At 61.0% G+C, this 114,466-nt stretch carries 103 protein-coding genes and 1 pseudogene (2 of these 104 only partly in view); 47 read left to right on the plus strand and 57 right to left on the minus strand.

Going from position 1 to position 114,466, the window contains the following annotated elements; translation table 11 throughout:
• Positions 1–905 carry the 5' portion of an N-acetylmuramoyl-L-alanine amidase gene (locus AC07N4_RS17945; protein WP_493065585.1) on the minus strand. The gene continues 295 nt to the left of window position 1, outside the view, so only the first 905 of its 1,200 coding nucleotides appear in the window; it begins with the start codon at positions 903–905; the stop codon falls past the left edge of the window.
• 84 nt (positions 906–989) lie between these two features.
• On the opposite strand from AC07N4_RS17945, the gene folE2 reads away from it, so the two are divergent.
• The 6 genes from folE2 to AC07N4_RS17975 are packed head-to-tail and all read left to right on the plus strand — an operon-like array spanning position 990 to position 6,202.
• Positions 990–1,886 (plus strand): GTP cyclohydrolase FolE2, encoded by an 897-nt coding sequence (gene folE2 / locus AC07N4_RS17950; RefSeq protein ID WP_102620637.1) that lies wholly within the window; start codon positions 990–992, stop codon positions 1,884–1,886.
• Positions 1,883–2,551: a metal ABC transporter ATP-binding protein gene (locus tag AC07N4_RS17955; protein ID WP_493065584.1), complete on the plus strand. Its 669-nt coding sequence runs from the start codon at positions 1,883–1,885 to the stop codon at positions 2,549–2,551. The genes folE2 and AC07N4_RS17955 overlap by 4 nt, the downstream gene beginning before the upstream one ends.
• Positions 2,551–3,417: a metal ABC transporter permease gene (locus AC07N4_RS17960; protein ID WP_096817091.1), complete on the plus strand. Its 867-nt coding sequence runs from the start codon at positions 2,551–2,553 to the stop codon at positions 3,415–3,417. The genes AC07N4_RS17955 and AC07N4_RS17960 overlap by 1 nt, the downstream gene beginning before the upstream one ends.
• Before the next feature lie 11 nt (positions 3,418–3,428).
• The gene (locus AC07N4_RS17965; protein WP_102620634.1) at positions 3,429–4,304 is read left to right on the plus strand and encodes a metal ABC transporter substrate-binding protein; all 876 of its coding nucleotides are present in this window, start codon (positions 3,429–3,431) and stop codon (positions 4,302–4,304) included.
• Positions 4,301–4,861 (plus strand): gamma carbonic anhydrase family protein, encoded by a 561-nt coding sequence (locus AC07N4_RS17970; RefSeq protein WP_096817088.1) that lies wholly within the window; start codon positions 4,301–4,303, stop codon positions 4,859–4,861. The genes AC07N4_RS17965 and AC07N4_RS17970 overlap by 4 nt, the downstream gene beginning before the upstream one ends.
• A gap of 3 nt (positions 4,862–4,864) precedes the next feature.
• Positions 4,865–6,202, plus strand: coding sequence for a dihydroorotase (locus AC07N4_RS17975; RefSeq protein WP_102620633.1), 1,338 nt, complete (start codon positions 4,865–4,867; stop codon positions 6,200–6,202).
• 40 nt (positions 6,203–6,242) lie between these two features.
• Here the strand turns inward: AC07N4_RS17975 and AC07N4_RS17980 are convergent, their stop codons facing one another.
• Positions 6,243–6,761, minus strand: a complete 519-nt coding sequence (locus AC07N4_RS17980; protein WP_493065583.1) for a DUF3617 domain-containing protein — start codon at positions 6,759–6,761, stop codon at positions 6,243–6,245.
• A 146-nt stretch (positions 6,762–6,907) separates the two neighbouring features.
• On the opposite strand from AC07N4_RS17980, the gene cls reads away from it, so the two are divergent.
• On the plus strand, positions 6,908–8,347 hold the full coding sequence (gene cls / locus AC07N4_RS17985) for a cardiolipin synthase (RefSeq protein ID WP_493065582.1): 1,440 nt from the start codon (positions 6,908–6,910) through the stop codon (positions 8,345–8,347).
• A gap of 1 nt (position 8,348) precedes the next feature.
• Here the strand turns inward: cls and cfaB are convergent, their stop codons facing one another.
• From cfaB to hflK (AC07N4_RS18010), 5 genes are all read right to left on the minus strand, one after another.
• Positions 8,349–9,536 carry a C17 cyclopropane fatty acid synthase CfaB gene (gene cfaB / locus AC07N4_RS17990; protein ID WP_096817081.1) on the minus strand — a complete coding sequence of 396 codons (1,188 nt, stop codon included), beginning with the start codon at positions 9,534–9,536 and terminating at the stop codon, positions 8,349–8,351.
• 177 nt (positions 9,537–9,713) lie between these two features.
• Positions 9,714–11,621, minus strand: coding sequence for a heavy metal translocating P-type ATPase (locus tag AC07N4_RS17995; protein WP_096817080.1), 1,908 nt, complete (start codon positions 11,619–11,621; stop codon positions 9,714–9,716).
• Positions 11,618–12,676, minus strand: coding sequence for a protease modulator HflK (gene hflK, locus AC07N4_RS18000; RefSeq protein WP_493065581.1), 1,059 nt, complete (start codon positions 12,674–12,676; stop codon positions 11,618–11,620). Before hflK (AC07N4_RS18000) ends, AC07N4_RS17995 begins: the two co-directional genes overlap by 4 nt.
• The gene (gene hflC, locus AC07N4_RS18005) at positions 12,673–13,716 is read right to left on the minus strand and encodes a protease modulator HflC (protein ID WP_096817078.1); all 1,044 of its coding nucleotides are present in this window, start codon (positions 13,714–13,716) and stop codon (positions 12,673–12,675) included. Before hflC ends, hflK (AC07N4_RS18000) begins: the two co-directional genes overlap by 4 nt.
• Positions 13,713–15,671 carry a protease modulator HflK gene (hflK, locus tag AC07N4_RS18010; protein ID WP_493065580.1) on the minus strand — a complete coding sequence of 653 codons (1,959 nt, stop codon included), beginning with the start codon at positions 15,669–15,671 and terminating at the stop codon, positions 13,713–13,715. The genes hflC and hflK (AC07N4_RS18010) overlap by 4 nt, the downstream gene beginning before the upstream one ends.
• A gap of 193 nt (positions 15,672–15,864) precedes the next feature.
• On the opposite strand from hflK (AC07N4_RS18010), the gene lpdA reads away from it, so the two are divergent.
• Entirely contained in the window at positions 15,865–17,265 is a 1,401-nt protein-coding gene (gene lpdA, locus AC07N4_RS18015) for a dihydrolipoyl dehydrogenase (protein ID WP_096817076.1), read from the plus strand.
• Positions 17,266–17,302: 37 nt separating this feature from the next.
• On the opposite strand, the gene AC07N4_RS18020 is transcribed toward lpdA, so the two are convergent.
• Positions 17,303–17,776 (minus strand): Lrp/AsnC family transcriptional regulator, encoded by a 474-nt coding sequence (locus AC07N4_RS18020; protein ID WP_007954205.1) that lies wholly within the window; start codon positions 17,774–17,776, stop codon positions 17,303–17,305.
• 144 nt (positions 17,777–17,920) lie between these two features.
• Between AC07N4_RS18020 and AC07N4_RS18025 the strand changes: the two genes are divergently transcribed.
• A complete protein-coding gene (locus AC07N4_RS18025; RefSeq protein ID WP_102622622.1) occupies positions 17,921–18,550 on the plus strand; it encodes a LysE family translocator in 630 nt (209 codons plus the stop codon).
• Here AC07N4_RS18025 and AC07N4_RS18030 read toward each other — a convergent pair.
• From AC07N4_RS18030 to AC07N4_RS18050, 5 genes are all read right to left on the minus strand, one after another.
• A complete protein-coding gene (locus tag AC07N4_RS18030) occupies positions 18,547–20,685 on the minus strand; it encodes a tetratricopeptide repeat protein (RefSeq protein WP_493065579.1) in 2,139 nt (712 codons plus the stop codon). The two genes, AC07N4_RS18025 and AC07N4_RS18030, sit on opposite strands and share 4 nt — an antisense overlap.
• Positions 20,672–21,868, minus strand: coding sequence for a DUF3142 domain-containing protein (locus AC07N4_RS18035; RefSeq protein WP_493065578.1), 1,197 nt, complete (start codon positions 21,866–21,868; stop codon positions 20,672–20,674). The genes AC07N4_RS18030 and AC07N4_RS18035 overlap by 14 nt, the downstream gene beginning before the upstream one ends.
• A gap of 80 nt (positions 21,869–21,948) precedes the next feature.
• A complete protein-coding gene (locus AC07N4_RS18040) occupies positions 21,949–22,764 on the minus strand; it encodes a class I SAM-dependent methyltransferase (RefSeq protein ID WP_102622625.1) in 816 nt (271 codons plus the stop codon).
• A gap of 103 nt (positions 22,765–22,867) precedes the next feature.
• Complete coding sequence (locus AC07N4_RS18045) at positions 22,868–24,172, minus strand: glycosyltransferase (protein ID WP_493065577.1); 1,305 nt, start codon at positions 24,170–24,172, stop codon at positions 22,868–22,870.
• Positions 24,166–25,728 carry a glycosyltransferase gene (locus AC07N4_RS18050; RefSeq protein WP_493065576.1) on the minus strand — a complete coding sequence of 521 codons (1,563 nt, stop codon included), beginning with the start codon at positions 25,726–25,728 and terminating at the stop codon, positions 24,166–24,168. Before AC07N4_RS18050 ends, AC07N4_RS18045 begins: the two co-directional genes overlap by 7 nt.
• A 425-nt stretch (positions 25,729–26,153) precedes the next feature.
• On the opposite strand from AC07N4_RS18050, the gene AC07N4_RS18055 reads away from it, so the two are divergent.
• Genes AC07N4_RS18055 through AC07N4_RS18090 form a run of 8 tightly spaced genes read left to right on the plus strand, consistent with a single transcriptional unit; the run spans position 26,154 to position 35,142 of the window.
• Entirely contained in the window at positions 26,154–27,068 is a 915-nt protein-coding gene (locus AC07N4_RS18055; RefSeq protein WP_493065575.1) for a GDP-mannose 4,6-dehydratase, read from the plus strand.
• Complete coding sequence (gene gmd / locus AC07N4_RS18060; protein WP_096817063.1) at positions 27,065–28,036, plus strand: GDP-mannose 4,6-dehydratase; 972 nt, start codon at positions 27,065–27,067, stop codon at positions 28,034–28,036. The genes AC07N4_RS18055 and gmd overlap by 4 nt, the downstream gene beginning before the upstream one ends.
• Before the next feature lie 3 nt (positions 28,037–28,039).
• On the plus strand, positions 28,040–29,482 hold the full coding sequence (locus AC07N4_RS18065; protein WP_096817061.1) for a mannose-1-phosphate guanylyltransferase/mannose-6-phosphate isomerase: 1,443 nt from the start codon (positions 28,040–28,042) through the stop codon (positions 29,480–29,482).
• Complete coding sequence (locus AC07N4_RS18070) at positions 29,483–30,280, plus strand: ABC transporter permease (protein ID WP_096817060.1); 798 nt, start codon at positions 29,483–29,485, stop codon at positions 30,278–30,280.
• Positions 30,280–31,533: an ABC transporter ATP-binding protein gene (locus AC07N4_RS18075; RefSeq protein WP_096817058.1), complete on the plus strand. Its 1,254-nt coding sequence runs from the start codon at positions 30,280–30,282 to the stop codon at positions 31,531–31,533. The genes AC07N4_RS18070 and AC07N4_RS18075 overlap by 1 nt, the downstream gene beginning before the upstream one ends.
• Positions 31,530–32,897 (plus strand): glycosyltransferase family 4 protein, encoded by a 1,368-nt coding sequence (locus tag AC07N4_RS18080; protein WP_096817056.1) that lies wholly within the window; start codon positions 31,530–31,532, stop codon positions 32,895–32,897. Before AC07N4_RS18075 ends, AC07N4_RS18080 begins: the two co-directional genes overlap by 4 nt.
• The gene (locus tag AC07N4_RS18085; protein WP_493065574.1) at positions 32,881–34,011 is read left to right on the plus strand and encodes a glycosyltransferase family 4 protein; all 1,131 of its coding nucleotides are present in this window, start codon (positions 32,881–32,883) and stop codon (positions 34,009–34,011) included. Before AC07N4_RS18080 ends, AC07N4_RS18085 begins: the two co-directional genes overlap by 17 nt.
• On the plus strand, positions 34,012–35,142 hold the full coding sequence (locus AC07N4_RS18090; RefSeq protein WP_493065573.1) for a glycosyltransferase family 4 protein: 1,131 nt from the start codon (positions 34,012–34,014) through the stop codon (positions 35,140–35,142). It begins immediately after the preceding gene.
• 4 nt (positions 35,143–35,146) lie between these two features.
• On the opposite strand, the gene AC07N4_RS18095 is transcribed toward AC07N4_RS18090, so the two are convergent.
• From AC07N4_RS18095 to AC07N4_RS18105, 3 genes are all read right to left on the minus strand, one after another.
• The gene (locus tag AC07N4_RS18095) at positions 35,147–37,177 is read right to left on the minus strand and encodes a 2Fe-2S iron-sulfur cluster-binding protein (protein WP_273538023.1); all 2,031 of its coding nucleotides are present in this window, start codon (positions 37,175–37,177) and stop codon (positions 35,147–35,149) included.
• 45 nt (positions 37,178–37,222) lie between these two features.
• Positions 37,223–37,849 (minus strand): glutathione S-transferase family protein, encoded by a 627-nt coding sequence (locus AC07N4_RS18100; RefSeq protein WP_192559373.1) that lies wholly within the window; start codon positions 37,847–37,849, stop codon positions 37,223–37,225.
• A 104-nt stretch (positions 37,850–37,953) separates the two neighbouring features.
• Entirely contained in the window at positions 37,954–38,880 is a 927-nt protein-coding gene (locus tag AC07N4_RS18105; RefSeq protein ID WP_102622633.1) for a LysR family transcriptional regulator, read from the minus strand.
• 229 nt (positions 38,881–39,109) lie between these two features.
• Between AC07N4_RS18105 and AC07N4_RS18110 the strand changes: the two genes are divergently transcribed.
• The 6 genes from AC07N4_RS18110 to AC07N4_RS18135 all read left to right on the plus strand — a co-directional run bounded on the left by AC07N4_RS18110 (position 39,110) and on the right by AC07N4_RS18135 (position 44,301).
• The gene (locus AC07N4_RS18110) at positions 39,110–39,886 is read left to right on the plus strand and encodes an ABC transporter substrate-binding protein (protein WP_102622634.1); all 777 of its coding nucleotides are present in this window, start codon (positions 39,110–39,112) and stop codon (positions 39,884–39,886) included.
• An 89-nt stretch (positions 39,887–39,975) separates the two neighbouring features.
• Positions 39,976–40,665, plus strand: a complete 690-nt coding sequence (locus AC07N4_RS18115; RefSeq protein WP_096817045.1) for an ABC transporter permease — start codon at positions 39,976–39,978, stop codon at positions 40,663–40,665.
• 13 nt (positions 40,666–40,678) lie between these two features.
• Complete coding sequence (locus AC07N4_RS18120; protein ID WP_096817043.1) at positions 40,679–41,377, plus strand: ABC transporter permease; 699 nt, start codon at positions 40,679–40,681, stop codon at positions 41,375–41,377.
• 9 nt (positions 41,378–41,386) lie between these two features.
• Positions 41,387–42,499 (plus strand): succinylglutamate desuccinylase/aspartoacylase family protein, encoded by a 1,113-nt coding sequence (locus AC07N4_RS18125; protein WP_273538026.1) that lies wholly within the window; start codon positions 41,387–41,389, stop codon positions 42,497–42,499.
• Between the two features lie 18 nt (positions 42,500–42,517).
• Entirely contained in the window at positions 42,518–43,282 is a 765-nt protein-coding gene (locus AC07N4_RS18130; protein ID WP_096817039.1) for an ABC transporter ATP-binding protein, read from the plus strand.
• Positions 43,283–43,392: 110 nt separating this feature from the next.
• A complete protein-coding gene (locus AC07N4_RS18135) occupies positions 43,393–44,301 on the plus strand; it encodes a MurR/RpiR family transcriptional regulator (RefSeq protein WP_096817037.1) in 909 nt (302 codons plus the stop codon).
• A gap of 47 nt (positions 44,302–44,348) precedes the next feature.
• On the opposite strand, the gene AC07N4_RS18140 is transcribed toward AC07N4_RS18135, so the two are convergent.
• The 24 genes from AC07N4_RS18140 to rpmH form a co-directional block, all read right to left on the minus strand.
• Positions 44,349–45,755, minus strand: coding sequence for an amino acid permease (locus AC07N4_RS18140; RefSeq protein WP_102622638.1), 1,407 nt, complete (start codon positions 45,753–45,755; stop codon positions 44,349–44,351).
• 97 nt (positions 45,756–45,852) lie between these two features.
• Positions 45,853–47,385: a histidine ammonia-lyase gene (gene hutH, locus AC07N4_RS18145; RefSeq protein WP_493065572.1), complete on the minus strand. Its 1,533-nt coding sequence runs from the start codon at positions 47,383–47,385 to the stop codon at positions 45,853–45,855.
• Positions 47,386–47,387: 2 nt separating this feature from the next.
• On the minus strand, positions 47,388–49,079 hold the full coding sequence (hutU, locus tag AC07N4_RS18150; RefSeq protein ID WP_493065571.1) for a urocanate hydratase: 1,692 nt from the start codon (positions 49,077–49,079) through the stop codon (positions 47,388–47,390).
• Positions 49,080–49,489: 410 nt separating this feature from the next.
• Positions 49,490–51,322, minus strand: a complete 1,833-nt coding sequence (glmS, locus tag AC07N4_RS18155; protein ID WP_096822374.1) for a glutamine--fructose-6-phosphate transaminase (isomerizing) — start codon at positions 51,320–51,322, stop codon at positions 49,490–49,492.
• Between the two features lie 2 nt (positions 51,323–51,324).
• On the minus strand, positions 51,325–52,101 hold the full coding sequence (locus tag AC07N4_RS18160; RefSeq protein WP_192559380.1) for a DeoR/GlpR family DNA-binding transcription regulator: 777 nt from the start codon (positions 52,099–52,101) through the stop codon (positions 51,325–51,327).
• Between the two features lie 133 nt (positions 52,102–52,234).
• Positions 52,235–53,602: a bifunctional UDP-N-acetylglucosamine diphosphorylase/glucosamine-1-phosphate N-acetyltransferase GlmU gene (gene glmU / locus AC07N4_RS18165; RefSeq protein WP_096822376.1), complete on the minus strand. Its 1,368-nt coding sequence runs from the start codon at positions 53,600–53,602 to the stop codon at positions 52,235–52,237.
• 118 nt (positions 53,603–53,720) lie between these two features.
• Positions 53,721–54,146, minus strand: coding sequence for a F0F1 ATP synthase subunit epsilon (locus AC07N4_RS18170; protein WP_007954164.1), 426 nt, complete (start codon positions 54,144–54,146; stop codon positions 53,721–53,723).
• A gap of 45 nt (positions 54,147–54,191) precedes the next feature.
• Positions 54,192–55,571 carry a F0F1 ATP synthase subunit beta gene (gene atpD / locus AC07N4_RS18175; RefSeq protein WP_096822377.1) on the minus strand — a complete coding sequence of 460 codons (1,380 nt, stop codon included), beginning with the start codon at positions 55,569–55,571 and terminating at the stop codon, positions 54,192–54,194.
• Between the two features lie 27 nt (positions 55,572–55,598).
• Positions 55,599–56,459 (minus strand): F0F1 ATP synthase subunit gamma, encoded by an 861-nt coding sequence (gene atpG, locus AC07N4_RS18180; protein ID WP_092297368.1) that lies wholly within the window; start codon positions 56,457–56,459, stop codon positions 55,599–55,601.
• 50 nt (positions 56,460–56,509) lie between these two features.
• Entirely contained in the window at positions 56,510–58,054 is a 1,545-nt protein-coding gene (gene atpA, locus AC07N4_RS18185; protein ID WP_096822378.1) for a F0F1 ATP synthase subunit alpha, read from the minus strand.
• Positions 58,055–58,075: 21 nt separating this feature from the next.
• Positions 58,076–58,612 (minus strand): F0F1 ATP synthase subunit delta, encoded by a 537-nt coding sequence (locus tag AC07N4_RS18190; RefSeq protein WP_007911956.1) that lies wholly within the window; start codon positions 58,610–58,612, stop codon positions 58,076–58,078.
• 12 nt (positions 58,613–58,624) lie between these two features.
• Positions 58,625–59,095: a F0F1 ATP synthase subunit B gene (locus AC07N4_RS18195; RefSeq protein ID WP_007954149.1), complete on the minus strand. Its 471-nt coding sequence runs from the start codon at positions 59,093–59,095 to the stop codon at positions 58,625–58,627.
• Positions 59,096–59,153: 58 nt separating this feature from the next.
• On the minus strand, positions 59,154–59,411 hold the full coding sequence (gene atpE, locus AC07N4_RS18200) for a F0F1 ATP synthase subunit C (RefSeq protein WP_003097235.1): 258 nt from the start codon (positions 59,409–59,411) through the stop codon (positions 59,154–59,156).
• 134 nt (positions 59,412–59,545) lie between these two features.
• Positions 59,546–60,415: a F0F1 ATP synthase subunit A gene (gene atpB / locus AC07N4_RS18205; RefSeq protein WP_007954148.1), complete on the minus strand. Its 870-nt coding sequence runs from the start codon at positions 60,413–60,415 to the stop codon at positions 59,546–59,548.
• 16 nt (positions 60,416–60,431) lie between these two features.
• Positions 60,432–60,839: a F0F1 ATP synthase subunit I gene (locus AC07N4_RS18210; protein WP_003229783.1), complete on the minus strand. Its 408-nt coding sequence runs from the start codon at positions 60,837–60,839 to the stop codon at positions 60,432–60,434.
• Between the two features lie 148 nt (positions 60,840–60,987).
• Entirely contained in the window at positions 60,988–61,860 is an 873-nt protein-coding gene (locus AC07N4_RS18215; protein WP_064600630.1) for a ParB/RepB/Spo0J family partition protein, read from the minus strand.
• Positions 61,861–61,869: 9 nt separating this feature from the next.
• Positions 61,870–62,667: a ParA family protein gene (locus tag AC07N4_RS18220; RefSeq protein WP_007954142.1), complete on the minus strand. Its 798-nt coding sequence runs from the start codon at positions 62,665–62,667 to the stop codon at positions 61,870–61,872.
• 18 nt (positions 62,668–62,685) lie between these two features.
• Entirely contained in the window at positions 62,686–63,330 is a 645-nt protein-coding gene (gene rsmG / locus AC07N4_RS18225) for a 16S rRNA (guanine(527)-N(7))-methyltransferase RsmG (protein ID WP_007911906.1), read from the minus strand.
• Positions 63,327–65,225, minus strand: a complete 1,899-nt coding sequence (mnmG, locus tag AC07N4_RS18230; protein WP_096822379.1) for a tRNA uridine-5-carboxymethylaminomethyl(34) synthesis enzyme MnmG — start codon at positions 65,223–65,225, stop codon at positions 63,327–63,329. The genes rsmG and mnmG overlap by 4 nt, the downstream gene beginning before the upstream one ends.
• A gap of 552 nt (positions 65,226–65,777) precedes the next feature.
• Positions 65,778–67,148, minus strand: a complete 1,371-nt coding sequence (gene mnmE / locus AC07N4_RS18235; protein ID WP_493065570.1) for a tRNA uridine-5-carboxymethylaminomethyl(34) synthesis GTPase MnmE — start codon at positions 67,146–67,148, stop codon at positions 65,778–65,780.
• 81 nt (positions 67,149–67,229) lie between these two features.
• Positions 67,230–68,912: a membrane protein insertase YidC gene (yidC, locus tag AC07N4_RS18240; protein ID WP_119429880.1), complete on the minus strand. Its 1,683-nt coding sequence runs from the start codon at positions 68,910–68,912 to the stop codon at positions 67,230–67,232.
• Between the two features lie 2 nt (positions 68,913–68,914).
• Positions 68,915–69,160 (minus strand): membrane protein insertion efficiency factor YidD, encoded by a 246-nt coding sequence (gene yidD, locus AC07N4_RS18245; protein ID WP_010465488.1) that lies wholly within the window; start codon positions 69,158–69,160, stop codon positions 68,915–68,917.
• Positions 69,153–69,554 carry a ribonuclease P protein component gene (gene rnpA / locus AC07N4_RS18250; RefSeq protein ID WP_011336726.1) on the minus strand — a complete coding sequence of 134 codons (402 nt, stop codon included), beginning with the start codon at positions 69,552–69,554 and terminating at the stop codon, positions 69,153–69,155. The genes yidD and rnpA overlap by 8 nt, the downstream gene beginning before the upstream one ends.
• A 16-nt stretch (positions 69,555–69,570) precedes the next feature.
• Positions 69,571–69,705, minus strand: a complete 135-nt coding sequence (gene rpmH, locus AC07N4_RS18255; RefSeq protein ID WP_003213577.1) for a 50S ribosomal protein L34 — start codon at positions 69,703–69,705, stop codon at positions 69,571–69,573.
• A gap of 567 nt (positions 69,706–70,272) precedes the next feature.
• Between rpmH and dnaA the strand changes: the two genes are divergently transcribed.
• From dnaA to dinD, 5 genes are all read left to right on the plus strand, one after another.
• A complete protein-coding gene (gene dnaA / locus AC07N4_RS18260; protein ID WP_096822383.1) occupies positions 70,273–71,796 on the plus strand; it encodes a chromosomal replication initiator protein DnaA in 1,524 nt (507 codons plus the stop codon).
• A gap of 39 nt (positions 71,797–71,835) precedes the next feature.
• On the plus strand, positions 71,836–72,939 hold the full coding sequence (gene dnaN, locus AC07N4_RS18265; RefSeq protein ID WP_096822384.1) for a DNA polymerase III subunit beta: 1,104 nt from the start codon (positions 71,836–71,838) through the stop codon (positions 72,937–72,939).
• A gap of 14 nt (positions 72,940–72,953) precedes the next feature.
• Entirely contained in the window at positions 72,954–74,057 is a 1,104-nt protein-coding gene (recF, locus tag AC07N4_RS18270; protein WP_007911886.1) for a DNA replication/repair protein RecF, read from the plus strand.
• A 5-nt stretch (positions 74,058–74,062) separates the two neighbouring features.
• The gene (gyrB, locus tag AC07N4_RS18275) at positions 74,063–76,480 is read left to right on the plus strand and encodes a DNA topoisomerase (ATP-hydrolyzing) subunit B (protein WP_007954129.1); all 2,418 of its coding nucleotides are present in this window, start codon (positions 74,063–74,065) and stop codon (positions 76,478–76,480) included.
• Positions 76,481–76,635: 155 nt separating this feature from the next.
• Positions 76,636–77,472: a DNA damage-inducible protein D gene (gene dinD / locus AC07N4_RS18280; RefSeq protein WP_493065569.1), complete on the plus strand. Its 837-nt coding sequence runs from the start codon at positions 76,636–76,638 to the stop codon at positions 77,470–77,472.
• Between the two features lie 38 nt (positions 77,473–77,510).
• Here the strand turns inward: dinD and AC07N4_RS18285 are convergent, their stop codons facing one another.
• On the minus strand, positions 77,511–78,230 hold the full coding sequence (locus tag AC07N4_RS18285; RefSeq protein ID WP_493065568.1) for a response regulator transcription factor: 720 nt from the start codon (positions 78,228–78,230) through the stop codon (positions 77,511–77,513).
• Between the two features lie 166 nt (positions 78,231–78,396).
• On the opposite strand from AC07N4_RS18285, the gene AC07N4_RS18290 reads away from it, so the two are divergent.
• A complete protein-coding gene (locus AC07N4_RS18290) occupies positions 78,397–79,938 on the plus strand; it encodes an ATP-binding protein (RefSeq protein WP_273539396.1) in 1,542 nt (513 codons plus the stop codon).
• Positions 79,939–80,096: 158 nt separating this feature from the next.
• Here AC07N4_RS18290 and AC07N4_RS18295 read toward each other — a convergent pair whose 3' ends face one another.
• From AC07N4_RS18295 to glyQ, 4 genes are all read right to left on the minus strand, one after another.
• Complete coding sequence (locus AC07N4_RS18295) at positions 80,097–80,876, minus strand: lysophospholipid acyltransferase family protein (protein WP_102621183.1); 780 nt, start codon at positions 80,874–80,876, stop codon at positions 80,097–80,099.
• 82 nt (positions 80,877–80,958) lie between these two features.
• A complete protein-coding gene (gene gmhB, locus AC07N4_RS18300; RefSeq protein ID WP_164872121.1) occupies positions 80,959–81,498 on the minus strand; it encodes a D-glycero-beta-D-manno-heptose 1,7-bisphosphate 7-phosphatase in 540 nt (179 codons plus the stop codon).
• Between the two features lie 4 nt (positions 81,499–81,502).
• The gene (gene glyS, locus AC07N4_RS18305) at positions 81,503–83,557 is read right to left on the minus strand and encodes a glycine--tRNA ligase subunit beta (protein ID WP_096822388.1); all 2,055 of its coding nucleotides are present in this window, start codon (positions 83,555–83,557) and stop codon (positions 81,503–81,505) included.
• Positions 83,554–84,507, minus strand: a complete 954-nt coding sequence (gene glyQ / locus AC07N4_RS18310; RefSeq protein ID WP_003187265.1) for a glycine--tRNA ligase subunit alpha — start codon at positions 84,505–84,507, stop codon at positions 83,554–83,556. The genes glyS and glyQ overlap by 4 nt, the downstream gene beginning before the upstream one ends.
• Positions 84,508–84,588: 81 nt before the next feature.
• Here glyQ and tag point away from each other — a divergent pair, with 81 nt between their 5' ends.
• The gene (gene tag, locus AC07N4_RS18315; protein WP_007954111.1) at positions 84,589–85,146 is read left to right on the plus strand and encodes a DNA-3-methyladenine glycosylase I; all 558 of its coding nucleotides are present in this window, start codon (positions 84,589–84,591) and stop codon (positions 85,144–85,146) included.
• 40 nt (positions 85,147–85,186) lie between these two features.
• Positions 85,187–86,074, plus strand: a complete 888-nt coding sequence (locus AC07N4_RS18320; protein ID WP_085713088.1) for a lysophospholipid acyltransferase — start codon at positions 85,187–85,189, stop codon at positions 86,072–86,074.
• A 51-nt stretch (positions 86,075–86,125) separates the two neighbouring features.
• On the opposite strand, the gene AC07N4_RS18325 is transcribed toward AC07N4_RS18320, so the two are convergent.
• The 5 genes from AC07N4_RS18325 to def are packed head-to-tail and all read right to left on the minus strand — an operon-like array spanning position 86,126 to position 90,689.
• Positions 86,126–86,440: a tetratricopeptide repeat protein gene (locus AC07N4_RS18325; RefSeq protein ID WP_493065567.1), complete on the minus strand. Its 315-nt coding sequence runs from the start codon at positions 86,438–86,440 to the stop codon at positions 86,126–86,128.
• 20 nt (positions 86,441–86,460) lie between these two features.
• On the minus strand, positions 86,461–87,837 hold the full coding sequence (gene trkA / locus AC07N4_RS18330) for a Trk system potassium transporter TrkA (protein WP_007954108.1): 1,377 nt from the start codon (positions 87,835–87,837) through the stop codon (positions 86,461–86,463).
• 22 nt (positions 87,838–87,859) lie between these two features.
• On the minus strand, positions 87,860–89,170 hold the full coding sequence (gene rsmB, locus AC07N4_RS18335) for a 16S rRNA (cytosine(967)-C(5))-methyltransferase RsmB (protein ID WP_493065566.1): 1,311 nt from the start codon (positions 89,168–89,170) through the stop codon (positions 87,860–87,862).
• Positions 89,167–90,126: a methionyl-tRNA formyltransferase gene (fmt, locus tag AC07N4_RS18340; protein WP_493065565.1), complete on the minus strand. Its 960-nt coding sequence runs from the start codon at positions 90,124–90,126 to the stop codon at positions 89,167–89,169. The genes rsmB and fmt overlap by 4 nt, the downstream gene beginning before the upstream one ends.
• Positions 90,127–90,182: 56 nt before the next feature.
• A complete protein-coding gene (gene def, locus AC07N4_RS18345; RefSeq protein ID WP_007954104.1) occupies positions 90,183–90,689 on the minus strand; it encodes a peptide deformylase in 507 nt (168 codons plus the stop codon).
• A 170-nt stretch (positions 90,690–90,859) separates the two neighbouring features.
• Between def and AC07N4_RS18350 the strand changes: the two genes are divergently transcribed.
• From AC07N4_RS18350 to tsaC, 3 genes are all read left to right on the plus strand, one after another.
• Positions 90,860–91,885 carry a LysM peptidoglycan-binding domain-containing protein gene (locus tag AC07N4_RS18350; protein WP_493065564.1) on the plus strand — a complete coding sequence of 342 codons (1,026 nt, stop codon included), beginning with the start codon at positions 90,860–90,862 and terminating at the stop codon, positions 91,883–91,885.
• 79 nt (positions 91,886–91,964) lie between these two features.
• Entirely contained in the window at positions 91,965–93,065 is a 1,101-nt protein-coding gene (gene dprA / locus AC07N4_RS18355; protein ID WP_493065563.1) for a DNA-processing protein DprA, read from the plus strand.
• Between the two features lie 54 nt (positions 93,066–93,119).
• Positions 93,120–93,677: an L-threonylcarbamoyladenylate synthase type 1 TsaC gene (gene tsaC / locus AC07N4_RS18360; RefSeq protein WP_096822394.1), complete on the plus strand. Its 558-nt coding sequence runs from the start codon at positions 93,120–93,122 to the stop codon at positions 93,675–93,677.
• 49 nt (positions 93,678–93,726) lie between these two features.
• Here tsaC and AC07N4_RS18365 read toward each other — a convergent pair whose 3' ends face one another.
• A complete protein-coding gene (locus AC07N4_RS18365) occupies positions 93,727–94,704 on the minus strand; it encodes an NADPH:quinone reductase (RefSeq protein ID WP_493065562.1) in 978 nt (325 codons plus the stop codon).
• Between the two features lie 148 nt (positions 94,705–94,852).
• On the opposite strand from AC07N4_RS18365, the gene hemF reads away from it, so the two are divergent.
• Positions 94,853–95,767, plus strand: coding sequence for an oxygen-dependent coproporphyrinogen oxidase (hemF, locus tag AC07N4_RS18370; protein WP_493065561.1), 915 nt, complete (start codon positions 94,853–94,855; stop codon positions 95,765–95,767).
• Between the two features lie 9 nt (positions 95,768–95,776).
• The gene (gene aroE, locus AC07N4_RS18375; RefSeq protein ID WP_493065560.1) at positions 95,777–96,598 is read left to right on the plus strand and encodes a shikimate dehydrogenase; all 822 of its coding nucleotides are present in this window, start codon (positions 95,777–95,779) and stop codon (positions 96,596–96,598) included.
• Positions 96,599–96,605: 7 nt separating this feature from the next.
• Here the strand turns inward: aroE and AC07N4_RS18380 are convergent, their stop codons facing one another.
• From AC07N4_RS18380 to betC, 3 genes are all read right to left on the minus strand, one after another.
• Positions 96,606–98,174 (minus strand): SulP family inorganic anion transporter, encoded by a 1,569-nt coding sequence (locus AC07N4_RS18380; RefSeq protein ID WP_096822397.1) that lies wholly within the window; start codon positions 98,172–98,174, stop codon positions 96,606–96,608.
• A gap of 283 nt (positions 98,175–98,457) precedes the next feature.
• The gene (gene choX / locus AC07N4_RS18385) at positions 98,458–99,375 is read right to left on the minus strand and encodes a choline ABC transporter substrate-binding protein (protein WP_493065559.1); all 918 of its coding nucleotides are present in this window, start codon (positions 99,373–99,375) and stop codon (positions 98,458–98,460) included.
• 16 nt (positions 99,376–99,391) lie between these two features.
• Positions 99,392–100,906, minus strand: a complete 1,515-nt coding sequence (gene betC / locus AC07N4_RS18390) for a choline-sulfatase (protein ID WP_493065558.1) — start codon at positions 100,904–100,906, stop codon at positions 99,392–99,394.
• Positions 100,907–101,020: 114 nt separating this feature from the next.
• On the opposite strand from betC, the gene AC07N4_RS18395 reads away from it, so the two are divergent.
• Complete coding sequence (locus AC07N4_RS18395) at positions 101,021–101,971, plus strand: choline sulfate utilization transcriptional regulator (RefSeq protein ID WP_102621175.1); 951 nt, start codon at positions 101,021–101,023, stop codon at positions 101,969–101,971.
• Between the two features lie 30 nt (positions 101,972–102,001).
• Here the strand turns inward: AC07N4_RS18395 and AC07N4_RS18400 are convergent.
• Positions 102,002–102,100, minus strand: a pseudogene (locus tag AC07N4_RS18400) (NADH-flavin reductase); the annotation flags it as partial.
• 73 nt (positions 102,101–102,173) lie between these two features.
• Between AC07N4_RS18400 and AC07N4_RS18405 the strand changes: the two are divergent.
• The gene (locus tag AC07N4_RS18405; RefSeq protein ID WP_096822401.1) at positions 102,174–102,500 is read left to right on the plus strand and encodes a DOPA 4,5-dioxygenase family protein; all 327 of its coding nucleotides are present in this window, start codon (positions 102,174–102,176) and stop codon (positions 102,498–102,500) included.
• Here AC07N4_RS18405 and AC07N4_RS18410 read toward each other — a convergent pair whose 3' ends face one another.
• Positions 102,501–102,902 (minus strand): GFA family protein, encoded by a 402-nt coding sequence (locus AC07N4_RS18410; RefSeq protein ID WP_102621174.1) that lies wholly within the window; start codon positions 102,900–102,902, stop codon positions 102,501–102,503.
• 323 nt (positions 102,903–103,225) lie between these two features.
• On the opposite strand from AC07N4_RS18410, the gene AC07N4_RS18415 reads away from it, so the two are divergent.
• From AC07N4_RS18415 to AC07N4_RS18455, 9 genes are all read left to right on the plus strand, one after another.
• Positions 103,226–104,533: a CitMHS family transporter gene (locus AC07N4_RS18415; RefSeq protein ID WP_096822403.1), complete on the plus strand. Its 1,308-nt coding sequence runs from the start codon at positions 103,226–103,228 to the stop codon at positions 104,531–104,533.
• A gap of 70 nt (positions 104,534–104,603) precedes the next feature.
• On the plus strand, positions 104,604–105,371 hold the full coding sequence (locus AC07N4_RS18420; protein WP_096822404.1) for a TerC family protein: 768 nt from the start codon (positions 104,604–104,606) through the stop codon (positions 105,369–105,371).
• A 213-nt stretch (positions 105,372–105,584) separates the two neighbouring features.
• Positions 105,585–107,243 carry a Na/Pi cotransporter family protein gene (locus AC07N4_RS18425; protein WP_273539402.1) on the plus strand — a complete coding sequence of 553 codons (1,659 nt, stop codon included), beginning with the start codon at positions 105,585–105,587 and terminating at the stop codon, positions 107,241–107,243.
• Between the two features lie 95 nt (positions 107,244–107,338).
• On the plus strand, positions 107,339–108,727 hold the full coding sequence (locus tag AC07N4_RS18430; protein WP_493065557.1) for a M16 family metallopeptidase: 1,389 nt from the start codon (positions 107,339–107,341) through the stop codon (positions 108,725–108,727).
• Positions 108,728–108,822: 95 nt separating this feature from the next.
• The gene (locus AC07N4_RS18435) at positions 108,823–109,851 is read left to right on the plus strand and encodes a DUF5924 family protein (protein ID WP_096822407.1); all 1,029 of its coding nucleotides are present in this window, start codon (positions 108,823–108,825) and stop codon (positions 109,849–109,851) included.
• Between the two features lie 55 nt (positions 109,852–109,906).
• Positions 109,907–111,055 (plus strand): ABC transporter permease, encoded by a 1,149-nt coding sequence (locus AC07N4_RS18440; RefSeq protein ID WP_096822408.1) that lies wholly within the window; start codon positions 109,907–109,909, stop codon positions 111,053–111,055.
• A gap of 14 nt (positions 111,056–111,069) precedes the next feature.
• On the plus strand, positions 111,070–111,855 hold the full coding sequence (locus AC07N4_RS18445; protein WP_173861375.1) for an ABC transporter ATP-binding protein: 786 nt from the start codon (positions 111,070–111,072) through the stop codon (positions 111,853–111,855).
• Between the two features lies 1 nt (position 111,856).
• Positions 111,857–112,795 (plus strand): MlaD family protein, encoded by a 939-nt coding sequence (locus AC07N4_RS18450; protein ID WP_249484364.1) that lies wholly within the window; start codon positions 111,857–111,859, stop codon positions 112,793–112,795.
• On the plus strand, positions 112,792–113,421 hold the full coding sequence (locus AC07N4_RS18455; RefSeq protein WP_102621168.1) for an ABC-type transport auxiliary lipoprotein family protein: 630 nt from the start codon (positions 112,792–112,794) through the stop codon (positions 113,419–113,421). The genes AC07N4_RS18450 and AC07N4_RS18455 overlap by 4 nt, the downstream gene beginning before the upstream one ends.
• A 3-nt stretch (positions 113,422–113,424) precedes the next feature.
• Here AC07N4_RS18455 and AC07N4_RS18460 read toward each other — a convergent pair whose 3' ends face one another.
• Positions 113,425–114,466: the 3' portion of a nucleoside recognition domain-containing protein gene (locus AC07N4_RS18460; RefSeq protein ID WP_007954056.1), read on the minus strand. It continues 188 nt past the right edge of the window; 1,042 of the gene's 1,230 nt are visible here — the last part of the coding sequence; its start codon lies off the right edge, out of view; its stop codon occupies positions 113,425–113,427.

A 114,466-nucleotide genomic window follows, 5' to 3' on the forward strand; every position in this document is an offset into this window, starting at 1 on the left:
GCGGCGATCGTGGCGTTCATCGACATATCGAGGATGACCCCGGCGAGCATCGGGTCCTTGTCCTTCAGATTCAGCAGGCTGGTTGCACCGAGCAGATCCGCGCCGTTTTCCCGCTGTGCCATGAAGCGCGCAGTGGCCGACGTCGCGCCACCTTCAGACAAGCAATACACAGATGCGCCGGAAGCGGTCAGGCGCGGTGCGGCATCCGCGTGCACCGAAATGAACATGTCGGCCTTGTGCTGACGGGCAATATCAACGCGCTTGCGTAGCGGCACAAAGAAGTCGTCGTTGCGTACAAGCTTCACATCGAAGCCTTTTTCCCGCTTCAAGCGACGCGCGAGCAGCTGTGAAATCGAGAGCACAACGTCTTTCTCACGCTCACCTTTTGCACCGACTGCACCAGGGTCTTTACCGCCATGACCAGGGTCGACCACGACAATAATGTCTCGTTTTGGATGATTGGTTTTCCCGGGTGTTTCACGTGGAACGCTCGGCGCTGCCACTTTTGAATCGCTCAAAAGATCCAGAACCAGGCGATGCCCCTGCCCATCCTGAGGCGCCAGCAGGAAGGTATTGATCTGAACTGGGCGACTCAAATCCAGAACGATACGGGTATCACCCTTTCCAAAATGCCCTGAGCGGATGCTGCGAATAACCGTTTCGCTGAGCGCCAATTGACTGAAATCGCCACTCAAACTGGCACCACTCAAATCGATGATCAGACGATCCGGTGCACTCAGTGTGAACGTCTTGTAGCTCACTGGCCCGCTCAAATCGAAGACCAACCGAAGCTTGTCATCCGAACGCCAGAGGCGTGCATTGCGAATTTGTGTGGCGCTGACACTGAAAGGAAAAGCCAAAGCAGCGCTGGCCAACATCAGGTTAAGCAAATGGCGTCTGTGCATATGAAAGCCCGTTCATGAAAAAGGCATCGTGATTTGAATTGTTATAATGTAACATCAAATTCAATCAACACGATGGTACTGAACATGAATGCGCTGACGCTGCCGGATATCGCCGCGCAAGCCGCCCGCCAAGCTTTGCCGCTTGATTGGGTGGGAATGCGTGGCATCGCTCTACCTGTCTTTATCGAAGGCCAACGCCTGGCAGCAAAAGCCGATGCCGGTGTCAGCCTCGATGACGGCGAAGCCCGTGGCATTCACATGTCACGGTTGTATCTGGCGCTCGAAAGGCTGGAACAACAGAACCTCAATCCCGCACTTCTGCACCAGGTTTTGCAGCGTTTTCTCGACAGCCATGAAGGCCTGGCCAACAGCGCCTATTTGAATATCCATACGGATTTGCTGCTCAGAAGGCCCGCATTGGTCAGCCCATTGGCAGGATGGAAAACCTATCCGGTGACCATTGCAGCCACTCTGAAAAACACAGTGTTCCACGTGGAACTGAAAATCGAGGTGGCTTACTCCTCGACTTGCCCCTGCTCAGCCGCTCTGGCGAGGCAATTGATCCAGCAGCAATTCGTCGACGATTTCGCCAACAAGCCGTTGCAACATGCCGAGGTTCTGGCCTGGCTGGGCTCGACTCAGGGGATCGTCGCAACGCCCCACAGCCAACGCAGCACCGCGCAACTGCATCTGCACCTGGATGAATTCGTCGATGGTTTGCCACTGACCTCGACCATCAACGATGCCGAAGCGGCCCTCGGCACCGCCGTGCAAACCGCCGTAAAGCGCGCCGACGAACAAGCCTTCGCCCTCGCCAATGGCCAGAACCTGATGTTCTGCGAAGACGCCGCGCGCCGCCTGAATCTGGCGCTGCGTCGCTCACCCGGCATCCGCGAATTCCACCTATGCGTGATCCACGCCGAAAGCCTCCACGCCCACGACGCGGTCGCAGAAAGTCACTGGCGCCGGGAGACCGCATGATTCGTTTCCAGTCCTTGAGTTGGGGATCACCCGGCCAACCCCTCACTCCGCCGCTGAGCCTTCAATTGGAACGCGGCAGCCTGACCGCCATCATCGGTGTCAACGGCAGCGGTAAAAGCAGCCTGCTGAAAGTCATCGCCGGACTGCAGAGACCTTTGGCCGGCGCCGTTGCATTAGGCGTCCCTCGCCAAAGCGGCTTGTCATTCCTCCCCCAACAGCAGCACCTGGATCGACAATTCCCGATCAGTCTTCAGGAATTGGTAGCCGCCGGTTTCTGGGGGCGTCGACTGTCAACGCAATTGCGAGCACAACGCCTCACCCAGGCACTTGAAGATTGGCACTTGAGTGGCCTTGAACAGCGCCCGTTGATGGCCCTCTCCGGCGGTGAACTGCAACGCGCCCTGCTCGCTCGACTGAGTCTCGCCGACACGCCTTTGCTGCTGCTCGACGAACCCCATGCCGCTCTCGATGAACTGGGTCAGGCATTGCTCTGGCAACACCTGCATACCTGGCATGCGCAAGGCCGGACACTGGTCATGGTGGGGCACGACCTCGCCGCCGTCCGCCAACACATTCCACAAACGCTGCTGATCAAAAACAGCGGCTGCGTGTTCGGTCCCAGTGTCGAACTGATCCAGCAAACACCCAACGTGCAGGTGGCCTGATGCACGCCGCCGCGCATTTCTGGCAACCGTTCCTTGAGTTCGTGTTCATGCGCCGAGCACTGCTCGGCGGTTTGCTGCTGGCGTGCAGCACTGCGCCATTGGGCGTGTTCCTGATCCTGCGGCGCATGAGCCTGATCGGCGACGCCGTCGCTCACGGCATCCTTCCCGGTGCCGCGCTCGGCTTCTGGTTTGCCGGCCTGAGTCTTCCCGCGCTGACCCTCGGCGGCCTCGGCGCCGGTCTGAGCATGGCCGGACTCGCCGCATGGATCACTCGCCGTACCGGCCTGCGCGAAGACGCCAGCCTCGCGGCCATCTACCCGATCTCCCTGGCCAGCGGCGTATTGATTCTGGGCATCGCCGGCAAACGGCTCGACCTGTTGCACTTGCTGTTCGGCTCGGCACTGGCGGTCGACGGACCGACCCTCAACGGCATGTTGGGCGTTTCGCTGCTGAGTCTGATTGCCATGGTGCTGATCTATCGCCCGCTCCTGCTCGACACTCTCGATCCACTGTTCCTGCGCACCGTCAGCCGACTCGGCCCGATCGCCCACGGCGTGTTCCTGACTCTGGTGGTGCTCAACCTGGTCATCGGTTTTCAGGCCATCGGCGCCTTGATGGTGGTCGGACTGATGATGTTGCCCGCCGCCGCTTCACGCTTCTGGAGCCGGCGCCTGCCAATCCTGATCGCCATCGCCGCAGTCATCGGTTGCCTGTCGGTGTGGCTCGGTCTGTTGCTGTCGTTCTACTACTCGCTGCCCAGCGGCCCGGCCATCGTGCTGGTCGCGGGCATCGGTTACCTGTTGTCCGTCGTGCTCGGGCCGGTTCACGGCCTGCTGCGCCGCCCGCCCTTGCTCACATCCCAATGAGGTGTTTCCCGATGCGCGCTCTACTTGTGTTGTTCAGCCTGATGCTGTCGATGTCATTGTCGGCGGCGGAGAAACTGCCGGTGGTCACCAGTTTCAGCATCCTTGCCGACATGGTGCATCAGGTCGGCGGCGAGCATATCCAGATCACCAACATGGTCGGTCCCGACGCCGACGCCCACACCTACGAACCGACGCCCGACGATGCCAAGGCACTTCTGAAAGCCAAACTGATCGTGAAAAACGGACTGGGCTTCGAGCCATGGCTGGACCGACTGGTGACCAGCACCGACACCAAAGCCACCGTCATCAGTGCCAGCCACGGCGTGATCCCCCGCTCTCTGGATGAAGATGGCGAAACCGTTCCCGACCCTCACGCCTGGCACAACCTGGCCAACACCGAGCTGTATGTCGCCAACATCACCAAGGCACTGATCGCCGCCGACCCAGCGAACAAAGCCGACTACGAACGCAACAGCAAGGCCTACCTGAAACAGATCTACGCCCTCCTCGCCGAAGCCAAGGCCAAGCTCGGCTCCCTGCCGCCGGGCAACCGCAAGATCGTCACCAGCCACGACGCCTTCGGTTATCTCGGCCAAGCCTACGGGATCGACTTCATGGCGCCGCAAGGTCTGTCCACCGAGCGCGAACCTTCCGCCGCCGAAGTCGCTGCACTGATCACCCAGATCCGCCAGGCCAAGGTCAAAGCGGTGTTCATGGAAAACATCAAAGACGCCCGCCTGCTCAAACAGATTGCCGATGAAAGCGGCGCACACATCGGCGGCACGCTGTACTCCGATGCCCTCGCCGCGTCAGGTCCGGCCAGCACGTTCACCGGCCTCTTCGAATACAACCTCAACACCCTTTACGACGCCCTGAGCCAACCATGATCCGCAAAAATCCTTCCGGCGATCTGCCGCAAATTGCCGAGTCTGCCTACGTCGATAAAACCGCGATCATCTGCGGCAAAGTGGTGATCGGCGAAAACGTGTTCGTCGGCCCCTACGCCGTCATTCGCGCCGATGAAGTAGACGCTTCGGGCGAGATGGAGCCGATCACCATCGGCGCCAACTCGAACATCCAGGATGGCGTGGTGATCCACTCCAAATCCGGCGCGGCGGTGACCATCGGTGAGTTCAGCTCCATCGCCCACCGCTCGATCGTGCATGGGCCATGCAAGGTCGGCGACCGGGTGTTCATCGGCTTCAACAGCGTGCTGTTCAACTGCGTGGTCGGCAACGGTTGCGTGGTGCGGCACAACTCGGTGGTCGATGGCCGGGATCTGCCGGATGCGTTCTACGTGCCCTCCACCACCCGCATCGGCCCGAACACCGACCTTTCGCAATTCCCGCCGGTGAGCGTCAGCGCTTCGGAGTTTTCCGAAGACGTGGCGCGCACCAACGTCGATCTGGTGCGCGGCTACAAAGCCCTGCAGAACGAGTTCTGAACCATGAACAGTGTGCTGATTCGCAATGCGCGCCTGGTTGATGACGGGCATGAGTTCTACGCCGATCTGCTGGTCAGCCACGGTCGCATCGTCAAGATCGGCCGCAGCATTGAAGGCGAAAACGCCACGCTGGAAATTGACGCCAACGGCCAATGGCTGTTGCCGGGAATGATCGACGACCAGGTGCATTTCCGTGAGCCGGGCTCGCCAACCAAAGGCAGCATCTACACCGAATCCCGCGCAGCCGTGGCCGGTGGCATCACCAGTTTCATGGACATGCCCAACACCAACCCGGCCACCCTCACCCTCGAAGCGCTGGCCGACAAAAAGCGTCGAGCGGCGATCAACTCGGTGGCCAACTACGGCTTTCACTTCGGCGTCAGTCACGACAACCTGGACACCGTCGCGGCGCTCAATCCAAGTGAAGTGGCCGGGGTCAAAGTGTTCATGGGGGCGTCGACCGGCAACATGCTGGTTGATGACCCCAAAACGCTGGAACGATTGTTCGCCGAGGTGCCGACGATCCTGCTGGCCCATTGCGAACACACGCCGAGCATCGAGGCCAACGCCGTCAGGTTGCGCGAGCAGTTCGGCGAGCATCTTCCACCCGACGCCCATGCATTGATCCGCAATGCAGAGGCCTGTTATCGCTCCTCTTCGCTGGCGGTGGATCTCGCCAAACGCCATGGCACTCGCCTGCACGTGCTGCACCTGACCACCGCCCGGGAACTGCAACTGTTCGAGGACAAACCTCTGGCGCATAAACGCATCACGGCGGAGGTTTGCCTGCATCACCTGCTGTTCGATGATCGCGACTATCCGGACTTCGGCAACCAGATCAAATGCAACCCGGCGATCAAAAGCCAGGCTGATCGCGATGCCCTGCGTCTGGCCTTGTCGAGCAATCGACTGGATGTGATCGGCAGCGATCACGCTCCGCATACCTGGGCGGAGAAACAGCTGTCGTATGCCCAGGCACCATCCGGCCTGCCTCTGGTGCAACATGCGTTGCCGGCGTTGTTGGAACTGGTAGCGGATGGCGTGCTGCCGATCACCACGCTGGTAGCGAAGACCAGCCATCGGGTGGCCGACCTGTTTGCCATTCCGGATCGCGGTTATTTGAGGGAAGGTTATTGGGCGGATCTGGTATTGATTCAGCCAGAGCCCGAGGGTGTCGCGGTATCACGACAACCGATCCTGTCACAGTGCGGATGGACGCCGTTTGCTCGTCGAAGCTTTCGCCATCGGGTGAGTACGACGCTGGTGTCGGGACAGGTTGCGTGGCACGACAATCGGCTGCATGACGGGTGTCAGGGATTGCCGTTGCGGTTCATGCGCTAGAAAAAACCGCCCCCACACTGTTGTGGGGGCGGTTCGATTTTCAGGCTCTTGGTTTGACGGTGCCGCAATCCTGGCCCAACCACACGGCGCGGGTTTCCAGACTGCCCTTCTGGTTGATGCCGATGGCATTGAACGTGCCGTTGGCGATGGTGGTGAACTCACGATCGCTGACGAACGTCGCCACACCGGTGCCCGAGGCTCGCGGGCAACTGAAACGGAATTTCCATTGGTTGCCGCTGCGCTCGGTGATCTGCTGTTTGCAGCCCGACTGCGGGTCTGCCAGCGGAATATCGTTGGTCGCCACTTGCTGCGGCGTCAGGCAGGCACGGATGCCTTTGCCACCGATGTTGATCCCTTGCTTCTCCAGCGCCGCCCGCTGTTGCGGGGAGATCTGGCCCTGAATCTGGCCGAGGATCGATTGCACGTCCATGGCCTGATCATCGACCTTTACGTTGCTCGACGTCATTTCCCACAACCCCGGCTGCAGCATTTGCGCCTGAGCAACCAACGGCAAGGCCAACCCCAGACCCAGCGCCAAACCCAGCAGACGAACGTTCATTGAAAAACTCCTGATCAGTAGTGGCCGTTAGACGCCGGCCGCTTGTTTCGGTTCATGGCCTGCTTTCATGGCTAAAAAGAAAATAGCGACAACCGCAAAGGAACATGGTCTGTTAAGCATTGAATCTTCAGGAGCAAGGTTGCCCCATGGATTATTTTGGACCGCACATCTTCGGTTATCTGATCGCTCTGATACATAGTCTGGGCACGATTGCCGCCATCCATGCGGTGTTGACCGTCCGTACCGCGCAAGGCTCGATCGCCTGGGCGCTGTCGCTGATCTTCATTCCCTATCTCACCCTCATTCCCTACCTGGTGTTCGGTCGCAGCACCTTCGACGGTTATATCAAGGCCCGGCGTCAGGCCAACGAACAGATGCGTCAGGCCGTTTCCGAACTCAACTGGCGGCCGTGGGTAGAGGAAGCCCTGACCGCTCGCGCCTCGAATGCCTACGACTCACTACGGGCGATGCCGAAGCTGGGCCGCATGCCGTGCCTGGCCAACAATGAAGTGCAATTGCTGATCAACGGCACCGCCACGTTCGACGCGATTTTCCACGCAATCGACCAGGCTCGGGAAGCCGTGCTGATTCAGTTTTTCATCATTCACGACGATCGCCTCGGCCAGCGTCTGCGCGAGCTGTTGCTGAAGAAAGCCGCAGAAGGCGTCGCGATTCATCTGCTGTACGACCGCATCGGCAGCCACGCCCTGCCCCACAGTTACGTGCAGGCCCTGCGCGATGGCGGAGTCGAAGTTAAAGCGTTCGCTACCCGCAGCGGCTGGCTCAATCGCTTCCAGGTGAATTTCCGCAACCATCGCAAGATCGTCGTGGTCGACGGAATGATCGGCTTCGTTGGCGGGCATAACGTCGGCGACGAATACATGGGCGAAAAACCACCCCTGGCACCATGGCGCGACACCCACGTTCAGGTGCGCGGCCCGGTGGTCGCGTGTATGCAGGAGTCATTTGCCGAAGACTGGTTCTGGGCCGCACGTACGCTGCCGCCGCTGATCCTGCCGGACGTCTATCCGGAAGACGGCGTGCTCTGCCAACTGCTGGCCAGCGGCCCGGCGGATGCCTACGAAACCTGTTCGCTGTTCTTCGTCGAAGCCATCCATGCCGCGACTGAACGTGTGTGGATCACCAGCCCTTACTTCATCCCCGACGAAGCGGTGTTCGCCGCATTGCGCCTCGCGGTGCTGCGCGGTGTCGATGTGCGATTGCTGCTACCGTCGCGCCCCGATCACCGCATCGTTTACGCAGCATCGAGCCTTTACGCGTTCGAAGCGGTGCGCGCCGGGGTGCGGGTGTTCCGCTACGAACCGGGTTTCCTGCATCAGAAAGTGGTGTTGGTCGACAGCGAAATCAGCGCCATCGGCAGCGCCAATCTGGACAACCGTTCGTTCCGGTTGAATTTCGAAGTGATGTTGCTGACGGTCGACAGCGAATTCGCCGGCCACGTGGAACAGATGCTCAATGAAGACTTTGCCCAGGCCTACGAAATTGCCAAGGAAGAAGGCCGGGAGATCCACCGCCTGCAACAACTCGGCATGCGGATCGCCCGGCTGATTTCACCGATTCTCTAGCTCAAGGGTTATAGATGTCGTCGCGGGTCCACGGCAGTTCATGGCTGCCATCGGGGTGGGCCTTCACCGCAAGAATCTGGTGCAGATTGATCCAGCCCCGGGCAAACGCGTAGGCGCAACCGGCCAGGTACAGGCGCCAGATACGCAGGGCCTGATCCGGCACCAGTTTGCCGGCCGCTTCGAGGTTGTCCTCCAGCCGCTCGCTCCAGTGGTCCAGCGTGCGCGCGTAATGCAGACGCAGGCTTTCGACATCGACGACCTCCAGACCGGCCTCGCTGATCTCGGCCGAGATCATCGCCAGGTGTGGCAGCTCGCCATTGGGGAACACATATTTTTCGATGAAGTCCCCGGCACCGCGTCCCACCGGACGGCCATCGGTGTGCTTGGCGGTGATGCCGTGGTTCATCACCAGACCGCCCTCTTTCACCGCACCGAACAGGGTTTTGCAGTACTCGGCCAGGTTGGCGTGACCCACGTGCTCAAACATGCCGACGCTCACCACTTTGTCGAAACGCCCGTCCTGCGGCAGATCGCGGTAATCGAGCAGTTGCAGTTCGATCTGGTCTTCCAGGCCTTCGGCTTTGACGCGCTCCCGAGCCAGCGCCAGTTGTTCCTTGCTCAGGGTGATACCGAAGACTTTGGCACCGAACTCACGGGCGGCGTAACGCGCCAGACCGCCCCAACCGCAACCCACATCCAGCAAGTAGTCACCCGGTTGCAGGCGCAGCTTGCGACACAGGTGCCGGAACTTGGCCTGCTGGGCCTGCTCCAGGGTTTCGCTGCCGGTTTCGAAATAGGCGCAGGAATACGCCATGTCGCTGTCCAGCCACAGCTGATAGAACGCGTTGGACAGGTCGTAGTGATAGGAAATGGCTTTGGCGTCGGTTTCCTTGTCGTGCACGGTTCGCACCGGCTGACTGTCTTCGTCCTCGTCGAGCAACGCGTTGCTCAACTCATCGCAGACCCGGATGACCTCGCTGATCGAACCCTCGAGTTCGAGCTTGCCCTCGACGAACGCCGCCCCCAGCGCATCAAGACTTGGATGGGTAAACTGGGTCACCATCGACGGGTCCTTGACCACGATGGTAACGCTGGGCGTCGGGCCCAGATTGAATTCATGGCCGTCCCAGAGTCGCAGGCGAAGCGGAAGCTGCAGATTCTGTAAGGCCGGTGGAAGTTGCGCGAGCATGGAATATCCCCCTGGTTTCAGACGTCTGATCTGAGGGTAGACCATCCTTGAAAATTAGCAGGCTATCGATTCGATAGTCGCCACCTATCAGCCAACGTGGCTGCAACGGCACCGATCTCCGTGTTTCAGTGCGCCTTCTCTGAAGACTTCAAGACCGGCGCACAGTTCGAAAAATGATCAATTCTGCTCGTTCAGCTTCAACAGCGGCTCCTGGAACCGCAACAAGCGACCGGCATTGCCCAACACCAGCAGTGTGCTGAGATTGTGCAGCAACGCTGCGATCATCGCCCCGGCGGCGCCCAGCCAGCCGAACGCGGCGAACACGACGATGGCCAGCGTCCAGCCCAGACCGATGATCACGTTCACCTGCAGCGTGCGCCGACATTGGCGGCTCAGGCGCACACAGGTGCCGAGCCTGCGCAGGTCGCTGCCGATCAGCACGATGTCGGCGGACGCCAGTGCGATGTCCGCACCGCCCGCCCCCATCGCAACCCCCACCACCCCGGCCTTGAGTGCCAGCGAATCGTTGATGCCGTCGCCGACCACCATCGGCCGGAAACCGTTGTCGATTTCCTTCAACACGCGATTGAGTTTGTCTTCGGGCAAGGCCTGGGCTTCGACTTCATGCAGGCCGACATCCCGCGCCAGGGTTTGCGCCACGCTCTGACGGTCGCCGGTCAGCAACAGTTGCCGACCGAGGCCCAACTCGCGCAGTTCGCTCAAGGCGAAGCGTGCTTCCGGTTTGACGCTGTCGGCAAGCAACAGCCAGGCGAGAAACTCACCGTTCAAGGCCAGGCCGGCGATCGGGCCGTCGTGATCGGGAACCGATGTGGTCGGGATGCCCAGTTGCGCAAACAACTCCGGGCGACCGAGTGCCGCTTCACCCTGCTCCGTCTTGGCGACCACACCCAAACCTTGCCGTTCGTGAATGTCGGTCAGTACCAGCACGTTGTCCGCATGAACCAGACCCGCCAGTGCACGACTGACCGGGTGACTGCTGGCTGCGCCAAGACTGGCAGCCAGCGCCATCACCGAATCGTGATCCGCCTGCGCGCTGTTGATCGACTGCAAACGCAACGTGCCGTAGGTGAGCGTGCCGGTCTTGTCGACCACCAGGGACGTGAGGTCAGCCAACTCTTCAAGGAAGGCCGAACTGCGGATCAGAATCCCGTGCCGCGCCGCGACCGCCACACCAGCAATCGCCGTGGCCGGTGCCGACAACACCAGCGCGCAAGGACAGGCTGCGACCAGCACCGCCAACATTGCCTGAGCATCGTTGGTGACAAACCAGGTCACCGCCGCCAGCAGCAACACCAGCACCATGTAACTGCCAGCGTAACGTTCCAGCAGCCGGGTGATCGGTGGTTTGGAACGCTCGGCGTTCTGCATCAGCGCGATGACCTTGCCCAGGGTCGATTCATCGCCGGTGCGGGTCACTTCGATACGCAGCAAACCATCGAGGTTGATCGCCCCGCCAAACACGGTCATTCCGACGCCCGCCTCCACCGGCACCGACTCACCGGTGATCGACGCTGTGTCGAGGCTGGCCTGGCCGGACAACACCCGACCGTCCGCTGGCACCCGATCACCAGCGCGGACTTCAACGGTGTCACCCGCCTTGAGCGTGCCGTTATCGACTTCGATGACGGTGCCGTCCGCCTGGATTTTCCGTGCATGGCTGCGAGTAAGTTGACCCAACGCGTGAATCGCCTCCTGCGAGCCAATCACGCTGCGCTCCTCCAGCACATGGCCGAAGATCATGATGATCGGCAACAGCGCGGCGGTGAGCAGGTCACCGGTGGCCCAGGCGCCGAGCATCGCCAGTGCGATCAACTGATCGGTGATGCCGTGCAGGCTCGGGTAACGCAGGCTGAACCACGCCGAACGCATCACTGGCACTGCGACCAGCAAAGAAGCAACACCGAGCAGCAACTGACTGACGCCGGTTTGCTCCGGCATCAACCAGCGCCAGATCAATCCAAGCCCAAGCAAGCCAAGGGCGAGCATCGCCAGGGTCAATTGGCGCGCAGCGCGACGTTGCTCGGCCGAGGACAACAGGCTCGGTGCGGCGGTAGTGGCGGTCATTTACTGGCTCCCTGAATGATCAGGCGGGAATCGTCTTTCGGATCGACCGTGGTGACCGAACCGGCCTGGCCGAGAATCTTCGGTATCCGCTCGCGGTACAGGCGCAGCAGCATTTGCGGGTCGGTGCCCTGTTGTCGGGCCTGGGCCAGACTCAATACGGTCGCGGTATCGGCGGAGGCTTTTGCCAACCGCTCACCGGCCTGGGCATGGGCGACCTGCAAGGTACGGTCGGCCAGTTCGTTGGCGGTCTGGGTGATTTTTTCAGCGTCGGTGCGGGCATTGGCCACCGCTTTGTCGGCCTGCTGGCTGGCAGTCAGCACGGCATTGAAAGCACCGACCGCCGGCTCGGGTAGACTCGATTGCACATCGACCCGCGCCACTTCGATACCGATGCCCTGCCCACTCGCCTTCAATTCGGCCAAGCGACGATTGATGCCCTGAACCAGATCGCCGCGCAACCGCTCGCGTCGTTCGGCGGCTTGATTGTCGGCGCCGATCAGTTCCGGGCGCGCCACCAGAATGGTGTCCAGATCCCGCGCTGCTGTCAGGGCTACTGCGCTGCGGGTCACCAGTCGATCCAGTGCCGGCAGCACATGGTCGCCTTGCAGCACGAAGTCATAGGGATCGGTGACCTTGTAGAACACCCGCACATCCAGCTGTACAACACCGGCATCACCGGTGAGCAAATAGCCGGAACCGGCCAATGCATCGCTCAACGGTGTGGCGAATGTCGCAACGCGATCGGCCTGTATTGCAGCAGGACTGCGCAGCAGGTTTTCCACTCGACGCTCGATGACCCGGTCTGCCGCCGGCAGCAAAACAACCTGTTCGAACGGCTGCGGCCAAGCCAACAACAACCCGGCATTCTGGATGCGATCCAGTGCGCCGAAATGCATGACCACCGCGCGATTCTGCGGGTCGATCTGCCGCACGTTGGAAAACGCCCAGGCCAACGCCGCCAACACCGTCACCGCGTACAGGGCAAAAAACGCGAGACGTCCCGCCTGAATCCACGGACTGTTCAACGAATTTGTTCCACGTGGAACTTCACTCATGGCTGCGTTCCGGTCTTGCTGTCCATATTCGGCGGCCCGTCCACCAGCACACGGAATGGCGCGGCGTCGGTGCGCAGGATCAATTTGGTGTCCGGCGTGACGATAGTGCCGAGGGTATCCAGCGAACGCAGCAGGTTGTACAGCTGCGGCGATCCGGCATAAGCACGACCATAGATCTGCGCCGCTTCGACCCGTGATTGCGCCTCGATTTCGGCTGCTTTCACCGTCGCGTCAGCCTGGACGATTCGCGCATCACGTTCAGCGCCGGAACGAATCTGCGCGGCTTCACGCTTGCCGATCGCCGTGCGTTCGGTGGCGATGGTTTCACGCTCAGCGCGCATCCGGTCAACCGTCGCGGTGAGCGTCACCGACGGCAAGGTCAGTCGCTCGATACCCACTTGCACCACGCGCACACCGTAAGTGGCGAGCAACTGCTGATCGATCTGTTGACGCAACTGCGCTTCGAAATCGGCGATGTGCACCTGGTTGGCATCGGTGTTGACCAGATTGGCCAGGTCGAAACTGCTGGCGGTGGTCTCCAGTGCCGAGCCAACAAAAGTGCGAATCTGCCGCGCCGCTTCATCTGGCTGATTCTGCACTGCGCGCATGAAACGCTGAACATTGTCCGCGTCACCCTGCACCTGCCACGCGACATACGCTTGCACGATGATGCGCAAACCGTCGCGAGTGCCGACATCCTGCAAACCACTCGATGTGGTGCGCAGGCGCAGATCCACCGGGATCGCCGCTTCGAACGGCGCCGGCCAGCGCCAGCTCAGTCCCGGATCCAGCAACACTCGGGACGGATTGCCGAAACGAGTGATGACCGTGGCTTCACCGGAGCGCACCTGCACCAGACTTGCCGCTGCGATGGCAAACGCCACCAGCAACACGGCCCAGCCCATGCGTCGCCACGGGAAAGGCCCCGCTTCTTCCGGCGCGCCATGATGATGGTGGTGATGCCCGTGATGGTGATGGCCGCCATGAGCATGGTCGTGACCGCTGTGGTCATGGTGATCGTGAGTATGCGACTGGCTCAATGGGTGGCTCCTGGTTGAGCGGTGGTGCGCGCCGGCGTCGGGTCAGCCGGCAGCGTGAACGTACGCAGGTCGATGGTCGGCGCGTTGCTGCTGCCGCCCAGACGATGGTCGAGCACCAACAGTTTGGCTTTGCCCAGTCCCTGACTGAGCTGGCTGAGGTATTGCTCCAGCACGAAGGCCTGGCCGGCGCTGGCGTAGGCTTTTTGCTCGGCGCTGAACTTCAGGTCCGCCGCGCGGGCGGTCGAGCTGGTTTCGTGGGCATTGGCGCTGGCCTGATCGCGCGCGAGACTGGCCTGCAACTGCGCCTGATTACTTGCTTCGGCAGCCGCGCCACGCTCACGAGAGATCAACGCCTGGGCGCCGATCTGCGCCGCTTGCACGCTGTGATAGGCGTTGGCCGCACCGGCCGGCGGGTGAATCGCCTCGACCACCGTGGCGAGAATTTCTACGCCGCTGTCGAGCTTCTGAAGATCGTTTTGCACGGCGCGGCCGATTTCATCCGCCAGCCCTACCCTGTCTTGCCCCAGCAAACCGTCGAGGGTGCGTGACGCAAAATCGTGGACCAGAATCCGGCTCGCAGTGCTGCGGATCAGCGTCGGAACATCCGCGCTGTTATACGTCGCGGCCAACGCCGCCTGATCGCTGAGGCCGATGCGATAGACAAAACGCACGTCCATGTTGACGATCTGGAAGCTCTGTTGCTCGCCACGGCTGCTGGCGATGACCTGGGATTTATCGTTGACGTGGCTGGCATCCCAAAGACGATTAGCGGTGATCGGGGCCGGACCTTCCGCCGGATCCGGCTGAACCGGCGCCGGGTTTTCGCCGACGCTGGTCGCCAGTTCGTGCACTACGCCGTTCTCCACGTTCAACACCCGGCCCAGCGGCCACGGCAGACCGGCATGCAAACCGGGGCCGAACACCTGCACCGGTTTGCCGAAGCGCTCGTAGATGCCACGGCTTTGCAGCGGGATTTCATGAATGCCGGTAAGCAACCAGCCCACCGCGGCCACCAGCACCAGCACCGGCAGGAACGCGCGGCGCATGTAGCTGAAAGCCCAGATCTGCCGCAGATCGATACCGAAGCGGTTGTGCAATTCGTGCTGCAAGGCGAGCAATGGTTGCGGCGGCCAGCGCAGCAGATCGGCGACGAAACTGCGGGCCAGCAGCACCGGTTCAAGTTGTTCGCGGCGCGGACTGAACAGCGACAGCACGGCACGCAGCAACAACTCCAGCGCGACCAGCCCCGGCAGGATGCCGATCAACACCGCCAGCCGCACAGGCCAGACCGAGTTCTCACTGGCGAACAGCAAGCACAATGCACCCAACACCAGACTGATGATGACCACTCGAACCAGCTGCGCCAGCGCTCCCGCCTCGGGCCATTGCGCCGGGTTTTCCTGAGCCAGTTGCCGCTCCAGCACCAGCAGACCGAACGCCAGCAGCAGCGCAATCGCCGCGCTGACGGAAGCGGACAAACCCACCGCAGCCGAAGGCAATGCCAGGTTCCACACCTGCTCGATGCCGAGCAACGCCAACAGCGCCAGACCGCCCAGCCACAAGGTTGCCGCGCCGATCTGTCCCAGCACATGCAGGCTGCGTCGGCTCAATCGATCCAGCAGTCGCTCGTACCAGCCGTCCGGCCCCGGCGTTTCTGCCTCGACAGTCACCGGCACCACCGGGTTGATCACCCGCGCCCGCCAATCGGCCACCCACCACGCCGATTGCAGCCCGGCGACCAGCACCAGCAACGCCGCGCTCTGATTGACCAGCAGCGCCGGCCACAGCGATTGCGAGGCGAACAGGCCAACAAAAAACGCCAGCACCCCTCCGGCCACGGCCAACCCGCCGAGTCCGATGGCCAACCGGCGCAATCGGCGACCCTGAGCCGCCGCCTGCTGAAAGCGCGGCAAACCGGTCACTTGCGTGCCATCAACGTCCAGATCGACTTGCATAACCCCCCAAAACCCTTGGCTCACTGCACAACTCGTTACGATATAACGAAATCCGTGAAATATTTGTACTCAATTTCACATTCAAGGATGCCCAACCTGTCGCGTTCCTGAAGCCTTGACCGAAATGTCCGGAAACGCACATATTACGTACGTAATTTTTAGCGATCCGCATTCTTCAGCCAGGAGTAAGCGCATGAGCAACTATGACGTAGTGATTCTGGGCGGTGGGCCCGGCGGTTATAACGCGGCGATCCGCGCCGGCCAGTTGGGCCTCAAGGCCGCGTGCGTGGAAGGCCGCGCCACGCTGGGCGGCACCTGCCTCAACGTCGGTTGCATGCCGTCCAAGGCGCTGTTGCATGCGTCCGAACTGTACGACGCGGCGATGGGGGCGGAATTCGCCAACCTCGGCATCGAGGTCAAACCGACGCTCAACCTCGCGCAAATGATGAAGCAGAAGGACGAAAGCGTCGCCGGCCTGACCAAAGGCATCGAGTTTCTGTTCCGCAAGAACAAAGTCGACTGGATCAAGGGCTGGGGCCACATCGACGGTCCCGGAAAAGTCAGCGTGACCGGCGATCAGGGCAGCCGCATCGAACTGACCGCCACCGACATCGTCATCGCCACCGGTTCCGAGCCCACTCCCCTGCCCGGCGTGGCAATCGACAACCAGCGCATCCTCGATTCCACCGGTGCCCTGTCCTTGAGCGAAGTGCCCAAGCATCTGGTGGTGATCGGTGCCGGCGTGATCGGCCTCGAACTCGGTTCGGTCTGGCGCCGACTCGGCGCGCAGGTGACCGTGGTGGAATACCTCGACCGCATCTGCCCCGGCGTGGATGGCGAGGCCGGCAAGACCCTGCAACGCTCGCTGAGCAAACAGGGCATCAGTTTCAAATTGAGTTCCAAAGTCACCAGCGCCACGTCTTCGGCCAACGGCGTGCAACTGAGCATCGAACCGGCAGCCGGCGGCACCGCCGAGCTACTGGAAGCCGATTACGTGTTGGTCGCCATCGGTCGTCGCCCTTACACCCAAGGACTGGGCCTGGAGAACGTCGGCCTGAGCACCGACAAACGCGGCATGCTCGCCAACAAACACCATCGCACCGAAGCACCCGGCGTCTGGGTGATCGGCGATGTCACCTCAGGGCCGATGCTTGCGCACAAGGCCGAAGACGAAGCCATGGCCTGCATCGAGCAGATCGTCGGCAAGGCGGGCGAGGTCAACTACGACCTGATCCCCAACGTGATCTACACCCGACCGGAACTGGCCAGTGTCGGCAAGACCGAAGAGCAGCTCAAGGCTGAAGGCCGGGCCTTCAAGGTCGGCAAGTTCCCGTTCACCGCCAACAGCCGGGCGAAGATCAATCACGAAACCGAAGGTTTTGCCAAAGTCCTCGCCGACGCGCACACCGACGAAGTCCTCGGCGTGCACCTGGTCGGCCCGAGCGTCAGTGAAATGATCGGCGAGTACTGCGTGGCCATGGAGTTCAGCGCGTCGGCCGAAGACATTGCGCTGACCTGCCACCCTCACCCAACCCGTTCCGAGGCGTTGCGTCAGGCAGCGATGAATGTCGAGGGCATGGCAACGCAGATGTAAGCACTTCGCTGATACTTCCCGCGCAATGCGGGAAGTATCAGGACGGCAAATGCCCCAGCGGCAGCGCTCCTGGGGTCTTCACCGTGTGAATCGCGAAATTGCTGCGAATGTCGCTCACGCCCGGCAGCTTCAGCAGGCAGCCAGTGAGAAACCGGTCGTAGGCGCGCAGGTCCGGCACCACCACTTGCAGCAGGAAGTCCGATTCCCCAGAGACCAGAAACGCCGAAATCACCTCCGGCAACGCTGTCACCGCGCGATGAAACGCCTCGGCCTGTTCATCGTTGTGCCGTTCCACCTTGACCCCGACGAACACCGTCAGCCCCAGCCCCACCTCGTCACGGTCCAGGTTCGCCTGATAACCGCGAATCACCCCCGCCTCTTCGAGCATCCGCACCCGACGCAGGCACGGCGACGCGGACAAACCGATCTCGTCCGCCAGTTGCACATTGCTCAGGCGCCCGTCCCGTTGCAGCGCGGCGAGAATCTTGCGATCGAAGGCGTCGAGTTTCATGGTTGGCAGATCCTGATGGTGTAACCGCAAAAAGAAAGCAGGTTATGCCAATCTCAACAGTTATAGAAGCGAACTACGCAAGCACCTGCCCTGCCCCTCGGTCATAGACTGGTTGCACCGAATCGACAACGAAAGGGGTGCGACATGGCAAGTCTCTGGCTGTTTTTCCTGGCTTTGGCGGTGGTCTATCTGCTGCCCGGCCCGGACATGATCCTGCTGTTGCAGACCGGTGCCCGCCAGGGTCGCGGCGCAGCACTTGCCACGGCGGTGGGGCTGGCGGTTGCCCGAGGCTGTCATGTAGCGCTCGCAGCATTGGGGCTGGCGGCGCTGTTCAAGGCTGCGCCGTGGACGTTCGATGCGGTGCGGATGGCCGGGGCGGCGTACTTGCTGTGGATCGGCATTCAATGCCTGCGCACCACGCTGCTGCCTGATCTGAACGCCGGCACCGTAACGGACGGCCATGGGCAGTGGCGCGCCGCGATCCGTCGTGGCCTGCTGACCAATCTGCTCAACCCGAAAGCCTTGCTGTTCTGCTCGGTGCTGCTGCCGCAATTCATCGTGGCGAATGGCGCACCGGTGCTGACGCAGTTTGCGGTGCTCGGTGCGATGCTGGTGGCCGCTGGATTGCTGTTCGACAGCGCCTATGCCTTGCTCGGCACGGCGCTGGGCCGCTGGCTGAAACACAGCCCAACGGCCCAGCGCGTGCAGCAGTGGTTGTTCGGCAGCCTGTTGATCGGCTTCGCCGTGCGCCTGACGTTCGTCCAGCAGGCTTAGGCTTTGCGGGCCTTGCGTTGGCGGCGGGTGATGATCACCAGCGCAATGACGGTCAACCCAATGATGGCGCCGATCTGCACTGCACGCTTGTAGGGTCGCAACACCCCGCGAACAGCGTCGACAACCTGGGTGACGTAGCGTTTGTCGGCGTTGGCGAAGTCCGGATAAGGGCATTGTTGGCCGAAATAGCCGCCCCAGCCCATGTACGGACCTTCTTTCACATATCGCTGATACAGCGCGCTTTGCTCTTGCAGGCTGCTATTGAAACCGGCGGCCGAACACAACACGGCGGCGAACGCCTGGCTGGTGTGCGGCAAGTTATCCGCCGCACGGCTGGCCAGCGCTGTGGCAACAAACCGATAGTGATAGCGCTCATCCGGCTGCGCTTCACTGGCTTTCTGCCGTTGCACTTCAGCCTCGCTCACCAGCGGCCCGACTTTCAGCTCGGTGTTTTCCAGGCTGTAGTTACCGCCGAAGGTCGCGTAATCCGGGGCCATTTCGTAACCCAGGATGTCCATGCCCCACTCGCGAGCCGTCCACGCCGCATTGAACAGCGCACTGGCACGCTTGGTCGGCCACCACGCCGAATCGGCCTTCAGGCGTTGCTCGCCATAGAGCCGGGCCTTGTGCTGCAAATCGGCATTGTCGAAATAGCCGACCGCCTCTTCGTAGTGCCCTTCACGCAACAAACGCCGGCCCAGCAGATTGCGCAGGCTCGCGGCCACCGGCAGCGGAACGTAATTGTCGCGATCCTGCTGGCTCAGCGCGGGCGGTGCCGGGACGTTGGTATCGATGTAGTTTTTCAGCTCCTCGACCGTCAGCACTCGCTCGGCCACCGTCGCGGCGTCGAACCAGTAAATGCTCTGGCTGCGATACAACTGATCGAAGGCCTGCAGGTACTCGCCACGTTGCAGCGCCAGAATCGCGCTTTCACCCTCGACCCGGCATTTGGGCTGAAGGGATTCAAGATTCCAGTCGGCGGTACGCCGCTCGCCCCAGGATTCGCCCTGCGGGAAGGCCTGCGCAGCTTTCGCATAGGCCGCAGCCGCCGCGACCTTGTCGCCATCGCGCACCGCCAGTTTCGCCCGCAGCCACCACGCCAGGCCGCTGTCGCCGGCGTGTTCGAGGAACGCCTTGGCGCTGGCGTAGTCGCCCTGTTGATAATTCATGGCCGCCAGACGATCAGCGTTATCGAGGCTGCCGCGCGTGCTCTCCTGCAACGCCTTGATCAGTTTTTTCTCGTTCGGCGGCTCGTCGCCGAATGACCAGCCGATCCGGCTGATCAGCGACGCGGTCACCAGTTGCTGCACCGCTTTGCCACGCAACAACTTCTCCAGTCGATCCTCGGGTTCTTCGGCCAGATCGTTCATCAACAGCTTCAGCGAGGTGTAGCCGACGTTCGAGCCATGCAGGTTTTGCGTGGCATAGAGTTCGATGGCCTTGTCCCAACTGCCCGCCGTGCGCAGCGCTCGTGCTTCTTCGCCGAGGCTGGCCACGCCGAGTTCCAGCGGATCGCTGAAACCGTCGATGCTCAGTTGTCGCGTCTGGCGGAAGGCTTCGATGGCGTTTTCCAACGCGTCGAGCGTATCGCCTGCTTCGCTGCTCATGGCAAAGAACGCCCGGCCCAGCGAATAAGCGGCCCAGGTGCTGCGCAACGCGCGTTGATCGGCCGGCAGCGCCAACAACTGGCGGAAGTACTCGACGGCCAGTTGATGATCACCGGCGCCGAACGCTACCGCGCCCGCCACATACAGACGCAGTTCCGCCGGCAGGTTCGCGCCCTGCACTTCGACCTGACGTGCATCGGTCAGGCTGCGCAGTTGCTTGACCAGCGCCTGCTGCTCCACGCTCAGGCCCTGCTGCTCGGCCTTCTCACGCAGTTCAGCGGGCTCCTTGGGTTCGCCATAGATGTCATCCGGGTTGTAGGTGACCGCCGTGACGTTCTTCAGCCCGGCAATGGTCTTGCCGAGGCGATTGATCTCGAACTTGAAGTTGCCCTCCGGCAGTTCCGCCAGCGATTGCCCGCGATCATCGAGCAGACGCATCGGGAAATCCGGGCCGCAGGCCAGCGCCGATCCCAGCGGCAGGCTGAGGCTCAGGCAAAGCAGATGGCGGGGCCAGTTACGGGTCAACATGCGAACCTCCTTGATCAATATTTGCGCAACGTGCCCAACCGATCGCACGCTGTCCGCCCGCCGGCAATCGGCCGTCGCGCAAGCGGGTGAAGGTAAGCAGATCCGCAGTCTGTTGCAATGCATAACCGGCGAGCGCATCGGCGCCTTCACAGCCGCTGGCTTTTACCCGAACGCGCGCAGGCCAGGGGCTATCAAGGTTGCCGGCGTTGCCGAGCGTGATGTCGTAGAGGCCGTCCTGCGCCTTGAAGCTCAAGTCGAGTTTGCTGGACAGCGCATCGCCTCGGGCCACCGCACGCAACGTGGTCAGACTCCACGCCCGGCGGTCATTGGCCAGCGGCAGGCGGAACCAGATCAGCCCGGCCAGGTGCGCCGGTCGATCCTCGCGCAGTGCTTTGGCGAGTCGGCTTAGTTGCTGTGGATCGGCCAGCAATTCGCGGCGCTCGCCACCTCGCTCCAGCGTCACTTCGCTTTCCACCACCGGCGCGCCACCGCTGTCCGGCAACAACGCTACACCGTAAGCCGGCAGGGCCAGGTAGAACGGTTTGTCGCTGATCCGCCCCCAGCGCTTCGCCCAGTCGCGCGCCTGCTCAGGGTCGAACAGACCGCGTCGCGGATCGCTGACCGCATGCACCTGCAGCACGCTGCTGTCGACTGTTGCCAGCAGCGTCGGCAGTTGCGGGCTGTCGAGCCAGGCCGGTAATGCGGTGATGCTCAAGGGCAGTGATGACGGCAACGCTGCGCGCAGATGAAGGAGGAAGTCAGCGTACGCGGGCAGCCGCGCATTGCCGGCATCGTGATCGATCTCGACCCCGGCCAGCGTGAGTCCCTGGGTTTGCCAGTCATCGATCACCTGAAGGATCTGCGCCGTGACCTGATCCTGATCCAGTGCCTTGAGCTGGCCATCGAGGCGAATCACCGCGATCAGCGGCCGGCCATCGCTCTTCAGCAATTGCGGATCGATCCGCGCCCGGCTCCAGCCTGCTTGTGGGAAAGCCTGCAACGCCAATACCCGCAAGGTCGAGAAATCAGTGCGGCTGCCCTTGAGCGCCGCCTCATGGCCCGACGTCCACTGGCGTTGCCAGACGTAGAGTTGTTGATCGAGAGGCGCTGCTTCCTGACGCTCGCAGGCAGACAGCAGCAGGGCTGTGGCAAGCAATGCCGACAGCCCGAAAAGAAACCGCATGACGTGCAAATCCCTGGCAACACAAGGCTGCAAGGTTACACAAAACCGACGGGAGCGCGGCCGCTCCCGGAAAAAACGCGCTACGGTTTACGGGCGATGATGACCTGACTTTTCGCCATGACGCTGTCCAGCGCATGTTTGATCTGCGTGCCACGCGGCGAATTGAGCACGGCCTCCCAGGTCTTGGTCCATTGATTGAGCAACGGATGATCGGGGCTGCCCAGGTCCACGTTGGCTTCCCAGAACAGCAACATCCACAGTGACCGATAGAAACCGTACTGGCTGTGGCTGACGATCTCCAGGCCCGCTTCGCTGACCATGGCCTTGAACTGCTCCTCGCTGATGATGCGAATGTGGTTGGGCTTTTCGAAGTACTCCGGTATGGCGATGCCTTTTTGCACATCTTCGGAACTGGGGTGCGGCACGCTCAGCAGATACAGGGCGCCCGGCTGGCCAATCCGCACCAGTTCGGCGAGGAACTGTGCCGGATCGTCGACATGTTCAAGCACCTCAGTGGAAACCACGCGGGTCGCGGTGTTGTCGGCGATCGGCAGCGGATTGCCGTCGGTGACGTGGTATTCGACGCTGCGGGCCGAGGTTTCGCTGAGCCGCTGGCGGGCGGCTTCGATCTTGGCTGCATCGATGTCGGCGACGATGATCCGCGCCCCGCGCATCCCGCAGAACTGCATGTTGCCGCCGTCGCCGCAACCGACGTCGACCAGTGTGTCCTCGGGGCCTACCGTGAAGCCTTTGTACAGCTCGCCGGTGTCATGGTTGAACCAGCCGCTGAGCATGGCATCGCGCAAGCCGAGCTGGAACGTGTCGACGTCCTCGACCACCGGCGCGGCAGGCTGTGCAGGCGTCGATGCCGTGAGTTTCTTCAAAAGTCTCAGCATGGGTTGGCTCCAGAAAAAGGGTCGACGTTGGGCGAAAGGGTTTGCAGCGGTTGGCGGGCGATGATCACCGGACGAGGTCGCAGGCTTCGAGTCAGCACGCGGATCATGAGCCGGAGACCTCAACGGTTGTCATCGCACGATGCTCGAACAGCTGCGCCAGAAAGTCCTGCAGGCGCTGCTCGGCCACAGCCTGGCTGCAGAATCCTTGCAGGCTCAGCACGGCTTGAGACGACATTTGTGCATAACGTTGTGGCTGGTTTTTCGCCACGTCGTAACTGTCGCGGTAAGCGACGCAGACCGACGCCCAGTTGGTCACGTAACGCAGCGTGCGGAACGCCTTGCGCGGATCGTGGGGCCACGCGGTGAGTTCATCGGTGGACTCGACCAGGAACGCATTGTCCTCGCTCAGGTAATCGATCATCGCCGTGGTGCGTGGCGCCACCGCTGGTTTGCCGCAGGACATGAACTCCATCAGCGGCAGGCACTGGCCCTCGCCGTAGGACGTGTTCACCACGTAACGGGTCGCCTGCACCAGTCGCTCGTAGTCCGCGTCCGCGAGGTAGCCGTAGATCAGCACGATGCGGCAGCGGTAGGAGCGGTTTTTGTACAGGTGATGAAGGATGTCGCTGAGGGCCTCTTCGGCATCGTGGTGGGTGAGTTTGAGCACCAGCGTTGCGTCCTCGACCTCACGGAATGTCACGCAGAACGCACTGAGCATGTCTTCCCAGTTCTTGCGTCCGTCGCCGGGGTTGAACACCGAGGTGTACACCACGCCATCCAGCAACAACTCTTGCTCGCGAACCGGCGCCTCGAAATCGATGCCCTTGCCACGACGCAGATGCTTCGGGCCGAAGGCGTCGAGATTGAGTTGGCGACTGTCGGCCACCAATCCCTTGATCTTCAGGCGCACCGGCCCCGTCGAGGGCTGGCCTTGCAGTTGGGCGCCCCGGGCGGCAAAGCGGTCCCACACCGGCGCCGGCACCGCGACAATCGGGTAATCGCCGCCCATGGCCTCGCGCACCGCGTCGACCGTGTAACTGGAATGGGTGATCGCCGCCCCGCAGGCGCGCAACACCGTGCGCCAGTCATTGCGTGGCTCGCCGTCGAAAGGCTCATTGGGGATAGTGCTGAACTCCCAGGCGAACACCGGCAACGTCGGGCAAGCCAGATGAATCGGCGTGCGATGGGGCGGCGAGAACGACAGGAACACGCACGGCTCGCCACGGGCCAGGCATTCCAGGTACAGCGCATCGACTTCGCGGGCCGGGTCCGTCACTTCCACCACCCGCCCGAGACGCTCGAGCACCGGCCGGTATTCCTTGAGCACGAAGTAATAGCTGTACTCGGAACGGCCAAGATTCTGCGCGATGGTGTGCTGGTTGGTTTCCGAATGAATGATGATCAGCATGAGGCGTTGTCCGTCACGGGGGCGGCATCGGCGGCCGCTGGCTCAAGGCCGAAGAAGTCCGCCAGGCGCTGCTGCACCGGGGCGAAGGCGCAGTAGTCGTGCATGCGCTCGACGGCGGCGACCGACATTCGGCGATAGTCCTGCGGTTGCGCCTTGGCCATCCGGTAACTGTTTTCGTAGGCACTTTTGAGCGAGCCCCAGTCCGGTCGGTGACGCAGGGTGCGGTAGATGATGCGGGTGTCCTGCGGCCAGATCGTCAGCTCTTCGCTGGACTTGACGACAAAGGCCACCGAATCGTCGATGTAGTCTTCCATCGCCGTGTGATCCGGAGCGATCACCGGTTTACCGCTGGACATGAACTCCATCAGCGGCAGGCACAGGCCTTCGCAGCGCGAAGCATTGACGTAAAAACTGGCAGCCTGGTAAAGCCGCGCATACTGCGGATCGTCCAGATAGCCGTGCAGCACCAGCACCCGGCAGGCGAACGGCGTCAGTTGCGCGAGCAAGGTCATCAGTTCGCTGTAATAGGACGCCAGATCGTTCTGGGTGATCTTCAGCACCAGCGTTGCGTCAGACGTTTCGCGAAAGGCCCAGCAGAACGCCGTGATCAAGTGATGCCAGTTCTTGCGGCCATCCTTGGGGTTGAACACGGTCACGTAGATCACGCCATCGACCGTGGTTTCGACCACCCCCGAGGTCTCCGGCAGGTCCAGCGGTGGTGGTTCGTCCACCGCCACTTCATGGGGGCCGGCAATGTTCGGCAGGCGTCGTTCGAGCCAGGCATGGGCCTTGTCCGAGAACAGATCGCGAAAGCCTTCCCAGTAGCCGTGATGCAGGTATTTCACACGGGCCATGGGCTCGAGTTGATCACTCGGGTTCAACGCCCACTGACGCAGGTAATGACGGGCAATGACCAGTCGACGCTTGAGTGTCAGCGGTGGCGGGCGGCGCGCCTCGATGTCCGCCAGTTGCTCGGCGGTCAGCGGTTTGGGCAGCAGGTCATCGGCAGAGAGTCCCAGCGTGCGGCTGTCGAAAATGCAGCCCTTGATCGCCAGGGTCGCCCCGGGATTGATCGGCGCGCTGACAGGTTGCTCACGGATGGCCGCGAAGTTTTCCCACAGCGGAGTCGGCAATACCAGGACCGGAAAGTCTTCGCCCATCGCACGGCGAATCGCCCGGGCAGTGTGGCTCGACAGCGTGATGACCCGTCCCTGTCGGGCAAGCATCTGCGTCCAGTCCTGACGTTGATCGCCATCCCACGACTCATCGGGGATGGAATCGAACTCCCATGCAATCACGCAGATCGTCGGGCATTCCAGATCGGTCGGGGTATTTTGCGGCGGGGTGAAGGACAGAAACACACTGCTTTCGCCGGAGGCGAGCAGTTGTCGATACAGTGGATCGACTTCGTCGCGGGCGGACACCACATGCACCCGCCCCAGACTTTCGAGCACCGGGCGATAGGCCTTGAGCACGAAGTAATAGCTGTATTCGGGACGCCCGAGACTCTGGCTGATGGAGCGGTCGTTGACGTCCGAGTAGAGAATGAAATTCATGGCATCCCACGGTGCGACCGCCATCCCGGCAGCCTCACGCTATGACGGCCAGGCATCGGATCGGGTCGGCATGGCCGACAGTCGTCCTGTGTCCGAAGCACGTCGTCGTTCTTGTTTTAGTGGTCAGTTTCACCGTATTGCGCAACCACTTGGGCAACGCTCGGGAAACCGCGACGAGGGGCATTCTAAACACATCCGTTCAGGATTCGTGAACCGCCCGGCGAGAAAAACCGGGCTACGCTGACGAGAACTGACCGGTCACGGTTTGGTCGGTTGAAATTGCCGAGCAATTGGCACAGATTGGCAACCAAACAACTACAACAACGACTTCACCCGTCTTGCGACCGGAATTTTCTCCCGGTCTGACAGACATCCCCTCAAAGCCTGTGGGAAGAGGTGAAAGTTAAAGACCAAGGGGTCGCTGTTTGAAAAAACGTCTGTTCATCACGGGCCTCAGTGGGTTCGTGGGACAACATATCCAGTCGCGCCTGATGCTCGATGACTCGGTGTGGGAACTGCTGCCTGCCGCTTCACCCTTCGACCTGACGGACCCGCAAAGCCTCATCGACCTCTGGCCGCAATTGCCTGACGCCGTGATTCACCTGGCCGGTCAGACATTCGTCCCCGAAGCGTTCCGCGATCCGGCCCGCACCTTCGACATCAATCTGCTCGGCACCCTGAACCTGTTGCAGGCGCTCAAGGCCAGAGGCTTCAAGGGCCCGTTTCTGTATGTCAGTTCCGGCGACGTGTACGGTCAGGTCGACGAATCCGCACTGCCGATCACCGAGCAACAGCCGCCCTGCCCGCGCAATCCCTACGCAGTGAGCAAACTGTCCGCCGAATTCCTCAGCCTGCAATGGGGCCTGAGCGAAGGCTGGCCAGTGCTGGTGGCGCGTCCGTTCAACCACATCGGCACCGGGCAGAAAGACAGCTTCGTCATCGCCAGCGCCGCGCGGCAGATCAACCGCATCAAGCAGGGGCTGCAAGCGCCGCAACTGGAAGTTGGCGACATCGATGTCACCCGGGACTTCCTCGACGTCGACGACGTGGTTTCGGCCTATTTCGCGCTGCTGGAAAAAGGCACGCCGGGACAGGTCTACAACATTTGTTCGGGCCATGAGCAAAGCATCCGCAGCCTCATCGAGCAGATGGGCGACCTGGCCGAGGTCGAGCTGCAACTGGTTCAGGACCCCGCGCGCATGCGCCGCGCGGATCAGCGTCGTGTCTGCGGCAGCCATCAACGGCTCGCTCGGACCACAGGATGGACGCCGCAAATCTCTATACAACAATCCCTGCGGGCGATCCTGTCCGACTGGGAGAAGCGAGTACGACAAGAATGACAAAAAGTGCATTGATCACAGGGATCACCGGCCAGGACGGCGCGTATCTGGCCAGACTGCTGCTCGACAAGGGTTACAAGGTTCACGGCCTGGTGGCGCGGCGCAGCAGCGACTCGCGCTGGCGCCTGCGGGAAATGGGCGTTGAAGCCGACATCGTGTACCTGGACGGCGACATGGCCGACGCCTGCTCGGTGCAGCGCGCGGTCATCAAGTCGGCGCCGGACGAGGTCTATAACCTCGCCGCACAAAGCTTCGTCGCTGCGTCCTGGGATCAACCGGTGACCACCGGCATCGTCGATGGCCTGGGCGTGACTCACCTGCTTGAAGCCATCCGCCAGTTCAGCCCGCACACGCGCTTCTACCAGGCGTCCACCAGCGAAATGTTCGGTCTGATCCAGGCCGAGCAACAGGACGAGAACACCCCGTTCTACCCGCGCAGCCCGTACGGCGTGGCCAAACTCTATGGCCACTGGATCACCGTCAACTACCGTGAAAGTTTCAACCTGCACGCCAGCAGCGGCATCCTGTTCAACCATGAATCGCCACTGCGCGGCATCGAATTCGTGACCCGCAAGGTCACCGACGCGGCCGCCCGGATCAAGCAGGGCAAACAGCAGGAACTGGCCCTGGGCAACATCGACGCCAAGCGTGACTGGGGGTTTGCCGGCGATTACGTCGAGGCCATGTGGCTGATGCTGCAACAGGACAAGCCTGACGACTTCGTGGTCGCCACCGGGGTGACCACCACCGTGCGCGAGATGTGCCACATTGCCTTCGATCACGTGGGTCTCAACTACCGCGACTACGTGAAGATCGACCCGGCGTTCTTCCGCCCGGCCGAAGTCGAAGTGCTGCTCGGCAATCCGGCCAAGGCCCAGCGCGTGCTGGGCTGGAAACCGAAAACCGACCTCGACACCCTGATCCGCATGATGATGGATGCGGACATGAAACGCGTCGCCAAGGAGTAGGCCATGCTGATCCCCGTGATTCTGTCCGGCGGTGCCGGTACCCGTTTGTGGCCGGTGTCCCGCGAGGGCCACCCGAAACCGTTCATGACCCTGCCCGACGGCCAGTCGCTGCTGGGCAAGACCTATCGGCGTGCCGCCGGTCTGCTGGACGGCTGGGGCGACATCGTCACGGTGACCAACCGCGAGTACTACTTCCAGAGCAAGGATCACTATCAGGCCGCGCGCCTGTCCCGGCATCGCGGGCACTTTTTGCTTGAGCCCACCGGGCGCAACACCGCCCCGGCCATCGCGGCTGCGGCGCTGGCACTGCAAGCCCTGCACGGCGACGAGGCGATCATGGTGGTGATGCCCGCCGACCACTTGATCGTCAACGAAGACGCGCTCAAGAGTGCGGTCGAACACGCGGTCAATCTGGCGAAGGACGGTTATCTGGTGACCTTCGGCGTGGTGCCGACCGCCCCGGAAACCGGCTTCGGCTACATCGAGACCGGTGCGCCGCTGGATGCCAGGGGCGCGGCCAAAGTGCAGCGTTTCGTGGAGAAACCCGACCTGCAAACCGCCACCCACTACCTGGAAAGCGGCAATTTCCTGTGGAACTCGGGGATGTTCTGTTTCTCCATTGCAACGCTGATCGCCGAACTGCAACTGCACGCTCCGGAACTGCTCGAACAGACCCGCACCTGCATGGCGGCAAGCGAGCCGCTGGAGACCACCGGTTACCTGCAACAGGAACTGTCACCGGCGCTGTTCGCCGAGATCACTGACATCTCCATCGACTACGCGTTGATGGAGCGCTCGGAAAAAGTCGTGGTCGTACCCGCCAGTTTCGACTGGAGCGATATCGGTTCCTGGGGCGCCGTCGCGGCGCTGGTGCCGGCCGACGCCGACAACAACCGCGCCAGCGGCGAAGCGATCTTCATCGACAGCCGCAACAATTTCGTTCAAAGCGAAGGCCGGTTGGTGGCCGCCGTGGGTGTGGAAGACCTGATCGTCATCGACACCGCCGACGCCGTGCTGGTGGCCCACGCCGACCGTGCGCAGGATGTACGGCGGGTGGCCAAACAGCTCAAGGACAAGTCCCACGAAGCCTATCGCCTGCATCGCACGGTCAGCCGTCCGTGGGGCACCTACACCGTGCTCGAGGAGGGCCCGCGCTTCAAGATCAAGCGCATCGTGGTCAAGCCTGGCGGCAAGTTGTCGTTGCAGATGCACCATCACCGCAACGAACACTGGGTGGTGGTCGAAGGCATGGCCAAGGTCACCAACAACGGCAGTGGCACGACGCTGGTGGCCAAGAACGAATCGACGTTCATCGCCGCCGGGCACAAGCATCGTCTGGAAAACCCGGGCGTGATCGACCTGGTGATCATCGAAGTGCAAAGTGGCGAATACCTGGGAGAGGACGACATCGTCCGCTTCGAAGACCAATACGGCAGGACGGTTTAAATGCTGTTTTCCCTGTACCGCTCGCTGCATGACTATCGAGGGTTCATTCTCGGCAGCGTGCAGCGAGAGTTTCAATCGCGGTATCGCAATTCACTGCTGGGGGCCTTGTGGCCCGTGTTCAATCCGCTGTCGATGATCATCGTTTACACCGTGATCTTTTCCCACATCATGCGCGCTCGCTTGCCGGGCGTGGATGACAGCATGGCCTACAGCATTTACCTCTGCGCCGGTCTGCTGGCATGGGGGCTGTTTTCCGAAATCACCCTGCGAAGCCAGAATATGTTTCTGGACAACGCCAACCTGCTGAAGAAAATCAGCTTCCCCAGAATCTGCCTGCCGGTGATTGTGCTCTGCAACGCGGCGATCAACTTTGCCATCATCATCGGCCTGTTCCTCGGGTTTCTGCTGATCACCGGGCGCTGGCCGGGCATGGCACTGCTGGCGCTGATCCCCCTGATTGCGCTGCAGATGATGTTCTGCGCAGGGCTGGGCATGGTTCTCGGCGTATTGAACGTGTTCTTTCGCGATGTCGGCCAGCTCTTCGCCATCTGCCTGCAGTTCTGGTTCTGGCTGACGCCGATCGTGTACCCGATGAGCATCCTCCCGGAGTGGGTCCAGCGCCTGCTGCAACTCAACCCGTTGACCAACCTGATCGGCAGCTATCAGAACCTGTTCCTGTACGGGCAGTGGCCCGTCTGGAACTCCCTGCTGCCGGTGTTCATTGCCGCGCTGGTGATGTGCCTGATCGGCCTGCGCCTGTTTCGCAGGCGCGTCGGTGAAATGGTGGATGAACTCTGATGGGGCATATCCGCGTAACCGGCCTGGGCAAGGCTTACAAACAGTATCCGACACGCTGGAGTCGCCTGGCGGAATGGCTGATCCCGTTTTCCCCCCTGCGCCACAGCCAGCATTGGGTGTTGCAGGATGTCGCTTTCGAAATCGCCCCCGGTGAGGCGGTGGGCATCGTCGGCGCCAACGGTGCGGGTAAAAGCACGTTGCTGAAGATGATCACCGGCACCACCCAACCCACCTGCGGCAAGATCGAGACTGAAGGTCGCGTCGCCGCATTGCTGGAGTTGGGCATGGGGTTTCACCCGGACTTTACCGGCCGCCAGAATGCGATCATGGCCGGGCAGCTGCTGGGCATGCAGGTCGACGAAATCGAAGCGTTGATGCCCGACATCGAACATTTCGCAGAAATCGGCGAGGCCATCGACCATCCCGTCCGCACCTATTCCAGCGGCATGCAGATGCGCCTGGCCTTCAGCGTCGCCACCGCACGGCGACCGGATATCCTGATCGTCGACGAAGCCCTGTCGGTGGGTGACTCCTACTTCCAGCACAAGAGCTTCGACCGCATTCGCAGCTTCCGCAAGGCGGGCACCACATTGCTGATCGTGTCCCACGACCGCTTTGCGATCCAGTCGATCTGCGACTCGGCCATCCTGCTCAAGGACGGCCACATGGCCATGTACGACAAACCGGAAGTGGTACTCGATTATTACAACGCCGTGATGGCCGAACGCGAAGGCCAGGTCGTGCGTCAGGAAAAACTCACCGGCGGCGAAGTGCGGACCGTGTCCGGCACCGGTGAGGCCGTCATTCTCGGGGTGCGCCTGCTGGATGAACAGGAGCGTTCCATCGATGCTGTCGAGGTCGGTCAGCCGGTGGTGCTGGAAGTGCAGGTCGAAGTACGCAGCGACATTGAACGACTGGTGCTCGGCTTCCTGATCAAGGATCGCCTGGGCATGATGATGTATGGCATCAATACCCATCGCCTCGACAAGGCACTGACGGACCTGCACGCCGGAGAGCGCTTCACCTATCGCTTTGCCTTCGTGATGGGACTGGGTAAGGGCAATTACTCGGTATCGCTGAGTCTTTCGCGCCTGGACTCCCATCTGGATCGAAACTTCGAGTGGCGCGACTATGGCTTGGTGTTTCATGTGATCAACGGCCGCCAGGAGGATTTTGTCGGTGGCTCGTGGCTCAACGCCAAGGCCTCGATAACCCGCAATGCCGGTGCTGCTCTGACAGAGCGCGCGCCATGACCCGGCTGCTGGTCGAATGCACCCACGTGTTCCGGCACCCGAAAATCAATTCTGGGATTCAGCGGGTGGTGCGCAACGTCATCAAGCAATTGCCGCCGAGCGCCGAAGGTGTCGAGTGCGTGCCGGTTGTCTTGCTCAAGGGCAAGCTGTACCGCGTGACACGTCTGGCGCCACTGGATTCGCCGCTGCTCAACGCCGTCGTCACGTTTGGCGAGCGCCTGGAGCGGCTGGCCCATCGTTTCTGGCAACTGCATCAGCGCCTCGACAGTCGTTGCCGGACCCAACTGACACGACGTGCGCTATACGTCAGCTATCGCCTGGCGTCGTTCGGCCTGTTCGGCATTCCGTTGCGGCTGGTCGAGCAGGTCAACCGCTTTCAGTTGCCCCAGCGCTGCGAGCCTTTGCAACACCGGCCGGGCGATCACCTGGTGTTGCTGGATTCGTCCTGGCACTCGGACTTTTTCCTGCATGCCGAACGGCTCAAACGCGAAGGCGTGGGCATCGTTGCGGTGATCTACGATCTGATTCCCCTGACCCACCCGCAGTTTTACGACACGCGGCTGGTGCAGGTTTTCAGCGAATGGTTCGACTGGATTACCCGCACCGCCGATGGCTACCTGGCGATTTCCGCCACGGTGCGCGATCAGGTTCATGAGGAAGTGCAGCGCCGCCTCGGTTCGGCACAGGTCGAAAAACGCTGGTTCGACTATTTCCACCTCGGGTCGGAGCTGGATCTGCAGAGCGTCGAGGCCGCCGTCGAGCCGCGCCTGGAACGTCTGTTCGCCACACCGGAGCCGATGTTCCTGATGGTCAGCACCATCGAGCCGCGCAAGAACCACGACTATCTGCTGGATGCTTTCGAACGTGCCTGGGCGGCCGGTTCGAATGCTCGGCTGTGCATCGCCGGACGCATCGGCTGGAAGTGCGACGCCCTGCTCGCCCGGGTGCGCAACCACGGCGAACTGAACCGGCGCCTGTTCATGTTCAACGACCTGAGCGACACCAGCCTGGAACACGCGTATGCCCATTCCAGCGCATTGGTGTTCCCGTCGTTCGTCGAAGGCTTCGGCCTGCCGCTGGTGGAAGCCATGCAGCGCGGATTGCCGGCGATGGGCAGCGATATCGCGGTGTTCCGTGAGATCGGCGGCGAGTTCATGGCCTATTTCGATTTGCAGGACCCGCAATGCCTCGCCGACCTGGTGATCGCCTTCGAGCGCAGCGGCCAATTCCCCGCTGCCCGCAATGTGGCCGACTGGCAATGGATCGGCTGGCGCGAAGCCAGTCAGCAACTGGCCGAACGCACCGCACGCCACGTGCTGCATGCGCCCGCGGCGCAAGCGAGGTCCCATGCGCATAGCCCTTAACGCGCGGATTCTCCAGGCACCGCGCACCGGAATCGGCCACTACGTCGCCGAACTGGTGAACGCCCTGCACACCGAGACCGATATCGACGTGGCGCTGTTCCACGGCTGGGGCTGGAGTTCGCAGTTGCCGGAAGCGGCAATGCCCGGTTACTCGCGCCTGACCCCAATGCTGCGCAAGATCCCCGGCGCCTATCAGGCCCGCCGCTGGCTGGAGCAGAAACGCTTCGATCAGGGCCGCACGCCCGACATCGACCTTTACCACGAACCGAGCCTGTGGCCGCTGGCCTTCGACGGCCCGACCGTGATCACCCTGCACGACCTGACGCACCTGCATTTCCCGGACACCCAGCCGCAGGCACGACTAAAGGAAATCGAGCGGCGGCTGGCCGACGGCATCCGGCAGGCGCGGGTGATTCTGACCGACTCGCAAGCCATCGCCGACGAAGCCCAAGACTATTTCGGACTGCCCGCCGAACGCTTCGTGGTGGCGCCCCTGGGTGTCGCCGAGCGCTTTCATCCGCGCGAGCCGCAAGCCATCGACGCGGTGCTCAAGGCGCATGCCGTGGAGGCGCGGGAGTATTTCCTGTGTGTCGGCACCCTGGAGCCGCGCAAGAACCTGGGCCTGGCCCTGCGTGCCCACGCGCTATTGCCCGAAACCGTGCGCCAACGCTTCCCGCTGTTGATCGTCGGCATGGCCGGCTGGCAGCGTGAGCAGTTCAGTGACGAATTGCGTCAGGCCTTGGCCAGCGGTCATGTGTGCCTGCTCGGCTACTTGCCGGATGAGCAGGTGGCGCAATTGCTGGCGGGTGCCCGGGCGCTGGTTTTTCCTTCGTTGTACGAAGGTTTTGGCCTGCCGGTGCTGGAAGCGATGGCCAGTGGCACGCCCGTGGTGGTCACCCGCTCTTCGGCGATGCCGGAAGTCGCGGGTGCCGCCGGCAACTATATTGAAGCTGACGATGCAGAAGGCTTGCGCGATGCGCTGAGCCACCTGATCGACGATCAAGTGCATTGGCAGGCATGCCGAGAAGCCGGATTGCAGCAGGCACGGCTTTTTTCCTGGAAGCGTTGCGCGCAGGCCACGGCCGGCGCCTACCGCCAGGCTTTGGGAGGTTGAATGCGAGTTCTTCATTTTTTCAAGACGTACCTGCCTGACTCGGTCGGCGGCATCGAGCAAGTGATCTTCCAGCTCTGCGAAAGCGGCGCCCAGCATGGTATCGAAGGCCAGGTGCTGACCCTCAGCGCCAATCCCGAACCGGCGGTGCTGCAACTGGGCCAACACGAAGTGCATCGGGCCAGGCTCGATATCCAGTTCGCTTCCACCGGGTTTTCCTGGAGCGTGTTCAAACAGTTTCGCGAACTGGCCGCCGAAGCCGACGTGATCAACTATCACTTCCCGTGGCCGTTCATGGACCTGGTGCATTTCGCCAGCGGTGTGAACAAACCGAGTGTGGTGACCTACCACTCGGACATCATTCGCCAGAAGAACCTGCTCAAACTCTACCGGCCGCTGATGAACCGTTTCCTCGCCAGCGCCGACCGGATTGTCGCGGCCTCGCCGAACTACCTGCACACCAGCGATGTGTTGCAGCAGTTCCAGGACAAGACCCGCGTCATCCCCTACGGCTTGAACAAGGCCGGTTATCCACAACCCGACGTCGAGCGCATGAACCGCTGGCGCCTGCAGCTTGGGGATAAGTTTTTCCTGTTCGTCGGGGTGATGCGCTACTACAAGGGCCTGCACATCCTGCTCGAAGCCTTGAAAGACGTGGACTACCCGGTGGTGATCGTCGGTGCCGGCCCGCTGGAGCAGGAACTGCACGCCCAGGCCGCTGCGCTGGGGCTGCGCAATATCCACTTCCTCGGACGCCTGAGCGATGAAGACAAGGTCGCCCTGCTGCAATTGAGCTACGCCATTGTCTTCCCGTCGCATCTGCGCTCGGAAGCGTTCGGCATTTCGCTGCTGGAAGGCGCGATGTACGGCAAGCCGATGATCTCCAGCGAGATCGGCACCGGCACCAGTTACATCAATATCCACAACGAAACCGGGCTGGTCGTGCCGCCAAGTCATCCACAGGCGTTTCGCGAAGCGATGCGCACCCTGTGGGAAAACCCGACCCGAGCCGCTGAAATGGGCGTCAAGGCTGAAGCCCGTTACCGACAGTTATTCACAGCCGACGAAATGGGTCGCAAGTGGACAGCGCTGTATCAGGAATTGCTGGAGGAAAAGGCGCTGTCCTACGCCTGATCCTCTACAGATCCAGCACCAGCGGCTGGGCACTTTGCGCCGGCACTGCACAACAGATCAGCACTTGTCCTTCCTCCGGCACTTCGGCCGGAGGTTGTGGATAATTCACCGCACCGCTGATCAGCCGCGTCTTGCAGGTACCACATGAACCTCCGCGACAGCTGAACTCGGGACGCAAGCCACGACTTTCCGCCAGCTCCAGCAGACTGCCGCCATCGGGCTGCCACCGCGCTTCCTTGGCCGAACGCTCGAAGACCACCGGCACCGAGGTGGTGGCAGCCGGCAATTGTTCGATCACGATGGCGTCCGGATCGGCCTGCCGCTTGAGGGTCGAGGGGCCAAAGGTTTCGGCGTGGATCTGGTCGTCACGCACGTCCAGTTCACGCAGGCTGTCGTAAAGGCCTTGGGTAAAGCCGCCGGGGCCGCAAAGCACAAAGTCGATCTGATCGAAGTCCTCGACGTCCAGCAGGTTCCTCAGCAATGAGCCGTCGATGCGCCCGTGCAGGTCGTAATCCTCGCCTTCCACCAGATCGGGCTCCGGCTGGCTGAGCAGGCGCAACACCCGCACCGCATCGCCGGCGTCCTCCAACAAGCGGTCCAGCTCCGCGCGAAACGGTTGGTCGGCAAGACTGCGAGAACTCTGGATCAGCCAGGTCGGACGAATCCGCCGGGTGCGCAGGCCCTGATACACCACCTCACGCAGCATCGACAGCAACGGCGTGATCCCGACCCCGGCCGCCAGCAGCACCAAGGGCCGACGCTCCAGCGGCGCCACGGTGAAATGCCCTTGGGGCGAGCGCGCCTCCAGCACATCACCGACGCGCACCTGATCGTGCAGATGCGTCGATATCCGCCCTTCACGCTTTACGCTGATCCGGAAGAAATCATCCGACGGCGCACCCGACAGACTGTAAGTGCGAATGAACACCTCGCCATCGAGATTGAAGCGCAGCGGCAGATGTTGCCCGGCCTGAAACACCGGCAAGCCGGCCCCATCCACGGGTTCGAGGTAGAACGAACGGATGTGCTGGCTCTGCGCTTCAATCCGCGCCACCCGCAGCGGCCGCCAGCTGTCACCCAGAGCCTGGGCCTGCAAACGTGCTTCGGCCTGGGCCCAGGTGCCGGTCAGCAGACTGGTCGGCGACATGCCGTCGAAGCGCCAGCGCAGGGCCAACGCGCCCGGACGCCGCACCGCTTTTTCCACATCGAACGTCCACAACCGCTCGGCGCCCTGGAAGGCTGCGATCTGCGGCCCGTCGAGAATGACCTCGGTACGGCCGCTGAGCTGCAACAGATCACCTGTGGAAAAGTCGATGAACAGCAAGCCAGCCCGGGGATTGAGCAGCAGGTTGCCGAGAGTGTTGAAGTGCAGGTTGCCGGCAAAATCCGGGATGGTCAGGCGATTGCCTTCCACCCGCACGAAACCGGCCTGGCCGCCACGGTGCGAAACATCCACCGAACGCTCGCCGTCGACATCGACATAACTGGCGACGAAGAAGGTGTCGGCCGTTTCGATCAGCGCGACCGCCGCGTCATCGAGCCCATCGAAATGCTCGGCACGCCGGGTTTGCGGGTCTGCCAGCGGCACTCGCTGGAACTGGCGCAACTGAATGTACTGCGGGCAGTTGCCGAAGGACTGATCGACCGTCAAATCGAAACCCGTAGCCCCAAGGTTGCCGATGTGGCCGTTGAGGCGATTGCGCCGACGGGTGTGCAGCTCGATGCCGAGCAGGCCGATCGCCGCGCCAGCCTGTAACTGCGCCGGATCATCGGCGGCGGGCAGACTGTCGAAGTGCAATTGCGTTGGCTCGGGAGAATGAGCGAAACCCGGCTCGCCCTCCAGCACACTGGCCCAGGGACGGCCATCGGCATCCACCGCGCCGTACAACATGAAGGGTAATTGCTGATAGAACTGACGGTGCTGATCCGGCATCCAGGTGCGAATCACCTTACGACCGAATTCCTCCATGCGCTCGGCAACGCCGACCTGCGCTTGCAGTTGTCGCTCGCCGGCGTGCCAGGGTGAACGTTCCATGACGACCTCTCCCCCACGCCAGCGGCGCAGTCTGGATGGTGAACCTCAGGCGCTGGTTTGCAGACCGGCGACGGTACGTGGCATGCCGATGAAACCGGGCAATGCTTCAACCCGCGCCAGCCAGGCGCGCACGTTGGCATAGTCGTCCAGCGACACATTGCCTTCCGGCGCATGGGCGATGTAGCTGTAGGCCGAGACGTCGGCGATGGTCGGCTCGTTTCCGACCAGATACGGGGTCTTGCCCAGTTCCAGATCCATCACCTTCAGCAGGTTGTGCGCACGGGTGATCGCTTCATCGGCGTTGAGTTTCGCCCCGAACACCGTAACCAGCCGCGCCGCCGCCGGACCAAAGGCAATCGGTCCGGCCGCTGCCGACAGCCAACGCTGGACGCGCGCCGCGCCGACCGGGTCGCTCGGCAGCCAACGACCGTTGCCGTACTTCTGCGCCAGATACACCAGAATCGCATTGGAGTCGGCCAGCACCACGCCGTTGTCATCAATGGCCGGCACTTGCCCGAAGCTGTTGATCGCCAGGTAGTCGGGTTGTTTGTGCTCGCCCTTGGCCAGATCGACGAAGATCAGTTCGGTCGGCAGTTGCAACAGGGACAGCATCAGCTCGACCCGGTGGGCGTGGCCGGAACGCGGGAAGTTGTAGAGTTTGATCGCTTGCATGGTCGACTCCGCAGGGCTTAGGTGCCGCTCAGGAGGGTCGGCGGCCGTGGCAGTCATCTTCCACCTATCGCGAAAACAACAGAATCACCAGCAAACGCAATCCATTATTTCTCTGGATGAAATAACGCTGCGTTTTTCAGGGCCGGATGCTCACGCAAGGCGTTCACGGTGTAATCGACAAAACTGCGCACCCGGGCCGGCGCCTTGCGCCCGCCCTGATACACCACGTGGATTGGCAGCGGCGGCAACTCGTACTCGGCGAGAACGATTTCCAGCTCACCGGAGGCGATCTTGCCGGCAACCTGATAAGACAGCACCCGGGTCAATCCAAGCCCCAGGCAAGCGGCCGCAATCGCGGCCTGATTGGCGGTGACCACCAGCCGAGGCTCGGGCCTGACGCTCAAGGGTTCACCGTCCTCCAGAAATGGCCAACTGCGCAGTTGGCCGATGGCCGAAGTCGCCACCACCGGCGCGCCCGCCAACGCCTGTGGATGGGTTGGCCGACCGTGAACGGCAAAATACCCAGGCGAGCCGCAAATCACCCGGCGCACCTCACCGACCCGGATCGCATGCTGGTTGCTGTCCGGCAAGTCACCGATGCGGATCGCCACATCGACCCCTTCCTCGACCATGCTCACCACGCGATCCAGCAGCAAGGCGTTGATGGAAACGTCCGGGTACTGCGTCAGATAACCCGCCATCACCGGTGTGACAAACAGCTCGCCGAACAGCACTGGCGCGGTCACCGTCAATTGCCCACGGGGCTGGGTGTGGCTGCCGGCGGCGGAGTCTTCCGCTTCCTGCACCTCGGCAAGAATCCTCCGACAGTCTTCCAGGTAACGCTGGCCCGCCTCGCTCAGATGCACGCTGCGGGTGGTGCGAATCAGCAATTGCGTACCGATCCGCTGCTCCAGCGCCGCCACCGCCCGGGTGATGCTGGCCGCCGACAGACCCAAGCGCCGCGCCGCCGCGGAAAAGCCCTGCTCCTGAGCAACGGCCGCGAAAACCTGCATTTCCTGGAAGCGATCCATGGTGTCCCCGAAGTGGATGAAAAACCGCCTCGCATTATAGGCAGTACCCGATCCTCAACGGGCATGGCCGAACGACCGCCGATCCAGAATTGATATTTTTATTTTCAGTTGTATTGATGAATGATTTATTTCGTGTCATTTATAGCCTCGCCGATCACAGGAATGATCCAGCGCGCCACCCCGGATGGCGGGCACCTGTTTTCCTAACGCCCTCCCAGGAGTCGACAAAATGAACAAGACAGAACTTCTAGGTGCTCTGGCGCTGTGCGCATTCAGCTTCATGGCCCATGCCGATGAAGACAGCCTGCGTATCGGTATCGAAGCCGCCTACCCACCCTTTTCCTACAAAACGCCGGAAGGCAATGTCAGCGGGTTCGACTACGACATCGGCAACGCCTTGTGCGAAGAGATGAAGGTCAAGTGCGAGTGGGTCATTCAGGAGTTCGACGGCATGATTCCGTCACTCAAGGTGCGCAAGATCGACGCCGTGCTGTCGTCGATGTCGATCACCGAAGACCGGATGAAGTCGGTCGACTTCAGCAAAAAGTACTACCACACGCCGGGCAAGTTCGCGATGAAGGCCGGCAGCGTGATCAACGACCCGCTGGTGGACCTCAAGGGCAAGAAACTCGGCGTGCAACGCTCATCGACCTATGACCGGTTTGCCACCGAGCAACTGGAAAAGGCCGGCGTCGTCGTGGTGCGCTACGGCTCACAGAACGAAGCCTTCCTCGACCTTGCCTCGGGTCGCCTGGACGCTACCCTCGCCGACATCGTCAACACCGACGAAAGCTTCATCAAGACACCGGCCGGACAAGGTTTCGCACTGACCGGGCCGGATATCAACGACCCGAAATACTTCGGCCGTGGTGCCGGGATCGCGGTGCGCAAGGGGGACGTCGCCAACACAGCGCGCCTGAACGCGGCGATCGACGCCATCCGTGCCAACGGCAAATACCAGCAAGTGATGGGCAAGTATTTCGCCTTCGATATCTACGGCGAATAAACCGTCGCCTCCGCCCGGCGCCGGCCCGCTGCGGGCGCCCTTCGGGCTTGTCTTGCGCGCTTTCGGGCGCACGCTTGAGGAACTTCATCATGCTCCACGGCTACGGATCGAGCATTCTCGATGGTGCCTGGCTGACCATCAACCTGGCCCTGACCTCCATGTCGCTGGCCATTGCCCTGGGCCTGATCGGCGCGGCGTTTCGCCTGTCGCCGCTCAAATGGCTGGCCATGCTCGGGGAAGGCTACACGACCCTGATTCGCGGCATTCCCGATCTGGTGCTGATCCTGCTGATTTTCTATGGCGGCCAGGATCTGGTGAACCGCATCGCCCTGGCGTGCGGTTACACCCGCTACATCGACATCAATCCCTTCATCGCTGGTGTCTGCACCATGGGCTTCATTTTTGGTGCCTATCTCTCGGAAACCTTTCGCGGTGCCTTCATGGCCATCCCCAAAGGTCAGGCGGAAGCCGGTGCGGCCTATGGCATGCGCGGCACGCAAGTGTTCTGGCGGATTCTGGTGCCGCAGATGATTCGCTTCGCCATTCCGGGGTTCACCAACAACTGGCTGGTGCTGACCAAATCCACCGCGCTGATTTCGGTCATCGGCCTGCAGGACATGATGTTCAAGGCCAAGAACGCCGCCGACGCCACCCACGAGCCGTTCACGTTTTTCATCGCGGTGGCGGCGCTGTACCTGATGCTCACCAGCGTGTCGCTGCTGGTGCTGCGCGCTCTGGAAAAACACTATTCGGTCGGCATCAAAGCCGCCGAGTTGTGAGGAGAACCTGCCGATGATTCTCGACTACAACCTGATCTGGGAAAACCTGCCGCTGTATTTCGACGGCGCCTTGTTGACCCTCAAAGTCCTGCTCATTTCCCTGAGCCTGGGGCTGGTCCTGGCGGTTCCGCTGGCGCTGATGCGAGTGTCGCGCTCGCCGCTGCTCAGCTTCCCGGCGTGGCTCTACACCTACGTGATTCGCGGCACGCCGATGCTGGTGCAACTGTTCCTGATCTATTACGGCCTGGCGCAGTTCGAATCGGTACGTCAAAGCGTGCTCTGGCCTTACCTCTCCAGCGCCACGTTCTGTGCCTGCCTGGCGTTCGCCATCAATACCAGTGCCTACAGCGCGGAGTTGCTGGCGGGCAGCCTGAAGTCCACGTCTCACGGCGAAATCGAAGCCGCCCGGGCAATGGGCATGTCCCGCCTGACCTTGTACCGCCGCATCTTGCTGCCCTCAGCCTTGCGCCGGGCATTGCCGCAGTACAGCAACGAAGTGTTGATGATGCTGCAAACCACCAGCCTGGCCTCCATCGTCACGCTGGTGGATATCACCGGCGCGGCACGCACGGTGAGCTCGCGGTTCTATATGCCGTTCGAAGCGTTCATCACCGCCGGCCTCGTCTACCTCGCCCTGACATTCATTCTGGTGCGCCTGTTCAAGCTGGCCGAACGCCGCTGGCTGGCCTACCTGGCACCGCGCAAGCACTAAGGAGCTGACATGGAAAAGATTCAATACCTGTTGCCGTGGAGCGCTTCGGGCACCGAACGGACACTGTCGGTGTTCCGGTTTGGCGCCGGCCCGCGCAAGGCGTACATCCAGGCCTCCCTGCATGCCGACGAGCTGCCGGGGATGCGCGTGGCCGTCGAGCTCAAGCGCCGCCTGCTGGAACTGGAAGCACAGGGTCGCCTGAACGGCGTGATCGAACTGGTGCCGATGGCCAACCCGATCGGCATCGCCCAGATGTTCCAGGCCACCCATCAAGGTCGCTTCGAGTTCGCCAGCGGCAAGAACTTCAATCGCGACTTCCCGGAGCTGGCCGAAGCCGTGGCGCCGTTGCTCAAAGGCCGGTTGGGCGATGACGCCGACGCCAACATCGCGCTGATCCGCCGCGCCTTGATCGACACCCTCGCCGACATGCCGCCACCGGCCTCGGAACTCGATGGCCTGCGTCGCCTGTTGCTGCAACATGCCTGTGACGCCGATGTGGTGCTCGACCTGCACTGCGATTTCGAGTCGGTGATGTTGCTCTACACCATGCCGCAACACTGGGGACGCCTGCATTCATTGGCCGCACGCCTGGGTGCCGAGGTCACGTTGCTGGCCGAAGACGCTGGCGGCAGCGCTTTCGACGAGGCTTGCGCGGTGCCGTGGCTGCGCCTGACCGAGCTGTTCCCGGAAGCCAACATTCCCTTGGCGTGCGCGGCGACCACCATCGAATTGCGCGGCATGGCCGACACCGAACGCGATCAATGCATCGACAGCGCGCAAGCTATTCTCGGCTACCTCGCCGAACAGGGGTTGATCAGCGGTGAATGGCCGCCAGCGCCGTCGAGTCGTTGCGAGGCGATGCCGTTCGCCGGCGCGCAGTACGCCTGTGCGCCGCACCCGGGCGTGGTCAGTTTCCTGCAACCGCTGGGGGCGCGGGTCAAGGTCGGCGATCCTCTTTTCGAAGTCCATGATCCGCTCAACGACCGTCACAGCATCGTCCGCGCCTGCACCGACGGCGTGCTCTATGCCCGCGAACGCCTGCGCTTTGCCCAACCCGGTCTGTGGCTGGCCAAGGTCGCCGGTTTCACCCCTATTCGCCAAGGCCGCTTGCTCAGCGACTGATGCCAGAGAGTTCACACCATGTACAAACTTGAAATTCAGGACCTGCACAAAAGCTACGGCGCCCACCAGGTGCTCAAGGGCGTGTCCCTGCAGGCCCAGGCTGGCGATGTGATCAGCATCATTGGCTCCAGCGGGTCAGGCAAAAGCACCTTCCTGCGTTGCATCAACCTGCTGGAACAACCCAACGCCGGCAGCATTGTGCTCAATGGCGAACCGCTGAAACTGGTGGCGAATAAACTGGGCGGACTCAAGGCTGCCGAACCCCGACAGTTGCAACGCATGCGTTCACGGTTGTCGATGGTGTTTCAGCACTTCAACCTGTGGTCGCACATGAGCGCCCTGGAAAACGTCATGGAAGCCCCGGTGCATGTACTGGGCGTGGGAAAGAAAGAGGCCCGGGAAAAAGCCGAGCACTACTTGAACAAAGTCGGCGTGGCGCATCGCAAGGATGCCTGGCCCGCCCACATGTCGGGTGGCGAACAGCAGCGCGTAGCAATTGCCCGCGCACTGGCCATGGAGCCGGAAGTGATGCTGTTCGACGAGCCGACTTCGGCGCTCGATCCCGAACTGGTGGGCGAAGTGCTGCGGGTCATGCAGGACCTCGCCCAGGAGGGGCGCACCATGGTGGTCGTGACCCACGAAATGGGCTTCGCCCGTGAGGTCTCTAATCAACTGGTGTTCCTGCACAAAGGGCTGGTCGAGGAGCGCGGGGATCCACGTGAAGTGCTGGTCAATCCGCAGTCAGAACGCCTCCAGCAGTTTCTGGCCGGGAGCCTGAAGTAAGCCCGCCCGCTTCGCCCGGCGTTGTCCTGCAACGGTTGGCTTCGGATACACTCCAGCCAACCTTGTCAGGAGCAGCCCTTCTCTCACTTTCAGGAACTGTTGATCCGGATATGCCCAGCCCATCGAAAGACACCACGGTCTACGCCGCACCGGTCATGCGCAAACTGGCGGAAATCGTTGCCGATCTGCCGCCGTCGCTGCGCAAGGTGGCTGACTTCATCCTGCGTCATCCGCTGAAAGCCGCGACGCTGACGATCGAGGAAATGGCCCACGAAACATCGACCTCGCCCGCCGCCGTCAACCGACTGGCCAAGGCGATGGACCTCGGTGGCTACATGGGCATGAGGGCTGAACTGGTAGCGACGTTGCAGCAGATGGTGTCGCCGGTCGACAAGCTGCGCAATGAACTGGCTCATCGTCCGGGCGGAGCGTTCGGCCTGCATGAACAGATCGAGAGCGCCAGCAGCAACCTGGCCACGGCGGCGACCAACAACCACGCCGAGGCCTTCGAAGCGTTCGTCACCCGGCTGACCACTGCGCGCAAGATCTACATCCTCGGGTTCGGCAACAGCGTCTACTTCGCCGGCCTCGCCGCCTCGACCCTGATGCCGTTCTGCGCCGACGCTACCGCCATCAGCATGGAGGGCGGCAACGAAAACGCCGCGTATCGACTGGCCGCGATCACCGATCAGGATGTGTTGCTGGCGATTTCCCTGCCGCGTTATTCCCTCGACACCCTGCAACTCGCCCGATTCGCCAACCAACGCGGCGCGTCGGTACTGGCGATCACCGACTCACCGGCCTCGCCGCTCACCAGCATTGCCGAGCATGTGCTGTTTGCACCCTGCGATCATCCGGTGCTGACCAGCTCCAACGTGGCCATGCTGGCGTTGATCGAGGGACTGGTCGCGGGCGTAATGGCGCGCAACAAGGAAGCGGTCAAACTGGCGACCGAGCTGACCGAAAGCGTGATGTCTTACCTGCACATCCCCAACGGCAGCAAATCGCCGAAGAAGTGATGCGTGAAGGGGGCGCCGGTATATCCCGGGCGCCCCCTTCGATCAGATCAAGGCTGAGAAACCGGCTGATCGCTGGTCACCCGCGCAGCCTGCCCGGCCGCCGGTTTGACCCACGTCAGATAAGCCAGCACCAGCAACACGATCCAGACCACGCCGACGATCAGCGCTGCCTGGGTGTCCGGGAAGTAACCCAGCACGCCGAACACGAACAGCATGAAGGCAATCGCCGCCATCGGTGCGTACGGCCAGAACGGTACCGGGAATTTCAGTTGCGCCACCTGCTCGGCCGTCATGGAACGACGCATGGCCACCTGGGTGAACAGAATCATCAGCCAGACCCACACCGTGGCGAAGGTCGCGATGGAAGCGATCAGCAGGAACACGTTTTCCGGGATCAGGTAGTTCAGCAACACGCCCAGCAGCAGCGCGCAGCTCATCACAATCACCGTCAGCCACGGCACGCCATTGCGTGACAGCTGAGCGAAGCCTTTCGGCGCATGCCCTTGCTGAGCCAGGCCGTACATCATGCGGCCCGCACCGAAAATGTCGCTGTTGATGGCCGACACCGCCGCCGAGATCACCACAATGTTCAGAATCGTGGCCGCCGAGCTGATGCCCAGGTGGTCAAAAATCTGCACGAACGGGCTGCCCTGGCTGCCAATCTGCTGCCACGGGAAGATCGACATCAGCACCAGCATCGTCAGCACATAGAACAGCAGGATGCGCAGCGGCACGGCGTTGATCGCCTTGGGCAGCACACGGTGCGGGTCCTTGGCTTCACCGGCAGTCACACCGATGATTTCGATACCACCGAAGGCAAACATCACCACCGCAAACGAGGCGATCAGGCCACCTATGCCATTGGGCATGAAACCGCCCTGGGTCCACAGGTTGCTGATATCGGTCGCCTGACCGGGGGCGGTGCTGATGCCGAACAACATGATGCCGAAGCCGCCGAGGATCATCGCGACGATAGCCGCGACCTTGAGCAACGACAGCCAGAACTCCATTTCACCGAAGACTTTGACGTTGCACAGGTTCAGGCCGCCGACCACCGAAACGATGCCCAGCACCCAGATCCAGCGCGAGACTTCCGGAAACCAGAAGCCCATGTAGATGCCGAACGCCGTCACATCGGCCATGCCGACGATGACCATTTCGAACGCGTAGGTCCAACCGAGGATGAAGCCCGCCATCGGGCCGAGATAGGTGCTCGCGTAATGCCCGAACGAGCCGGCGACCGGGTTGTGTACCGCCATCTCGCCCAAGGCGCGCATGACCATGAACACCGCCGCGCCACCAATCAGGTAAGCGAGCAGAACGGCAGGACCGGCCATCTGGATGGCCGAGGCAGAACCGTAGAACAACCCGGTACCGATCGCGGATCCCAGGGCCATGAAGCGAATGTGTCGGGCCGAAAGCCCGCGTTTCAAACCTTTTGCTGGCTGCTGCATTTTTCGTCCTTATTTATTGTTATTCGACGCAAAAATCGAAACGCCAACAGGCCGGCCTCCACGCAGAGTGGAAGACAGCCTGTTGGCGATGAGGCACTTACAGACTCGGCAGCAAGTTCGCCGGAACCAACTCATTCAGAGTCCGCGAAGCCAGCAGCTCAGTCGCTGCATTGATGTCCGGCGCGAAGAAGCGGTCCTTCTCGTAGAACGGCACTTCGCGACGCAGAATCCCCCGGGCCTTTTCCAGTTTGGTCGAGGTCTTCAGGCCGTTGCGCAGGTCCAGACCCTGCGCCGCCGCCAGCCATTCCACCGCGAGAATCCCGCGAGTGTTCTCGGCCATTTCCCACAGACGCTTGCCGGCAGCCGGGGCCATCGACACGTGGTCTTCCTGGTTGGCGGAAGTCGGCAGACTGTCCACCGAATGCGGATGGGCCAGTGCCTTGTTCTCGCTGGCCAGTGCGGCAGCCGTCACCTGGGCAATCATGAAACCGGAGTTCACGCCGCCATTGGCCACCAGGAACGGCGGCAGTTGCGACATGTGCTTGTCCATCATCAGCGAGATGCGACGCTCGCTCAGGGAGCCTATTTCTGCAATGGCCAGGGCCATGTTGTCAGCAGCCATGGCGACGGGTTCGGCGTGGAAGTTGCCGCCGGAAATCACGTCGCCTTCAGCGGCGAATACCAACGGGTTGTCGGACACCGCGTTGGCTTCGACAGCCAGCGCTTCGGCGGCCTGACGGAACTGGGTCAGGCACGCGCCCATGACTTGCGGCTGGCAGCGCAGCGAGTACGGATCCTGAACCTTTTCGCAGTTCTGGTGCGAGTCGGAGACTTCACTGCGCTCGCCCAGCAGATCGCGGTAAGCGGCAGCGGCGTCGATCTGGCCTTTCTGGCCACGGGCAGCGTGGATACGCGCGTCGAACGGCGAGCGCGAGCCCAATACCGCTTCAACTGTAAGGCCGCCCAGCGCCAGTGCACCGGCAAACAGGTCTTCACCTTCGAACAGGCCGCGCAGCGCGAATGCGGTAGAGACCTGAGTACCGTTGAGCAGCGCCAGGCCTTCCTTCGCCGCCAGTGTCAGCGGGGTCAGACCGGCGACTTTCAGCGCTTCGGTCGCTTCCATCCACTCGCCCTTGTAGCGCGCATTGCCTTCGCCCAGCAGTACCAGCGACATGTGCGCCAGCGGTGCCAGGTCACCGGATGCGCCGACCGAACCTTTCAACGGAATGTGCGGGTAAACCTCGGCATTGATCAGGGCGATCAGCGCATCGATCACCACGCGGCGGATGCCGGAGAAACCACGGCTCAGGCTGTTGACCTTGAGCACCATGATCAAACGCACCAGCTCATCGCTGATCGGCTGACCAACGCCAGCGGCATGGGACAGCACCAGCGAGCGCTGGAGGTTTTCCAGGTCTTCGCTGGCGATGCGGGTCGAGGCCAGCAGGCCGAAACCGGTGTTGATGCCGTAAGCGGTGCGGTTCTCGGCGAGGATCTGCTCGACGCAGGCGACGCTGGCTTCGATCTGCGCCGAGGCGCTGTTGTCGAGGGTCAGCTTGACCGGGTTCTGGTAGACGTCACGCAGTTGGGACAGGCTCAGTTGGCCAGGGATCAGGTTCAGTGCAGTCATGTTCAGGCTCCTTTAACCGAAGTAATCATTGGCAGGTTCAAGCCCTGCTCCTTGGCGCAGTCGATGGCGATCTGGTAACCGGCGTCGGCGTGTCGCATCACACCGGTGCCCGGGTCGTTGTGCAGCACGCGAGCGATACGCTCGGCCGCCTCATCCGTACCGTCACAGACGATCACCATGCCCGAGTGCTGCGAGAAGCCCATGCCGACGCCGCCACCGTGGTGCAACGACACCCAGGTCGCGCCGCTCGCGGTGTTCAGCAGGGCGTTGAGCAGTGGCCAGTCGGACACTGCATCGGAGCCGTCCTGCATCGATTCGGTTTCGCGGTTCGGGCTGGAGACCGAGCCGGAGTCGAGGTGATCGCGACCGATCACGATCGGTGCCGACAGCTCGCCACGACGGACCATTTCGTTGAACGCCAGGCCGAGCTTGGCGCGCTGGCCCAGGCCGACCCAGCAGATCCGCGCCGGCAGACCCTGGAAGCTGATGCGCTCGCGGGCCATGTCCAGCCAGTTGTGCAGGTGCGCGTCGTCCGGGATCAGTTCCTTGACCTTGGCGTCGGTCTTGTAGATGTCCTGCGGATCACCCGACAGCGCCGCCCAGCGGAACGGGCCGATGCCACGGCAGAACAGCGGACGGATGTAGGCCGGGACGAAACCCGGGAAGTCGAAAGCGTTTTCCACGCCCTCTTCCTGAGCCATCTGGCGGATGTTGTTGCCGTAGTCGAAGGTCGGGATGCCTTGTTTCTGGAAGTCCAGCATGGCTTTGACGTGGACGGCCATCGATTGCTTGGCGGCCTTGATCACAGCGGCCGGTTCGGTCTTGGCGCGGGCGCGGTATTCGTCCCAGGTCCAGCCGGCCGGCAGGTAGCCGTTGAGCGGGTCGTGGGCGCTGGTCTGGTCGGTGACCATGTCCGGGCGCACGCCGCGACGGACCAGTTCCGGGAGGATTTCCGCGGCGTTGCCCAGCAGGGCGATGGAGATCGCCTTGCCTTCTTTGGTGTATTTGGTGATGCGTGCCAGGGCGTCGTCGAGGTCTTTGGCCTGCTCGTCGACGTAACGGCTTTTCAGGCGGAAATCGATGCTCACCTGCTGGCATTCAATGTTCAGCGAGCAGGCACCGGCCAGGGTCGCGGCCAGCGGCTGAGCGCCACCCATGCCGCCGAGGCCGGCGGTCAGGACCCAGCGGCCCTTCAGGTTGGAGTTGTAATGCTGGCGACCGGCTTCGACGAAGGTTTCGTAGGTGCCCTGGACGATGCCCTGGCTGCCGATGTAGATCCAGCTGCCGGCGGTCATCTGGCCGTACATGGCCAGGCCCTTGGCGTCGAGTTCGTTGAAGTGTTCCCAGGTCGCCCAGTGCGGCACCAGGTTGGAGTTGGCGATCAGTACGCGCGGCGCATTGCTGTGGGTCTTGAACACGCCGACCGGTTTGCCGGACTGCACCAGCAGGGTTTCGTCGTCGTTCAGGTTGGTCAGGCTTTCGACGATCTTGTCGTAGCACTCCCAGTTGCGCGCAGCGCGGCCGATGCCACCGTAAACCACCAGTTCTTTCGGGTTCTCGGCCACTTCCGGGTCGAGGTTGTTCATCAGCATGCGCAGCGGCGCTTCGGTCAGCCAGCTCTTGGCGGTCAGCTTGTTGCCGCGCGATGCACGGATTTCGACGTCACGATATTTTGTAGGCTTATTGTCAGTCACGAAAAAGACTCCTCAGCGATCAATTCAAACCAACCCTGGCGATGGGCAAGCGGCTTGTGCGCCCCTTGGCGCGACAAGCGAATCAGTGGACGTGATGCGGAGTTTCGTTCAACTCGTATGCATACGTCTTTACTTGTACATACAAGCATATGCAATTGAACGGCCAACTTGCTGAGAAGCTATCCAACAAGAACCGCAGACATGGCTGGAGAGCGCCAAAATCAAGGGTTGCGGCGTATTTCAGTTTTTTTACAGGGAGTGTTTTGAGCGGCGGGAGACTGTTACAGAAGCGTGGCGTTGCGCCTTGCTGGGGTGTTCGGTAACAAAAAGTGGGGAACATGCCACAGCCTGGAGGCCCCAATGGGCCTCCAGGCTGTGACCGTTTATTACGGGTTACCCTTGTGGATAACTTATTCCACCGTCACCGACTTCGCCAGGTTGCGCGGCTGGTCCACGTCGGTGCCTTTGAGCACAGCGACGTAGTACGACAGCAGTTGCAGCGGGATGGTGTAGAGGATCGGCGACAGGATGTCGTGGATGTGTGGCATCTGCACCACGTGGGTGCCTTCGCCGTTGGTCATACCGGCCTTTTCGTCAGCGAACACGATCAGTTCGCCGCCACGTGCACGGACTTCCTGCAGGTTGGACTTGAGCTTCTCGAGCAGTTCGTTGTTCGGCGCCACGGTGACCACCGGCATGTCGTTATCCACAAGTGCCAGCGGGCCATGCTTCAGTTCGCCGGCCGGATAGGCTTCAGCGTGGATGTAAGAGATTTCCTTGAGCTTCAGCGCCCCTTCCATCGCTACCGGGTATTGCGCACCACGACCGAGGAACAGGGTGTGGTTCTTGTCGGCGAACAGTTCGGCGATTTTTTCCACGGTGCTGTCCATGGCCAGCGCTTCACCCAAGCGAGTTGGCAGGCGACGCAATTCTTCGACCAGTCGGGCTTCAACGCCTTTTTCCAGAGTGCCGCGGACCTGACCCAAGGACAGGGTCAGCAGCAGCAGGCCGACCAGTTGCGTGGTGAACGCCTTGGTCGAGGCCACGCCGATTTCGCGACCGGCCTGGGTCAGCAGGGTCAGGTCGGATTCGCGCACCAGCGAACTGATGCCGACGTTGCAGATTGCCAGGCTGCCGAGGAAACCCAGCTCCTTGGCGTTGCGCAGGGCGGCCAGGGTGTCGGCGGTTTCGCCGGACTGGGAGATGGTGACGAACAGTGTATCCGGCTGCACCACCACCTTGCGGTAGCGGAACTCACTGGCAACTTCGACCTGACACGGAATCCCCGCCAGCTCTTCGAGCCAGTAACGGGCAACCATACCGGCGTGATAACTGGTGCCGCACGCCACGATCTGCACATTGCGCACCTTGGCGAACAGTTCGGCGGCCTGCGGGCCGAACGCCTGCACCAGCACCTGATCCGAGCTCAATCGACCTTCCAGCGTGCGTTGCACCACGGATGGCTGCTCGTGGATTTCCTTGAGCATGTAGTGGCGGAACTCGCCTTTGTCGGCGGCTTCGGCACCGTCGGTGTACTGCACGGTCTGGCGCTCGACGGCTTTGCCGGTCACGTCCCAGATCTGCACCTTGTCACGCTGGATTTCGGCGATATCGCCCTCTTCCAGGTACATGAAACGGTCGGTGACCTGACGCAGGGCCAGTTGGTCGGAAGCGAGGAAGTTTTCGCCCAGGCCCAGACCGATCACCAGCGGGCTGCCGCTGCGAGCCGCGACCAGGCGATCCGGTTGCAGCGCGTGGATAACCGCCAGACCGTAGGCGCCATGCAGTTCCTTGACCGTCGCCTTCAGGGCGTCGGAAAGGTCCGGCAGCGCCTTGAGTTTTTCAGTCAGCAGGTGGGCGATGACTTCGGTATCGGTGTCGGAAGAGAACACGTAACCCTGCGCCTTGAGTTGCTCACGCAGCGCTTCATGATTTTCGATGATGCCGTTGTGCACCACCGCGACGTTGCCGGAGAAATGTGGGTGGGCATTGCGCTCGCTCGGCGCGCCATGGGTTGCCCAGCGGGTGTGGGCGATACCGAGACGGCCAATCAGCGGATGTTCCGCCAGGGCTGCGTCCAGTTCACTGACCTTGCCCACGCGACGGGTGCGTTCCAGCGTGCCGTCATTGGTGTACACCGCCACACCGGCACTGTCATAACCCCGGTATTCGAGGCGCTTGAGGCCTTCGACCAGGATGGCGGTGATATTACGTTCAGCTACCGCGCCGACAATTCCACACATGCTTATTTCTCCTGACTGACCGTCGCGCAAATCAAATTGATACCGCGAGCCTGAATCTGATCCCTTGCCTCCTGCGGCAGGCGATCATCGGTGATTAGGGTATGGACACTGCTCCACGGCAGCTCCAGGTTTGGAATCTTGCGGCCGATCTTGTCGGCCTCGACCATCACGATCACTTCCCGCGCCACTTCCGCCATCACCCGGCTCAGGCCGAGCAGTTCATTGAACGTGGTGGTACCACGCACCAGATCGATGCCATCGGCACCGATAAACAACTGATCGAAGTCGTAAGAGCGTAGTACCTGCTCGGCGACCTGGCCCTGAAAGGATTCCGAATGGGGATCCCAGGTACCACCGGTCATCAGCAGGACAGGTTCGTGTTCGAGTTCGCTCAAGGCGTTGGCGACGTGCAGGGAGTTGGTCATCACCACCAGGCCCGGCTGCTGGCCGAGCTCGGGAATCATCGCGGCCGTGGTGCTGCCGCTGTCGATGATGATGCGGGCGTGTTCGCGAATACGGCTGACCGCAGCACGGGCAATCGCCTGTTTGTATTTGGAAACGTTCTGACTGACGTCGGCCACCAGTTCCTGAGGCATGGTGATCGCTCCGCCATAACGGCGCAGTAGCAGACCATGGCTTTCCAGTGCGGCCAGATCCTTGCGAATCGTAACTTCCGAGGTTTCGAAACGCTTGGCGAGCTCGTCGACACTGACTTCGCCCTGCTCATTGAGCAAGGCCAGAATGTTGTGGCGACGTTGGGGTGTGTTGCGTTTCGACATGGCGCGCTAAGTTTCGATTCGAAAGATAATGAAAGCAATCAAAACCTATCGCAGCAAAACCGTCAAGACGGAGGATGAAAAAAAATCGCTGCCCGTAGGCAGCGATTTTTCAGATTGAAGCGCTGTGGATAACTCAGCTCTTCTTGATCTTCTCCGGCCGCTTCCAGCCATCGATGTTCTTCTGCCGCGCACGGCCGACGGCCAACTGGGCGTTATCCACATTCTGGGTGATGGTCGAACCGGCTGCGGTGGTTGCACCCGCGGAGATATCCACAGGCGCCACCAGCGAGTTGTTGGAGCCGATGAACACATCTTCGCCCAACACGGTTTTCCACTTGTTCGCACCATCGTAGTTGCAGGTGATGGTGCCGGCGCCGATGTTGGTGCGGGCACCGATCTCGGCGTCGCCCAGATAGGTCAGGTGTCCGGCCTTGGCACCCTCGCCCATGCGGGCGTTTTTCAGTTCGACAAAGTTACCCACATGGGCGCGAGCCTCCAGCACGGTGCCCGGGCGCAGGCGTGCAAACGGGCCGGCATCGCTGCCTTCACCGAGCACTGCACCTTCGATATGACTGTTGGCCTTGATCACCACGCCTTTGCGCAGAGTACTGTCCTTGATCACGCAGTTCGGGCCGATCACCACGTCGTCTTCGATGACCACCTTGCCTTCGAGAATGACGTTGACGTCGATCAGCACATCGCGACCGGCGGTCACTTCACCACGCACGTCAAACCGCGCCGGGTCACGCAGGGTCACACCCTGAGCCATCAGACGACGGCCAGCGCGCAACTGATAGTGGCGCTCCAGTTCGGATAGTTGCTTGCGATCGTTGGCACCCTGCACTTCCATCGGATCATGGGGCTGCTCGGTCGCAACCACCAGGCCATCACCGACCGCCATTTCAATCACGTCGGTCAGGTAATACTCGCCTTGGGCGTTGTTGTTCGACAGACGACCCATCCAGTCAGCCAGATGGCTGGCAGGTACCGCGAGAATGCCGGTATTGCCTTCAGTGATCGCGCGCTGTGCTTCGCTGGCGTCCTTGTGCTCGACAATCGCCGCGACCTTGCCGCTGGCATCACGCACGATGCGACCATAACCGGTCGGATCGTCCAGTTCGACGGTCAGCAATCCCATCTGCCCTGGTACAACGTGCTTGAGCAGACGCTGCAGGGTTTCGACTTCGATCAGCGGCACGTCACCGTAGAGAATCAGAACAGTGTCGGCGGTGATGAACGGCACAGCCTGGGCAGTCGCATGACCGGTGCCCAACTGCTTGTCCTGCAACACGAAATTGAGATCATCGGCGGCCAGCCGCTCGCGCACCACATCGGCGCCATGGCCGATAACCACGTGAATGCGCTGGGGATCAAGTTGACGGGCACTGTGGATAACATGGCCGAGCATCGAGTCACCGGCAATCGGGTGCAGCACTTTCGGCAGTGCCGAACGCATACGGGTGCCTTGACCGGCCGCGAGGATAACGATTTCAAGAGACATGACTGGCTACCAATCCTGGGTGGTCAGCAACTGCGACCGGGTTTTTGAAAGTCGGAAAAGAAAAAAGGGTAGCCGAGGCTACCCTTTTTTATCAATCGCACAACAAGTGGCTGACGGATTAACCGCCAAACTTCTTGCGGATCTGCTGGACGGTGCGCAGCTGAGCTGCAGCCTCGGCCAGACGTGCGGACGCAGCTCCGTAATCGAAATCTGCGCTCTTCTCATGCAGAGCAGCTTCGGCAGCCTTGAGAGCTGCTTGAGCCTGAGCTTCATCCAGGTCGGCGGCACGTTGCACGGTATCGGCAAGCACCTTGACCATGTTCGGCTGAACCTCGAGGAAACCACCGGAGATGTAGAACACCTCGGCTTCCCCGCCTTGCTTGATCAGGCGGATCGGACCCGGCTTGAGATTCGTGATCAGCGGCGCGTGGCCCAGAGCGATACCAAGATCACCCAGAGCACCGTGCGCAATCACCATCTCGACCAGGCCGGAAAAGATTTCTCCTTCCGCGCTGACGATATCGCAATGGACTGTCATAGCCATCTGATTGCCTCAACCTAAATGAGCGCCCGTTGCCGGGCGCCGGGATTACAGTTTCTTGGCTTTCTCGATCGCTTCTTCGATGCCGCCGACCATGTAGAACGCTTGTTCTGGCAGGTGGTCGTAGTCACCGTTGAGGATGCCTTTGAAGCCAGCAATGGTGTCTTTCAGGGAAACGTATTTACCCGAAGCACCGGTGAAGACTTCAGCCACGAAGAACGGCTGCGACAAGAAACGCTGGATCTTACGAGCACGGTTTACCAACTGCTTGTCGGCTTCCGACAGCTCGTCCATACCCAGGATCGCGATGATGTCCTTCAGTTCTTTGTAACGCTGCAGCACGTACTGAACACCACGAGCGGTCTCGTAGTGATCGTTGCCGATCACGTTCGGGTCCAGCTGACGCGAAGTCGAGTCCAGTGGGTCTACCGCTGGGTAGATACCCAGGGAAGCGATGTCACGGGACAGAACGACGGTGGCGTCCAAGTGAGCAAACGTGGTCGCTGGCGACGGGTCAGTCAAGTCGTCCGCAGGTACGTATACCGCTTGGATCGAAGTGATCGAACCTTCCTTGGTCGAAGTGATACGTTCTTGCAGAACGCCCATCTCTTCAGCCAGGGTCGGCTGGTAACCTACTGCCGAAGGCATACGGCCCAGCAGTGCGGATACTTCAGTACCGGCCAGGGTGTAACGATAGATGTTGTCGACGAACAGCAGAACGTCGTTACCTTCGTCACGGAACTTCTCGGCCATGGTCAGGCCGGTCAGTGCTACGCGCAGACGGTTTCCCGGCGGCTCGTTCATCTGACCGTAAACCAGTGCCACTTTGTCCAGAACGTTGGAGTCCTTCATCTCGTGGTAGAAGTCGTTACCCTCACGAGTACGCTCACCCACACCGGCGAACACGGAATAACCGCTGTGCTCGATGGCGATGTTACGGATCAGTTCCATCATGTTTACGGTTTTGCCTACACCGGCACCACCGAACAGACCGACTTTACCGCCTTTGGCAAACGGGCAAACCAGGTCGATAACCTTGATGCCGGTTTCCAGCAGGTCGTTGCCGCCTGCCTGTTCAGCGAACGAAGGCGCTGGACGGTGAATGCCCCAACGCTCGTCGGTGTCAATCGGGCCAGCTTCGTCGATCGGGTTACCGAGGACGTCCATGATCCGGCCCAGGGTCGCTTTACCGACCGGTACGGAGATGGCTGCGCCAGAATCGGTAACTTCCAGACCGCGCTTCAAGCCCTCGGTGGAACCCATCGCAATGGTGCGAACCACGCCGTCGCCCAGCTGTTGCTGAACTTCCAGAGTGGTTGCGGCCGCGCTTTGAACTGTCAGCGCGTTGTAGATGCTCGGTACGCTGTCGCGTGGAAATTCCACGTCGATAACGGCGCCGATGATTTGAACGATACGTCCGCTACTCATAGCTGGATCCTCTGAATATTTGAACCGTTAAACCGCGGCAGCGCCGCCGACGATTTCCGAGATCTCTTGGGTGATCGCAGCCTGACGCGCCTTGTTGTAGATCAGCTGCAAATCGCTGATCAAATCACCGGCGTTGTCGGTAGCGTTCTTCATCGCGATCATCCGCGCAGCTTGTTCAGCCGCGTTGTTCTCGACCACCGCCTGGTAGACCTGCGACTCCACGTAACGGACCATCAAGCCGTCCAGCAGCTCCTTGGCATCCGGTTCGTAGAGATAGTCCCAGTGGTGCTTGAGTTCTTGATCCGGGGTTGCCACCAGTGGAATCAACTGCTCCACGGTAGGCTGTTGCGTCATGGTGTTGATGAACTTGTTGGATACCACGGACAGGCGGTCAATACGGCCGTCCAGATAAGCATCCAGCATCACCTTGACGCTGCCGATCAGATCATTGATCGACGGCTCTTCACCCAGGTGGCTGATAGCTGCAACGACGTTACCGCCGAAGTTGCGGAAAAAGGCCGCACCCTTGCTACCAACGACACACAGATCAATCTCGACGCCGTTTTCGCGGTTTACCGCCATGTCCTTGACCAGGGCCTTGAACAGGTTGGTGTTCAAGCCGCCGCACAGACCACGGTCACTGCTCACTACGACATAACCAACGCGCTTGATGGCGCGGTCGATCATGAACGGGTGGCGGTATTCCGGGTTGGCGTTGGCCAGATGCCCAATTACCTGGCGGATACGCTCCGCATAAGGACGGCTAGCAGCCATGCGCATTTGTGCCTTGCGCATTTTGCTGACCGCCACTTTTTCCATGGCGCTGGTAATCTTTTGCGTGCTTTTGATGCTCGCAATCTTACTGCGAATCTCTTTTGCGCCTGCCATGTAACACCTATCAGGTTAGCAAGCGGGAGCCTTGCGGCTCCCGCTGCGGCTTACCAGGTTTGGGTGGCCTTGAACTTCTCGATACCGGCTTTCATGCCAGCGTCGATTTCGTCATTGAAGTCACCCTTCACGTTGATCTTCGCCATCAAATCGGCGTGATCGCGGTTGAAGAAAGCAATCAGCGCTTGTTCGAAGCTGCCGATCTTGGCGATTTCAACGTCAGTCAGGAACCCACGCTCAGCGGCATACAGCGACAGCGCCATGTCAGCGATCGACATTGGTGCGTATTGCTTCTGCTTCATCAGCTCGGTAACGCGCTGACCATGCTCAAGTTGCTTACGGGTCGCTTCGTCCAGGTCAGAAGCGAACTGGGCGAATGCCGCCAGTTCACGGTACTGAGCCAGAGCGGTACGGATACCACCGGACAGCTTCTTGATGATCTTGGTCTGAGCGGCACCACCCACACGGGATACCGAAACACCGGCGTTCACTGCAGGGCGGATACCCGAGTTGAACATGGCCGATTCCAGGAAGATCTGACCGTCGGTGATGGAAATCACGTTGGTCGGAACGAACGCGGAAACGTCGCCAGCCTGGGTTTCAATGATCGGCAGTGCGGTCAGGGAACCGGTTTTGCCGGTCACTGCGCCGTTGGTGAACTTCTCTACGTATTCTTCCGAAACGCGGGATGCGCGCTCCAGCAGACGGGAGTGGAGATAGAACACGTCGCCTGGGTAAGCTTCACGGCCTGGTGGACGGCGCAGCAGCAGGGAAATCTGGCGGTAAGCCACTGCTTGCTTGGACAGATCGTCATAAACGATCAGCGCGTCTTCACCGCGGTCGCGGAAGAATTCACCCATGGTGCAACCGGAGTACGGTGCCAGGAATTGCAGCGCAGGAGATTCCGAAGCACTGGCAGCCACGATGATCGTGTTGGCCAGGGCGCCGTTTTCTTCCAGCTTGCGAACCACGTTGGCGATGGTCGATTGTTTCTGACCGATTGCAACGTAGACGCAGAAAATGCCGCTGTCTTTCTGGTTGATGATCGCGTCGATCGCCAGAGCGGTCTTACCGATCTGACGGTCACCGATGATCAGCTCACGCTGGCCACGGCCGACAGGGATCATGGCATCGACAGCCTTGTAGCCAGTCTGTACAGGCTGGTCTACCGACTTACGCCAGATCACGCCTGGAGCAACTTTCTCGACCGCGTCGGTCAAGGTGTTGTTCAGCGGACCTTTGCCGTCAACAGGGTTACCCAGTGCGTCGACAACGCGACCCAGCAGTTCCTTACCAACCGGAACTTCGAGGATGCGGCCGGTGCACTTGGCGCTCATGCCTTCAGCCAAAGACTGGTAGGAGCCCAATACAACGGCACCTACGGAGTCTTGCTCCAGGTTGAGGGCCATACCGTAGACGCCGCCCGGAAACTCGATCATCTCGCCGTACATGACGTCGGCCAGACCGTGAATCCGCACGATGCCGTCAGATACGCTGACGACAGTGCCTTCGTTACGGGCTTGGGAGGTCACATCGAGCTTGTCGATGCGGCCCTTGATAATTTCACTTATTTCGGAAGGATTGAGTTGCTGCATTGCTCTGCTGCCCCTTCAAACTCAAGATTTCAATGCTTCGGCAAGTTTCGCGATTTTGCCGCGAATCGAGCCATCGATAACCAGGTCGCCGGCGCGGATAACGACACCACCTATAAGGGCAGCATCCTCCGCAACTTGCAGGCGCACTTCCCGGTTGAGTCGTGCACTGAGAACCTTGGCGAGTTTGTCTTGCTGTTCTTGGTTCAATGCAAAAGCACTGGTCACTTCAACGTCTACCGATTTCTCTTGTTCGGCCTTGTACAGGTCGAACAGAGCAGCAATCTCCGGCAGAAGCGGGAGACGGTCGTTTTCGGCAACGACATTGATGAAGTTCTGTGCCTTGGCATCAAACTTGTCGCCGCACACGTCAATGAACGTGGCGGCCTTTTCTGCGCTCGTCAGTCGCGGGGCCTTGAGCACGCGCTGCATGGTGTCGTCTTGCGACACCGCTGCAGCCAGGCCGAGCATGGCTGACCAATTGGCCAGTTGCTGGTGGGCCTGAGCGTGCTCGAAGGCCGCCTTAGCGTAAGGTCGGGCCAACGTGGTCAGTTCTGCCATGATCGCCCTCGCTTAGATTTCAGCAGCCAGTTGGTTAACCAGCTCTGCGTGCGCGTTTTGATCGATTGTGGCACCCAGGATCTTCTCGGCGCCGCCGACAGCCAGCAAGCCCACTTGGGCGCGCAGCTTGTCTTTGACACTGTTCAGTTCCTGTTCGATCTCGGCTTGAGCCTGAACCTTCACACGGTCAGCGTCGACGCGGGCCTTTTCAACGGCCTCTTCGACAATCTGGTTACCGCGTTTCTTGGCTTGCTCGATGATTTCAGCTGCCTGAGCTTTCGCTTCGCGCAGTTGCTGACCCGCTTTCTCTTGGGCCAACTCCAGGTCGCGAGCTGCTCGGCTGGCAGCGTCCAGACCATCAGCGATCTTCTTTTGACGTTCGTGCAGAGCTGCGATGACCGGAGGCCATACGAACTTCATGCAGAACAGTACAAAAATCAGGAACGCAACGGACTGGCCAATCAGGGTCGCATTAATGTTCACGCCAACACCTCGCAGTTACGTTGTCCATCACACCAAATCACTCGGAAAATCCGAATGATTAGCCAGCGATTTGACCAACGAACGGGTTCGCAAAGGTGAAGAACAGAGCGATACCAACACCGATCATGGTTACGGCGTCGAGCAGACCGGCAACGATGAACATTTTAACTTGCAGCATTGGAACCATTTCTGGCTGACGCGCTGCGCCTTCCAGGAACTTGCCGCCCAGCAGGCCGAAACCAATTGCGGTACCCAGTGCGCCCAGGCCGATCAACAGTGCAACAGCGATAGCGGTTAGACCAACTACAGTTTCCATCTTTCCTCCCGACTTTTACGTCGTATGGTTTAGGTTTTTTAGATTAAAGCGGTAAAACAAATCGTTTCATGGTGCCCCGTGAGGAGCCCCTTCCCGTTTTACCGGGAAGGACATCAGACTAGTCGAGACTGGTCTTAATGGTTTTCTTCGTGCGCCATCGACAGGTAGACGATGGTCAGCATCATGAAGATGAACGCCTGCAGGGTGATGATCAGGATGTGGAACACAGCCCACGCCCACTGCAGAACAACGCCCAGGCCGCTGAGCCAGAGCAGGCCGCTGCCGAACATCACAGCGATCAGGATGAACACCAGCTCGCCGGCATACATGTTGCCGAACAGACGCAGAGCCAGAGAGATCGGTTTGGCGATCAGGGTCACGAATTCCAGCAGGAAGTTCACCGGGATCAGCAGCGCCTGAACGAAGATGTTCTTGCTGCCGAACGGGTGCAGGGTCAGCTCGCCGATGAAGCCGCCGAGGCCCTTGACCTTGATGCTATAGAAAATGATCAGTGCGAAAACCGAGAACGCCATGCCCAAGGTCGCGTTCGGGTCGGTAGTCGACACGGCGCGGAACGGGATGTGGTGATCGCCGGAAATCAGGATGGCCAGCTGAGGAATCCAGTCGACCGGTACCAGGTCGACGGCGTTCATCAGGAACACCCAGACGAAGATGGTCAGTGCCAGCGGTGCAATCACCGGGCTACGGCCATGGAAGCTGTCTTTCACGCTGCCATCGACGAATTCGACCAGCACTTCAACGAAGTTCTGCAGTGCACCTGGCTGACCGGAAGTCGCCTTCTTGGCCGCCATGCGGAAAAGAAGAACGAAAATCAGACCCAGCGCGACCGACCAGCCGAGGGTATCGACGTGGAAAGCCCAGAAACCCATTTCCTTGGCTTCTGCTGCGGTGTGGGCAAAGCCCCAGCCGCCGTTGGGTAGCTGACCGAAGGTCAGGTTCTGCAAGTGGTGCTGGATATAGCCCGAAGCGGTTGTTTCTGCCATGGTTGCCTCAAACGCCCTAAGGTCTCGAAAGTCTTGTTCTCATCAGCAGGGGAGCGAACCAGCTGACCGACTGAGTCAGCACGAAGGCGCCGAATACAGCAATCGGCGCCAGTGGCTTCACACCTGCAAACACCAGTGCAAACAGCACTGCCGTCAAAATCAGTTTGCCTGCCTCGCCGGCGTAGAACGACCGGACGATGGACTGGGCTGCTCGGGCGCCGGAAAACCGAAATGCCTTGTGAGCGAAATAAACATTGGGCAGCAAGGCTATCAGGCCTCCGCAAAGTCCCGAGTATCCGGCAACGACTCCGTGCCATTGCCAGAGCGCCAAAGCGGCAATGAGCAAAATGACAAATTGAGCCATCAACACCGGAAAAACCGCCAGGCGATGGAACGGCAGGCGGTTTGGCTTGCGGGTTTCCATCACTATTGCTCTCCAATGGTCGGCTGCCGAAATTCAATAACTTGGCATAATTTGTGCCGACAAAATGCGCGCAGAGTATAGGGGCGGTTCTGCCCCTATTCAACTGTCAGGTAGTGATTTCCGACTGCGCGCTACAAGAGGAATTGTTTCAGCGGATGTGTGCGAGCACACCCTGAAGCTCATCGAGAGAGTTGTAACCGATCACCAACTGACCCTTTCCCTTCTTCCCGTGGCGGATCTGCACCGCAGAGCCTAGGCGCTCGGCCAGACGTTGCTCGAGGCGAGCGATATCCGGGTCGGGTTTGGAGGGTTCGACAGGCTCGGGTTTGCCACTCAACCACTGACGAACCAGTGCTTCAGTCTGGCGCACGGTAAGACCGCGTGCGACAACATGTCGCGCCCCTTCCACCTGCTGATTGTCCGGCAGACCGAGCAATGCACGGGCATGGCCCATTTCCAGGTCGCCGTGGGACAGCATGGTCTTGATGACTTCCGGCAGCGCAATCAGGCGCAACAGGTTGGCCACGGTGACGCGGGACTTACCCACAGCCTCGGCGACCTGTTGCTGGGTGAGCTGGAATTCCTGCTGCAGGCGCTGCAGAGCCACCGCTTCTTCGATCGGATTCAGGTCTTCGCGCTGGATGTTCTCGATCAGCGCAATGGCGATCGCGGTTTCATCCGGCACATCACGGACCATGGCCGGGATGGTTTCCTGCCCGGCCTGCTGGCTTGCACGCCAGCGACGTTCACCGGCGATGATTTCAAAGCGGCCACCACCAATCGGGCGAACCACGATTGGCTGCATCACGCCCTGAGCCTTGATCGACTGCGCCAGCTCTTCCAGCGCCTGCGGATCCATGTCCCGGCGTGGCTGATACTTGCCGCGCTGCAACAGGTCCAGTGGCAGGTGCTGCAACTCACGGCTGTCAGCCTGCGCCGCTTGTTCTTCCAGCGAGCTGACAGTCGGACCGCTCAGCAGTGCATCCAGTCCTCGTCCGAGACCTCGTTTCTTGACGGCCATGGGGATTCCTTAAGTTGGCTGAGCAGCGGCGATGCGTGAATTTTTGCGCTGACGGCGAACCATCTCGCCCGCCAGGGCCAGATAGGCCAGCGCGCCACGCGATTGCTTGTCGTAGGCCAGCGCCGGCATGCCGTAACTCGGGGCTTCGGCCAGGCGGATGTTGCGCGGGATCACCGTGTCGTACAACTGATCGCCGAAGTGTTCCTTGAGCTGGGCCGATACATCGTTCATCAGGCTCAGGCGCGGGTCGTACATGGTCCGCAGCAGGCCTTCGACTTTCAGGTTCGGGTTCAGCAGTTCGGCGATGCGCTTGATGTTATCCACAAGGTCGCTCAAACCTTCGAGCGCAAAGTACTCACACTGCATGGGGATAATTACCCCGTCAGCGGCGACCAGTGCGTTCAGTGTGAGCATCGACAGCGACGGCGGGCAGTCGATCAGAATGTAATCGTAGTTTTCACGGATCGGCGCCAGCGCGCTGCGCAGACGACTTTCCTTCATCTGCATTTCCAGCAGCACCACTTCGGCCGCCGTCAGATCGCGGTTGGCCGGCAGCAGTTGATAACCACCGTGTTCGGAGTAGTGCATGGCCTGGGCCAGATCGCATTCGCCGATCAGCAGGTCGTAGACCGAGTTTTCCAGGCCATGTTTATCCACACCGCTACCCATGGTGGCGTTGCCCTGTGGATCGAGATCGATCAACAGCACCCGGCGCTTGGTCGCGACCAGGGATGCTGCGAGGTTGATGCAGGTGGTGGTCTTGCCCACACCACCCTTCTGGTTCGCTATCGCGAATACCTTAGCCATTCTTGCTTGTGTTCCCAATCATGCCGTGCGGCGCAGTATCAGCAGATGGCGTTGGCCTTGGCAACCGGGTACGGCCAGGGCGTGTTCGCTATCGAGTTTGAAGTCTGCCGGCAATGCTACCAGCTCATCGGCCGGATGGACGCCCTTCATTGCCAGCCAGCGTGTATCGGCGTCGCCGAGGTGGCGAGTCCAGTTGGTGAAGTTCTCCATGCTGCTGAACGCCCGGGAAATGATCCCGTTGAACGGCTGTGCAGGCTGGAACGCTTCGACGCGACTGTGGATAACTTGCAGGTTATCCAGTTTGAGTTCGAGTTTGACCTGGGTCAGGAAGCGGGTTTTCTTGCCGTTGCTGTCCAGGCAGGTCACTTGCGAGTCCGGATACAGGATCGCCAAAGGGATCCCCGGCATGCCGCCGCCGCTGCCGACGTCCAGCCAACGGCCGTTTTCGATGAACGACATCACGCTGAGGCTATCGAGCAAGTGACGGGAAACCATTTCGTCCGGATCGCGGACGGCGGTCAGGTTGTAGGCCTGGTTCCATTTGATCAACAGGGCCAGATAACCCAGCAGCAATTCGTGCTGGGTTTCAGTGAGATTGACACCGAGCTCGCGGGCTCCTGTGGATAACTCTTCGGCGTGTTGCGAAGTGACCTTAGAACTCAAGCGCTTTGCTCCAACTGACGGCCCGCGCCGCGTTTTTTCAAATGAATCATCAACAGCGAAATCGCTGCCGGGGTCACACCCGGGATCCGAGAAGCCTGGCCCAGCGTCTCGGGACGAGTCGCGCCAAGCTTGCTCTGGATCTCCTTGGAGAGACCGGAAATGTTGGTGTAATCGATATCCACAGGCAGTTTCGTGTCTTCGCTTGCACGCAGACGGGCGATTTCGTCCTGTTGACGGTCGATGTAACCGGCGTATTTGGTCTTGATTTCGACCTGTTCGGCGACCTGTGGATCTTCGGCACCCTGCCCGGTCACTTCGACCAGACCAGCGTAGTCGATTTCCGGACGACTCAAGAGGTTGAGCAAGTTGTATTCGTGAGTCAGTGGCGTGCCGAATTTCTCGGCAATCGCATCGCCCTGCTGCGTATTCGGGCGAACCCAAGTGCTTTTCAGGCGCTGTTCTTCGAGTTCGATGCTTTCGCGTTTCTTGCAGAACGCTGCCCAACGCGCGTCATCGACCAGACCCAGTTCGCGACCTTTTTCGGTCAGACGCAGGTCGGCGTTGTCCTCACGCAGGATCAGGCGGTACTCGGCACGGGAAGTGAACATGCGGTACGGCTCTTGGGTGCCGAGGGTAATCAGGTCGTCGACCAATACTCCGATGTACGCCTCATCGCGACGCGGGCACCAGGCTTCTTTGCCTTTCGCACGCAGTGCTGCGTTCGCGCCAGCCAGCAAACCCTGGGCGCCGGCTTCTTCGTAACCGGTGGTGCCGTTGATCTGGCCAGCGAAGAACAGACCGCCGATGACTTTGGTTTCCAGGCTGTACTTCAGGTCGCGTGGATCGAAGTAGTCGTATTCGATCGCATAACCCGGACGCACGATGTGCGCGTTTTCCATGCCGCGGATCGATTGCACGATCTGCAATTGCACGTCGAACGGCAGGCTTGTGGATATCCCGTTCGGATACAGCTCATGGGTGGTCAGACCTTCCGGTTCGATGAACACCTGATGGCTTTCCTTGTCGGCAAAGCGGTGGATCTTGTCTTCAATCGAAGGGCAATAACGCGGACCAATGCCTTCAATCTCGCCGGCAGCGGAATACATCGGCGAACGATCGAGGTTCGCGGCGATGATTTCGTGGGTACGGGCGTTGGTGTGGGTAATCCAGCAACTGACTTGCCGCGGATGTTGTTCCTTGTTGCCCATGAACGACATCACCGGGATCGGCGTATCACCCGGTTGCTCGGTCATCACCGAGAAATCCACAGACTTGCCGTCGATTCGCGGAGGCGTACCGGTTTTCAGGCGACCGACACGCAGCGGCAGTTCACGCAGACGATGCGCCAGGGCAATCGACGGCGGATCACCGGCGCGACCGCCGGAAAAATTCTGCAAACCGATGTGGATAAGTCCGCCCAGGAACGTACCGGTGGTCAACACCACGGAATCCGCGAAGAAACGCAGACCCATTTGCGTGACAACACCGCGTACTTGTTCCTGCTCGACGATCAGGTCGTCAGCGGCTTGTTGAAATATCCACAGGTTCGGTTGGTTTTCCAGAATTTCGCGGACAGCGGCTTTGTACAAAATCCGGTCGGCTTGCGCACGGGTCGCTCGTACGGCCGGGCCTTTGCGGCTGTTCAACACGCGAAACTGGATGCCGCCCTTATCGGTGGCCATGGCCATCGCGCCGCCGAGGGCGTCGATTTCCTTGACCAGATGGCTTTTGCCGATGCCACCGATGGCCGGGTTGCAACTCATGGCTCCGAGGGTTTCCACGTTATGCGTCAGCAGAAGGGTTTTTGCACCCATGCGTGCTGAGGCCAGTGCTGCCTCGGTACCGGCATGACCGCCGCCGATGACGATCACTTCAAAACGGGAAGGGAAATCCACCACGCACCTCGTGCCTGCTTAAGTAGGTAATTCAGGAATAGTTTGAGATCAGGTTTCTGGACCTGGTCGACAAGTATAGGGACTTCGCCCTTCCTAAAGAACCCTTTGCACAAAATTTAACCAGCTGTGGAGAACTCGCGGTTAAAAGAATAAAAAAGAGAGAAATTTATAAAACCTTTGTTTTAAAGCTTATTCTTACTGCCCCACATTTCTGTGGATAGATTGCTACAGACCTTAATATTCAATATGTACAGCGATTCAAAACCCTGTGCCCATGTGGTCAGGAGGCCCTTGGATAACCGGTGTAAGCCTGTGGATGAATGAGGTGGTTATCCACAGAGGCAGTTATGTTCAGTTTTCAGGCCCTGTTATCAACTGCCCTCAGCGGCAGTTATTCACAGGGCTTAATCCACAGAAATCGGACGAATGAAGGAATCGCGGACGCGGAAAATCCGCTCAGGAACAGAAAATCTGTCCGGCACTGGAGGAAGGGAAGTCAAAGAGGAGAGACAGACAGGTCGCGAATGGACCTGTCTGTGGACAACGGAAGGGCTATTTACCGATGCAGAAGCTGGAAAAGATCCGTCCTAGCAGATCATCGGAGCTGAACGCTCCGGTAATTTCCCCGAGGGAATGCTGAGCCTGGCGCAGATCTTCTGCCAACAGTTCGCCGGCACCCGCCAGAGTCAGCTGCGCGCGACCGTGTTCAAGAGCCGCACTGGCATGACGCAAGGCTTCCAGGTGACGACGGCGTGCGCTGAAGCTGCTTTCCGAGGTCTGCTCGTAACCCATGCAGGCTTTCAGGTGATCACGCAGCAGGTCCAGGCCTTCACCGGCAGACTTGGCGCTCAGGCTGATGGTCACGTGGCCATCGTCACCGACTTCCAGGGCAATGGCTTCACCGGTGAGATCAGCCTTGTTGCGAATCAGGGTGACCTTCGCCGGATCTGGTCGGGTTTCAAGGAATTCTGGCCACAACGCGAACGGATCCGCAGCTTCCGGGGCCGTAGCATCGACCACCAACAGCACTCGATCGGCTTCGCCGATGGCCTTCAACGCTCGCTCTACACCGATCTTTTCCACATGGTCGTCGGTATCACGCAAACCGGCAGTGTCCACGACATGCAGTGGCATGCCGTCGATGTGGATATGCTCGCGCAGGATATCCCGGGTGGTGCCGGCGATTTCAGTCACGATGGCGGCTTCTCGACCGGCCAATGCGTTAAGCAGACTGGATTTGCCGGCATTCGGACGACCGGCGATCACCACGGTCATGCCGTCACGCAGCAATGCACCCTGTCCGGCTTCGCGCAAGACGGTGGATAACTCGTCACGAACTTTGTCGAGCATGCTCAGCACGTGGCCATCGGCGAGGAAGTCGATTTCTTCTTCCGGGAAGTCGATTGCCGCTTCGACGTAGATCCGCAGGCCGATCAGTTGTTCGGTGAGGTTATGCACACGTTGGGAAAACGCGCCCTGCAAAGAGCGCAAGGCATTGCGTGCAGCCTGTGCAGAACTGGCCTCGATCAGGTCGGCAATGGCCTCGGCCTGGGCCAGGTCGAGTTTGTCATTGAGGAATGCTCGTTCGCTGAACTCACCGGGACGGGCCAGACGGCAGCCCAGTTCCAGGCAGCGCTTGAGCAACATGTCGAGGACGATCGGACCACCGTGGCCCTGCAGTTCCAGCACATCTTCGCCGGTGAACGAGTTCGGCCCGGGGAAATAAAGCGCCAGACCTTCATCCAGCACCTGTTGATCGTCACTGAGGAACGGGCCGTAGTGGGCAAACCGCGGTTTCAGTTCTCGGCCGCTGATGGCTTTGGCCGCAACGCTGGCCAGCGGCCCGGAAATTCGAACGATGCCCACGCCGCCACGGCCCTGAGCGGTGGCGACGGCTGCGATGGTTTCACGAGGTGCGCTCATAAGCCGGTATCCAGACAAAAGTGGCAGATAGCAAAACGCCCCACTAGGGGGCGTTTTGAGTGGTGTTATCCACAGAGTAAGTTACGCCTCGGCTTTTTTCGTCGCCGCTTCGATCTTACGCGTGATGTACCACTGTTGAGCAATCGACAGGCAGTTGTTCACAACCCAGTACAGCACCAGACCAGCCGGGAACCACAGGAAGAAGAACGTGAAGATGATTGGCATCATTTTCATGACCTTGGCCTGCATCGGATCCGGAGGAGTCGGGTTCAGACGCTGCTGGATGAACATGGTCGCGCCCATGATGATCGGCAGGATGAAGAACGGATCCTTGATCGACAGGTCGGTAATCCACAGCATGAACGGCGCCTGGCGCATTTCCACGCTTTCCAGCAGAACCCAGTACAGCGAAAGGAAAACCGGCATCTGCACCAGGATCGGCAAGCAGCCACCCAGCGGATTGATCTTCTCTTTCTTGTACAGCTCCATCATGGCTTGCGACATTTTCTGCCGGTCATCGCCATGTTGCTCTTTCAGTGCAGCCAGTTTCGGAGCCACGGCGCGCATGCGGGCCATCGACTTGTAGCTGGCGGCCGACAGAGGGAAGAAAATCCCCTTGATCAGCATGGTCAGGAAGATGATCGACCAGCCCCAGTTGCCGACGATGGCGTGGATATGTTGCAGCAGCCAGAAGATTGGCTGGGCAATGAACCACAGAATGCCGTAGTCGACGGTCAGTTCCAGACCTGGGGACAACTCTTTCAGCACAGCCTGGCTTTTCGGACCGGCGTACAGAACAGCACTGGTCTCGACTTTTGCACCCGGTGCAGCGGTCAACGAAGGACCGGTGTAACCGATGATGTAGTTGCCTTTGCTGTCTTTACGGGTCTGAACGATGTTGTTTTCGCCCTTCGGAGCAACCCATGCAGTCACGAAGTAGTGCTGCAGCCAGGCTACCCAGCCACCGGTGACGGTTTCCTTGAGCTGACCTTTGTCCATGTCCTTCATGGACACTTTCTTGTACGGCTCGGAACTTGTCCACAGGGCGGCGCCCAGGTAAGTCGCGGTGCCGGTAGCAGTGGTCGACGAAGGATCTGCGCTTGCATCGCGTTTCAGCTGGGCAAACATCGAACCGGACCAAGGCTGAGCGCTCTGGTTGTCGATCAGATAGGTGACGGTCACGTCATACAGGCCACGTTTCAGGGTGAAACGCTTGATGTAGTTGACGCCGTCCTTGCTGAACTTCAGGTCGACGACCAATTGGTCCTGACCGTCAGCCAGTTGATAAGTCTTCTTCTCCGAGGAGTAGATCGGGCGACCGGCCGGGCTTGCGTCCGGACCGTTGGTGCCGATCAGACCGCTTTGCGCCAGATAAGTACGCTCGCCGCCGTTGTCGAACAGCTGGAACGGAACGTCCGGACGATCCTGACGACGTGGATACAGAGGCAAGGTCAGTTGAGCAACATCGCCACCCTGTGGATCGATCGACAGATCGAGCACGTCGGTTTTGATCTGGATCAGATCCTTGCTGGCGGCGACCGGCGTTTCGGCAGGTGCGCTGGTATCGCTTGCGGCGCGCGGAATATCGTCACTGGCGGCAGCGTTATTGCCAGTGGCGGTGTCCGGCAAACCGGATGTAGTCGTACTGGAAGCAACATTCTGAGTCGGCAGGGCAGCCTGACCATAGTCCTGGTTCCATTTAAGAACCATGACGTAGGACACGATTGCCAGGGCGACGATCAGGATCGTGCGTTTGATATCCATGATTACTCGGCCATCGAAGAAGAACGGGAGGTAGGGATAGGTGGAACCGGGTCATAACCACCGGGATTCCACGGATGACAGCGACCTAAACGACGAAAGGTCAGCCAGCCACCGCGCAGAAGGCCATGATTTTCGATGGCTTCATACGCGTAGCAAGAACAACTGGGGTAGAAACGACAGTGACTGGCCATCAAGGGACTAATGGCGTAGCGATAAAACTGGATCGGAACGAGTGCCAGTTTACGCATCTGGACTGTCTACCCCTACAGTTTCGGTTTTGACTGCTGGTACCGGCTTGTTGCGTGCCAGACGTTTCCAGAGTTTGCCGAAATGCTGAATCAATTCGGGGTTTTCTACGTCACCCAAACCTTTGCGCGCGACGATAACGATGTCCCAGCCGACCAGTGAATCCTGGTGCAGGCGAAACGATTCGCGCATCAGACGTTTGAGGCGATTGCGCTCGACGGAGAGCTTTACGCTCTTTTTCCCGATAACCAGCCCGAGACGGGGGTGATCGAGATCGTTGTTGCGCGCAAGGAGCAGGAGATTTTTCCCCGGAACCTTGCCGGTAGGGGAGTCAAAGACTGCCTTGAAATGCCGGGGAGTAAGCAGACGCTTTTCCCGACTGAAGTCCTGACTCACCTCCAGTGCCGGATTATCAAACTGCCAGACGTGCGCGGCCTTTGGCGCGACGACGCGACAGTACTGCACGACCGTTCTTGGTAGCCATGCGAGCACGGAAACCGTGGGTACGAGCGCGTTTGATAGTGCTTGGTTGGAAAGTACGTTTCATGTCGTGTTACCTGGTTCGTCCACAACGGGCCGGAATGGCCCCCGTTTTAAGAGACCGGGGATTCTAGAGAAAGCAAGCCAATAGGTCAATTTCCAACCAACGTTTCCTTATAAATAGATCTCCAGAGCTATCCCCCCGTGAATTCCGTCCAGCCAGATATAAAAATAAAGAAGCGAAGTATTTAAAGCTTTTCTGTAAAGCTTATAAAAGCTAGGCCCGGCCTCATCTGTGGATAACTGAATCGAGGCCTTGTTTTCAGCACTGTACAGAGAATGACAACTACAGTGGAAAACCGTGTTCAGCCTGTGCTGCGCTATCGGATAACCTGTGGGTGGAAACGGTGTTTATCCACAGGCTGGTTATCCACCGGGTTCGACCCCCAGTTGTCCAGTGTGCTCAGATAGGGTTATCCACAGAGCTTATTCACACACCGTTGGTCGCTTTTTCACCGGATAAGGCATTGATAAATCATGTCCACCGGACAACCTGCATGTGGATAAGTGGACGGCTGGCCGCTACAATGGCCGCTTGTTTTTGCCTCACCGGCTTTCAAATTAGGGGATTTCCGTGTCAGTGGAACTTTGGCAGCAGTGCGTGGAGCTTTTGCGCGAAGAGCTGCCAGCCCAACAATTCAACACCTGGATCCGTCCATTACAGGTCGAAGCCGAAGGCGACGAGTTGCGTGTCTACGCACCGAACCGTTTTGTTCTGGACTGGGTCAACGAAAAGTACCTGGGGCGCGTCCTTGAACTGCTGGATGAGCATGGCAACGGCCTGGCGCCGTCGCTCTCCTTATTAATAGGCAGCAAGCGCAGTTCTGCGCCGCGTGCTGCGCCGAACGCGCCACTGGCCGCGGCAGCTGCATCGCTGGCTCAAGCCAGTTCCGCGCCCGTCAGTGCTCCGGCACCCGCGCCGGCCCCAACCCCGGCCAAGCGCGCGACGCAAAAAACCGAGGAAGTCAGTGAAGAGCCGTCCCGCGACAGCTTCGACCCGATGGCGGGCGCCGCCTCCCAGCAAGCGCCGGTGCGTGCCGAACAGCGCACGGTGCAGGTCGAAGGCGCGCTCAAGCACACCAGCTACCTGAATCGCACCTTTACCTTCGAGAACTTCGTCGAAGGTAAGTCCAACCAGCTCGCCCGTGCGGCGGCCTGGCAAGTGGCGGATAACCCCAAGCACGGCTACAACCCGCTCTTCCTTTATGGTGGCGTGGGTCTGGGTAAGACGCACTTGATGCACGCGGTGGGTAACCACCTGTTAAAGAAGAACCCGAATGCCAAGGTCGTGTACCTGCATTCCGAGCGTTTCGTGGCCGACATGGTCAAGGCGCTGCAACTGAACGCGATCAACGAGTTCAAGCGTTTCTACCGTTCGGTGGACGCCCTGCTGATCGACGACATCCAGTTCTTCGCCCGCAAGGAACGTTCCCAGGAAGAATTTTTCCACACCTTCAACGCCCTGCTTGAAGGTGGCCAGCAGGTCATTCTCACCAGTGACCGCTATCCGAAGGAAATCGAAGGCCTTGAAGAGCGCCTGAAATCCCGCTTCGGCTGGGGCCTGACGGTTGCCGTCGAGCCGCCGGAGCTGGAAACCCGCGTAGCCATCTTGATGAAGAAGGCCGACCAGGCCAAAGTCGAGTTGCCACACGATGCGGCGTTCTTCATTGCCCAGCGCATTCGCTCCAACGTCCGTGAGCTGGAAGGCGCGCTGAAACGCGTGATCGCCCACTCGCACTTCATGGGCCGCGACATCACCATCGAGTTGATTCGCGAATCCCTGAAAGACCTGTTGGCGTTGCAGGACAAACTGGTCTCTGTGGATAACATTCAGCGCACCGTCGCCGAGTACTACAAGATCAAGATCTCCGACTTGCTGTCCAAGCGCCGTTCGCGCTCGGTCGCTCGCCCGCGTCAGGTCGCCATGGCACTGTCCAAGGAACTGACCAACCACAGCCTGCCGGAAATCGGTGATGTGTTTGGCGGTCGCGACCACACGACGGTGTTGCACGCCTGCCGCAAGATCAACGAACTTAAGGAATCCGACGCGGACATCCGCGAGGACTACAAGAACCTGCTGCGTACACTGACCACTTGATGAACACCAGCGCAGCTTATTAAGGCAAGGGACTAGACCATGCATTTCACCATTCAACGCGAAGCCCTGTTGAAACCCCTGCAACTGGTCGCAGGCGTCGTCGAGCGCCGACAGACCTTGCCGGTACTGTCCAACGTGCTGCTGGTCGTCGATGGCCAGCAACTGTCGCTGACCGGTACCGACCTGGAAGTCGAACTGGTCGGTCGCGTGCAACTCGAGGAGCCGGCTGAAACAGGTTCCATCACTGTGCCTGCGCGCAAGCTGATGGATATCTGCAAAAGCCTGCCGAACGATGCGCTGATCGATATCAAGGTCGACGAGCAGAAACTGGTGGTGAAAGCCGGCCGTAGCCGCTTCACCCTGTCGACCCTGCCGGCCAACGACTTCCCGACTGTGGAAGAAGGCCCGGGTTCGCTGACCACCAGCCTGGATCAAAGCAAGCTGCGTCGCCTGATCGAACGCACCAGTTTCGCCATGGCCCAACAGGACGTGCGTTACTACCTCAACGGCATGTTGCTGGAAGTGTCGACCGGTGTGATCCGTGCCGTGGCCACCGATGGTCACCGTCTGGCAATGTGCTCGATGCAGGCCGACATCGGTCAGCAGGATCGCCATCAAGTGATCGTGCCGCGCAAAGGTATTCTCGAACTGGCGCGTCTGCTCACCGAGCCGGACGGCAACGTCAGCATCGTGCTGGGTCAGCACCACATCCGCGCGACCACCGGCGAATTCACCTTCACCTCGAAACTGGTCGACGGCAAGTTCCCTGACTACGAGCGCGTTCTGCCGAAGGGCGGCGACAAGCTGGTACTGGGTGATCGTCAGGCGCTGCGCGAAGCGTTCAGCCGTACCGCGATTCTGTCCAACGAGAAGTACCGTGGCATCCGTCTGCAACTGGCCAACGGTCAGCTGAAGATCCAGGCGAACAACCCGGAACAGGAAGAAGCGGAAGAAGAAGTAGGCGTGGAATACAACGGCGGCTCCCTGGAAATCGGCTTCAACGTCAGCTATCTGCTCGACGTGCTGGGCGTGATGACCACCGAGCAGGTTCGCTTGATCCTGTCCGACTCCAACAGCAGTGCGCTGGTGCAAGAGTCCGACAATGACGATTCGGCTTACGTTGTCATGCCGATGCGTCTGTAATCAGCTGACTCTGGATGTCGCTAAGTCGCGTCTCGGTCACCGCGGTGCGCAATCTGCACCCGGTGACCTTCTCCCCCTCCCCCCGAATCAACATTCTTTACGGCGCCAACGGCAGCGGCAAAACCAGTGTTCTGGAAGCCATTCACCTGCTGGGGCTTGCCCGTTCGTTTCGCAGCACGCGGCTATTGCCGGTCATCCAGTATGAGCAACTCGCCTGTACCGTATTCGGTCAGGTGGAGCTCGCCGAGGGTGGCCACAGTGCATTGGGGATCTCTCGCGACCGTCAGGGCGAGTTCCAGATCCGCATCGACGGCCAGAATGCCCGCAGCGCCGCGCAACTGGCGGAGATCCTGCCGCTGCAGTTGATCAACCCCGACAGCTTCCGCCTGCTGGAAGGTGCGCCGAAGATTCGCCGGCAGTTCCTCGACTGGGGCGTGTTCCACGTCGAACCGCGGTTCATGGCCACCTGGCAGCGTTTGCAGAAGGCCTTGCGCCAGAGAAACTCCTGGCTGCGGCATGGTACACTTGACGCCGTTTCGCAAGCGGTTTGGGACAGGGAACTGTGCCAGGCCAGCGCTGAAATCGATGAATACCGCCGCGCTTACATCAAAGCCTTGAAACCAGTCTTTGAACAAACCTTGAGCGAACTGGTTGAGCTCGAAGGTTTGACGCTCAGCTATTACCGAGGCTGGGACAAGGACCGGGAATTGAGTGCCGTACTTGCCGGTTCCCTGCAGCGGGACCAGCAAATGGGTCATACCCAGGCCGGACCGCAACGCGCTGACTTGCGTCTTAGATTGGGCGCTCACAATGCCGCGGACATCTTGTCCCGGGGTCAGCAGAAGTTGGTGGTTTGTGCCTTGCGCATTGCCCAGGGGCATCTGGTGAGCCAGGCCCGACGCGGCCAGTGTATTTATCTGGTGGATGACTTGCCGTCCGAGCTGGACGAAAGCCACCGTCGCGCGCTGTGCCGCTTGCTGGAAGACTTACGCTGCCAGGTCTTTATCACCTGTGTAGATCACGAATTATTGAGGGAAGGCTGGCAGACGGAAACGCCAGTCGCTCTGTTCCACGTGGAACAGGGCCGTATCACCCAGACCCACGACCATCGGGAGTGAAGGCATTGAGCGAAGAAAATACGTACGACTCATCGAGCATTAAAGTGCTGAAAGGCCTGGATGCCGTGCGCAAACGTCCCGGTATGTACATTGGTGACACCGACGATGGCAGCGGTCTGCACCACATGGTGTTCGAGGTGGTCGACAACTCGATCGACGAAGCCCTCGCCGGCCATTGCGACGACATCAGCATCATCATCCACCCGGATGAGTCCATCACCGTTAAAGACAACGGCCGTGGCATCCCGGTAGACGTGCACAAAGAGGAAGGCGTTTCCGCCGCCGAGGTCATCATGACCGTCCTCCACGCCGGCGGTAAGTTCGATGACAACTCCTACAAAGTATCCGGCGGTCTGCACGGTGTAGGTGTTTCTGTTGTGAACGCGCTGTCCGAAGAACTGGTCCTGACCGTTCGCCGCAGCGGCAAAATCTGGGAACAGACCTACGTCCACGGCGTACCTCAGGCACCGATGGCGATCGTTGGCGACAGCGAAACTACCGGTACCCAGATTCACTTCAAGGCTTCCAGCGAAACCTTCAAGAACATTCACTTCAGCTGGGACATCCTGGCCAAGCGTATTCGTGAACTGTCCTTCCTCAACTCCGGTGTCGGCATCGTCCTCAAGGACGAGCGTAGCGGCAAGGAAGAGCTGTTCAAGTACGAAGGCGGCCTGCGTGCGTTCGTTGAATACCTGAACACCAACAAGACTGCGGTCAACCAGGTGTTTCACTTCAACATCCAGCGTGAAGACGGCATCGGCGTGGAAATCGCCCTGCAGTGGAACGACAGCTTCAACGAGAACCTGTTGTGCTTCACCAACAACATCCCGCAGCGCGACGGCGGCACTCACCTGGTGGGCTTCCGTTCTGCACTGACGCGTAACCTGAACAACTACATCGAGCAGGAAGGTTTGGCGAAGAAGCACAAAGTCGCCACCACCGGTGACGATGCCCGTGAAGGCCTGACCGCGATTATCTCGGTGAAGGTGCCGGATCCGAAGTTCAGCTCCCAGACCAAAGACAAGCTGGTGTCTTCCGAAGTGAAGACCGCGGTCGAACAGGAAATGGGCAAGTACTTCTCGGACTTCCTGCTGGAAAACCCGAACGAAGCCAAACTGGTTGTCGGCAAGATGATCGACGCCGCCCGTGCCCGTGAAGCGGCGCGCAAGGCCCGTGAGATGACCCGCCGCAAAGGCGCGCTGGACATCGCCGGCCTGCCGGGCAAACTGGCTGACTGCCAGGAAAAGGATCCTGCGCTGTCCGAACTGTACCTCGTGGAAGGTGACTCCGCGGGCGGCTCTGCCAAGCAGGGACGTAACCGCAAGACCCAGGCCATCCTGCCGCTGAAGGGCAAGATCCTCAACGTCGAGAAAGCACGTTTCGACAAGATGATCTCGTCCCAGGAAGTGGGCACCCTGATCACCGCACTGGGCTGCGGTATCGGTCGCGAAGAGTACAACATCGACAAGTTGCGCTATCACAACATCATCATCATGACCGATGCTGACGTCGACGGTTCGCACATCCGTACCCTGCTGCTGACCTTCTTCTTCCGTCAGTTGCCGGAGCTGATCGAGCGCGGCTACATCTACATCGCCCAGCCGCCGCTGTATAAGGTCAAGAAAGGCAAGCAAGAGCAATACATCAAAGACGACGACGCCATGGAAGAGTACATGACGCAGTCGGCCCTGGAAGATGCGAGCCTGCACCTGAACGAAGACGCCCCGGGCATTTCCGGCGAAGCGCTGGAACGTCTGGTGAACGACTTCCGCATGGTGATGAAGACCCTCAAGCGTCTGTCGCGCCTGTACCCGCAGGAGCTGACCGAGCACTTCATCTACCTGCCGGCCGTCAGCCTGGAAATGCTCGGCGACCACGCCAAGATGCAAGACTGGCTGGCCCAGTACGAAGTTCGTCTGCGCACCGTCGAGAAGTCCGGTCTGGTCTACAAGGCCAGCCTGCGTGAAGACCGCGAACGTGGCGTGTGGCTGCCAGAGGTCGAACTGATCTCCCACGGCCTGTCGAACTACGTCACCTTCAACCGCGACTTCTTCGGCAGCAACGACTACAAGACTGTCGTCACCCTCGGCGCTCAACTGAGCACCCTGCTCGACGACGGCGCGTACATCCAGCGTGGCGAGCGCAAGAAAGCGGTCACCGAGTTCAAGGAAGCCCTCGACTGGCTGATGGCCGAAAGCACCAAGCGCCACACCATCCAGCGATACAAAGGTCTGGGCGAAATGAACCCGGATCAGCTGTGGGAAACCACCATGGACCCAAGCGTGCGCCGCATGCTGAAAGTCACCATCGAAGACGCCATTGGCGCAGACCAGATCTTCAACACCCTGATGGGTGATGCGGTCGAACCTCGCCGTGACTTCATCGAGAGCAACGCTCTGGCGGTTTCCAACCTGGATTTCTGATCCCTTTCAGATTTCGGATGGAATTGAAGCCCCTGCTGACAGAGCGTCAACAGGGGCTTTTTGTTAGCAGATAAGTCCCTGCTGGCTGTGCAAAAGCAAAACAGTAACTATTGGAGTTGCACTCAATACTTAACGGCCAGCTGGGAGATTTTGAGATGAATGAGCGGCACGAGTCATTTGAAGAGCTGAAAATGACTGATCAGCAAGGTGCGGAATATTGGTCCGCACGGCGCTTGGCCAAGCTGCTTGAGTACTCAGAATATCGGCATTTTCTACCGGTTTTGGCCCGGGCCAAAGAAGCTTGTCAAAACAGTGGTCAGGAAGTCGAAGACCATTTCGAGGATTCGCTCGGAATGGTTTCTATTGGTTCTGGTGCTCAAAGGGAGTTACAGGATGTAAAGCTTTCGCGCTATGCCTGCTATCTAGTGGTCCAGAACGGAGATCCCTCCAAGCCGGTAATTGCTGCAGGGCAAACGTACTTCGCCGTTCAAACTCGTCGCCAGGAATTAGCTAATGATGGTTCGTTCCAGCAGTTGCGTGAAGACCAGAAACGGATTTTGTTACGTAATGAGCTAAGAGAGCACAATAAACAGCTCGTGGAGGTCGCGCAGCAAGCAGGTGTCGAGTCGGGTCTGGATTTCGCCATCTTCCAGAATCACGGTTATAAAGGTCTTTATGGTGGACTCGATCAGAAAGCGATCCACCAGCGCAAAGGTTTGAAGAAAACCCAGAAAATTCTTGATCACATGGGATCTACGGAGCTCGCCGCCAATCTATTCCGAGCAACACAAGCTGAAGATAAATTGGTTCGTGACAACGTTCATGGAAAAGGAAATGCCAACCAAGTGCACTTTGAGGTTGGCAGGAAAGTCAGGGAAACCATTGTTGAGCTGGGGGGCACCATGCCTGAGGACCTACCAGTCCCGGAAAGCAGCATCAAACAAATTGAATCAGCAGCGAAGAGGCTTAGAGATCCATCTTCGGATGAATGATTTAAAAATGAGAAGGTAAGGATCCCGCGGCCCCCTACTTATGGGGAGACTGCCGCCACACTCTCCAACCGATACCCATACCCATAAATCGTCAGCAACTGCCAACCCCGATCCGCCGTCAGCCCGAGCTTGTTGCGCAGGCGATAGATGTGGGTATCCAGTGGTCGCGACGAGGCCATTTCTTCGTGGGGCCAGAATCTTTCGTATAGATAGTCCCGTGACAGAGGTCGGCCGAGGTTACTGAACAGGCAATGCGCGAGCCGATACTCGCGCTCGGTCATCATGATTGGTTTGCCTTCGCGGGTGACGGTCAGCTCGGCGTCGTCGAACACCAGATCATTGAAACGCAGAACATTGGCCACGCTCGGGCGTTGATGGCTGTGCCGGCGCAGTACGGCGGTGACTCGAGCCTTCAACTCGTTTGGACGAAAAGGCTTGCTGACGTAATCGTCAGCCCCGGCGTTCAGGGCCTGAACGATATCGCTCTCACCATCGCGACTGGTCAACATGATGGCCGCCGGTGGCGCCTCCATGTGCTCGCGGGTCCAGCGCAGCAGCGCCAGGCCGGTGAGGTCGGGCAGTTGCCAGTCGAGGATCAGCAGGTCGAAGGTTTCCCGGCGCAGTTGCCGCAGCAGGTCTTCTCCGCGCTCGAAACTGTGCAGCGACCAGGGCTGTTCGCCGGCCTCGGCCATTTGTTGTAGGGTCTGCTCGACCCGGCGCAGTTCGGCGGGTTCATCGTCCAGTATCGCAACGCGCATACGCGGGATTCCTTGTCGCTTGGGTAATGGGTGGTCGACACCGGCGGTTCGACCAAAGCAGTGAAAGTAAGCGGCACACCATGGGGCGAGCCGCTATGATTCTTCGGGTCTACGTCCTCAGACCTGTCGCCTATGAAACCATTCAACCCGCCCTGCCCTGTTTTCCATGATTAACCGACGCCGCCACGAAAGCCGTGTGCAAAGTCAGGTTCAACGCCTGTTTCGGCAACTGGTGCGCGAGTGGGTGTGGATAAGTCTAGTGCTGTTGCCGCTGACTGCATTGTTGTCGTGGCGTGCTCAGGTCAATCTGCATGATCCGGCGCCAGTCGCCGGCGCGATGGTGTCGGTCGCTCTGGTGGCTTGCGTGCTGGGGTTGCTGCTGTGGCGACCGCGTCTGGCGATCTGGGTGACGCTCGGCGGGATTGCCTGCGTGCTGCTGACCAGTGCCGGCCTGGCTGAAATGCGGCGTTGGTGGTCGCCGACGCCTGCGGCGCTGGGCATGCTGTTCGGCTATCTGATCTGGAACTGGCGGCGCCTGAGTGTGGTTCTCACCTATTTCGGCTGGGAGCTGTCGCGGCTGGACAGTGAACCGAAGGTGTTTCCCGAACGCCGCCGGGCGCCCTTTTCCAGCGCTGACCGTTTGCAGGGACAGATCATGGCCCTTGAACAAGCCATGAGCCGCACCCGCGATACTCGCCGCTTCATCGCCGATGGGTTGGAGTATCTGCCGGTCGCAACGCTGATCAGCGATCCTCGAGGACAGGTCTTGTTGGGCAATCGCAAGGCCCGGAGCCTGTTCGATCATAATCTGGTGGGCGAAGACGTCCTCGATCAGCTGGCAAGCCTGGGTTATCCGGAGTTGTCCACAGAGCCGCGCCCACCTCTGTCTGAGCTGCCCCTGCTGGAATTCCGCGATCACAAAGAGCGCAGCCTGCGCCTGGAACGCGCCGCATTGTTGCCGGTGGACGGCGACACGCCGATTGGCTGGTTGTTGAGCCTGACCGACCTGAGCGCCGAGCGCGCCGCCGAAGAACAGCGCGGCGTGCTGTTGCGCTTTCTGTCCCATGACTTGCGAGCGCCGCATTCAGCGATCCTCGCCCTGCTCGACGTCCACCGGCATCAGGCTGGAACGGATTCACCGCTGTTCGAGCAGATCGAACGCCAGGTGCGTCGAGCGCTGGAACTCACCGATGGATTCGTTTTACTGGCCCGGGCCGAATCCGAGGCCTATCAGTTCCAGCCGAGTCTGTTTGCGATGCTGGTGATGGACGTACTGGACCAGGCACTGCCCATCGCCCAGCAAAAGCGTATCGAACTGCTGAACGATATGGATGAGCAATCCCAGGAACGTCTGGTGCTGGCGGACCAGGGCCTGCTGACCCGGGCGTTGTTCAATCTGCTGGAAAACGCGATCAAGTACAGCCCGGCCGGGTCTACGGTCAGGTTGTGCGTTCGATGCCACGATGACTGGCTGCATTGCGAACTGACCGATCAGGGCAAAGGTATCGGGGCTGAAGACCTGCCCGATCTGTTCAGCCAGTACCGCCGTTTTTCTTCGGCTCAAGGCATCGATGGCGTGGGATTGGGGCTGTCGATGGTCAAGGCTGTGGTGGATCACCATGGTGGGCGGATCGAATGCATCAGCGTCATCGATCAGGGCACCACATTCCGCCTTGAGCTGCCGCTGATCGCTGAAGAGCAGGCATAAAAAAACCGGCTATATCAGCCGGTTTTCTTACTTCCGAAAAAAACTTATGCACCTTTTACGGTGATTTATCAGCTTCAGAAATATATAAGTAAATCAGTCACTTAATCTTTGATTTCGACGCTTTTCCAACAATCCGTACACAGGTTATCCACAAAATCTCAGACAACCACCTGATCGTTGGCAGCAGGTGCCTGCGGAGCCGGTGGCAGCGAGCCCATTTCCCGTTGCGCCTGCTCGTTCCACGCTTGCACACGGTCGTTCAAATCGGCGATGGCGCGTGGGCCAGTGCCTTCGGCGTACATCGGCTCACCGATAACCACAGTGATCACACCCGGTTTTTTACCCCAACCGATTTTCGGCCAGAACTTGCCGGCATTGTGCGCAATCGGCAGCACCGGAAGCGCCGCATTCACCGCCAATGCGCTGCCACTGCGGGAGAACTTGCCGATGGTGCCGTGGGGAACGCGAGTGCCTTCAGGGAAGATCAGCACCCAGACATTGTCCTTGAGCAGCTCGTCACCCTTTGCCGCGACCTGCTTGAGCGCAGCTTTCGGGTTGTCGCGATCAATCGCGATCGGCCGCAGCATGGCCATGGCCCAGCCGAAGAATGGCACGTACAGCAATTCGCGCTTGAGCACCTGGCTCAAGGGCGAGAAATAAGCGGAGAGAAAGAATGTCTCCCAGGTGCTCTGGTGGTTCGATTGAATCACGCAGGGCCGGTCAGGCACGTTTTCCGCACCTTTGACTTCGTAACGGATACCGAGGAACACCTTGGTCAACCACAAGGCGCAACGGCACCAGTACACGTTGATGAAACGATAACGCGCCTTGAACGGCAGAAAGGGCGCGATAAAAAAGCTCAGGCTGCACCACAGCAGGGACGTGGTGCCCAGCAGCAGGTAAAAGAGGAAGATTCTGATGGCCTGCAGTATCGACATGGCGACGTTTACCGTTACGGGCGATGCCCGACTGTTCAAGCGCACTCCCGATCAATCCCTGGTCAGGAACTTCAGAAGTACTCTAGTTGTGGATAAGTTCTGCGGCAATCGCCGCCAGATCGTCAAAAATCAGGGTGCCGACCGGCAAGGTCTTGGCCTGAGTCTTTTCGCCTTTCCCGGTCTTTACCAAAACGGGCTGTGAATCGACGGCTTTGGCAGCCTCCAGGTCACCAAGGCTGTCGCCGACGAACCAGACATTCGTCAGCGCCACGTTGTAGTGCTGCGCGATGGTTTTCAACATTCCCGGTTTCGGCTTGCGGCAATCGCAACCCTCGTCCGGCCCATGCGGGCAATACACGATCAGCCCGACTTCACCGCCCTGCTCCGCCACCAGTTCGCGCAGGCGCGCGTGCATGGCATCGAGAGTGGCGAGGTCGTAGTAGCCGCGAGCAATGCCCGACTGGTTGGTGGCGACCGCCACCGTCCAGCCGGCCTTGCTCAACTGCGCAATCGCTTCGATCGAGCCGGGCAGCGGAATCCACTCCTCCACCGACTTGATGTAAGCGTCGGAGTCGTAATTGATCACTCCGTCCCGATCGAGAATCAGCAGTTTCAACAGCAATCCCTCAACCCAGCAGCGAAATGTCGGCAACGCCCAGGAACAGGCCACGCAGACGCGCCAGCAGCGCGTAACGGTTGGCCCGCACGTTGGCGTCTTCGGCATTCACCATCACGGCGTCGAAGAACGCGTCGACCGGCTCGCGCAGGGCAGCCAGACGCGCCAGCGATTCGTTGTACTGGCGCGCCGCGGCCATTGGCTGTACAGCCTGGTCCGCTTGCTGGATCGCCGAGTACAGCGAGAACTCGTTGGCGTTGTCAAAGTACTTGGCCTGAACGTCGGTCGGCACGGAGCCTTCCACTTTGCTCAGCAGGTTCGACACACGCTTGTTCACCGCCGCCAGCGCCGCCGCTTCCGGCAGTTTGCGGAAGGCCTGAACCGCTTGCACACGCTGGTCGAAGTCCAGCGCCGAACCCGGCTTCAGGGCACGTACCGACAGGTAGGTGGCGACATCCACGCCTTCGTCTTCGTAACGTGCACGCAGACGGTCGAAGATGAATTCCAGCACCGCGTCGTTCAGGCCGGCAGCCTTGACCTTGGCACCGAACGCATTCACGGCGAACGCCACGGCGTCGTTCAGGTCCAGATCCAGTTGTTTCTCGATCAGGATCCGCAGCACACCCAGTGCCGCACGGCGCAGGGCATACGGGTCTTTGCTGCCGGTCGGCAGCATGCCGATGCCGAAGATGCCGACCAGGGTGTCGAGCTTGTCGGCGATGGCCACGGCCGCACCGGTCAGGGTGGCAGGCAGTTCAGCGCCGGCACCGCGTGGCATGTACTGCTCGTTCAGCGCCAGGGCGACGTCTTCCGGCTCGCCGTCATTGAGGGCGTAGTAGTAGCCGGCGACACCTTGCATCTCCGGGAACTCGCCGACCATTTCGGTGGCCAGGTCGCACTTGGACAGCAAACCTGCACGGGCAGCCCACGAAGCGTTGCCGCCGATGCGTGCGGCGATGTACGCGGCCAGTTTCGAAACGCGCTCGGCCTTGTCGTAGACGCTGCCGAGTTTTTCCTGGAACACCACGTTCTGCAGGCGATCGTTGAACGCTTCGAGCTTCTGCTTCTTGTCCTGCTTGAAGAAAAACTCGGCGTCGGTCAGACGTGGGCGAACCACTTTCTCGTTACCGGCGACGATCTGCTGCGGGTCTTTGGATTCAATGTTGGCCACGGTAATGAAACGTGGCAGCAACTTGCCGTCGGCATCCAGCAGGCAGAAGTACTTCTGGTTGTCCTGCATGGTGGTGATCAGCGCTTCCTGCGGCACGTCGAGGAAACGTTCCTCGAACGAGCACACCAGCGGCACCGGCCACTCGACCAGCGCGGTCACTTCGTCGAGCAGCGCCGGCGGCACGATCGCGGTGCCTTCCTGACGGGTCGCCAGCTCTTCGGTGCGCTTGCTGATGATCTCGCGACGCTCGTTGGCGTCGGCCAGCACGTAAGCGGCGCGCAGGTCGGCCAGGTAGCTCGACGGCGAACCGATGCGCACGTTTTCCGGGTGGTGGAAACGGTGGCCACGGGATTCACGGCCAGCCTTCTGCGCGAGGATCGTGCAGTCGATGACCTGGTCGCCGAGCAGCATCACCAGCCACTGGGTCGGACGCACGAACTCTTCCTTGCGTGCACCCCAACGCATGCGTTTCGGGATCGGCAGGTCGTTCAGCGAGTCTTCGACGATGGTCGGCAGCAGGCTGGCGGTCGGTTTGCCGGCGATGTTCTGGCTGTAGCGCAGTTTCGGACCGCTCTGGTCGATTTCGCTCAGCTCGACGCCGCACTTCTTGGCAAAACCCAGTGCTGCTTGAGTCGGGTTGCCTTCGGCATCGAACGCGGCCTGACGTGGCGGGCCGTCGAGGTTGATGCTGCGATCCGGCTGCTGGGTGGCCAGCGCGGTGATCAGCACAGCCAGACGACGCGGCGCGGCGTAGACAGTCTTGGTCTCGTAGCTCAGGCCGGCGGCTTGCAGGCCCTTGTCGATACCGGCCAGGAACGCTTCGGCCAGGGTGTTCAGGGCTTTGGGTGGCAGTTCTTCGGTGCCCAGTTCAACCAGAAAATCTTGAGCACTCATTGTGCAGCCTCCAGCTTGGCCAGTACTTCGTCACGCAGGTCGGGGGTTGCCATCGGGAAGCCCAGCTTGGCGCGAGCCAGCAGGTAGGCTTGGGCGACGGAACGCGCCAGGGTGCGTACGCGCAGAATGTATTGCTGACGCGCGGTCACCGAGATCGCCCGGCGTGCATCCAGCAGGTTGAAGGTGTGCGAGGCCTTCAGGACCATTTCATAGCTCGGCAACGGCAGCGGCTGGTCGAGTTCGATCAGGCGCTTGGCTTCGCTTTCATAGAAGTCGAACAGTTCGAACAGCTTGTCGACGTTGGCGTGTTCGAAGTTGTAGGTGGATTGCTCCACTTCGTTCTGGTGGAACACGTCGCCGTAGGTCACTTTGCCGAACGGACCGTCAGCCCAGACCAGGTCGTAGACCGAGTCCACGCCCTGCAGGTACATGGCCAGACGCTCGAGACCGTAAGTGATCTCGCCGGTCACCGGGTAGCACTCGATGCCGCCCGCCTGCTGGAAGTAAGTGAACTGGGTCACTTCCATGCCGTTCAGCCAGACTTCCCAGCCCAGACCCCAGGCGCCGAGGGTCGGCGATTCCCAGTTGTCTTCGACGAAGCGGATGTCGTGGACCAGCGGGTCCAGGCCGACATGCTTGAGGGAGCCCAGGTACAGTTCCTGGAAATTGTCCGGGTTCGGCTTCAGGACTACCTGGAACTGGTAGTAGTGCTGCAGACGGTTCGGGTTTTCGCCGTAACGGCCGTCAGTCGGACGGCGGCTTGGCTGTACGTAAGCGGCGTTCCAGGTTTCCGGGCCGATGGCACGCAGGAATGTCGCGGTGTGGAAAGTGCCGGCGCCTACTTCCATATCGTAGGGCTGAAGTACCACACAACCTTGCTCGGCCCAGTATTGCTGGAGCGCGAGGATCAAGTCTTGGAAGGTACGCACGGCTGGCGTAGGCTGGCTCACGAAATTCACCTGTTTCTTGGGCTGCGATTTAAAGAGCGGGAGTATACCCGATTCAGTCGCACCTCCACCCCCTGGAGCCTTATGCCACGCTGCTTTTGGTGCAACGAAGATCCGCTGTACATGGCTTACCACGATCAGGAGTGGGGCACGCCGCTACGCGATGCGCAGGGATTGTTCGAGTTGCTTTTGCTCGAAGGGTTCCAGGCCGGGCTTTCGTGGATCACCGTGCTGCGTAAACGCGAGCGGTATCGCGAGGTGTTGTTCGGCTTCGACGTACAGCGCGTGGCGCAGATGAGCGACGCAGAAATCGATGAATTGATGCTCGATCCGGGGATCATCCGCAACCGCCTCAAGCTCAATGCCGCCCGGCGCAATGCCCAGGCGTGGCTGGCGCTGGAGGATCCGGTGGCCTTCCTCTGGTCGTTTGTGGATAACCGGCCGGTGATCAATCATTTCAAGGATCGCAGCGAAGTCCCGGCGATCACCCCGCAAGCCGTGGCCATGAGCAAAGGCCTGAAAAAGGCCGGTTTCACCTTCGTCGGTCCGACCATTTGCTATGCGCTGATGCAGGCCTCCGGCATGGTCATGGATCACACTCAGGACTGCGACCGCTACGCGCAGCTCGTCAACGCCGGTTAGAATGGCCGCCTCGCGCACAGCACAAGATCAGGAGTGACCTGTGGAAAAGTTTAAAGGCGCCATGCTGGTTGGCGCTCTGCGGCTGTTTGCCCTGCTTCCATGGCGGGCCGTGCAGGCCGTGGGTTCGGCGATCGGCTGGATCATGTGGAAAACCCCCAACCGTTCCCGCGATGTGGTGCGGATCAACCTCGCCAAATGTTTTCCACAGATGGATCCGGCCGAACGTGAGCGTCTGGTCGGCCAGAGCCTGAAAGACATCGGCAAGTCCCTGACCGAAAGCGCCTGCGCCTGGATCTGGCCGGCCCAGCGTTCCATCGACCTGGTGCGCGAAGTAGAAGGCCTCGACATCCTCAAGGATGCGCTGGCGTCGGGCAAAGGCGTGGTCGGCATCACCAGCCACCTGGGCAACTGGGAAGTGCTCAACCACTTCTATTGCAGCCAGTGCAAACCGATCATTTTCTATCGTCCGCCGAAGCTCAAGGCTGTGGATGAATTGCTGCGCAAGCAGCGGGTGCAGTTGGGCAACCGCGTGGCGGCGTCGACCAAGGAAGGCATCCTCAGCGTCATCAAGGAAGTGCGCAAGGGCGGTCAGGTGGGGATTCCGGCGGACCCGGAGCCGGCCGAATCCGCCGGGATCTTCGTGCCGTTCTTCGCCACCCAGGCCCTGACCAGCAAGTTCGTGCCGAACATGCTCGCCGGTGGCAAGGCCGTCGGGGTGTTCCTGCATGCCCTGCGTCTGCCGGACGGTTCTGGCTACAAGGTGATTCTGGAAGCCGCGCCGGAAGCGATGTACAGCACCGACACCGAAACGTCCTGCGCAGCGATGAGTCAGGTGGTCGAGCGTTATGTGGCGGCTTATCCGAGCCAGTACATGTGGAGCATGAAACGCTTCAAGAAGCGTCCGCCGGGCGAGGCGCGTTGGTACTGATCGGCGATGTGCAATTGTGGATAACCTGACAAAACGGGTTATCCACAGCCGTTACGGCTTTTGCCGATCCAGCTTCTTCCGAAACACCGTCATTTCCTTCTCCGCCTGCTTGTCGCCATGGGCCCGGGCTGCTTCCAGCCCCTGCTCCCACGCTTGGCGTGCAGCCGCCAGATCACCCAGTGCCAGTTGTGCCTTGCCCAACAGTTTCCACGCGGCCGAGTACTTCGGATCGAAGCCGACGCAACGCTGGAAATGCTCGGCCGCCTTCGCGTTCTCTCCCAGATCCAGATAACCCTTGCCCAGGCCGAAACGCAGCAGCGAGTTATCCACACCCTTGGCGAGCATTTTTTCCAGGGATTCGATCATCGGTCTCGCCTCTTGGTCGGTCAGAAGAAGCTCAATCCCACGTGGAACAGCTTCTCCACGTCGCGAATGTGCTTTTTATCCACAAGGAACAGAATCACGTGGTCGCCTGCGGCAATCACTGTGTCGTCATGGGCGATGATCACTTCTTCATCGCGGATGATCGCGCCGATGGTGGTCCCCGGTGGCAGGGCGATGTTTTCGATGGCCTTGCCGATGACCTTGCTCGACTTCGAATCACCATGGGCCACCGCTTCGATGGCTTCCGCCGCACCCCGGCGCAAGGAGTGCACGCTGACGATATCGCCGCGCCGCACGTGGGCCAGCAAGGTGCCGATGGTCGCCAGTTGCGGGCTGATGGCGATGTCGATGTCACCGCCCTGGATCAAGTCGACGTAGGCCGGGTTGTTGATGATCGTCATCACCTTCTTCGCGCCCAGACGCTTGGCCAGCAGCGACGACATGATGTTGGCTTCGTCATCGTTGGTCAGGGCGAGGAAGATGTCCGCGTCGGCGATGTTCTCTTCCAGTAGCAGGTCGCGATCTGAAGCGCTGCCCTGCAACACCACGGTGCTGTCGAGGGTATCGGAGAGATAACGGCAGCGCGCCGGGTTCATCTCGATGATCTTCACCTGGTAACGGCTTTCGATGGCCTCGGCCAGCCGCTCACCGATCTGCCCGCCGCCGGCAATGACGATGCGCTTGTAGGTTTCGTCGAGGCGGCGCATTTCGCTCATCACGGCGCGAATGTTCTCACGGGCGGCGATGAAGAAGACTTCGTCGTCGGCCTCGATCACCGTGTCGCCCTGAGGAAGAATCGGTCGGTCGCGGCGGAAAATCGCCGCCACTCGCGTTTCCACATTCGGCATGTGCTCGCGCAACTGGCGCAGTTGCTGACCCACCAGCGGCCCGCCGTAGTAAGCGCGCACCGCGACCAGTTGCGCCTGGCCCTCGGCGAAGTCGATCACCTGCAAGGCGCCAGGGTGCTGGATCAGGCGCTTGATGTAGTTGGTGACCACTTGCTCGGGGCTGATCAGCACGTCGACCGGGATCGCCTCGTTCTGGAACAGTTGCTCTTCGCGGGTCAGGTACGAGGCTTCGCGTACCCGGGCGATCTTGGTCGGGGTGTGGAACAGGGTGTGGGCAACCTGACAGGCGACCATGTTGGTTTCGTCGCTGTTGGTCACCGCCACCAGCATGTCGGCGTCGTCGGCTCCGGCCTGACGCAGAATGTTCGGCAACGAGCCACGGCCCTGCACGGTGCGGATATCGAGACGGTCGCCGAGGTCGCGCAGACGGTCGCCATCGGTGTCGACCACGGTGATGTCGTTGGCTTCGCTGGCCAGATGTTCAGCCAGCGAACCGCCGACCTGCCCTGCACCGAGGATGATGATTTTCAACCCGTCACTCCATTGAATCCGTTTAGCCGCGCGCGGCAGCGATCTTGATCAGCTTGGCGTAGTAGAACCCGTCATGCCCGCCCTGCTGGGCCAGCAATTGGCGACCATGGGGCTGCTTGATCCCGGCAGCGGTGGCCAGATCCAGTTCCCGGGCACCCGGCGTGCGCTCCAGGAATGCACCGATGACTTCGGTGTTCTCGGTCGGCAAGGTCGAGCAGGTGGCGTAGAGCAGGATGCCGCCCACTTCGAGGGTTTTCCACATGGCGTCGAGCAACTCGCCTTGCAGTTGCGCGAGGGCCGCGATGTCGTCGGCCTGACGGGTCAGCTTGATGTCCGGATGGCGGCGGATCACCCCGGTGGCCGAGCACGGCGCGTCGAGCAGGATGCGCTGGAACGGTTTGCCGTCCCACCATACCGCCGTGTCGCGACCGTCGGCGGCGATCAGTTCGGCGTTCAGGCCGAGGCGTTCGAGGTTTTCCTTCACCCGCACCAGACGCTTGGCTTCCAGGTCCACCGCGACCACGCCGGCCAGCGCCGGTTCGGCTTCGAGGATGTGGCAGGTCTTGCCGCCCGGTGCACAGCAGGCGTCCAGCACTCGCTGACCCGGTGCGAGATCGAGCAGGTCGGCGGCCAGTTGCGCGGCTTCGTCTTGCACGCTGATCCAGCCCTCGGCGAAACCCGGCAGGCTGCGCACGTCAGCGGCGGCGTCGAGGATGATGCCGTCGCGGCTGAAGGTGCACGGTTGCGCGGCGATGCCCGCTTCAATCAGCAGATCGAGGTAGGCGTCACGGCTGTGATGACGACGGTTGACCCGCAGAATCATCGGCGGATGCGCGTTGTTCGCCTCGCAGATGGCTTCCCACTGTTCAGGCCAGAAGGCCTTCAGGGATTTTTGCAGCCAGCGCGGGTGGGCGGTGCGCACTACCGGATCGCGCTCCAGTTCGGCGAAGATCGCCTCATGTTCGCGTTGGGCGTTGCGCAGTACGGCGTTGAGCAAGCCTTTCGCCCACGGCTTTTTCAGCTTGTCGGCGCAACCGACGGTTTCGCCGATGGCGGCGTGAGCCGGGACACGGGTGTAGAGCAACTGATAGAGACCGACCAGCAGCAGCGCCTCGACATCGGCGTCGGCAGCCTTGAACGGCTTCTGCAAAAGTTTTTCCGCCAGCGCCGACAAACGTGGCTGCCAGCGGGCGGTGCCGAACGCCAAGTCCTGAGTGAAGCCGCGATCGCGATCCTCGACCTTGTCCAGCTGCGTCGGCAGGGAGCTGTTGAGCGAAGCCTTGCCGCTCAGGACAGCGGCGAGTGCCTTGGCGGCGGCCAGACGCGGGTTCATTGCGCGTCCACCGCTGCGCCAAGCACCGTGCCGGTGGCGAATTTCTCACGACGGCTGTTGTACAGATCGCTGAAGTTCAGCGCCTTGCCGCCGGGCAATTGCAGGCGGGTCAGGCACAGCGCCTGTTCGCCACAGGCGACGAGCAGGCCGTCCTTGCTGGCGCCGAGGATGGTGCCCGGTGCGCCTTTGCCTTCGGCCAGTGTCGCCGCCAGCACTTTCAGCGCTTCGCCGTTGAGCGTGCTGTGGGTGATCGGCCATGGATTGAAGGCGCGGACCAGACGTTCCAGTTCGACGGCCGGACGGCTCCAGTCGATGCGCGCCTCGTCCTTGTTCAGTTTGTGCGCGTAGGTGGCGAGTTCATCGTTCTGCACTTCGCCTTCCAGGGTGCCAGCGGCCAGACCGGCAATCGCTTGCACGACGGCTGGCGGGCCCATTTCGGCGAGGCGGTCGTGGAGGCTGCCGCCGGTGTCTTCGGCGCTGATCGGGGTGACGACCTTGAGCAGCATCGGTCCGGTGTCCAGGCCCGCTTCCATGCGCATCACGGTCACGCCGCTTTCGGCGTCGCCTGCTTCGACGGCGCGCTGGATCGGCGCCGCACCGCGCCAGCGTGGCAGCAGGGAGGCATGGCTGTTGATGCAGCCCAGGCGCGGAATATCCAGCACCACTTGCGGCAGGATCAGGCCATAGGCGACCACCACCATCAAGTCAGGCTTGAGCGCTGCGAGCTCGGCCTGAGCGTCAGCGTTGCGCAGGGTCGGCGGCTGCAACACCTGGATATTGTTTTCCAGGGCGAGCTGTTTGACCGGGCTCGGCATCAGCTTTTGCCCACGACCGGCCGGACGATCCGGTTGGGTGTAGACCGCAACGATCTCGTAAGGGCTGTCCAGCAGGGCCTTGAGGTGTTCGGCGGCGAATTCCGGGGTGCCGGCAAAAACGATGCGCAGTGGCTCAGTCATGGGGGAGTCTCATAAAAAGAAAAAGGCTTGCCGCAGCAAGCCTTTGAAGAGGGGCATCAAGCGTTCTGGCGGTGCTGCTTTTCCAGTTTCTTCTTGATCCGGTCGCGTTTGAGCGTGGACAGGTAATCGACGAACAACTTGCCGTTGAGGTGGTCGCATTCGTGCTGGATGCACACGGCGAGCAGGCCTTCGGCGATCAGTTCGTAAGGCTTGCCGTCACGATCCAGAGCCTTGATCTTGACCTTCTGCGGGCGGTCGACGTTTTCGTAGAAACCCGGCACCGAGAGGCAGCCTTCCTGGTATTGCTCCATTTCGTCGGTCAGCGATTCGAACTCGGGGTTGATGAACACCCGCGGTTCGGTGCGGTCTTCGGAAAGGTCCATCACGACGATACGTTTGTGCACGTTGACCTGGGTCGCGGCAAGGCCGATGCCCGGCGCTTCATACATTGTTTCAAACATGTCATCGACCAGCTGACGCACTTCGTCGTCCACTACAGCCACAGGTTTGGCGATAGTGCGCAGACGCGGGTCCGGAAATTCGAGGATGTTCAAAATGGCCATAAGCTTGATTGCTGCACGTGTGAGGTAAAGTCGGGTCGATGGCCTGGCGGGTCCGAAGATGCAGGCTACCGTTGTGAAACGTAGCTCCTTGCTTTTAAGCATAGAGCAGGGAGCGAGCCACGGGGGCTCTGGCGTTTCACGCGAACGCACATAATAAAGGGATTCACCGCATGAGGAAATCACTACTCGCCCTGCTGTTTCTGGCCTCGGCCGGCACCGCGCACGGGCAAGTGCAACTCAAGGAAGGTTTTCCACAGCAATACACGGTGGTTTCAGGGGATACGCTCTGGGACATCTCCGGTAAATATTTGCGCGAACCCTGGCAGTGGCCGCAGCTGTGGCGGGCCAATCCGCAGATCGAAAACCCCAACCTGATCTATCCGGGCGACACGCTGACGCTCAGTTACGTCAACGGCCAGCCCCGCCTGACCCTCAATCGCGGGGCGTCGCGCGGCACCATCAAGCTGTCGCCACGGATCCGCAGCAGCCCGGTGGCCGAAGCGATCCCGAGCATTCCGCTCAAATCCATCAACAGCTTTCTGCTGAGCAACCGCATCGTCGACAAGGTCGAGGACTTCGACAAGGCGCCGTACATCGTTGCCGGCGATGCCGAGCGGGTGCTCAGCGGCACCGGCGACCGGATCTTCGCCCGAGGCCATTTCGATCCGAATCAGCCGGTCTACGGCATCTTCCGCCAGGGCAAGGTCTACACCGATCCGCAGAGCAAGGAGTTCCTGGGGATCAACGCCGACGACATCGGCGGCGGTGAGATCGTCGCCACCGAAGGCGACGTCGCCACCCTCGCCCTGCAACGCACGACCCAGGAAGTGCGCCTCGGCGACCGTTTGTTCAGCGGCGAAGAGCGTTCCATCAACTCGACCTTCATGCCCAGCGCGCCCACCACCGACATCAAAGGCCTGATCATCGATGTTCCGCGCGGCGTGACGCAGATCGGCGCGATGGACGTGGTGACGCTGAACAAGGGCAAACGTGACGGGCTGGCTGAAGGCAACGTGCTGGTGGTGATGAAAACAGGGGAAACCGTGCGTGACCGGATCACCGGCCAGCCGTTGAAAATCCCCGATGAACGCGCCGGATTGCTGATGGTGTTCCGCACCTACGACAAACTCAGCTACGGCCTTGTACTCAACGCATCGCGCTCGCTGGCGGTGCTGGACAAGGTGCGAAATCCTTAGCTGGCTTCACAAGTTACCAACAGACTTATCCACAGCTTGTTCCGAAAGGTTCGGGGCTTATAACGATCAAGGATGATCCATGATGATGCCTGTCTGTACGCCGGTTTCCCCTGCGGAACTGGAAGCGCGTTTGCGCCTGCACCGTTTGCCGGAAATCGGCCCGAAACGTTTTGCCCGGTTGCTCGAAGCGTTCGGCTCCGCCTCCAAGGCCATCAGTGCGCCGGCCAGTGCCTGGCGTTCACTGGGCTTGCCGGTGGCGAGCGCCGACGCTCGCCGTTGTCCTGAAGTGCGTGACGGCGCGAGCCGCGCATTGGCCTGGCTAGAGCGCCCGGGCCAGCATTTGCTGATGCTCGACCAGCCGGATTACCCGGCATTGCTGGCGCAGATTGCCGATCCGCCACCGCTGCTGTTTGTTGCCGGTGACCCGCTGACCCTGGAAAAACCGCAGCTGGCGATGGTCGGCAGTCGCCGCGCCTCACGTCCGGGCATGGACACCGCCACGGCGTTTGCCCGCAGCCTGGCCGGAGCCGGTTTCGTCATCACCAGTGGCCTGGCGTTGGGCATCGATGCCGCCGTGCATCAAGCCGCGCTCGACGTCGGCGGGCAAACCGTCGGTGTGCTGGGCACCGGCCTGGAAAAATTTTATCCACAGCGCAATCGGCGGCTGGCGGACACGATGATTGCCTCTGGCAGTGCGGTGATTTCGGAGTTTCCACTGGACGCCGGACCGACAGCGAGCAACTTCCCCAGGCGCAACCGGATCATCAGCGGTTTGTCCCTCGGCGTACTGGTGGTCGAGGCCAGTGTGGCCAGCGGTTCGTTGATCACCGCGCGACTGGCGGCGGAACAGGGTCGTGAGGTCTATGCGATTCCGGGCTCGATCCATCACCCCGGCGCGCGCGGTTGCCATCAACTGATCCGCGATGGTGCGGTGCTGGTGGAAACCATCGAGCACATCCTCGAGGCCCTGCGTGGCTGGCAGCACTTGTCGGTATCCACGACGACACCGGCTACGGACAATCCGTTGCTGCGCCTGCTGCACGCGGCGCCGCACACCAGCGAGGGCCTGGCCGACAGTAGTGGCTGGGCGTTGCCAAAAGTACTGGCGGCATTGACCGAACTGGAGATGGAGGGCCGCGCCGTGTGCGAAAACGGCCGCTGGTTTGCGCGGGTAAGCTAGGTTTTACATTGAAGATCGGTAAACTGCGCAAAACCTGTTTTCGGAGAGTTTTTCATGGTCAACAGTTGGCGTGTGCAACAAGCCGCACGAGAGATTCGCGCCGGGGCGGTGATTGCCTATCCAACCGAAGCCGTCTGGGGGCTGGGGTGCGATCCATGGAATGAAGAGGCGGTGGATCGCCTGTTGGCGATCAAGAACCGTTCGGTGGACAAGGGGTTGATTCTGGTCGCCGATAACATTCGCCAGTTCGATTTCCTGTTCGAGGATTTCCCCCAGGACTGGATCGATCGCATGGCCAGTACCTGGCCGGGGCCGAACACCTGGCTGGTGCCGCACCAGAACCTGTTGCCGGAGTGGGTGACCGGGGTGCATGACACCGTGGCTTTGCGGGTCAGCGATCATCCTCAAGTGCGGGACTTGTGCTCGCTGGTCGGACCGTTGATCTCGACCTCGGCCAATCCGCAAGGACGGCCGGCGGCGAAGAGTCGCTTGCGGGTCGAGCAGTATTTCCGTGGTCAGGTCGATCTGGTGCTGGGCGGAATGCTCGGTGGGCGCAAGAACCCGAGCCTGATTCGCGATCTGGCGACCGGCAAGGTTGTGCGCCCGTCCTGAAATCCGAAGAGCCTGGTGGCGGGGAGCTTGCTCCCCGCCACCATCGGTTTTATGGCAACAGAACAGTCGAACCCGTCGTGCGCCGCGCCGACAACTCGGTCTGCGCCTTCGCCGCATCCGCCAGTGCGTAACGCTGGCTGATATCCACTTTCAGCTTGCCGCTGGTGATCATCCCGAACAGCTCATCAGCCATACGCTGCAGGTTCTCGGCGTTGCTGGCGTAGGTCGCCAGCGTTGGCCGGGTCACGTACAGCGAACCCTTCGCCGCCAGAATCCCCAGGTTTACGCCGTCCACCGCGCCGGATGCGTTGCCGAAGCTCACCACCAGGCCACGGGGCGCTGCGCTGTCCAGCGAGGCCGGCCAGGTGTCCTTGCCGACGCCGTCGTAGACCACCGGGACTTTTTTCCCGTCGGTCAATTCCAGCACCCGCTGGGCGACGTTTTCGTGGCTGTAATCGATGGTTGCCCAGGCGCCATGGGCCTTGGCCAGTTCGGCTTTCGCTGGCGAGCTGACGGTGCCGATCAGTTTCACACCCAGCGCTTTCGCCCATTGGCAGGCCAGCAAACCGACGCCGCCGGCCGCTGCGTGGAACAGAATGGTTTCGCCGCCCTGCAGTTCATAAGTCTGACGCAGCAGGTACTGCACGGTCAGGCCCTTGAGCATCACGCCAGCAGCGGTTTCGAAGCTGATGGCGTCCGGCAGGTGCACCAGATTTGCTTCGGGCAAGACATGCACGTCGCTGTAGGCGCCCAGCGGGCCGCTGCCATAGGCCACACGGTCACCAACCTTGAACCGGGTGACGGCGCTGCCCACGGCCTCGACGATGCCTGCGCCTTCCGAGCCCACACCCGACGGCAATGCCGGTGGCGCGTACAGACCGCTGCGGTAGTAGGTATCGATGAAGTTCAGGCCGATGGCCTTGTTGCTCACGCGAACCTGCTGCGGGCCGGGCTCGGCAGGTTGATAGTCAACATACTCGAGCACTTCGGGGCCGCCATGGGCGCGGAACTGGATTCGCTTGGCCATCTGCCTACTCCTTGGGATGTTCTGAAAGGCCCCTATCGAACTCCCATGCTTGATCTTCGTCAACTGCGGCGTGCCGGCCTGCGATGGTATGCTACGCGCCCATTTGCGCGGGGCGCCGCGCAGTTACGCCCCGATCCAAGGTGATGCCATGACGACCCGCACCGACGCCGTAAAGGCCTATCTGCTCGACCTGCAAGACCGCATCTGCGCGGCGCTGGAATCTGAAGACGGCGGCACGCGCTTCGTCGAAGACGCCTGGACCCGTGCGGCCGGCGGTGGCGGTCGCACCCGGGTGATCGAGAACGGCACGGTGATCGAAAAGGGCGGCGTCAACTTTTCCCACGTCTTCGGCAGTGGCCTGCCACCGTCCGCCAGTGCCCATCGGCCGGAACTGGCCGGCCGCGGTTTTGAAGCCCTCGGCGTGTCGCTGGTGATCCACCCGCACAACCCGCATGTGCCGACGTCCCACGCCAACGTGCGCTTTTTCATCGCCGAGAAGGAAGGTGAAGAGCCGGTCTGGTGGTTCGGCGGTGGCTTCGACCTGACGCCGTACTACGGCAATGAAGAAGATTGCATCCACTGGCACCGCATTGCCGAGCAGGCCTGCGCGCCGTTCGGCCCTGATGTCTATCCGCGCTACAAGGCCTGGTGCGACACCTATTTCCACATCAAGCACCGCCACGAACCACGGGGCATCGGCGGTCTGTTCTTCGATGACCTGAACGAGTGGGACTTCGACACCAGCTTCGCCTTCATGCGCGCCATCGGCGATGCATATATCGACGCTTACCTGCCGATCGTGCAGCGCCGCAAGAACGATGCGTTCACCGCCAAGCAGCGCGAGTTCCAGGAATTCCGTCGCGGCCGCTACGTCGAGTTCAACCTGGTTTACGACCGTGGCACCCTGTTCGGTCTGCAATCGGGCGGGCGCACCGAGTCGATCCTCATGTCGCTGCCGCCGCAAGTGCGCTGGGCCTACGACTGGAAGGCCGAGCCGGGCAGCGAAGAAGCGCGCCTGACCGACTACTTCCTGCAAGATCGCGACTGGCTGGCCCAGGCCTGAGGATTTCTGATGGATCGTTACGTCGTTTTCGGTAACCCGATTGGCCACAGCAAGTCGCCGATGATTCACAAATTGTTCGCCGAGCAGACCGGGCAAAGCCTCGACTACAGCACCCTGCTGGCACCGCTGGACGATTTTTCCGGCTGCGCCACGGCGTTTTTCCAGGACGGTCGCGGCGCCAACGTGACCGTGCCGTTCAAGGAAGACGCCTATCGCCTGGCCAACAGCCTGACCGCTCGTGCCCAGCGCGCGGGTGCGGTGAACACCTTGAGCAAACTCGCCGACGGCAGCCTGCTCGGCGATAACACCGACGGTGCCGGGCTGGTGCGGGACCTGACGGTCAACGCCGGGTTCAGCCTCACCGGCAAACGCATTCTGCTGTTGGGTGCGGGCGGAGCGGTGCGCGGTGCGCTGGAGCCATTGCTGGCGGAGAAACCGGCCTCGGTGATCATCGCCAACCGCACGGTGGACAAGGCCGAGCTACTGGCCGAACTGTTCTGTGATCTGGGGCCGGTGTCGGCCAGCGGTTTCGACTGGCTGCGCGAGCCCGTGGACGTGATCATCAACGCCACCTCTGCCAGCCTCACCGGCGACGTGCCGCCGATTGCCGCGAGTCTGATCGAGCCGGGCAAGACCCTGTGCTACGACATGATGTACAGCAAGGAGCCGACCGCGTTCTGCCGCTGGGCCAGCGAGCACGGCGCGGGCGTGGTGATGGACGGGTTGGGCATGCTGGCCGAGCAGGCGGCGGAGGCGTTCTTCCTGTGGCGCGGAGTGCGTCCGGACACTGCGCCGGTTCTGGCGGAATTGCGTCGGCAGTTGGCGCTGTAAGGCACCTTCAGTCCTCGAAGCGGATCGGGCATTTCTCCGGCCCTTCGAGTTTGCGCAATTCCTCCACCACCTGCGGTCGCGCCTGACGCAAGGTCAGGCTGCGATCCTGGCGCAGCAGGCGCCGGGCCTCCTGATGCAGCATTTCCACACCTGAATAGTCGATGAAGTTGATCTGCTGCGCCTCGATCACCACCCGCGCGCCGTGCATCCGTTGCAGGCGCACTTGCAGGTAGTGGCTGGCGCCGAAAAAGATCGAGCCGCCGACCCGTAGCACATCGTCTTCGCCATCGCGCCAATGCTGCACTCTCGGCTGCGAAGTGCGCTTGAGGTAGAAAAACAGCGAGGCCAGCACACCGGCGTAAATCGCCGTCTGCAACTCCAGCAGCAAAGTGGCGACGCAGGTCAGGCCCATCACCACGAACTCTGCCCGGCTGACCCGCAACAGCGCACGAATGCCGCGATGATCCACCAGTCCCCAGGCGATCAACAGAATGCTGCCAGCCATGGCCGGAATCGGAATGTGCGCGATCAGCCCGGCACCGAAAATCGCGAACAACGCCACCCACAACGCCGAAAACACCCCGGCCAGCGGCGAACAGGCCCCGGCCTCATAGCTCAGCCCGGAACGGGTGAACGAGCCGGCGGACAATGATCCCGAAAAGAACGCCCCGACAATGTTCGAAAGACCCTGAGCGCGGACTTCCTGATTGGCATCGAGCAGCTGTTGCGAGCGTGCGGCAATCGAGCGGGCAATCGACAGGCTGGTGACCAACCCGAGCATACCCACCGCCACGGCGCTGGGCAGCAGGCGCAGGACCAGATCCATATCCAGCGGCAACCCGCTGAACGGCGGCAGACGCCCGACAAAAGCGCTGACCAACTGAACATGGCCGAACATCGCCGGCCACAGCCACACCACCAGGCTGCCGAGCACCAAGGTCATCAACAGCGTCGGCCAACGCGGCAGCCATTGTTTGAGCAGCGCACCGATCACCACTGTGGCGACACCGAGGGCCAGTGACGGTTTATCCACAGCCCCGAGATGACGCAGCAAATCCATCAGGCTGGCCAGCGCCGTCGCCTTGGCCGGCAGGTCCAGCCCCAGCAGGTTCGGCAACTGCCCGATGGCAATCACCACCGCCGCCCCGAGGGTGAAACCCAGCACCACCGAGTGCGAGACGAAATTCACCAGCGCGCCGAAGCGCAACAGGCCGAGCAACCACTGGAAAATCCCCGCGAGGAAGGTCAGCAGCAGGATAAGGGTGATGTAGTCCTGCGATGCCGGCACGGCCAGTGGGCTGACACTGGCGAACAGCACAATCGAAATCGCCGCCGTCGGCCCGCAGATCAGATGCCACGACGAGCCCCACAGGCAGGCGATCAGTACCGGGATGATCGCGGCATAGAGGCCGTATTCGGGTGGGAGACCGGCGATCAGGGCGTAGGCAATCGACTGGGGCAACGCGAGAATCGCGCCGCTGAGGCCGACGACCAGATCCCGCCCGACGCTGGCGCGGGTCTGCCGGGGCAGCCAGGTCAGGAAGGGGAACAGTGAGCGGCGGCTGGGGAGGGCCATGGTTCCTCTCGGTTTGCGGGAATGGTGCAAGGGTAACAGGGTGGTTTCGGAGTCGTTGTGTGTCAGTTGAATCCTTTCCCCTCACCCTAGCCCTCTCCCGGAGGGAGAGGGGACTGACCGAGGAGGATGGTCCATCTACATCGACCTGAAAAATCAAAGTCGAGCTCAGGATTTGAAAGGCGCGAAGATCGGCTCCCTTTCCCCCTCGCCCCCCTTGGGGGGAGAGGGCTGGGGTGAGGGGGGAAAAGATCTAGAGCGAACTCGGGAGTTCAGCACGCCGCGATCAAAGCTTGGCTTTGACGGCCGGCAACGCGTCTTTTCCATCCATGGTTTTCACACCATCGAGCCACTTGTCCAACACCGCCGGATTCGCCTTGATCCACGCCTTCACCGCATCGGCATTGCTGACCTTCTTGTTCACCACCTCGGCCATGATGCTGTTCTCCATCTCCTGAGTGAACGAAAGATTGGTCAGCAATTTACCCACATTCGGACAGGCCTCGGCGTAGCCCTTGCGGGTCAGGGTGTAGACGCTACCCGTGTCGCCGAAGTATTTCTCGCCGCCCTTGAGGTAATGCATTTTCAGCTGCACGTTCATCGGGTGCGGGGTCCAGCCGAGGAAGGTGACGAATTTCTGCTTCTTCACTGCCCGCGAGACTTCGGCCAGCATCGCCTGTTCGCTGGACTCGATCAGCTTCCACTGGCCGAGGTCGAAGTCGTTCTTCTTGATGATCTCTTGCAGTGAGATGTTCGCCGGCGCGCCGGAGCCGATGCCGTAGATTTTCTTCTCGAACTTGTCCGCGAATTTGTTCAGGTCGGAAAAGTTATGCACACCCGCATCCCACACGTAATCCGGTACGGCCAGGGTGAATTCGGTGCCGTCGAGGTTCTTCGCCAGTTGGGTGACGTCGCCGGTGGCCACGAACTTGTCGTAGAAGCCCTGCTGCGCCGGCATCCAGTTGCCGAGGAACACGTCGACCTGACCGTCCTTCAAGCCGCCGAAGGTGATCGGCACCGCGAGCGTGTCGACCTTGGCCTTATAGCCCATGCCATCCAGCAGAAACCCGGTGATGGCGTTGGTCGCGGCGATGTCGCTCCAGCCGGGGTCGGCCATTTTCACCGTGTCGCAGCTCTCGGCGAACGCGGATGCGCTGCCCAGTGCCAGCAGGCTGACCGTCACGATTGTGGATAACTTGACCATGGACTTCCCCTTAACGTTATTGGTTTTGGCAGGGTTGTGGATAACGGGCTTTGCGCTCCAGGTCATCGAGGTCGATGTGGTTGCGCATGTACTGCTGACTGGCATCCACCAGCGGCTGGTGGTCCCAGCTCTTCAGCTTGCCGAGGGTCAGCGCCCCGGCGACGAAGCGCCGGCGCCGCTGGCTTTCGAGCACCTTGCGGTGGATCGCCGGGATGTCCCACTTGGCCCGCGCTTCGGCGAGAAAATCGTCGAACAGCTGGCGATGTTGCGGTGATTGGCTGAGTTCTTCCTGCTCACGTGGATCGTTATCCACATCGAAGAGTAGGCAAGGGTCGGTTTCGCTGTAGATAAATTTGAAGGCGCCACGCCGGATCATCATCAGCGGGCTGACGGTGCCTTCGGCCATGTATTCGCCGAACACTTCGTCATGACCGCCCTGCCCTTGCAGGTGCGACACCAGCGAGCGGCCGTCCAGCGGCAGATTCGCTTCCAGGCTGCCACCTGCCAGTTCCACGAAGGTCGGCAACAGGTCGGCGGTGGACACTGCGGCGCCTACACGGCCTGCATTGAACTGACCGGGCGCACTTATCAACAGGGGCACCCGGGCGGCCATTTCGAACCAGTGCATTTTGTACCAGAGTCCACGCTCGCCGAGCATGTCGCCATGGTCGCCGGAGAACACGATGATGGTGTCGTCCGTCAGCCCGCATTCGTCGAGGGTTTGCAGGAGTTTGCCGACGTTGGCGTCGATATAGCTGCACGCACCGAAGTATGCCCGGCGCGCGTCGCGAATCTTATCCACAGGCAGCGGCTTGTTCCACAGGTCGTAGACCTTGAGCAAACGCTGGGAATGCGGGTCGAGTGAATGCTGATCCGGCGTTGTCGGAAGCGGGATATCCGCATCGTCGTACAAATCCCAGAACGCCTTGGGAATCGTGTACGGGTCGTGGGGGTGAGTCATCGACACGGTCAGGCAGAACGGCTGGTCGCCGTCCTCGCGGATATGATCGAACAGGTACTGCTGAGCCTTGAACACCACCTCTTCGTCGAAGTCGAGCTGGTTGGTACGCACGCACGGCCCGGCCTGCAACACCGAAGACATGTTGTGATACCAGCTCGGCCGCACATCGGGCTCATCCCAGTTCACTGCCCAGCCGTAGTCGGCCGGATAGATGTCGCTGGTCAGGCGCTCTTCGTAGCCGTGCAGTTGATCCGGCCCACAGAAATGCATCTTGCCCGACAGCGCGGTGCGATAGCCGAGGCGGCGCAGGTAATGGGCGTAGGTCGGAATGTCGGCGGGGAAATCGGCGGCATTGTCGTAGGCGCCGATCTTGCTCGGCAACTGGCCACTGACCAGGGTGAAACGCGACGGCGCGCACAGCGGGCTGTTGCAATAAGCGGCGTCGAACACCACGCCTTGTTCGGCGAGGCGGCTGAGGTTCGGCAGTTTGATCGGCGACGGGCCGTAGAACGGCAACATTGGCGCGGCCATTTGATCGGCCATGATGAAGAGAATGTTCTTGCGCTTCATGTGATCGCGGCATTCCATAGTGAATATTTATGCGACATTGCTGCGATCGAGCATGGATTCCCCGCAATATCCGGTAAAGCCCGCGCCGGACAATGACTAGGATAAGCACAGCTTATGTATGACGCCCTCGGTGATTTGTCCCTCGACCTGCTGCGCGCCTTCGAGGCAGCAGCCCGTCATCGCAGTTTTACCGCGGCGGCGGTGGAGCTTGGGACCACCCAGCCGGCGATCAGTCAGCAGATCAAACGGCTGGAGGAACAGCTGGGGACGCGACTGTTCGACCGGATCTACCGAGGTATCGAACTGACGGAGGTCGGTTCGATCCTTTTCGAGCAAGTCACCCTCGGTTTGCAGAATATCGACGCAGGATTGAGCGCGATCAGCGCACAACAGCAGCATGAAGTGCTGCAGGTCGCCACCGACTTCGCCTTCGCTGCGTACTGGCTGATGCCGCGTCTGCATCGTTTTCACGAAGCCAATCCGCAGGTCGATGTCAGCCTGGTCACCAGCGAGCGCAATCACAATATGCTGCGCCCGGATATCGACGTTGCCGTGCTGTTCGGCGACGGTCGCTTCAAACAGGGCGAAAGTCATTGGCTGTTCAGCGAAGAAGTGTTCCCGGTGTGCAGCCCGCAATTGCTCAAGGATCGCGCCCGGCCCCTGCCGGCCCAGGCCTTGCTGGAGTTTCCGCTGCTGCATCTGCGCGGCGAGAACAGCAGCAACTGGTTCGACTGGAGCGGCCTGTTCCGCGAACTCGGCATCAATACGCCGCCGGCGCCGGGGCAACTGCGTTTCGATAACTACACCTTGCTGATCCAGGCGGCGATTGGCGGTCAGGGTGTGGCCATCGGCTGGCGGCACCTTGTGGATAACTTGCTGGCGCAGGGTCTGTTGTGCCGGCCGATTGCCGAGACCACCCTCTCCCGCCTCGGTTATTACGTGGTGCTGCCGCAGCGCAAACGCCGAGGGGCGTTGATTCAGCAGTTTGTCGATTGGTTGATGGCCGAGCAGGCCAGCAGCGCGCAGTCGCTGACGGGAATGGAGTTGCCTTCGATCGCCGTTTGATCAGGTGTCCGACGCCGCGACAAAACTCACGTGCACGCCCAGCAGCCGTTCAGCCATCAACGCACTGCCCAGGCTACTCATGGCACCATAGAGCACCACTTTCACCACTGGGGTTTCGGCATTTTTCATGGCTGAGGTCCCTTTGTTTTCCCTTGTAGGGCGTGTGACATACGAGGGTTCGAACCGATTCAGAGGTTTTGCGATGCAGACGATCAAGGGTTATCACGCCCACGTTTATTACGACGCCAGCACGATCGAACAGGCGCGGGCGCTGTGTGAGCAGGCGGCGGCGTTGTTTCCATTGAAGATGGGCCGCGTGCATGAACGCCCGGTCGGCCCGCACCCGGACTGGAGCTGCCAACTGGCCTTCGGCCCGGAGCTGATCGGCGACGTATTGCCGTGGCTGGCGCTCAACCGCAAGGGGCTGGTGGTGTTCCTGCACCCGGACACCGGCGATGACTTGCTGGACCACACCGAGCACGCGATCTGGATGGGCGCGATGCGGCCGCTGGATCTGTCTATTTTTTAATCAGATGGTTTCTTCAGGCTCGCCTGGCAGATGTTCATCCAGATGCAGCCACGGCAACTGGCTGTCGGTCCAGATGTGCCGCTCGGCGGCGGCTTGTTCCGGGTGATCCAGCGTGGCGACCGTCAGATCGATGCTCTCGGGGCTGAGCAACGTCACCAGCGCCAGTTGCGCGCCGCAGTTCGGGCAGAAGAACCGTGCGCAACTCGTCGAGGAGTCGTAGCGCGAAGGTGTCCCGGCCAGCCACTGGAAGTTCGTCGCCGGCAGCGTGATCCAGGTGGTGACGATGCCACCGCTGACCCGCCGGCAGATCGAGCAATGACAGTGGGCGATGTCCTGCAGCGTTCCGCTGAACTGATAGCGGATATGTCCGCAATGGCAGCCGCCGCTGTGCAATTCACTCATCGTCCCGCCCTCCCGTTCCCGTGTTCATTGACTCTAGCCGCATCCGACGGCCGGTTGACCATTCGCCCAAAGCTTTCAGCGGCGAAAGGTAGCTGAAAGGTTCCCCGATTAGGATCGCCGCCACTACCGGCAACAGACCGGTTGGCCAACGTGTGTGATTGCTCGCACGTCAGGCCCAATTAACAACAACAATGGTGATTCTGATGTCCTCTGTTACCCGCCTCCTCGCTCCAACTCCGCCCGTACGTCTCGTGCTTCCCGTTCTGCGCTGATCTCGCCCGATCCGCTCACTTACCTAGCCGCGCTACGCCTGGAGTATTCCCATGCTGACTTTCCTTGGCTTCGCCATGGTCATCACGTTCATGTTCCTGATCATGACCAAGCGCCTGTCTGCGCTGATCGCTCTGATCATCATCCCGATCCTGTTCGCCCTGTTCGGTGGTTTCGCGCCGAAGATCGGCCCGATGATGCTCGAAGGTATTACCAAGCTTGCGCCGACCGGCGTGATGCTGATGTTCGCCATTCTGTATTTCGCCCTGATGATCGACTCCGGCCTGTTCGACCCGGCCGTGCGCAAGATCCTCAAACTGGTCAAGGGCGACCCGCTGAAAGTTTCGGTCGGCACCGCCGTACTGGCGCTCGTCGTTTCCCTCGATGGTGACGGCGCGACCACTTACATGATCTGCGTGGCCGCCATGCTGCCGCTCTACAGCCGCATCGGCATGAGCCCGCGGATCATGGCCGGTCTGATCATCCTCGCCGGCGGCGTGATGAACATGACCCCCTGGGGCGGCCCGACCGCCCGTGCCGCCAGTGCGCTGCACGTGGACCCGTCGGACATCTTCGTGCCAATGATCCCGGCGATGGCTGCCGGTGTGGTGGCGATCCTGATCATTGCCTACTTCTACGGCAAACGTGAACGTGCGCGTCTGGGTGAACTGCACCTGATCGGCGACGAAATCGATCACAGCGAAATCAGCGTGTCGCAATTCCCGGATGCCCGCCGTCCGAAGCTGATCTGGTTCAACGGTCTGCTGACCCTGGCGCTGATGTGCACCCTGATCGCCGGCCTGCTGCCGCTGCCGGTGCTGTTCATGGTGGCGTTCAGTATTGCAATGATCGTCAACTACCCTTGCCTGCAACAGCAGAAAGACCGCGTCGCGGCTCACGCCGGCAGCGTGCTGTCGGTGGTCAGTCTGATCTTCGCGGCAGGCATCTTCACCGGTATCCTGTCGGGCACCGGCATGGTAGATGCCATGTCGAAAAGCCTGCTGGCGGTGATCCCTGATTTCCTCGGCCCGTACCTGGCGGTGATCACGGCGCTGGTGAGCATGCCGTTCACGTTCTTCATGTCGAACGACGCGTTCTACTACGGCGTGTTGCCGGTGTTGTCCGAAGCGGCCAGCCATTACGGCATCACTGCGGTGGAAATGGCCCGTGCCTCGATTGTCGGCCAGCCGGTTCACCTGCTGAGCCCACTGGTGCCGTCGACGTATCTGCTGGTCGCACTGGCCGGGATCGAGTTCGGCGATCACCAACGTTTCACCCTGAAGTGGGCAGTGCTGGTTTGCCTGTGCATACTGGTCGCAGCCTTGCTGTTGGGGACTTTCCCGCTGTTCAGCACTTTGTAACGGCATCAACTCAACCAAACGCCAGCTGTCTGCTGGCGTCTTGGTTTAACACACGCTCAAAGGAATACACATGGAATGGCTGACCAACCCTGAGATCTGGGTTGCCTTCTTTACCCTGACCGCCCTGGAAATCGTTCTGGGCATCGATAACATCATCATGATTTCGATCCTGGTCAGCCGCATGCCCAAACACATGCAGCAGCGCACCCGGATCTTCGGTCTTGGCCTGGCCATGATCACGCGGATCCTGTTGTTGCTGTCGATCACCTGGGTCATGCGCCTGACCGCCGACCTGTTCGTGGTGTTCGGCCAGGGCATTTCCGGACGTGACCTGATCCTGTTCTTCGGTGGCCTGTTCCTGCTGTGGAAAAGCTCCCAGGAGATGTACCACGCGCTGGAAGGTGAAGACGAAAGCGACGACACGCCTGGCGGCAAGGGCGGCAACTTCCTCTACACCATCATCCAGATCGCGATCATCGACATCGTGTTCTCGCTGGACTCGGTGATCACTGCTGTCGGCATGGTGTCCCATGTGCCGGTCATGGTCGCGGCGATCATCGTGGCGGTGCTGGTGATGATGCTGGCCTCGGGCAAGATCAGCGAGTTCATCGACAAGCACCCGTCGCTGAAAATGCTCGCGTTGTCGTTCCTGCTGGTGGTCGGCACCGTGCTGATCGCCGAAGCGTTCGACGTGCATGTACCGAAGGGCTACGTCTACTTCGCCATGGCGTTCTCGCTGGCGGTCGAAGCGATCAACATCAAGCTGCGCGGCGCGATGGCCAAGAAGAAACAACAGCAGGATCCGGTGAAACTGCGCAAGGATATTCCGGGTCAGTAACCCGAACGCTGCGCAAAAGATCAAAGGGCCTTCGGGCCCTTTTTTCATGGCCGCATGAAGCTGTTTTCATGACGCTTTTGTTTCAATCCGCACTTTAGCTGTGCAATGCTGGCGCCCGGACCGTTAGCCAACTACAGCTTAAGAACAACACGTAGAAACCGCGCGGTATCGTCAACTTGCCCCTTTGGGGCGCTGCAACTACAGGGGGTCTGCATGCTCACCCTGCTCAATTTGCTTTCTGCCGTGGCCCTGCTGATCTGGGGCACGCACATCGTTCGAACCGGCATCCTGCGGGTGTACGGCGCCAATCTGCGCCATGTGATCGGCCAGAACATGTCCAGGCGCTGGCTGGCCTTCATCGCCGGTATCCTTGTGACCGCGATGGTGCAGAGCAGTAACGCCACCGCCATGCTCGTGACCTCCTTCGTCGGCCAGGGCCTGATGGCGTTGACCCCGGCCCTGGTGACCATGCTCGGGGCCGACGTCGGTACGGCGCTGATGGCGCGGGTGCTGACGTTCGATCTGTCGTGGCTGTCGCCGCTGCTGATTTTCCTCGGGGTGATTTTCTTTCTGTCGCGCAAGCAGACGCGGCTCGGGCAGATGGGCCGCGTGGCCATCGGGCTGGGGCTGATCATTCTGGCGCTGCAATTGATCGTCGAGGCCGCCGGGCCGATCACGCACGCAAAAGGTGTGAAGGTCATCTTCGCCTCGCTGACCGGCGACATTCTGCTCGACGCCCTGGTCGGCGCGTTGTTCGCGATGATTTCCTACTCAAGCCTCGCCGCCGTGCTGCTGACCGCGACGCTGGCCGGGGCCAATGTGATCAGCCTGCCGGTGGCGATCGGTCTGGTGATTGGCGCCAACATCGGCAGTGGCGTGCTGGCATTCATGAGCACCAGCATGCAGAACGCCGCCGGCCGGCAAGTGGCGCTGGGCAGCCTGTTGTACAAGCTGATCGGCCTGTTGCTGATCATTCCGGTGCTCGACCCGCTGGTGCACTGGATCGACAGCCTGGATTTCAGTCCGCAGGAAATGGTCATCGGCTTCCACCTGCTCTACAACACCGTGCGCTGCCTGATCCTGGTGCCAACCGTCGCGCCCATGGCGCGGCTGTGCGCCTGGCTGTTGCCGGAGCGCCCGGAGGTCAACGGCACCGCCAAGCCACGTCATCTCGACCCGACAGCGCTGGTCACGCCGAGCCTGGCGCTGGCCAACGCTGCCCGGGAAACCCTGCGCATGGGTGATCTGATCGACAACATGCTCGACGCGACCCTCGATGTACTGCGCGGCAAACAGACCGCCGTCACCATGGAAATGCGCAAGCTGACCGATGACGTCGAAGCGCTGTACAGCGCGATCAAGCTGTATCTGGCGCAAATGCCCCGTGAAGATCTTGGCGAGCAGGACAGTCGGCGCTGGGCGGAAATCATCGAGCTGGCGATCAACCTCAAACTTGCCAGCGACCTGATCGAACGCATGTTGCGCAAGGTGCAGCAGCAGAAGACCTCCCAGCGCCGCTCGTTTTCCGAGGACGGGCTGGAAGAACTGGCCGGGCTGCACAGCCAGTTGATCTCCAATCTGCGGCTGGGGCTGTCGGTGTTCCTCAGCGGTGACAAGGAAAGCGCCCGCCAGTTGCTGCGCGAGAAACGCCGCTTTCGCGCGCAGGAGCGGCGTCTGGCCCATGCGCATGTCAGCCGTTTGCAACGCAAGATCGTGCAAAGTATCGAGACCAGTTCGCTGCACCTGGAGTTGATTGCCGACATGAAACGCTTGAATTCGCTGTTCTGCAGCAGTGCCTACGTGGTGCTGGAAACCGCCGATACCGGAGCGCTCGAGACCGACGATATGGCGGACATCACGCATTCGCCTTGAACGTCTGGGGCTGTGGTCAGTCAGTAACTCAAGGTTCAGCCTCACGGCCGGACTGACCAACACGGATCTCCGATTCAGCTGTATGGAAGCTCGTTATGCGTTGCCTGTTGTTCGCTTGTCTGTTGCTCGGTTCCCTGCCCGCCCTCGCCCTGGATCGCTTTCAGGTCGAAGGCTATGCCCTGCCCAACGGCCTGCAATTGCTGCTCAAGCCCGGCACTGAACGCGGGCATGTGGCGATCAGGCTGGTGGTGGGCGTCGGTCTCGATGACTTCGACTGCAATGAGAAAGAACTGCCGCACCTGCTCGAACACCTGTTGTTCAGCGGCATCGACGCCACCGGCGAAGGTGGCCTCGAAGAGCGCATGCAGGCCCTCGGCGGCGACTGGAACGCCTTTACCAGCAACGCCGACACCACGTTCGTGATCGAAGCCCCGGCGAAAAACCAGCGCAAGGTCCTCGACCTGCTGCTGGATCTGCTGACCCAGACCCGCTTCGACGACAACGCGATCAACGCCGCCAAACGGGTGGTCGAGCGCGAGGACGGCGGGCATTACACCCGCCTGCAACGCTTTCTCGACCGCCAGGACCTGGGCCACACCGCGAGCAATCAACTGGCGGTCGAGCTGGGCCTGAAATGTCCGCAACGGGCCGAGGTCGACGGTCTGACCCGCGCGCAACTGGAGAAGGTGCGCAAGGCCTGGTACGCACCGAACAACATGACCCTGATCGTCGTTGGCGATCTCGACAAGCTGCTGCCGGCCTATCTGGAGCGGGCGTGGGGCGCGCTGGAAGCGGTCGACCCGAGCGAACACCGACCCTTGCCCGACATCCGCGCCAGCGCCGCCCATGAACGCACGATCACTCGCGGTTTCATCGGCAACAGCGCCAAGCTGCACTGGCTGGTGCCGGAGCCGGTGCTGGACGATCAGTACGACCAGACCTTCGACCTGCTCAAGGAGTACCTGGAGTGGGCGCTGTACCGCCAACTGCGCCTGAACCATGGTCTGTCCTACGGCCCGTGGGCCGAGCGCGAGGTGTTCGGCGGCGTCGGTTTCATGAGCCTGAACGCCGATCTGGATCGCGGTGATATCGCCGAAGCCGAGCAGGTGCTGGAAGACCTCAAGGCCGACCTGCTGAAAAACGGCCTCGACGCCGACACCTTCAATCGCCTCAAACAGGCGGCTATCGCCCATCAGGCCTGGGCCGTGCAGGGCAACAGTGCCATGGCCGACTATTACTGGAGCGCCCTGGGCGACTACGAGGACGGCCGTTTCGCCGACCCTGCCCTGGAACTGCAAGGCGTGACGCTGGAAGCGGCGAACAAGGCCATGCGCGAATTGCTGCTGCAGCCGGGATACCTGCGGATCGAGAAGCCCTTGCTCAGTGATGACGAGGTGCTGTGGCTGATTGCGGGCGGGCTGGGTGTACTGCTGCTGATTCTGTTCGGCTGGCGACTGCATCGTCGTCCCCCGGCCAAGCCGTGATCCCGTGGGTTTTTACTGATCGGCAGCCTCGCCACGGGGCCCGGCGGGCGGTACTCTGTCGAGGTTTTTTTCCTCGACTGTCGTGAACCGCCCAAATGCTCAAATTGACCCTCCTGATCCAGCGCATCCTCGAACTGATGAAGCGCTACCCCGGGGTCATTGCGCTCGGTGGTTTCATCTCCGGGGTCGGCAGTTTCATCCTGGTCGACCGGCAACAGGGGCTGGCGAGCTGGATCACCACGATCATGCTGCTGAGCTGGATCTGGCTGATGCTGGAAAACAGCCTGACCGAGCTGTTCACGCGGGTCTTCAAACGGGAAATCCCTCAGCCGCTGCTGCGTTACGCGACGCAGATGATCCACCAGGAAAGCCTGTTTTTCGTCCTGCCGTTCTTCTTCATCACCACCACCTGGAACAGCGGCCAACTGGTGTTCACCGGCCTGCTGTGCATCGCCGCGCTGATCTCGATCGTCGATCCGCTCTACTACAAATGGCTGGCGCCGCGGCGCTGGGCGTTCCTCGCGCTGCACACCCTGACCCTGTTCGCCGCCCTGCTCACCGCCTTGCCGGTGATCATGCACCTGACCACGTCGCAGAGCTTCAAATGGGCGCTGGGGACGGCCGTGGTGCTGTCGTTTCCGAGCCTGGCGTCGATCTTTCCGATCCGCACCGTACGCAATGCGCTGGCGATCCTCAGCATCACCATCGGTATCGGCGGCGTAGGCTGGGTCCTGCGTTCGTGGGTGCCGCCAGCGACACTGTGGATGACTGACGTGGCGATCAGCACCCAGTTGCAGGATCGCACCCCCGGCGCCAGCCTCGAACAAGTCAGCGCCGAGCAGATCCGTGGCGGTGGGCTCTACGCCTACACCGCGATCAACGCACCGCGCGGGCTCGATGAGCGGATTTACCACGTGTGGCAGTTCAACGGCAAAGAGGTCGACCGGATCGCCCTCGACATTCATGGCGGGCGCAAGGAAGGCTACCGGGCGTGGACCCACAAGCAGGTTTTCCCTGGCAACCCGGTCGGTGACTGGCAGGTGCGAGTGCTGACCGAAGACGGCCAGGTGATCGGCGTTCTGCGTTTCGAAGTCACGGACAGCACACCGACCAAAGAAAAGTAATCCGGTTCGTGCTATTACGTAGGTTCGCGAATTTAGCCGAACAAGCACGGAGCTTATGACCAGCAGCTCGATGACCGGTAATGCCCGACTGGACACCTCGATCACCCCTGCCCGCCTGCGGGTCACCGGGGACTGGACGCTTGCTCATTACGCCGAGCTCAAGCACCTGAGCGAAACGCTCCGCGGTCAGTACGACGCCAGCACTCCCATCGACCTCAACGGCCTCGGCGCCCTCGACACCGCCGGCGCTTCGCTGCTGGTGGAGCTGCTTGGCTCCGAGCGACTGGGCAAATCCGCCGAACACCCCGATTGCACGATTTCCACTGCCGACCGCGCGTTGCTGCAAACCGTGTATCGCTCGCTGACTGATTTCTGCGTACCGATCAAGGAACCGGAAATCAGCGTCAGCGTGCAGCTGCTGACGCGTATCGGCCGGGCTGTCGATACGGTCTGGCAAGACACCCTGCAACTGCTCGGCTTCGTCGGCCTGATCCTCGAAACCATCGCCCGCAGCCTGTTCCGGCCCAAGCGCTGGCGGATCACGCCGATGATCGCGCACATCGAACAGACCGGCCTCGACGCCGCGCCCATCGTGGCGCTGCTGACCTTTCTGGTCGGCGCCGTGGTGGCGTTCCTTGGGGCGACGGTGCTGGCCAGTTTCGGCGCCAGCGTGTTTACCGTGGATCTGGTGGGTTTCGCCTTCCTGCGCGAATTCGGCGTGTTGCTTACGGCGATCCTGATGGCCGGCCGCACCGCCAGTGCCTTTACCGCACAGATCGGCTCGATGAAGGCCAACGAGGAAATCGACGCCATTCGCACCCTCGGCCTCGACCCCATGGAGCTGCTGGTGGTGCCGCGCGTGCTGGCCTTGCTGGTGGCGCTGCCGATGCTGACCTTTCTGGCGATGATCTGCGGGATCATCGGTGGCGCCGTGGTCTGTGCGGTGTCGCTGGATATCTCGCCGGCGATGTTCCTGTCGCTGCTGCAAAGCGACATAGGGATTCAACATTTCCTGGTTGGCCTGGTCAAAGCTCCGATCTTCGCGTTCCTGATTGCCGCCATCGGTTGTCTGGAAGGCTTCAAGGTCAGCGGCAGCGCCGAATCGGTCGGCGCCCACACCACCTCCAGCGTGGTGCAATCGATCTTTGTGGTGATCGTGCTCGATGCGGTCGCCGCGCTGTTCTTCATGGAGATGGGCTGGTGAGTCGTCTACCCCGCATGCCGTCCGAGGCGGTGATCGAAGTCCGTGGCCTGTGCAATCGCTTCGGCAGCCAGAGCGTGCACGAGAACCTCGACCTGGACTTGTACAAAGGCGAGATCCTGGCCGTGGTCGGTGGTTCCGGCAGCGGTAAATCGGTGTTGCTGCGCAGCATCGTCGGTCTGCGTCGGCCCAGCGAAGGCAACGTGAAAGTGTTCGGCCAGAACCTGCCGAGCCTTTCCGAGCACGAGCGGTCGTTGGTCGAGCGGCGCTTCGGTGTGCTATTCCAGAAAGGTGCGCTGTTCTCCTCGCTGACGGTCACCGAGAACGTCGCCCTGCCCCTGATCGAACATGCCGGCCTGAGCCGCGAAGACGCCGAGCATCTGGCGGCGGTGAAACTGGCGCTGGCCGGGTTGCCGCTGTCGGCGGCGGATAAATACCCGTCGTCGCTGTCCGGCGGCATGATCAAACGGGCGGCGCTGGCCCGGGCGCTGGCGCTGGACCCGGACATCCTGTTTCTCGACGAACCCACCGCCGGCCTCGATCCGATTGGCGCGGCGCAGTTCGACCAATTGATCCTGACCCTGCGCGATGCGCTGGGCTTGAGCGTGTTTCTGGTGACCCACGACCTCGACACGCTCTACACCATCACCGACCGGGTGGCGGTGCTGGCGCAGAAGAAAGTGCTGGTGGCCGGTCCCATCGACGTGGTCTCGGAAACCGACGACGCGTGGATTCACGAATATTTCCACGGCCCTCGCGGCCGCTCGGCGCTGGACGCCGCCAAACTGCTCAACGAGGTCTGACATGGAAACCCGAGCCCATCATGTGTTGATCGGCCTGTTCACGGTGATTGTGGTGGCCGGTGCCCTGCTCTTCGGTCTGTGGCTGGCCAAGTCCAGCGTCGATACCGAGTTCAAGGATTACGAAATCGTCTTCAACGAGGCGGTCAGCGGCCTGTCCCGGGGCAGCCCGGTGCAGTACAGCGGGATCAAGGTCGGCGATGTGGTCAGTCTGCGGCTCGATCCGCAGGACCCGCGCCGGGTGCTGGCGCGGATTCGCCTCGGTGGCGACACGCCGGTCAAGGAAGACACCCTCGCCAAACTGGCGCTGGCCGGGATCACCGGCACGTCGATCATCCAGCTCAGCGGCGGCACGCCAGAGAGCCCGAAACTGCGCGGCAAGGACGGCAATCTGCCGACCATCGTCGCGTCGCCCTCGCCTATCTCACGGCTGCTCAATGACAGCAACGACCTGATGAGCGGGATCAGTACCCTGCTCAGCAACGCCAACCAGATGTTCTCCAGCGAAAACATCGAGCGCGTGAGCCAGACCCTGGCCCATCTGGAACAGACCACCGGTTCGATCAACGATCAGCGCGGCGATCTACGCCAGGCCATGCAGCAACTGGCGACCGTCGGCAAACAGGCCGGCAGCATGCTCGAACAAACGTCGTTGCTGATGCGCAACGCCAACGGTCTGCTCAACGATCAGGGCAAACAGGCTCTGGGCAGCGCCGAGCAGGCGATGAAGTCGCTGGAACAGAGCAGCGCCACCATCAACGGCTTGCTCAGCAAGAATCAGAATTCCCTCGACAGCGGCATGCAGGGCCTCAACGGCCTGGCGCCGGCGGTGCGTGAACTGCGTGAAACCCTGTCCTCGCTGCGGGCCATTTCCCAACGTCTGGAGGCCAACCCCAGCGGTTACCTGCTGGGCAGTGACAAGAACAAGGAGTTCACGCCATGAAGCTGACTCGCCTCGCCCTCCTCATCGCCGGCCTTTCGCTGATCAGCGCGTGCTCGATCCTGCCCAAGTCCGAACCGCTGGATGTCTACCGCCTACCGGCCGCACAGGCGCCCGCCTCGGCCAGTTCGGCGGCGACTCAGCACTGGTCGCTGCGTCTGAACAAATTGCAGGCCAGCGAAGCGCTCAATCGGCCGAGCATCGCAGTGATTCCCCAGGGGGACGTGATCAGCAGCTACAAGGCCTCGCGCTGGAGCGATCCGGCACCGGTGCTGGTGCGCAATCGGCTGCTCGATGGTTTCCAGCGTGACGGCCGGGTGTCGCTGTTGAGTACCGATGACAGCAACTTCCAGGCGGATCTGGAGCTGGGCGGCAGCCTGCAGGCGTTTCAGACCGAGTATCAGGGCACGCAGGCCAGCGTCGTGGTGCGGGTGGATGCGTTGCTGGTGCGCGGTTATGACCAGCGCATCCTCGCCAGCCGCCGCTTCGAAGAGCGCCAGCCACTGAATGATGTAAAAGTCCCGGCGGTGGTGGCCGGATTCGGTCAGGCCAGTGATCGGCTGACGGCGAAGGTGGTGGCGTGGGCGGTGGAACAAGGCCAGAAGGTCGTGCCGACCGCCCGGCCTTGAGTATCAGCCGAAGAACCAGTAGCAGACGCCGATAGCGCCGAGCACACCCGCCAGCTCGGCCAGCAGGGCGCAACCGACGGCATGCCGGGCGCGCTGGATGCCCACCGCGCCGAAGTACACCGCCAGCACGTAGAAGGTGGTCTCGGTGCTGCCCTGGATTGTCGCGGCCACCAGCGCCGGGAAGCTGTCGACGCCCGAGGTCTTCATCGTTTCGATCAGCATCGCCCGGGCGGCGCTGCCGGAGAACGGTTTGACCATCGCGGTCGGCAGCGCGTCGACGAACCGTGTGTCCCACCCTGCCCACTCCACCAGATGGCGAATGCCGTCGAGGCCGAAGTCCAGAGCGCCTGACGCGCGTAATACGCCGATCGCACAAAGCATCGCCACCAGATACGGCAGCAGGTTCTTCGCGACGTCGAAACCTTCCTTCGCACCTTCGACGAACGCTTCGTAAACCTTCACCTTGCGCAATGCACCGATCACCAGGAACAGCATGATCAGACCGAACAGCGTCAAGTTGCCGAGGATCGACGACAGGCCCGCCAGCGCGGTGGCCGACATCGTCGCCAGCAGCGCCATGAAGCCGCCGAGGATCAGCGCGCCGGGAATCAGGTAAGCCAGCACCACCGGGTCCCAGACCCGCAGGCGCTGCATGAACGCCACCGACAGGAAGCCGACGATGGTCGAGCAACTGGTGGCCAGCAGGATCGGCAGGAACACCAGCGTCGGGTCCGGCGCGCCTTGCTGGGCGCGGTACATGAAGATCGTCACCGGCAGCAGGGTCAGGGACGAAGCGTTGAGCACCAGGAACAGGATCTGCGCGTTGCTGGCGATGGTCGAGCTGGGGTTGAGCTCCTGCAGCGCCTTCATGGCCTTGAGGCCGATCGGCGTGGCGGCGTTGTCCAGGCCCAGGCCGTTGGCGGCGAAGTTCAGGGTGATAAGGCCGATGGCCGGATGCCCCGCCGGTACTTCCGGCATCAGTCGCAGGAACAGCGGGCCCAGGGCTTTGGCCAGCCACTCGACGATCCCGGCCTTCTCGGCGATG

The sequence above is a fragment of the Pseudomonas sp. GW821-FHT09E04 genome (assembly GCF_059416185.1).

Bases quoted from the DNA above. Each gene is read 5' to 3' on its own strand.
- AC07N4_RS18430 (WP_493065557.1), top strand. From the start codon at position 107,339: ATGCGTTGCCTGTTGTTCGCTTGTCTGTTGCTCGGTTCCCTGCCCGCC.
- AC07N4_RS18140 (WP_102622638.1), bottom strand. From the start codon at position 45,755: ATGCAGCAGCCAGCAAAAGGTTTGAAACGCGGGCTTTCGGCCCGACAC.
- AC07N4_RS17965 (WP_102620634.1), top strand. From the start codon at position 3,429: ATGCGCGCTCTACTTGTGTTGTTCAGCCTGATGCTGTCGATGTCATTG.
- lpdA (WP_096817076.1), top strand. From the start codon at position 15,865: ATGAGCAACTATGACGTAGTGATTCTGGGCGGTGGGCCCGGCGGTTAT.
- atpB (WP_007954148.1), bottom strand. From the start codon at position 60,415: ATGGCAGAAACAACCGCTTCGGGCTATATCCAGCACCACTTGCAGAAC.
- AC07N4_RS18435 (WP_096822407.1), top strand. From the start codon at position 108,823: ATGCTCAAATTGACCCTCCTGATCCAGCGCATCCTCGAACTGATGAAG.
- AC07N4_RS18135 (WP_096817037.1), top strand. From the start codon at position 43,393: ATGCCCAGCCCATCGAAAGACACCACGGTCTACGCCGCACCGGTCATG.
- AC07N4_RS18120 (WP_096817043.1), top strand. From the start codon at position 40,679: ATGATTCTCGACTACAACCTGATCTGGGAAAACCTGCCGCTGTATTTC.
- AC07N4_RS18415 (WP_096822403.1), top strand. From the start codon at position 103,226: ATGCTGACTTTCCTTGGCTTCGCCATGGTCATCACGTTCATGTTCCTG.
- yidD (WP_010465488.1), bottom strand. From the start codon at position 69,160: ATGCGTAAACTGGCACTCGTTCCGATCCAGTTTTATCGCTACGCCATT.
- aroE (WP_493065560.1), top strand. From the start codon at position 95,777: ATGGATCGTTACGTCGTTTTCGGTAACCCGATTGGCCACAGCAAGTCG.
- AC07N4_RS18100 (WP_192559373.1), bottom strand. From the start codon at position 37,849: ATGCAAGCGATCAAACTCTACAACTTCCCGCGTTCCGGCCACGCCCAC.
- AC07N4_RS17975 (WP_102620633.1), top strand. From the start codon at position 4,865: ATGAACAGTGTGCTGATTCGCAATGCGCGCCTGGTTGATGACGGGCAT.
- hutH (WP_493065572.1), bottom strand. From the start codon at position 47,385: ATGACTGCACTGAACCTGATCCCTGGCCAACTGAGCCTGTCCCAACTG.
- AC07N4_RS18075 (WP_096817058.1), top strand. From the start codon at position 30,280: ATGGGGCATATCCGCGTAACCGGCCTGGGCAAGGCTTACAAACAGTAT.
- AC07N4_RS18170 (WP_007954164.1), bottom strand. From the start codon at position 54,146: ATGGCTATGACAGTCCATTGCGATATCGTCAGCGCGGAAGGAGAAATC.
- AC07N4_RS18420 (WP_096822404.1), top strand. From the start codon at position 104,604: ATGGAATGGCTGACCAACCCTGAGATCTGGGTTGCCTTCTTTACCCTG.
- tag (WP_007954111.1), top strand. From the start codon at position 84,589: ATGCCACGCTGCTTTTGGTGCAACGAAGATCCGCTGTACATGGCTTAC.
- AC07N4_RS18285 (WP_493065568.1), bottom strand. From the start codon at position 78,230: ATGCGCGTTGCGATACTGGACGATGAACCCGCCGAACTGCGCCGGGTC.
- AC07N4_RS18030 (WP_493065579.1), bottom strand. From the start codon at position 20,685: ATGTTGACCCGTAACTGGCCCCGCCATCTGCTTTGCCTGAGCCTCAGC.
- AC07N4_RS18350 (WP_493065564.1), top strand. From the start codon at position 90,860: ATGAGGAAATCACTACTCGCCCTGCTGTTTCTGGCCTCGGCCGGCACC.
- AC07N4_RS18190 (WP_007911956.1), bottom strand. From the start codon at position 58,612: ATGGCAGAACTGACCACGTTGGCCCGACCTTACGCTAAGGCGGCCTTC.
- AC07N4_RS18365 (WP_493065562.1), bottom strand. From the start codon at position 94,704: ATGGCCAAGCGAATCCAGTTCCGCGCCCATGGCGGCCCCGAAGTGCTC.
- dprA (WP_493065563.1), top strand. From the start codon at position 91,965: ATGATGATGCCTGTCTGTACGCCGGTTTCCCCTGCGGAACTGGAAGCG.
- AC07N4_RS18125 (WP_273538026.1), top strand. From the start codon at position 41,387: ATGGAAAAGATTCAATACCTGTTGCCGTGGAGCGCTTCGGGCACCGAA.
- AC07N4_RS18220 (WP_007954142.1), bottom strand. From the start codon at position 62,667: ATGGCTAAGGTATTCGCGATAGCGAACCAGAAGGGTGGTGTGGGCAAG.
- def (WP_007954104.1), bottom strand. From the start codon at position 90,689: ATGGCCATTTTGAACATCCTCGAATTTCCGGACCCGCGTCTGCGCACT.
- AC07N4_RS18455 (WP_102621168.1), top strand. From the start codon at position 112,792: ATGAAGCTGACTCGCCTCGCCCTCCTCATCGCCGGCCTTTCGCTGATC.
- AC07N4_RS18450 (WP_249484364.1), top strand. From the start codon at position 111,857: ATGGAAACCCGAGCCCATCATGTGTTGATCGGCCTGTTCACGGTGATT.
- cfaB (WP_096817081.1), bottom strand. From the start codon at position 9,536: ATGCTCGCGCAACTTCCACCGGCCTTACAGAATCTGCAGCTTCCGCTT.
- atpA (WP_096822378.1), bottom strand. From the start codon at position 58,054: ATGCAGCAACTCAATCCTTCCGAAATAAGTGAAATTATCAAGGGCCGC.
- AC07N4_RS18160 (WP_192559380.1), bottom strand. From the start codon at position 52,101: ATGTCGAAACGCAACACACCCCAACGTCGCCACAACATTCTGGCCTTG.
- AC07N4_RS17960 (WP_096817091.1), top strand. From the start codon at position 2,551: ATGCACGCCGCCGCGCATTTCTGGCAACCGTTCCTTGAGTTCGTGTTC.
- AC07N4_RS18380 (WP_096822397.1), bottom strand. From the start codon at position 98,174: ATGGCCCTCCCCAGCCGCCGCTCACTGTTCCCCTTCCTGACCTGGCTG.
- AC07N4_RS18290 (WP_273539396.1), top strand. From the start codon at position 78,397: ATGATTAACCGACGCCGCCACGAAAGCCGTGTGCAAAGTCAGGTTCAA.
- dinD (WP_493065569.1), top strand. From the start codon at position 76,636: ATGAATGAGCGGCACGAGTCATTTGAAGAGCTGAAAATGACTGATCAG.
- AC07N4_RS17970 (WP_096817088.1), top strand. From the start codon at position 4,301: ATGATCCGCAAAAATCCTTCCGGCGATCTGCCGCAAATTGCCGAGTCT.
- AC07N4_RS18080 (WP_096817056.1), top strand. From the start codon at position 31,530: ATGACCCGGCTGCTGGTCGAATGCACCCACGTGTTCCGGCACCCGAAA.
- AC07N4_RS18040 (WP_102622625.1), bottom strand. From the start codon at position 22,764: ATGCTGAGACTTTTGAAGAAACTCACGGCATCGACGCCTGCACAGCCT.
- fmt (WP_493065565.1), bottom strand. From the start codon at position 90,126: ATGACTGAGCCACTGCGCATCGTTTTTGCCGGCACCCCGGAATTCGCC.
- AC07N4_RS18405 (WP_096822401.1), top strand. From the start codon at position 102,174: ATGCAGACGATCAAGGGTTATCACGCCCACGTTTATTACGACGCCAGC.
- AC07N4_RS18020 (WP_007954205.1), bottom strand. From the start codon at position 17,776: ATGAAACTCGACGCCTTCGATCGCAAGATTCTCGCCGCGCTGCAACGG.
- AC07N4_RS18045 (WP_493065577.1), bottom strand. From the start codon at position 24,172: ATGCTGATCATCATTCATTCGGAAACCAACCAGCACACCATCGCGCAG.
- AC07N4_RS18325 (WP_493065567.1), bottom strand. From the start codon at position 86,440: ATGATCGAATCCCTGGAAAAAATGCTCGCCAAGGGTGTGGATAACTCG.
- AC07N4_RS18065 (WP_096817061.1), top strand. From the start codon at position 28,040: ATGCTGATCCCCGTGATTCTGTCCGGCGGTGCCGGTACCCGTTTGTGG.
- rsmB (WP_493065566.1), bottom strand. From the start codon at position 89,170: ATGAACCCGCGTCTGGCCGCCGCCAAGGCACTCGCCGCTGTCCTGAGC.
- gmd (WP_096817063.1), top strand. From the start codon at position 27,065: ATGACAAAAAGTGCATTGATCACAGGGATCACCGGCCAGGACGGCGCG.
- rpmH (WP_003213577.1), bottom strand. From the start codon at position 69,705: ATGAAACGTACTTTCCAACCAAGCACTATCAAACGCGCTCGTACCCAC.
- dnaN (WP_096822384.1), top strand. From the start codon at position 71,836: ATGCATTTCACCATTCAACGCGAAGCCCTGTTGAAACCCCTGCAACTG.
- folE2 (WP_102620637.1), top strand. From the start codon at position 990: ATGAATGCGCTGACGCTGCCGGATATCGCCGCGCAAGCCGCCCGCCAA.
- atpG (WP_092297368.1), bottom strand. From the start codon at position 56,459: ATGGCAGGCGCAAAAGAGATTCGCAGTAAGATTGCGAGCATCAAAAGC.
- AC07N4_RS18210 (WP_003229783.1), bottom strand. From the start codon at position 60,839: ATGGAAACCCGCAAGCCAAACCGCCTGCCGTTCCATCGCCTGGCGGTT.
- yidC (WP_119429880.1), bottom strand. From the start codon at position 68,912: ATGGATATCAAACGCACGATCCTGATCGTCGCCCTGGCAATCGTGTCC.
- recF (WP_007911886.1), top strand. From the start codon at position 72,954: ATGTCGCTAAGTCGCGTCTCGGTCACCGCGGTGCGCAATCTGCACCCG.
- atpE (WP_003097235.1), bottom strand. From the start codon at position 59,411: ATGGAAACTGTAGTTGGTCTAACCGCTATCGCTGTTGCACTGTTGATC.
- AC07N4_RS18090 (WP_493065573.1), top strand. From the start codon at position 34,012: ATGCGAGTTCTTCATTTTTTCAAGACGTACCTGCCTGACTCGGTCGGC.
- AC07N4_RS18295 (WP_102621183.1), bottom strand. From the start codon at position 80,876: ATGTCGATACTGCAGGCCATCAGAATCTTCCTCTTTTACCTGCTGCTG.
- glmS (WP_096822374.1), bottom strand. From the start codon at position 51,322: ATGTGTGGAATTGTCGGCGCGGTAGCTGAACGTAATATCACCGCCATC.
- AC07N4_RS18395 (WP_102621175.1), top strand. From the start codon at position 101,021: ATGTATGACGCCCTCGGTGATTTGTCCCTCGACCTGCTGCGCGCCTTC.
- AC07N4_RS18105 (WP_102622633.1), bottom strand. From the start codon at position 38,880: ATGGATCGCTTCCAGGAAATGCAGGTTTTCGCGGCCGTTGCTCAGGAG.
- AC07N4_RS18445 (WP_173861375.1), top strand. From the start codon at position 111,070: ATGCCGTCCGAGGCGGTGATCGAAGTCCGTGGCCTGTGCAATCGCTTC.
- glmU (WP_096822376.1), bottom strand. From the start codon at position 53,602: ATGTCTCTTGAAATCGTTATCCTCGCGGCCGGTCAAGGCACCCGTATG.
- AC07N4_RS18085 (WP_493065574.1), top strand. From the start codon at position 32,881: ATGCGCATAGCCCTTAACGCGCGGATTCTCCAGGCACCGCGCACCGGA.
- AC07N4_RS18130 (WP_096817039.1), top strand. From the start codon at position 42,518: ATGTACAAACTTGAAATTCAGGACCTGCACAAAAGCTACGGCGCCCAC.
- AC07N4_RS17955 (WP_493065584.1), top strand. From the start codon at position 1,883: ATGATTCGTTTCCAGTCCTTGAGTTGGGGATCACCCGGCCAACCCCTC.
- tsaC (WP_096822394.1), top strand. From the start codon at position 93,120: ATGGTCAACAGTTGGCGTGTGCAACAAGCCGCACGAGAGATTCGCGCC.
- cls (WP_493065582.1), top strand. From the start codon at position 6,908: ATGGATTATTTTGGACCGCACATCTTCGGTTATCTGATCGCTCTGATA.
- AC07N4_RS18115 (WP_096817045.1), top strand. From the start codon at position 39,976: ATGCTCCACGGCTACGGATCGAGCATTCTCGATGGTGCCTGGCTGACC.
- betC (WP_493065558.1), bottom strand. From the start codon at position 100,906: ATGAAGCGCAAGAACATTCTCTTCATCATGGCCGATCAAATGGCCGCG.
- AC07N4_RS17980 (WP_493065583.1), bottom strand. From the start codon at position 6,761: ATGAACGTTCGTCTGCTGGGTTTGGCGCTGGGTCTGGGGTTGGCCTTG.
- AC07N4_RS18025 (WP_102622622.1), top strand. From the start codon at position 17,921: ATGGCAAGTCTCTGGCTGTTTTTCCTGGCTTTGGCGGTGGTCTATCTG.
- choX (WP_493065559.1), bottom strand. From the start codon at position 99,375: ATGGTCAAGTTATCCACAATCGTGACGGTCAGCCTGCTGGCACTGGGC.
- AC07N4_RS18410 (WP_102621174.1), bottom strand. From the start codon at position 102,902: ATGAGTGAATTGCACAGCGGCGGCTGCCATTGCGGACATATCCGCTAT.
- AC07N4_RS18425 (WP_273539402.1), top strand. From the start codon at position 105,585: ATGCTCACCCTGCTCAATTTGCTTTCTGCCGTGGCCCTGCTGATCTGG.
- AC07N4_RS18215 (WP_064600630.1), bottom strand. From the start codon at position 61,860: ATGGCCGTCAAGAAACGAGGTCTCGGACGAGGACTGGATGCACTGCTG.
- hflK (WP_493065580.1), bottom strand. From the start codon at position 15,671: ATGCAAGTCGATCTGGACGTTGATGGCACGCAAGTGACCGGTTTGCCG.
- hflK (WP_493065581.1), bottom strand. From the start codon at position 12,676: ATGAGTGAAGTTCCACGTGGAACAAATTCGTTGAACAGTCCGTGGATT.
- mnmE (WP_493065570.1), bottom strand. From the start codon at position 67,148: ATGAGCGCACCTCGTGAAACCATCGCAGCCGTCGCCACCGCTCAGGGC.
- AC07N4_RS18440 (WP_096822408.1), top strand. From the start codon at position 109,907: ATGACCAGCAGCTCGATGACCGGTAATGCCCGACTGGACACCTCGATC.
- hemF (WP_493065561.1), top strand. From the start codon at position 94,853: ATGACGACCCGCACCGACGCCGTAAAGGCCTATCTGCTCGACCTGCAA.
- AC07N4_RS18035 (WP_493065578.1), bottom strand. From the start codon at position 21,868: ATGCGGTTTCTTTTCGGGCTGTCGGCATTGCTTGCCACAGCCCTGCTG.
- atpD (WP_096822377.1), bottom strand. From the start codon at position 55,571: ATGAGTAGCGGACGTATCGTTCAAATCATCGGCGCCGTTATCGACGTG.
- AC07N4_RS18110 (WP_102622634.1), top strand. From the start codon at position 39,110: ATGAACAAGACAGAACTTCTAGGTGCTCTGGCGCTGTGCGCATTCAGC.
- AC07N4_RS17995 (WP_096817080.1), bottom strand. From the start codon at position 11,621: ATGACCGCCACTACCGCCGCACCGAGCCTGTTGTCCTCGGCCGAGCAA.
- AC07N4_RS18070 (WP_096817060.1), top strand. From the start codon at position 29,483: ATGCTGTTTTCCCTGTACCGCTCGCTGCATGACTATCGAGGGTTCATT.
- AC07N4_RS18095 (WP_273538023.1), bottom strand. From the start codon at position 37,177: ATGGAACGTTCACCCTGGCACGCCGGCGAGCGACAACTGCAAGCGCAG.
- AC07N4_RS18050 (WP_493065576.1), bottom strand. From the start codon at position 25,728: ATGAATTTCATTCTCTACTCGGACGTCAACGACCGCTCCATCAGCCAG.
- glyS (WP_096822388.1), bottom strand. From the start codon at position 83,557: ATGAGTGCTCAAGATTTTCTGGTTGAACTGGGCACCGAAGAACTGCCA.